This window comes from Rhizobium sp. P2_G9 (genome assembly GCF_056403475.1).
The window spans coordinates 56109-165008 of the sequence record NZ_JBFUFK010000011.1; the positions used below are offsets into that span (position 1 = coordinate 56109).

Annotated in this window: 110 protein-coding genes, 1 other RNA gene and 1 pseudogene; 59 read left to right on the forward strand and 53 right to left on the reverse strand. The window is 61.1% G+C overall.

The window, feature by feature from the left end:
• Positions 1–17 precede the first annotated feature (17 nt).
• Complete coding sequence (locus AC1DYF_RS11150) at positions 18–1106, forward strand: helix-turn-helix transcriptional regulator (protein WP_477876794.1); 1089 nt, start codon at positions 18–20, stop codon at positions 1104–1106.
• Here AC1DYF_RS11150 and AC1DYF_RS11155 read toward each other — a convergent pair whose 3' ends face one another.
• Positions 1107–1892, reverse strand: coding sequence for a VOC family protein (locus AC1DYF_RS11155; protein ID WP_477876795.1), 786 nt, complete (start codon positions 1890–1892; stop codon positions 1107–1109). It lies immediately after the preceding gene.
• 94 nt (positions 1893–1986) lie between these two features.
• Here AC1DYF_RS11155 and AC1DYF_RS11160 point away from each other — a divergent pair, with 94 nt between their 5' ends.
• Positions 1987–2442 (forward strand): MarR family winged helix-turn-helix transcriptional regulator, encoded by a 456-nt coding sequence (locus tag AC1DYF_RS11160; RefSeq protein ID WP_477876796.1) that lies wholly within the window; start codon positions 1987–1989, stop codon positions 2440–2442.
• Here AC1DYF_RS11160 and AC1DYF_RS11165 read toward each other — a convergent pair.
• Positions 2439–2864, reverse strand: coding sequence for an organic hydroperoxide resistance protein (locus AC1DYF_RS11165; RefSeq protein ID WP_477876797.1), 426 nt, complete (start codon positions 2862–2864; stop codon positions 2439–2441). The genes AC1DYF_RS11160 and AC1DYF_RS11165 overlap by 4 nt on opposite strands.
• A 120-nt stretch (positions 2865–2984) precedes the next feature.
• Here AC1DYF_RS11165 and AC1DYF_RS11170 point away from each other — a divergent pair, with 120 nt between their 5' ends.
• Positions 2985–3419 carry a MarR family winged helix-turn-helix transcriptional regulator gene (locus tag AC1DYF_RS11170; RefSeq protein ID WP_477876798.1) on the forward strand — a complete coding sequence of 145 codons (435 nt, stop codon included), beginning with the start codon at positions 2985–2987 and terminating at the stop codon, positions 3417–3419.
• A 9-nt stretch (positions 3420–3428) separates the two neighbouring features.
• Here AC1DYF_RS11170 and AC1DYF_RS11175 read toward each other — a convergent pair whose 3' ends face one another.
• Positions 3429–4124: a helix-turn-helix transcriptional regulator gene (locus tag AC1DYF_RS11175; protein ID WP_477876799.1), complete on the reverse strand. Its 696-nt coding sequence runs from the start codon at positions 4122–4124 to the stop codon at positions 3429–3431.
• 164 nt (positions 4125–4288) lie between these two features.
• On the opposite strand from AC1DYF_RS11175, the gene AC1DYF_RS11180 reads away from it, so the two are divergent.
• Entirely contained in the window at positions 4289–4927 is a 639-nt protein-coding gene (locus tag AC1DYF_RS11180; RefSeq protein ID WP_477876800.1) for a LysE family translocator, read from the forward strand.
• Here AC1DYF_RS11180 and AC1DYF_RS11185 read toward each other — a convergent pair.
• Complete coding sequence (locus tag AC1DYF_RS11185; RefSeq protein ID WP_477876801.1) at positions 4875–6086, reverse strand: glycosyltransferase family 87 protein; 1212 nt, start codon at positions 6084–6086, stop codon at positions 4875–4877. The genes AC1DYF_RS11180 and AC1DYF_RS11185 overlap by 53 nt on opposite strands.
• Before the next feature lie 246 nt (positions 6087–6332).
• Between AC1DYF_RS11185 and AC1DYF_RS11190 the strand changes: the two genes are divergently transcribed.
• Positions 6333–6770, forward strand: coding sequence for a c-type cytochrome (locus AC1DYF_RS11190; RefSeq protein WP_477876802.1), 438 nt, complete (start codon positions 6333–6335; stop codon positions 6768–6770).
• Positions 6771–6899: 129 nt separating this feature from the next.
• The gene (locus tag AC1DYF_RS11195; RefSeq protein ID WP_477876803.1) at positions 6900–7811 is read left to right on the forward strand and encodes a c-type cytochrome; all 912 of its coding nucleotides are present in this window, start codon (positions 6900–6902) and stop codon (positions 7809–7811) included.
• A 45-nt stretch (positions 7812–7856) separates the two neighbouring features.
• Here the strand turns inward: AC1DYF_RS11195 and AC1DYF_RS11200 are convergent, their stop codons facing one another.
• A complete protein-coding gene (locus AC1DYF_RS11200) occupies positions 7857–9959 on the reverse strand; it encodes a S9 family peptidase (RefSeq protein WP_477876804.1) in 2103 nt (700 codons plus the stop codon).
• Between the two features lie 134 nt (positions 9960–10093).
• Here AC1DYF_RS11200 and AC1DYF_RS11205 point away from each other — a divergent pair, with 134 nt between their 5' ends.
• Positions 10094–10876, forward strand: a complete 783-nt coding sequence (locus tag AC1DYF_RS11205; RefSeq protein ID WP_477876901.1) for a polysaccharide deacetylase family protein — start codon at positions 10094–10096, stop codon at positions 10874–10876.
• Position 10877: 1 nt separating this feature from the next.
• On the opposite strand, the gene AC1DYF_RS11210 is transcribed toward AC1DYF_RS11205, so the two are convergent.
• From AC1DYF_RS11210 to AC1DYF_RS11220, 3 genes are all read right to left on the reverse strand, one after another.
• Positions 10878–11270, reverse strand: a complete 393-nt coding sequence (locus AC1DYF_RS11210; RefSeq protein ID WP_477876805.1) for a helix-turn-helix domain-containing protein — start codon at positions 11268–11270, stop codon at positions 10878–10880.
• A gap of 164 nt (positions 11271–11434) precedes the next feature.
• On the reverse strand, positions 11435–12877 hold the full coding sequence (locus AC1DYF_RS11215; RefSeq protein ID WP_477876806.1) for an FkbM family methyltransferase: 1443 nt from the start codon (positions 12875–12877) through the stop codon (positions 11435–11437).
• Positions 12878–12970: 93 nt separating this feature from the next.
• A complete protein-coding gene (locus tag AC1DYF_RS11220; protein ID WP_477876807.1) occupies positions 12971–14284 on the reverse strand; it encodes a hypothetical protein in 1314 nt (437 codons plus the stop codon).
• A gap of 275 nt (positions 14285–14559) precedes the next feature.
• On the opposite strand from AC1DYF_RS11220, the gene AC1DYF_RS11225 reads away from it, so the two are divergent.
• The gene (locus AC1DYF_RS11225) at positions 14560–15699 is read left to right on the forward strand and encodes a trans-sulfuration enzyme family protein (RefSeq protein WP_477876808.1); all 1140 of its coding nucleotides are present in this window, start codon (positions 14560–14562) and stop codon (positions 15697–15699) included.
• Positions 15700–15857: 158 nt separating this feature from the next.
• Here AC1DYF_RS11225 and AC1DYF_RS11230 read toward each other — a convergent pair whose 3' ends face one another.
• The 4 genes from AC1DYF_RS11230 to AC1DYF_RS11245 all read right to left on the reverse strand — a co-directional run bounded on the left by AC1DYF_RS11230 (position 15858) and on the right by AC1DYF_RS11245 (position 18241).
• Positions 15858–16211, reverse strand: a complete 354-nt coding sequence (locus AC1DYF_RS11230) for a DoxX family protein (protein ID WP_477876809.1) — start codon at positions 16209–16211, stop codon at positions 15858–15860.
• 61 nt (positions 16212–16272) lie between these two features.
• Positions 16273–16662 (reverse strand): nuclear transport factor 2 family protein, encoded by a 390-nt coding sequence (locus AC1DYF_RS11235; protein ID WP_477876810.1) that lies wholly within the window; start codon positions 16660–16662, stop codon positions 16273–16275.
• A 144-nt stretch (positions 16663–16806) separates the two neighbouring features.
• Positions 16807–17541: an SDR family oxidoreductase gene (locus AC1DYF_RS11240; protein ID WP_477876811.1), complete on the reverse strand. Its 735-nt coding sequence runs from the start codon at positions 17539–17541 to the stop codon at positions 16807–16809.
• A gap of 112 nt (positions 17542–17653) precedes the next feature.
• Complete coding sequence (locus AC1DYF_RS11245; RefSeq protein ID WP_477876812.1) at positions 17654–18241, reverse strand: TetR/AcrR family transcriptional regulator; 588 nt, start codon at positions 18239–18241, stop codon at positions 17654–17656.
• A 352-nt stretch (positions 18242–18593) separates the two neighbouring features.
• Here AC1DYF_RS11245 and AC1DYF_RS11250 point away from each other — a divergent pair, with 352 nt between their 5' ends.
• Entirely contained in the window at positions 18594–19130 is a 537-nt protein-coding gene (locus tag AC1DYF_RS11250) for a hemerythrin domain-containing protein (RefSeq protein ID WP_477876813.1), read from the forward strand.
• Positions 19131–19173: 43 nt separating this feature from the next.
• On the opposite strand, the gene AC1DYF_RS11255 is transcribed toward AC1DYF_RS11250, so the two are convergent.
• From AC1DYF_RS11255 to AC1DYF_RS11275, 5 genes are all read right to left on the reverse strand, one after another.
• A complete protein-coding gene (locus tag AC1DYF_RS11255) occupies positions 19174–20064 on the reverse strand; it encodes a YsnF/AvaK domain-containing protein (protein WP_477876814.1) in 891 nt (296 codons plus the stop codon).
• Complete coding sequence (locus AC1DYF_RS11260) at positions 20065–20460, reverse strand: YsnF/AvaK domain-containing protein (protein WP_477876815.1); 396 nt, start codon at positions 20458–20460, stop codon at positions 20065–20067.
• Positions 20461–20981: 521 nt separating this feature from the next.
• Positions 20982–22163 (reverse strand): MFS transporter, encoded by a 1182-nt coding sequence (locus tag AC1DYF_RS11265; RefSeq protein ID WP_477876816.1) that lies wholly within the window; start codon positions 22161–22163, stop codon positions 20982–20984.
• 227 nt (positions 22164–22390) lie between these two features.
• Positions 22391–23527, reverse strand: a complete 1137-nt coding sequence (locus AC1DYF_RS11270; RefSeq protein ID WP_477876817.1) for an HNH endonuclease — start codon at positions 23525–23527, stop codon at positions 22391–22393.
• A 192-nt stretch (positions 23528–23719) separates the two neighbouring features.
• On the reverse strand, positions 23720–26338 hold the full coding sequence (locus AC1DYF_RS11275) for an ATP-dependent helicase (RefSeq protein ID WP_477876818.1): 2619 nt from the start codon (positions 26336–26338) through the stop codon (positions 23720–23722).
• A gap of 178 nt (positions 26339–26516) precedes the next feature.
• Here AC1DYF_RS11275 and AC1DYF_RS11280 point away from each other — a divergent pair, with 178 nt between their 5' ends.
• The 5 genes and pseudogenes from AC1DYF_RS11280 (at position 26517) to AC1DYF_RS11300 (ending at position 31996) form a co-directional block, all read left to right on the forward strand.
• Positions 26517–27704 (forward strand): efflux RND transporter periplasmic adaptor subunit, encoded by a 1188-nt coding sequence (locus AC1DYF_RS11280; protein ID WP_477876819.1) that lies wholly within the window; start codon positions 26517–26519, stop codon positions 27702–27704.
• Positions 27701–30862 carry an efflux RND transporter permease subunit gene (locus AC1DYF_RS11285; RefSeq protein ID WP_477876820.1) on the forward strand — a complete coding sequence of 1054 codons (3162 nt, stop codon included), beginning with the start codon at positions 27701–27703 and terminating at the stop codon, positions 30860–30862. The genes AC1DYF_RS11280 and AC1DYF_RS11285 overlap by 4 nt, the downstream gene beginning before the upstream one ends.
• A gap of 26 nt (positions 30863–30888) precedes the next feature.
• Positions 30889–31077: pseudogene (locus AC1DYF_RS11290) on the forward strand (ribbon-helix-helix domain-containing protein); the annotation flags it as partial.
• A 9-nt stretch (positions 31078–31086) separates the two neighbouring features.
• Positions 31087–31491: a bleomycin resistance protein gene (locus AC1DYF_RS11295; protein ID WP_477876902.1), complete on the forward strand. Its 405-nt coding sequence runs from the start codon at positions 31087–31089 to the stop codon at positions 31489–31491.
• A 175-nt stretch (positions 31492–31666) separates the two neighbouring features.
• Positions 31667–31996 carry a hypothetical protein gene (locus AC1DYF_RS11300; protein ID WP_477876821.1) on the forward strand — a complete coding sequence of 110 codons (330 nt, stop codon included), beginning with the start codon at positions 31667–31669 and terminating at the stop codon, positions 31994–31996.
• A gap of 71 nt (positions 31997–32067) precedes the next feature.
• Here AC1DYF_RS11300 and AC1DYF_RS11305 read toward each other — a convergent pair whose 3' ends face one another.
• From AC1DYF_RS11305 to AC1DYF_RS11320, 4 genes are all read right to left on the reverse strand, one after another.
• A complete protein-coding gene (locus AC1DYF_RS11305) occupies positions 32068–33504 on the reverse strand; it encodes a methyl-accepting chemotaxis protein (RefSeq protein ID WP_477876822.1) in 1437 nt (478 codons plus the stop codon).
• 134 nt (positions 33505–33638) lie between these two features.
• Positions 33639–34400: an AAA family ATPase gene (locus AC1DYF_RS11310; RefSeq protein WP_477876823.1), complete on the reverse strand. Its 762-nt coding sequence runs from the start codon at positions 34398–34400 to the stop codon at positions 33639–33641.
• Positions 34401–34415: 15 nt separating this feature from the next.
• The gene (locus AC1DYF_RS11315) at positions 34416–38027 is read right to left on the reverse strand and encodes an AsmA family protein (RefSeq protein ID WP_477876824.1); all 3612 of its coding nucleotides are present in this window, start codon (positions 38025–38027) and stop codon (positions 34416–34418) included.
• Between the two features lie 185 nt (positions 38028–38212).
• Positions 38213–39625: an FAD-binding oxidoreductase gene (locus AC1DYF_RS11320; RefSeq protein WP_477876825.1), complete on the reverse strand. Its 1413-nt coding sequence runs from the start codon at positions 39623–39625 to the stop codon at positions 38213–38215.
• A gap of 106 nt (positions 39626–39731) precedes the next feature.
• Between AC1DYF_RS11320 and AC1DYF_RS11325 the strand changes: the two genes are divergently transcribed.
• Complete coding sequence (locus AC1DYF_RS11325) at positions 39732–40349, forward strand: thioesterase family protein (protein WP_477876826.1); 618 nt, start codon at positions 39732–39734, stop codon at positions 40347–40349.
• Between the two features lie 38 nt (positions 40350–40387).
• Here the strand turns inward: AC1DYF_RS11325 and AC1DYF_RS11330 are convergent, their stop codons facing one another.
• The 6 genes from AC1DYF_RS11330 to AC1DYF_RS11355 all read right to left on the reverse strand — a co-directional run bounded on the left by AC1DYF_RS11330 (position 40388) and on the right by AC1DYF_RS11355 (position 43075).
• On the reverse strand, positions 40388–40681 hold the full coding sequence (locus AC1DYF_RS11330) for a hypothetical protein (protein ID WP_477876903.1): 294 nt from the start codon (positions 40679–40681) through the stop codon (positions 40388–40390).
• A gap of 59 nt (positions 40682–40740) precedes the next feature.
• Positions 40741–40998: a type II toxin-antitoxin system ParD family antitoxin gene (locus tag AC1DYF_RS11335; RefSeq protein ID WP_477876827.1), complete on the reverse strand. Its 258-nt coding sequence runs from the start codon at positions 40996–40998 to the stop codon at positions 40741–40743.
• A gap of 200 nt (positions 40999–41198) precedes the next feature.
• On the reverse strand, positions 41199–41399 hold the full coding sequence (locus AC1DYF_RS11340) for a DUF4169 family protein (protein ID WP_477876828.1): 201 nt from the start codon (positions 41397–41399) through the stop codon (positions 41199–41201).
• A gap of 14 nt (positions 41400–41413) precedes the next feature.
• Positions 41414–41923 carry an SspB family protein gene (locus AC1DYF_RS11345; protein WP_477876904.1) on the reverse strand — a complete coding sequence of 170 codons (510 nt, stop codon included), beginning with the start codon at positions 41921–41923 and terminating at the stop codon, positions 41414–41416.
• A gap of 223 nt (positions 41924–42146) precedes the next feature.
• Positions 42147–42501: a transfer-messenger RNA gene (gene ssrA / locus AC1DYF_RS11350) on the reverse strand.
• 79 nt (positions 42502–42580) lie between these two features.
• Entirely contained in the window at positions 42581–43075 is a 495-nt protein-coding gene (locus AC1DYF_RS11355) for an Lrp/AsnC family transcriptional regulator (RefSeq protein ID WP_477876829.1), read from the reverse strand.
• A gap of 395 nt (positions 43076–43470) precedes the next feature.
• Here AC1DYF_RS11355 and putA point away from each other — a divergent pair, with 395 nt between their 5' ends.
• The 4 genes from putA (at position 43471) to tsaA (ending at position 49171) form a co-directional block, all read left to right on the forward strand.
• Entirely contained in the window at positions 43471–47169 is a 3699-nt protein-coding gene (putA, locus tag AC1DYF_RS11360; protein WP_477876830.1) for a trifunctional transcriptional regulator/proline dehydrogenase/L-glutamate gamma-semialdehyde dehydrogenase, read from the forward strand.
• A gap of 56 nt (positions 47170–47225) precedes the next feature.
• Positions 47226–47414 (forward strand): hypothetical protein, encoded by a 189-nt coding sequence (locus tag AC1DYF_RS11365; protein WP_477876831.1) that lies wholly within the window; start codon positions 47226–47228, stop codon positions 47412–47414.
• Positions 47415–47595: 181 nt separating this feature from the next.
• Positions 47596–48633 (forward strand): ABC transporter substrate-binding protein, encoded by a 1038-nt coding sequence (locus AC1DYF_RS11370; RefSeq protein WP_477876832.1) that lies wholly within the window; start codon positions 47596–47598, stop codon positions 48631–48633.
• A gap of 22 nt (positions 48634–48655) precedes the next feature.
• Positions 48656–49171: a tRNA (N6-threonylcarbamoyladenosine(37)-N6)-methyltransferase TrmO gene (gene tsaA / locus AC1DYF_RS11375; protein WP_477876833.1), complete on the forward strand. Its 516-nt coding sequence runs from the start codon at positions 48656–48658 to the stop codon at positions 49169–49171.
• A gap of 60 nt (positions 49172–49231) precedes the next feature.
• Here tsaA and AC1DYF_RS11380 read toward each other — a convergent pair whose 3' ends face one another.
• The gene (locus tag AC1DYF_RS11380) at positions 49232–49441 is read right to left on the reverse strand and encodes a TOBE domain-containing protein (RefSeq protein WP_477876834.1); all 210 of its coding nucleotides are present in this window, start codon (positions 49439–49441) and stop codon (positions 49232–49234) included.
• Positions 49442–49523: 82 nt separating this feature from the next.
• Here AC1DYF_RS11380 and AC1DYF_RS11385 point away from each other — a divergent pair, with 82 nt between their 5' ends.
• The 6 genes from AC1DYF_RS11385 (at position 49524) to AC1DYF_RS11410 (ending at position 54366) form a co-directional block, all read left to right on the forward strand.
• Positions 49524–50057 (forward strand): mismatch-specific DNA-glycosylase, encoded by a 534-nt coding sequence (locus AC1DYF_RS11385; protein ID WP_477876835.1) that lies wholly within the window; start codon positions 49524–49526, stop codon positions 50055–50057.
• Positions 50058–50113: 56 nt separating this feature from the next.
• Positions 50114–50617 carry a peptide-methionine (R)-S-oxide reductase MsrB gene (gene msrB, locus AC1DYF_RS11390; protein WP_477876836.1) on the forward strand — a complete coding sequence of 168 codons (504 nt, stop codon included), beginning with the start codon at positions 50114–50116 and terminating at the stop codon, positions 50615–50617.
• A gap of 23 nt (positions 50618–50640) precedes the next feature.
• On the forward strand, positions 50641–51360 hold the full coding sequence (gene msrA / locus AC1DYF_RS11395; protein WP_477876837.1) for a peptide-methionine (S)-S-oxide reductase MsrA: 720 nt from the start codon (positions 50641–50643) through the stop codon (positions 51358–51360).
• 175 nt (positions 51361–51535) lie between these two features.
• Positions 51536–51868 carry a hypothetical protein gene (locus AC1DYF_RS11400; RefSeq protein ID WP_477876838.1) on the forward strand — a complete coding sequence of 111 codons (333 nt, stop codon included), beginning with the start codon at positions 51536–51538 and terminating at the stop codon, positions 51866–51868.
• A gap of 55 nt (positions 51869–51923) precedes the next feature.
• Positions 51924–52976, forward strand: coding sequence for an NAD(P)-dependent alcohol dehydrogenase (locus tag AC1DYF_RS11405; protein ID WP_477876839.1), 1053 nt, complete (start codon positions 51924–51926; stop codon positions 52974–52976).
• Positions 52977–53130: 154 nt separating this feature from the next.
• Positions 53131–54366, forward strand: coding sequence for a calcium-binding protein (locus AC1DYF_RS11410; protein WP_477876840.1), 1236 nt, complete (start codon positions 53131–53133; stop codon positions 54364–54366).
• A gap of 94 nt (positions 54367–54460) precedes the next feature.
• On the opposite strand, the gene AC1DYF_RS11415 is transcribed toward AC1DYF_RS11410, so the two are convergent.
• Positions 54461–56119, reverse strand: coding sequence for a calcium-binding protein (locus AC1DYF_RS11415; protein WP_477876841.1), 1659 nt, complete (start codon positions 56117–56119; stop codon positions 54461–54463).
• A 208-nt stretch (positions 56120–56327) separates the two neighbouring features.
• Between AC1DYF_RS11415 and AC1DYF_RS11420 the strand changes: the two genes are divergently transcribed.
• The 7 genes from AC1DYF_RS11420 (at position 56328) to AC1DYF_RS11450 (ending at position 62295) form a co-directional block, all read left to right on the forward strand.
• Complete coding sequence (locus AC1DYF_RS11420; RefSeq protein WP_477876842.1) at positions 56328–57122, forward strand: thymidylate synthase; 795 nt, start codon at positions 56328–56330, stop codon at positions 57120–57122.
• A gap of 33 nt (positions 57123–57155) precedes the next feature.
• Entirely contained in the window at positions 57156–57848 is a 693-nt protein-coding gene (locus tag AC1DYF_RS11425) for a gamma-glutamylcyclotransferase (RefSeq protein ID WP_477876905.1), read from the forward strand.
• A complete protein-coding gene (locus AC1DYF_RS11430; RefSeq protein WP_477876843.1) occupies positions 57845–58357 on the forward strand; it encodes a dihydrofolate reductase in 513 nt (170 codons plus the stop codon). The genes AC1DYF_RS11425 and AC1DYF_RS11430 overlap by 4 nt, the downstream gene beginning before the upstream one ends.
• A 128-nt stretch (positions 58358–58485) precedes the next feature.
• On the forward strand, positions 58486–59574 hold the full coding sequence (gene hflK / locus AC1DYF_RS11435) for an FtsH protease activity modulator HflK (RefSeq protein WP_477876844.1): 1089 nt from the start codon (positions 58486–58488) through the stop codon (positions 59572–59574).
• The gene (gene hflC, locus AC1DYF_RS11440) at positions 59571–60491 is read left to right on the forward strand and encodes a protease modulator HflC (RefSeq protein ID WP_477876845.1); all 921 of its coding nucleotides are present in this window, start codon (positions 59571–59573) and stop codon (positions 60489–60491) included. The genes hflK and hflC overlap by 4 nt, the downstream gene beginning before the upstream one ends.
• Positions 60488–60676, forward strand: a complete 189-nt coding sequence (locus AC1DYF_RS11445; protein ID WP_477876846.1) for a DUF2065 domain-containing protein — start codon at positions 60488–60490, stop codon at positions 60674–60676. The genes hflC and AC1DYF_RS11445 overlap by 4 nt, the downstream gene beginning before the upstream one ends.
• 44 nt (positions 60677–60720) lie before the next feature.
• Positions 60721–62295 carry a Do family serine endopeptidase gene (locus AC1DYF_RS11450; RefSeq protein WP_477876847.1) on the forward strand — a complete coding sequence of 525 codons (1575 nt, stop codon included), beginning with the start codon at positions 60721–60723 and terminating at the stop codon, positions 62293–62295.
• A gap of 257 nt (positions 62296–62552) precedes the next feature.
• Here the strand turns inward: AC1DYF_RS11450 and AC1DYF_RS11455 are convergent, their stop codons facing one another.
• The 5 genes from AC1DYF_RS11455 to serB form a co-directional block, all read right to left on the reverse strand.
• Entirely contained in the window at positions 62553–64139 is a 1587-nt protein-coding gene (locus AC1DYF_RS11455) for a tetratricopeptide repeat protein (RefSeq protein ID WP_477876848.1), read from the reverse strand.
• Positions 64140–64178: 39 nt separating this feature from the next.
• Positions 64179–64460, reverse strand: a complete 282-nt coding sequence (locus AC1DYF_RS11460; protein ID WP_477876849.1) for a BrnA antitoxin family protein — start codon at positions 64458–64460, stop codon at positions 64179–64181.
• Positions 64453–64734, reverse strand: a complete 282-nt coding sequence (locus tag AC1DYF_RS11465) for a BrnT family toxin (RefSeq protein ID WP_477876850.1) — start codon at positions 64732–64734, stop codon at positions 64453–64455. Before AC1DYF_RS11465 ends, AC1DYF_RS11460 begins: the two co-directional genes overlap by 8 nt.
• Before the next feature lie 129 nt (positions 64735–64863).
• Entirely contained in the window at positions 64864–65094 is a 231-nt protein-coding gene (locus AC1DYF_RS11470) for a hypothetical protein (protein WP_477876851.1), read from the reverse strand.
• 169 nt (positions 65095–65263) lie between these two features.
• Positions 65264–66157, reverse strand: a complete 894-nt coding sequence (gene serB / locus AC1DYF_RS11475; RefSeq protein ID WP_477876852.1) for a phosphoserine phosphatase SerB — start codon at positions 66155–66157, stop codon at positions 65264–65266.
• Here serB and miaA point away from each other — a divergent pair.
• Positions 66156–67052, forward strand: a complete 897-nt coding sequence (gene miaA / locus AC1DYF_RS11480) for a tRNA (adenosine(37)-N6)-dimethylallyltransferase MiaA (protein WP_477876853.1) — start codon at positions 66156–66158, stop codon at positions 67050–67052. The two genes, serB and miaA, sit on opposite strands and share 2 nt — an antisense overlap.
• Here miaA and AC1DYF_RS11485 read toward each other — a convergent pair whose 3' ends face one another.
• A complete protein-coding gene (locus tag AC1DYF_RS11485) occupies positions 67053–69068 on the reverse strand; it encodes an ATP-binding protein (protein ID WP_477876854.1) in 2016 nt (671 codons plus the stop codon).
• 139 nt (positions 69069–69207) lie between these two features.
• On the reverse strand, positions 69208–69786 hold the full coding sequence (locus AC1DYF_RS11490) for an NADPH-dependent FMN reductase (RefSeq protein WP_477876855.1): 579 nt from the start codon (positions 69784–69786) through the stop codon (positions 69208–69210).
• 181 nt (positions 69787–69967) lie between these two features.
• On the opposite strand from AC1DYF_RS11490, the gene AC1DYF_RS11495 reads away from it, so the two are divergent.
• Positions 69968–70423 (forward strand): T6SS immunity protein Tdi1 domain-containing protein, encoded by a 456-nt coding sequence (locus AC1DYF_RS11495; protein ID WP_477876856.1) that lies wholly within the window; start codon positions 69968–69970, stop codon positions 70421–70423.
• Positions 70424–70451: 28 nt separating this feature from the next.
• Here the strand turns inward: AC1DYF_RS11495 and AC1DYF_RS11500 are convergent, their stop codons facing one another.
• Positions 70452–70835: a winged helix-turn-helix transcriptional regulator gene (locus AC1DYF_RS11500; protein ID WP_477876857.1), complete on the reverse strand. Its 384-nt coding sequence runs from the start codon at positions 70833–70835 to the stop codon at positions 70452–70454.
• A gap of 286 nt (positions 70836–71121) precedes the next feature.
• Between AC1DYF_RS11500 and AC1DYF_RS11505 the strand changes: the two genes are divergently transcribed.
• The 4 genes from AC1DYF_RS11505 to AC1DYF_RS11520 all read left to right on the forward strand — a co-directional run bounded on the left by AC1DYF_RS11505 (position 71122) and on the right by AC1DYF_RS11520 (position 75129).
• Positions 71122–72900 carry an acetolactate synthase 3 large subunit gene (locus AC1DYF_RS11505; RefSeq protein ID WP_477876858.1) on the forward strand — a complete coding sequence of 593 codons (1779 nt, stop codon included), beginning with the start codon at positions 71122–71124 and terminating at the stop codon, positions 72898–72900.
• Between the two features lie 28 nt (positions 72901–72928).
• Complete coding sequence (locus tag AC1DYF_RS11510) at positions 72929–73366, forward strand: hypothetical protein (RefSeq protein ID WP_477876859.1); 438 nt, start codon at positions 72929–72931, stop codon at positions 73364–73366.
• A gap of 97 nt (positions 73367–73463) precedes the next feature.
• Positions 73464–74039, forward strand: a complete 576-nt coding sequence (gene ilvN, locus AC1DYF_RS11515) for an acetolactate synthase small subunit (RefSeq protein WP_477876860.1) — start codon at positions 73464–73466, stop codon at positions 74037–74039.
• A gap of 7 nt (positions 74040–74046) precedes the next feature.
• Entirely contained in the window at positions 74047–75129 is a 1083-nt protein-coding gene (locus AC1DYF_RS11520; RefSeq protein ID WP_477876861.1) for an FUSC family protein, read from the forward strand.
• A 20-nt stretch (positions 75130–75149) separates the two neighbouring features.
• Here the strand turns inward: AC1DYF_RS11520 and AC1DYF_RS11525 are convergent, their stop codons facing one another.
• From AC1DYF_RS11525 to AC1DYF_RS11535, 3 genes are all read right to left on the reverse strand, one after another.
• A complete protein-coding gene (locus AC1DYF_RS11525) occupies positions 75150–75629 on the reverse strand; it encodes a DUF2269 family protein (RefSeq protein WP_477876862.1) in 480 nt (159 codons plus the stop codon).
• Positions 75629–76903 (reverse strand): SDR family oxidoreductase, encoded by a 1275-nt coding sequence (locus tag AC1DYF_RS11530; RefSeq protein ID WP_477876863.1) that lies wholly within the window; start codon positions 76901–76903, stop codon positions 75629–75631. Before AC1DYF_RS11530 ends, AC1DYF_RS11525 begins: the two co-directional genes overlap by 1 nt.
• Positions 76904–77048: 145 nt before the next feature.
• Positions 77049–77891, reverse strand: a complete 843-nt coding sequence (locus tag AC1DYF_RS11535) for an aldo/keto reductase (protein ID WP_477876864.1) — start codon at positions 77889–77891, stop codon at positions 77049–77051.
• 444 nt (positions 77892–78335) lie between these two features.
• Between AC1DYF_RS11535 and AC1DYF_RS11540 the strand changes: the two genes are divergently transcribed.
• Complete coding sequence (locus AC1DYF_RS11540; protein ID WP_477876865.1) at positions 78336–78800, forward strand: ester cyclase; 465 nt, start codon at positions 78336–78338, stop codon at positions 78798–78800.
• A 47-nt stretch (positions 78801–78847) separates the two neighbouring features.
• Here AC1DYF_RS11540 and AC1DYF_RS11545 read toward each other — a convergent pair whose 3' ends face one another.
• Positions 78848–79855, reverse strand: a complete 1008-nt coding sequence (locus tag AC1DYF_RS11545) for a LysR family transcriptional regulator (protein ID WP_477876866.1) — start codon at positions 79853–79855, stop codon at positions 78848–78850.
• Here AC1DYF_RS11545 and AC1DYF_RS11550 point away from each other — a divergent pair.
• Positions 79854–80822, forward strand: coding sequence for a zinc-binding alcohol dehydrogenase family protein (locus AC1DYF_RS11550; protein WP_477876867.1), 969 nt, complete (start codon positions 79854–79856; stop codon positions 80820–80822). The two genes, AC1DYF_RS11545 and AC1DYF_RS11550, sit on opposite strands and share 2 nt — an antisense overlap.
• Positions 80823–81032: 210 nt before the next feature.
• Here AC1DYF_RS11550 and AC1DYF_RS11555 read toward each other — a convergent pair whose 3' ends face one another.
• The 3 genes from AC1DYF_RS11555 to AC1DYF_RS11565 are packed head-to-tail and all read right to left on the reverse strand — an operon-like array spanning position 81033 to position 82718.
• On the reverse strand, positions 81033–81809 hold the full coding sequence (locus AC1DYF_RS11555) for an anti-sigma factor family protein (RefSeq protein WP_477876868.1): 777 nt from the start codon (positions 81807–81809) through the stop codon (positions 81033–81035).
• Positions 81806–82360: an RNA polymerase sigma factor gene (locus tag AC1DYF_RS11560; RefSeq protein WP_477876869.1), complete on the reverse strand. Its 555-nt coding sequence runs from the start codon at positions 82358–82360 to the stop codon at positions 81806–81808. The genes AC1DYF_RS11555 and AC1DYF_RS11560 overlap by 4 nt, the downstream gene beginning before the upstream one ends.
• The gene (locus AC1DYF_RS11565; protein WP_477876870.1) at positions 82344–82718 is read right to left on the reverse strand and encodes a COG4315 family predicted lipoprotein; all 375 of its coding nucleotides are present in this window, start codon (positions 82716–82718) and stop codon (positions 82344–82346) included. The genes AC1DYF_RS11560 and AC1DYF_RS11565 overlap by 17 nt, the downstream gene beginning before the upstream one ends.
• Before the next feature lie 187 nt (positions 82719–82905).
• Here AC1DYF_RS11565 and AC1DYF_RS11570 point away from each other — a divergent pair, with 187 nt between their 5' ends.
• From AC1DYF_RS11570 to AC1DYF_RS11600, 7 genes are all read left to right on the forward strand, one after another.
• Positions 82906–83499: a LysE family translocator gene (locus tag AC1DYF_RS11570; RefSeq protein WP_477876871.1), complete on the forward strand. Its 594-nt coding sequence runs from the start codon at positions 82906–82908 to the stop codon at positions 83497–83499.
• A 147-nt stretch (positions 83500–83646) separates the two neighbouring features.
• Complete coding sequence (locus AC1DYF_RS11575; protein WP_477876872.1) at positions 83647–83961, forward strand: type II toxin-antitoxin system RelE/ParE family toxin; 315 nt, start codon at positions 83647–83649, stop codon at positions 83959–83961.
• A complete protein-coding gene (locus tag AC1DYF_RS11580; protein WP_477876873.1) occupies positions 83958–84233 on the forward strand; it encodes a helix-turn-helix domain-containing protein in 276 nt (91 codons plus the stop codon). The genes AC1DYF_RS11575 and AC1DYF_RS11580 overlap by 4 nt, the downstream gene beginning before the upstream one ends.
• Before the next feature lie 182 nt (positions 84234–84415).
• Positions 84416–84817: a VOC family protein gene (locus tag AC1DYF_RS11585; protein ID WP_477876874.1), complete on the forward strand. Its 402-nt coding sequence runs from the start codon at positions 84416–84418 to the stop codon at positions 84815–84817.
• Positions 84818–84880: 63 nt separating this feature from the next.
• Positions 84881–85120 carry a type II toxin-antitoxin system Phd/YefM family antitoxin gene (locus tag AC1DYF_RS11590; protein WP_477876875.1) on the forward strand — a complete coding sequence of 80 codons (240 nt, stop codon included), beginning with the start codon at positions 84881–84883 and terminating at the stop codon, positions 85118–85120.
• The gene (locus tag AC1DYF_RS11595) at positions 85117–85563 is read left to right on the forward strand and encodes a PIN domain-containing protein (protein WP_477876876.1); all 447 of its coding nucleotides are present in this window, start codon (positions 85117–85119) and stop codon (positions 85561–85563) included. The genes AC1DYF_RS11590 and AC1DYF_RS11595 overlap by 4 nt, the downstream gene beginning before the upstream one ends.
• 40 nt (positions 85564–85603) lie before the next feature.
• The gene (locus tag AC1DYF_RS11600; RefSeq protein ID WP_477876877.1) at positions 85604–86734 is read left to right on the forward strand and encodes an ATP-dependent DNA helicase; all 1131 of its coding nucleotides are present in this window, start codon (positions 85604–85606) and stop codon (positions 86732–86734) included.
• Between the two features lie 50 nt (positions 86735–86784).
• On the opposite strand, the gene AC1DYF_RS11605 is transcribed toward AC1DYF_RS11600, so the two are convergent.
• The gene (locus AC1DYF_RS11605; RefSeq protein WP_477876878.1) at positions 86785–87489 is read right to left on the reverse strand and encodes a MerR family transcriptional regulator; all 705 of its coding nucleotides are present in this window, start codon (positions 87487–87489) and stop codon (positions 86785–86787) included.
• A 410-nt stretch (positions 87490–87899) separates the two neighbouring features.
• On the opposite strand from AC1DYF_RS11605, the gene AC1DYF_RS11610 reads away from it, so the two are divergent.
• From AC1DYF_RS11610 to AC1DYF_RS11620, 3 genes are all read left to right on the forward strand, one after another.
• Complete coding sequence (locus AC1DYF_RS11610) at positions 87900–88652, forward strand: pyridoxine 5'-phosphate synthase (protein ID WP_477876879.1); 753 nt, start codon at positions 87900–87902, stop codon at positions 88650–88652.
• A 38-nt stretch (positions 88653–88690) separates the two neighbouring features.
• Complete coding sequence (locus tag AC1DYF_RS11615) at positions 88691–89974, forward strand: FAD-dependent oxidoreductase (RefSeq protein ID WP_477876880.1); 1284 nt, start codon at positions 88691–88693, stop codon at positions 89972–89974.
• Positions 89975–90599: 625 nt separating this feature from the next.
• Complete coding sequence (locus AC1DYF_RS11620; RefSeq protein WP_477876881.1) at positions 90600–90989, forward strand: GyrI-like domain-containing protein; 390 nt, start codon at positions 90600–90602, stop codon at positions 90987–90989.
• On the opposite strand, the gene AC1DYF_RS11625 is transcribed toward AC1DYF_RS11620, so the two are convergent.
• Both AC1DYF_RS11625 and AC1DYF_RS11630 read right to left on the reverse strand, forming a co-directional pair.
• Positions 90990–91355, reverse strand: coding sequence for a DUF4087 domain-containing protein (locus tag AC1DYF_RS11625; protein ID WP_477876882.1), 366 nt, complete (start codon positions 91353–91355; stop codon positions 90990–90992).
• 24 nt (positions 91356–91379) lie between these two features.
• Positions 91380–92105: an aspartate/glutamate racemase family protein gene (locus AC1DYF_RS11630; RefSeq protein ID WP_477876883.1), complete on the reverse strand. Its 726-nt coding sequence runs from the start codon at positions 92103–92105 to the stop codon at positions 91380–91382.
• A 166-nt stretch (positions 92106–92271) separates the two neighbouring features.
• Between AC1DYF_RS11630 and AC1DYF_RS11635 the strand changes: the two genes are divergently transcribed.
• Positions 92272–92736, forward strand: a complete 465-nt coding sequence (locus AC1DYF_RS11635) for an Lrp/AsnC family transcriptional regulator (RefSeq protein ID WP_477876884.1) — start codon at positions 92272–92274, stop codon at positions 92734–92736.
• 36 nt (positions 92737–92772) lie between these two features.
• Here the strand turns inward: AC1DYF_RS11635 and AC1DYF_RS11640 are convergent, their stop codons facing one another.
• Entirely contained in the window at positions 92773–93768 is a 996-nt protein-coding gene (locus AC1DYF_RS11640; RefSeq protein WP_477876885.1) for an aldo/keto reductase, read from the reverse strand.
• Between the two features lie 116 nt (positions 93769–93884).
• On the opposite strand from AC1DYF_RS11640, the gene AC1DYF_RS11645 reads away from it, so the two are divergent.
• The 5 genes from AC1DYF_RS11645 to AC1DYF_RS11665 all read left to right on the forward strand — a co-directional run bounded on the left by AC1DYF_RS11645 (position 93885) and on the right by AC1DYF_RS11665 (position 98711).
• Positions 93885–94784, forward strand: coding sequence for a LysR family transcriptional regulator (locus tag AC1DYF_RS11645; RefSeq protein ID WP_477876886.1), 900 nt, complete (start codon positions 93885–93887; stop codon positions 94782–94784).
• Between the two features lie 365 nt (positions 94785–95149).
• The gene (locus tag AC1DYF_RS11650) at positions 95150–95800 is read left to right on the forward strand and encodes a TetR/AcrR family transcriptional regulator (RefSeq protein ID WP_477876887.1); all 651 of its coding nucleotides are present in this window, start codon (positions 95150–95152) and stop codon (positions 95798–95800) included.
• Positions 95801–95845: 45 nt separating this feature from the next.
• A complete protein-coding gene (gene ilvC, locus AC1DYF_RS11655; protein WP_477876888.1) occupies positions 95846–96865 on the forward strand; it encodes a ketol-acid reductoisomerase in 1020 nt (339 codons plus the stop codon).
• 113 nt (positions 96866–96978) lie between these two features.
• Complete coding sequence (locus AC1DYF_RS11660) at positions 96979–97740, forward strand: hypothetical protein (protein ID WP_477876889.1); 762 nt, start codon at positions 96979–96981, stop codon at positions 97738–97740.
• A gap of 224 nt (positions 97741–97964) precedes the next feature.
• A complete protein-coding gene (locus AC1DYF_RS11665; protein WP_477876890.1) occupies positions 97965–98711 on the forward strand; it encodes a hypothetical protein in 747 nt (248 codons plus the stop codon).
• A gap of 3 nt (positions 98712–98714) precedes the next feature.
• Here AC1DYF_RS11665 and AC1DYF_RS11670 read toward each other — a convergent pair whose 3' ends face one another.
• Both AC1DYF_RS11670 and AC1DYF_RS11675 read right to left on the reverse strand, forming a co-directional pair.
• Positions 98715–101456, reverse strand: a complete 2742-nt coding sequence (locus tag AC1DYF_RS11670) for a tetratricopeptide repeat protein (RefSeq protein ID WP_477876891.1) — start codon at positions 101454–101456, stop codon at positions 98715–98717.
• A 308-nt stretch (positions 101457–101764) separates the two neighbouring features.
• A complete protein-coding gene (locus AC1DYF_RS11675; RefSeq protein WP_477876892.1) occupies positions 101765–102001 on the reverse strand; it encodes a DUF6894 family protein in 237 nt (78 codons plus the stop codon).
• Between the two features lie 320 nt (positions 102002–102321).
• Between AC1DYF_RS11675 and AC1DYF_RS11680 the strand changes: the two genes are divergently transcribed.
• Both AC1DYF_RS11680 and AC1DYF_RS11685 read left to right on the forward strand, forming a co-directional pair.
• The gene (locus AC1DYF_RS11680) at positions 102322–103293 is read left to right on the forward strand and encodes a phytanoyl-CoA dioxygenase family protein (RefSeq protein ID WP_477876893.1); all 972 of its coding nucleotides are present in this window, start codon (positions 102322–102324) and stop codon (positions 103291–103293) included.
• A 560-nt stretch (positions 103294–103853) separates the two neighbouring features.
• Positions 103854–104891, forward strand: a complete 1038-nt coding sequence (locus AC1DYF_RS11685) for a hypothetical protein (protein ID WP_477876894.1) — start codon at positions 103854–103856, stop codon at positions 104889–104891.
• 76 nt (positions 104892–104967) lie between these two features.
• Here AC1DYF_RS11685 and AC1DYF_RS11690 read toward each other — a convergent pair whose 3' ends face one another.
• The 3 genes from AC1DYF_RS11690 to AC1DYF_RS11700 form a co-directional block, all read right to left on the reverse strand.
• On the reverse strand, positions 104968–105939 hold the full coding sequence (locus AC1DYF_RS11690; RefSeq protein ID WP_477876895.1) for a hypothetical protein: 972 nt from the start codon (positions 105937–105939) through the stop codon (positions 104968–104970).
• Positions 105940–106317: 378 nt separating this feature from the next.
• On the reverse strand, positions 106318–106527 hold the full coding sequence (locus AC1DYF_RS11695; RefSeq protein WP_477876896.1) for a KTSC domain-containing protein: 210 nt from the start codon (positions 106525–106527) through the stop codon (positions 106318–106320).
• A gap of 158 nt (positions 106528–106685) precedes the next feature.
• Entirely contained in the window at positions 106686–107939 is a 1254-nt protein-coding gene (locus AC1DYF_RS11700) for a hypothetical protein (protein WP_477876897.1), read from the reverse strand.
• Between the two features lie 249 nt (positions 107940–108188).
• On the opposite strand from AC1DYF_RS11700, the gene AC1DYF_RS11705 reads away from it, so the two are divergent.
• Entirely contained in the window at positions 108189–108827 is a 639-nt protein-coding gene (locus AC1DYF_RS11705; protein ID WP_477876898.1) for a hypothetical protein, read from the forward strand.
• Positions 108828–108900 lie beyond the last annotated feature (73 nt).

A 108900-nucleotide genomic window follows, 5' to 3' on the forward strand; every position in this document is an offset into this window, starting at 1 on the left:
CGTGTTCGGGTTGAGGCATGATTGACCAGAATCGCATACGCACTGCAACGGAGGCCATTGTCGCGGCGGCACTGCTCGGCGAGGACTGGTCCGCGCCGCTTGCCGGCCTGGCCATGGCCGCAGGCGCACGCGACGCCGTGCTGATGCGCAACACCGAAAGCCGCATGGTGACGGCGGTGGTGACGGAGCAGGCGGCCGAAGGCGTGGCGGCATTTGTCGCCGGCAAGGCGCCGCCCAATTCGCGCTATGCCCGGGTCCGCATCGGGCCGCAGCATGGCTTTCGCGTCGACTATGACGATTACAGCGAGGATGAACTCCGGCGCGATCCGTTCTACCAGGAGTTCCTGCAGCCGGCCGGCGTCTTCTGGCATGCCAACGCCGTCTTGCATGAGAGCCGCGGCGAGCATGTCGAGCTGAGCTTCAAGCGCCGCAAGGCCGCCGGACCCTATAGCCGCGGCGATGCCGAGGCGCTCGACATCATCCTTCCAGATCTTCGCGCCGCAAGCCGCATCACCCGGCAAATGCTCGATGCCGAAGCGCGAGGCGTCGTGCGCATGTTGAAGAACCGGGGGCTCGCGACCTTCGAGATCGATCGCTGGGGCAGGGTGATTGCGGTGCACGAGCGCGGCGTCGAAGGGCTGCCGGTCGATGTCGTCCACCAGCGGCTAACAGCTGTCGATCGATCGTCCCAGGCGGGGCTCGACCGGGCGATTGCCGCAGCATTGCGGCCGGATGCCGGACGGATTGCGCTTGCCGCCCTCAGCGGCGCCGACAGCCGCCGCTATATCCTGCAGGTGCATCCTCTTCCGGATCGCGCCCGCGACCTGTTCCTGGCGGCGTCGGCTGTGGCGGTGCTGATCGAGAGGGATAAGCCGGCAGGTTATTCGCTCGCCTCGGCACACAATATCGCGCCAGTCTTCGGTCTCACCGAGCGGGAGGCTGAGGTCGCTTGCCTGCGCGCCGAGGGCCTGGAATTTGCGGCCATTGCTGTTCTGCTGAAAATAAGCCCGGACACCGCCCGGACTTATCTGAAATATGTCTATGACAAGATCGGCATCAGCCGCCAGGCGGAGCTTGTGGCGCTGATCACCCGACTCCTGGATTAGTTATCCGCGTGGGCCGGTGACGGCGAAATAGGCGCCCTGCGGATCGGTGCATTGTGCGATGAAGCCGCCGCCGGGCACTTCCGTGGGGCCGTTCAAGAGCATGCCGCCGCCGGCCTTGACCTTGTCGATGGCGGTATCGATCCCCGCGACCATGAAATAAAAGCCCCAGCACGGCATCGGTATATTCGGCGTCTTGGTCATCATGCCGCCGGCCATCTTGCCGTTATGGTCGAAAACGAGGTAGGTCCCCATCTCGCCCATGTCCATTTCCTGGTTCTTGGTCCAGCCGAACAGTTTGGAATAGAAGTCGAAGGCGGATTTCCATTCGTCGGCATAGAGTTCGTTCCAGCCGACCAGACCAGGCGTCATCGGGTCGAGTTCCGGTGGCATGGTTTCCGGCGGGATCGGCTTGAAGATGCAGATCACTGCGCCCTGCGGATCGGCAATCACCGCGAAGCGGCCGACAGTGGGAATATCGTCCGGCGGACGGCGGATCGAGCCGCCCAGTTCCGTGACCTTTTTGGCTGCGGCATCGACGTCGTCGACATAGACATAGCCGGTCCAGTTCGGCGGCACGCCCATCGACTTCAGTTCGTCAGGAAGCGGCATCATGCCGCCGACGCCGCGCTCTGTACCGGCGACGTTGAAGATGGTGTAGGTCATGCCTTCACCCATCGACATCGGCCTGGTCGTCCAGCCGACAACGGAGCCGTAGAACGTCTCGGCTGCCGCAGTATCGGTGGTCATCAGTTCGTGCCAGACGAACTTGCCGTGCAAGTCGCTCATGATCATCTCCTCCATTGGGTAGAATATCTGGCGTCCGCACCGCTATCCTCATGTGGTGCTTGACTATTTCCGTTGATATCAACATATTCTGGGCATGTCAAACCAACTGCTGATTCCTTTTTCCACGACAATCCTCATCCGGGACTGCTGTCTCTGTCTGCATGCGCAACGGGCGGCGCGCACCCTGGCCCGGCATTTCGACCGGGTGCTGAAGCCGTTCGGCATGACCAACGGCCAGTTTTCGCTGATGATGTCGCTGAACCGGCCTGAACCGGCGCCATTGGCTTCGGTCGCCACATTGCTCGGCATGGACCGTACCACGCTCACGGCTGCAATCAAAGTGCTGGAGGGCAGGGGCTGGATCAAAGTCGCCAAGGGGGCGCAGGATCGGCGGGAGAAATACCTGGCGCTGACCGATGAGGGGCAGTCGGTTCTCGCACCGGCCGTCGACGTCTGGCGCGAGACGCATGAGGAGATCGAACGAAAAATGCCGCAGGGCGAAGGCGATCGCCTGCGGCATGGATTGAATCTGCTGGCAGCTCTCGATTAGGCCGCGACGGTCACCGGCACTTCGGTCGAAGTGCGCATGGCGTGGCTATAGGGGCAGACGATGTGCGCCTTGGCGGCGAGGTCTTCCGCCACGGCGTGGTCGACGCCGGGAATATTGACGGTCAGCGCCACTTCGATGCCGAAGCCGCCGCCATCCTCGCGCGGGCCGAGGCCGACCGTTGCGGTGACGGTCGTTTCCGCGGGGATCTTCACCTTGGCCTGGCCGGCGACGAATTTCAACGCACCGAGGAAGCAGGCCGAGTAGCCGGCAGCGAAGAGCTGTTCGGGATTGGTGCCGGCTGCGCCGTCGCCGCCGAGCTCCTTCGGCGAGGTCAGCGTCACCTGCAGATTGCCGTCTTCCGACTTCGAGGAACCGACGCGGCCGCCGGTGGATGTTGCGCGGGTGGTGTAGAGGATGGGCATGGAAGTCTCTCCGTTTGAAATTGACAAAAGCGATATAGCGCCAATTTATATTGTGCACAATATAATTTTGCAAAATATTTTCGTTCGGCTATATTGGGCAGAAAGGAGAATGCCGAACCGATGAACGACGCCATGCTGAAGCTCGACAACCAGCTTTGTTTCGCGGTCTATGCCGCCTCGCATGCCTTCACCAAGGTCTACAAGCGGCTGCTCGCCGATCTGGGCCTCACCTATCCGCAATATCTGGTGATGCTGTTCCTCTGGGAAAAGAAGGTGGCGCTGGTCACCGAGATCGCCGCGGCGCTCGGCCTCGATACGGGGACGCTGTCACCGCTGTTGAAGCGGCTGGAAAAGACAGGCTTCATCCGCCGCGAGCGTAGCCGCGAAGACGAGCGGCAGGTCGCCATCCATCTGACGCCCGAGGGTCTGGCAGCGCACAAGCTCGGTCTCCAGGTCGGCGAGGGGATCGCCAAGGCGACCGGCTGCGACCTCGAGACTTTTGGCCAATTGTTGAGCGGCGTGAAGGCGTTGCGCCACAATCTGGAAGCCGCCTGAGAAGCGTCTTCAGGCGGCAGGCTGGTTGATCTGCCAGCCGGCGATCCAATCCGTCCGCAGCCGATCGCCCTCGCCGGTGAAGAAGGCCTCGACCGTGCGGCTTGTCGTGATGCGGTCGGAACGGAAGTTTCTCAGCGCCGTGCGCAATTCGCACCAGCCGACCAGATTGGTATAGGCGGAATAGTAGATCAGCGCGATCGGCCTGACCACGCGATTGGTGTCTCGGCCCTGCTCGTCGCGATAGCCGATCTCCAGCTTCTGCTCGTCGCGGATCGCCTGGCGGATCATGCCGAGATCCACGCCTGGCGGTTCCGGCGCCACCGTGCCCCAGGCATAGAGCGCATTGCCCATCACCACTTGCCTGAGCGGCGGCGGTACGGCGGCGGCGATCTTGCCGGTGACACGTTCGGCGGCATCCTTCAATTGGCGATCGCCGGTGCGCTGCAGCAGTGCCAGCGCCAGAACGATCGCCTCGGTCTCCTCGATCGAAAACATCAGAGGCGGCAGGTCGAAGCCTGCGCGCAGGATATAGCCTATGCCGCGGCCGCCCTCGATCGGCACGCGCATCGCCTGAAGCGCCGCGATATCACGATAGATCGAACGGACAGTGACCTCCAGCCGGTCGGCGATCGACTGCGCGGTCACCGGCTTGCCGGCGAGTTTCAGGATCTGGATGATCTCGAACAGCCGCGATGCCTTGCGCATCCGGATCTCCTTCGAAAAGTCTGGCTCCACCGAAAAAGCCTGACCGCAGGGAACACTCCTGACACAACGCTGTCAATTGGCTTGCGCTATCTCATCCGCACAAAGACCTGAAATTATGGAATTTCTGGGAAAATAACCCGGACAAACGACAAAGGCCTCCTGACATGAATTACGCGGAAAATCTCTGGCTCTACACGGCACTTCTCTTCGGCATCATCATCGTGCCCGGCATGGACATGCTGTTCGTGCTGACCAACGCCCTGACGGGAGGGCGCGGTTCGGGCTTCGCGGCCGTGTTCGGCATCATGCTCGGCGGCATGGTGCATACATTGACCGGCACGCTGGGCGCCACGGTGCTGGCTTTCGCCATGCCCTGGCTGCGCGAGCCGCTGATCCTCTTCGGCGCCGCCTACATGGTCTGGGTGGGCTATGGGCTGATCCGCAGCACGATCACGGTAGACAGAGCCGATGGGGTGCGTGTCAGGAGTTATGCCACAACATTCCGGCAGGGGTTGCTCACCTGCCTTTCCAATCCCAAGGCCTATCTGTTCATCATGGCGGTTTACCCGCAATTCATGAAGCCGCAATACGGCCCGTTCTGGCAGCAGGCGGTGGTGATGGGGGCGCTGACGATCGTGATGCAGTTCCTGATCTATGGCGCCATCGCGGTTTCGGCCGCTGCGAGCCGCCAGTTGCTCCTGACAAACCATTCGGCGACGATCTATACCGGTCGTGCCGCCGGCGGGCTGATTATCCTGGCGGCACTGTGGACGGCCTGGGAGGCGTGGGTGATGTTCCATTGACCGACAGCCTGGCTTCGTCGACCAGAAGTGCGGCAAAGGTGGCGAGCAGGATGAGCGGGGTCAGCGGCAGGCCCGCCTGGCCAAGCGGCAGCATGGCAATCGGCAGGATGGCGACGAGAATCAGTGACAGCCGGAGTGGCAATGCCAGCTGTGATCGCTCTCGATCCAGCGGCCAAAGCGCGGCAAAGGTCGCAAGCGCTCCGAAATCATAGGCGACGGAGTAGGGCACGACCAGCATATTGGCGATCAGCATAGCGAAGGCTCGGGCATGGGGATTGGCGAGCCGCCAAAGGATCAGGAGGAACAGGGCGAAACCGATCAGGGCAAAGGGCAGATGGATGCCCATCGCAGTCGCCGCATCGAGCCCGAGGCTGCGCGCCGAGCCGAAGGCCGAGCCGATCATATGCGGAAAATCGCCGCCAAACGTGTTCATGATCTCAGTCTGCTTAGGCACGACATAGTGCACATAATCGGACCAGCTCTCAGGGCCGAAGGCGAAGACCGAGAGCATGACGAGCATGATTGTCGTCGCAGTGGCCGCAGCGATCACGGTCCAGCGTCGTTCATATATCAGCAGCAGCGGTAGGAGGAGGCCGAGCTGCGGCTTGAACGTCAGCAGCCCGAAGAGAATACCCGCCATCACCGGCTTGCGGTCTCTGAGGGCTAGCCCGCCGACCATCAGCGCAGCCGTCAGGAAGCCGTTCTGCGTAGCAACAAGATTGCCGACGATGAATGGCGTCAGCAGGATGGCGGCAACTAGCGTCCAGCTCGGCCGCAAGCTTTGCACCGCGAGCAGGTAAAGTGACAGCGTGAAGCCCAGGAACAGCGCCATGGCCGGCATATATCCGAACAGGCCAAGCGGCAGCAGGAACAGTACCGCATGCGGCGGATAGCTCCAGTTATGCGGTGGATAATCGGCGCCGAATACGGTCTTCATCGCCGCGAAATAGTTGTCCGGCTTACCGAACAGGAGGGAGCCATGGCCGTCGAGCATCAAATGTCCGGCCATCCAGTAATTGGCGAAGTCCTTGTTCTTCACTTGAAACGGCAGCAGGTCGACCGGCGGACTCGAAAACGTCAGCGCCATCGCTGCTGCCGCCGCAACCATGACGACGGTGAGGACGAGAATCAGGGGGCGCAAGGATTGCCGCTGTTGCATCGAATGATCCGCAGGAACCCGTTTCGGGTCGTATCCTTATAGCCGACGGATCGTTGCCGGGTGGTGAACAATCACTTTTTAGCGACGTGACACCAGTTTTCTCGGGATTTTCTCGGGGGGAGAGGCCGCACTTCAACATAATCTCACCAAAAAGTTATTTTGCTTTTCCGCCCAATTTGTAATGTCTAACTGTTTGAATCAGTGGCCTGATATGTCTGGGCTCAAACGCAACTGGAGATCACCAATATGATGAAGAGAATACTGGCGGCCAGCATCCTCTGTCTGTTCGGCACGACCGCCGTTCTTTCCGCCGAGAACATGCATGATGCCCGCTCGCAAGCGATGAAGACGATTGGTGGCGCCGTGGGCGGGCTTGTCGCAATCGCCAAGGGCCAGAAGCCCTATGATGCCGGCGCCGTGAAGGCGTCGCTGACAAAGATCAGCGAGACGATCAAGGTCTTCCCGACCCATTTCCCGTCCGGCTCAGAAAACGATGATGATGTTGCCAGCCCGAAGATCTGGGCCAACATGGATGACTTCAAGGCGCATGCCGCCAAGCTTGGTTCAGATGCCGATATGCTGCTGGCGCAGCTTCCGGCCGACCAGGCTGCCGTCGGTAACGCGCTCAACACGCTGGGCAACGATTGCGGCGCCTGCCACCAGACCTATCGCCTGAAGAAGTAAGGTTCTCTCCTGTCCGCCGCAGCAATGGTCTTCGGACGTGGCTGCGGCGGCTTTTCGTATGAGAGGGCCTCTGGTCTGCATCCGTAGGCCATGGCAAATTCGCCCAAACCAAAGCGGGAGAGAAAGCATATGGCGGGCAAAGTGGTGAAGGCGATCGGCGGTCTGATCGTTCTCGGCGTGATCGGCGCCGGCGCGTTTCTCTATATTACCCGGCCGCAGCCGATGCCCGATTCCTATTGGAGCCAGGCCGGCACACCCGATGTCAAGAACGGCGAACTGGTGTTTTCGATGGGTGGCTGCGTCTCCTGTCACAAGGCGCCGGACGCCAAGCCCGGGCAGGAATTGACCTTGTCGGGAGGGCTGGCTCTGAACAGCCCATTCGGCACTTTCCACGTGCCCAACATCTCGCCTGACGACAATGCGGGCATCGGCAAATGGACGCTCGCCGAATTCGGCAACGCCATCACGCGCGGCGTCGGCCCTGATGGCAGTCATCTCTATCCGGCTTTGCCTTACAGTTCCTATATCCGCATGACGCCCAAGGATGTCGGCGACCTCTTTGCCTATATCAAGACGCTGCCGAAGAGCAGCAATGTCGCCCCGGCGCACGAGATCAATTTCCCCTTCAATATAAGGCTGCTGCTCGGAGGCTGGAAGTTCCTCTATCTCGACGATCAGCCGCGCATCCAGATGGCGACCGCCGACGAACAGGTGAAGCGCGGCCAGTATATCGTCGAAGGACCCGGCCATTGCGGTGAATGCCATACGCCGCGCGATCAGTTCGGCGGCTTCAAAGCCAATATGTGGCTGGCCGGCGCCCCCAACCCGGAAGGCAAGGGCAAGATACCGGATATCACGCCCGGCGGCGCGATCGCCTCGTGGAGCGAGGACGACATTGCCGGCTATCTCGAAAACGGCATGACGCCGGATTTCGACACGGTCGGTGGCTCAATGGTCGAGGTGCAGAAGAACATGGCCAAGCTGCCCAAGGAAGACCGCGCAGCCATCGCAGCTTATTTGAAGGTCATTCCGAAGCGCTGACTATCGCGGCCGGCGCGCGAGATTGTTCGGCGCCAGCCCGCAATATCATGTCCGCTTGCCGCACACTTTAAGTGCGAAAGCATATTCGTAGGCGATTTCCTCAAGCCGCTGGAAACGGCCCGAGGCGCCGCCGTGGCCGGCACCCATATTGGTCTTGAGCAGGATGGCGTTGCCGCTGGTGGAGAATTCCCGGAGCTTCGCCACCCACTTGGTCGGCTCCCAATAGGTGACGCGCGGGTCGGTCAGGCCCGACAGCGCCAGGATCGGCGGATAGGGTTTCGCGCCGACATTGTCATAGGGCGAATAGGAGGCGATATTCCTGTAGTCGGTGATGCTTTCGATCGGATTGCCCCATTCCGGCCATTCCGGCGGGGTCAGCGGCAGCGTGTCGTCGAGCATGGTGTTGAGCACGTCGACGAAGGGCACCGCGGCGATGATGCCGCCGAATTTCTCCGGCGCCAGATTGGCGATGGCGCCCATCAGCATGCCGCCGGCCGAGCCGCCCTCGGCGACGATCCGGTCATAGGCGGTGAATGTCTCGGCCACCAAGTGGTCGGCTGCGGCGATGAAATCGGTGAACGTGTTGGTCTTGTGGCCCATCTTGCCGTTTTCGTACCAGGCAAAGCCCTTTTCCTTGCCGCCGCGGATATGGGCGATGGCATAGACGAAGCCGCGGTCGACCAGCGATAGCGCGTTGGTGTTGAAGCCGGCGGGAATGGTGATGCCATAGGCGCCATAGCCGTAGAGCAGGCAGGGCGCCGAGCCGTCAAGCGGCGTATTCTTGCGGTAGAGCAGCGACACCGGCACTTTCTGGCCGTCCGTGGCGGTGGCAAAGATCCGCCGGGTGACATAGTCCTCGATAGTGTGGCCGGACGGCACTTCCTGGGTTTTCAGCAGCACGCGCTCGCGGGTGCGCATGTTGTAGTCGAAGAGCTGGGTCGGCGTGGTCATCGACGAATAGCTGAAGCGGACCCAGTCGGTGTCATATTCGAGCGCGCCGCCGAAGCCGAGCGAGTAGGCTTCCTCGTCGAAGCCGATGGCATGCTGCTCGCCGGTGGCGCGGTCGCGGATGAGGATGCGCGGCAGGCCCTCGTGGCGTTCCATCCAGACGAGATGGCCCTTATAGGCATCGACGGAGAGGATCAGCGTGCCGGACCGGTGCGGCACGACCTCGGTCCAGTTCTCCTTGCCAGGCGATTCAACGGGCGCCTGCATGATCTTGAAATCCTTGGCATCTCCGTCATTGGTCAGGATGAAGAAGACGTCACCGCCCTCGGCCATCTCATACTCGATGCCGGTGTCGCGCACCGCGATCAGCTTCGGCTCCGCCGTCAGGTCCTTGGTCGACAGGATGCGGTATTCCGAGGTCTCGTGGTCATGGATGTCGATGAAGATATAGTCATCCAGCGACGAGCCGCCGACGCCCATGAAGAAGCCCGGATCCTCTTCCTCATAGACCAGCCGGTCGGCCGATTGCGGCGTGCCGAGGATATGATGGAAGACTTTTGAAGGCCGGTGATTGTCGTCGAGCATCGTATAGAAGAAGCTCTGGCCATCCGGCGCCCAGGTGCCGCCGCCGCCGGTGCTCTCGATCACGTCGGGCAGATCCACACCTGTGGCGAAATCGCGGACCTTGACGGTAAAGAATTCCGAGCCCTTGTCGTCATAGCCCCAGAGGCCCTTGTCGTGACCGGACGTGTGATTGATGCCCGACATGCGGAAATAATCCTTGCCCTCGGCCTCGCGATCGCCATTGAGCAGGATTTCCTTGATGCCGTCGCCGCCATCGCGCTCGATGCGGAAATAATGCGCCTGCTCGCCGCCGGTGACGAACAGCGAGCCATAGGCATAGGGGCCGTCCTTCATCGGCACGGAGGAATCGTCCTCCTTGATGCGGCCGCGCATTTCCTTGAACAGCGTCTTGCGCAGTTCCTCCGTGTCGGCCATGGCGGCGTCCTGGTAGGTATTCTCGGCCTCCAGGTAGCGGCGGATGTCCGGGTCGAGCACGGATGTGTCGCGGAACACGTCCTGCCAATTGTCGGCCCGCAGCCAGGCATAATCATCCGTCCGGGTGATGCCATGGCGGGTGTCGGTCGCGGGTTTCTTTTCGGCTTTCGGAGGTGAGGGAAGATTGTTGAAAAGGGCCACGTTATACTCTCTCAGGAGATGCTCTTGTCCGCCAGACATAAAGGGCTGATGCTGCGACTTCAAGGCGGCTGGCGCTCGATGAGGAATTGGCCTATGAGCGCGCCGGTGAAATGCGTGGATATGATGGAATGACGATATCTAGACTTCTGGCCGGCTTCGCAGCGCTCGCAGTTTCGGTGGCATGCCTTGCGGGTGCCGCAGTGCCGACGACGACGCCGATCCTGCCGAAGCCCCATGCCCATGCCAACCGTCTGCTGGAGCCGACCCTGAAGCTCAGCAGCACCACGCCGGGCCAGACGACTGTGGCACTGACCTTCGACGCCTGCATGGGCAAGGCCGATCACCGCATCCTCGATGCGCTGGTCGACAACCATATTCCGGCGACCATTTTCGTCACTGCCCGCTGGCTGAAGCACAATGCCGAGGCCTTTGCCATCATGCAGGCGCATCCCGATCTGTTCGAGATCGAGGATCATGGCCTCAACCACATCCCGGCCGTCGATCGCCCGGCCAGCATCTATGGCATCAAGTCGGCGGGTTCGCCTGAGGCGGTGGCGCTGGAGGTCGAGGGCGGCACGGACGCGATCGTCAAGGCCGGTGCGACGAAGCCGAAATTCTTCCGTGGTGCGACGGCAAAATACACGGCATCGTCGATCAAGCAGATTGAGGCGCTGGGCTACAAGATCGCCGGCTATTCCGTCAATGGCGACGGCGGCTCGCTGCTCGGCCGCGTCGCCACCGAGCGCAACTATGCGCGCGCCAAGGATGGCGACGTGATCATCTCGCATATCAACCAGCCGACACATGACGCCGGCGAGGGCGTAGTGGCCGGTATTTTGGCGTTGCAGAAGCGCGGCTATCATTTCGTCCTGCTGCGCGACCAGCCGGAAGTGCTGGGGCAGACGGCGCAGCGGTAAGTCAGGCGGAAAGGTTCGAGCTGATTATCGGATAGGGCTTTACCAGGATATCGCCGGGAATCTGCCATCCGTCGACCAGCTTACGGATCATGCCAAGCGTCAGAGGACGATGCTTCGACAATATCTCGGAGGCGCGCGACGCTGAGCCGAGTAGGTTGGCGAGATCACTCTGACCATAGCCCTTATTCTGCATGAAACCGGTCAGGAATTCGATTGGATCGATGTCATCGATCGGCCAATGCCGGGCTTCGTAGGCATTTACCAGATCGGTCAGCACGTCGAAGCGGTCAGCCTCAGCGGTAACCGGTTCCGGCAGATGGTCGAAATAGTGCTCGATTTCGACAAGAGCCCAATCATAGTCGGCTTCGGTTTTGAGAGAGCGGATATCATTCATCACACTGTCCTCGCATCGATCCTGTCATATTCGGCATGCGTTCGGTTGCCTCGCCGGAGGGGGGCGGCTGTAAAATGCCTTGAGCGTTTTCAAAGAAATGACATTCCGGCAATTTTCCCATTGTGGGAAATGTGGCGAGTTCTCTTCCTGACTTCAACTCTATTCTAAACGCCGGCAATCTCCTGCCAAATCTGCCAGTTCGGCGAAGTGTCCCGCTGCAGCAGCGGATGATCCGAGCCGATATTCAGCGGCAGTCCGCGGCGGTGGGCGGTCAACACCAGGCGGCGGTCGATGCTCGGACTATGGCCCGGGCGGCTGGCAAGGGCGGCGAGCGGCTCGATCGGATCGTTTGCGAAATAGCCGGAATAGGATTGGCGGATTTCGATGAATTCTCGCAGGATATCGGGCAGGTGCTCGAAAGCCTGGCCGAGGTCGCGGTGATAAAAATTCGGTGCCGGCGGCAGGAAGGGCGATTTGAGCGTCGCCAGCGTTGCCGGCGGCAGGCCGGCGAGTTTTCTGGCGATGCCGATGCTGACACCGCGCTCGCCGAGCAGGTGGCAGAGATTGAGGCGCAGCAGCCAGAGCGCCACGTCGCCCTTGCCGGAGTTGGCCATCGCCGTCACCCGCGCCAGTGCCTCGCGCGCCAAGGCGAAGCGTTGTCCAGCAGGGAGTGACTGATCGCGTGCCATCAGGCAGGCCGAAAGCGCCAGTTCATGCTCCGGGCTCGGTGGGACGGCGTTGCGCCAGGCGCTTTCATATTTCTGGGCGAAGGGCAGGGCAAATAGTTGTTCTCGCCAAGCTGTCGCTGGGAGGGGCGATATTGCCGCCTGTGGTGTGATCAGCAGGTTTCGTGCGGTGAGCGTCTCCGCTCGGTCGGCTTTGCAGGCGAAGAGATTGAGCAGAAAACCGTCAGGCGATGCCGCGTCGAAGGGCACCAGGGCACCAAGGCCCGGCGCCAGCCGATAGATGCCGTAGCCGAGCGCCTGGAAGGCCTCGATCAGGCCGTGATTGACTTCGGCGCCGTGTTTGAGCTCGAACATGACCAGCGGCGATTGTCGGCTGAAGAAATTGGCGCCGCCGGACAGGATTTTGACTTCCTCGCCTTCGGCATCGAGCTTGACGAAGTCGATTCCCGCGTGGATGCCCTCGCGTTCGAGGAAAGCGTCCAGCGCATAGAGTTCGATTCGCTCGCGCTCGCCGCCTGCGCCATAGAGCGAATTGGTCTCGCTGTTGCCGGAGACGGAAATCTCGGCCGCGCCGTCATGGTCGGACAGGCCGGCATGGACCCAGCGCATGCGGTCGGCGAGACCGTTGAGCGCGATGCTTTGCGCCATCATCCGGCCGGGTGTCACCGTTGGCTCGAACGCCCAGACATGGCCGGATGTCAGGGCAGACGCGATGCTGAGCCCGTAGACGCCATGGTTGGCGCCGATGTCGAAGGTATTCATCTCGGGCGTCACGAGCGAGCGGATGAAGTCCATCTCGTCCTCGAACCAGTCCTCCTGTTCGAGCAGGATATAGCCGGTCATCAGTTGGATCGTCGGGCTGACGCAGACGCGCACGCCGTTCTTGATGGTGATGGGCCAAGGGGCAGGCATGGTCGACATGAGCGCTTTCCGGTCAAACAGGATCAGCTGTTGACTATCGGCAAACGCTTGCCCGGGCCTGTCAGCCGGCACGCTCTACGACCATTCGCGGGTTCAACTGAGTGCGTTGCGCGCCTTGAAGCCGAGATAGACGGAATGGCTGATCCCCATGAGGATCAGGAGATTGTTGTCGAAATCGACAAAGCGAAAATTATAGACCACATGCCAGATGAAGATCGCGCCGAGGATCAGCGTCCACATAAACGCCTGCAACCGATAGAGCTGCGGTCCGTGCTCGTCCGACAGGATATCGAACAGGAAACCGCCGGAAGGGCGCTTCGCGGCCGACTCGTCGGTGAGTTGGACGGCCGCCAGTCCCGTTGCGCCGCTGATGCCCAGGAGCACCAATATGCCCGGTGTCACAAGATTCTGATATTGGCCGGTGGATAGCCWGATGAACACGAAGCCAATGCTGGACAGGATCAGCCAGAAGGCCATCTGGCTTTTCGCCAGGCTGTAGGTGCCGCGCAGGACGCTCGCCGCCGCGTTTGGACCGGCTAGCCTCGCAAGAGATCTGTCCAGCCGCATGATCTCTGCATCCGCACCGGAGATCCTCGTCTTTTTTGCGTCATCGGTTTCGCCAGCTGGGGCAGCGTCACGAAGCACCTGGGCCTTTGTCCGTTGATCGTCCAGCTCCGCGCCGGTCCAGGTCTGGTCGCCATCGCGCAGGATCGACGATTGGCGGACGTAAAGAATGAAGCTGATGATCAGGAGGCTGAGCGCCATGGCGCCTGCAATAGTGACGCCCTTATAGAAAACGATGAGGACGGTTGCCTGTTTCATCACGACTTCCGGCGTGTCCGTGCGCGACCGGGACAGACCGACCGCGATCGATTTTTCAGAAAAGCCGGAGTCGGAATGCAGCAGGTCTCGCCAGAATTCCGCCGATTCCTTGGACGCATCCTCCTGCGCCGTGAGTGTGATCAGGATTGTCTGCGGCGTCGCGATCGGCTTGGCTTTCTGCTCGAGATGATCCGCCCTGAGATTGTTGAGAAATATGGACAGGGGAATGGTGGCCGACTGGTCCGGGTTCTTCTCCATGGCGGCTGAAGCACCCGAGACGATCAGGCAGAGCGTGTGCTCGAAGGAGGTTCGCTTTGGCCAGGCGAAGTGGAGGGTCAGCTTGTCGGAGGCATTGCCCCAGAACCACGTCGTGTCGTCGACAGCAGCCTTTTCGGTGTCTTTGTTGACAGCAGCCTTGCGGGCGTCTTTGTAGACGCCTGCCTTCTCGGCTTCAACGCCGCATGTTTCAGCGCTGACAGCGTCGTCGCTGCTTGGCTGAAGGTAAAAAGCAGTAAGGCTGATGCAGATAATCAGTGCGACCGCGCCAAGGATCGCCAATGCACGGCTTATTTCGCGCTCTTTCATCGCCCCCTCCGTCACAGGCCTCTCCCGGCACAACACTGTTGGAGCCGGGTTTTGGGCAATGGCCTGCAACTCATACGATAGTTCAATTATGAGGGGAGGTCAATTGCGGCGTGCACCTCGGCTCCCGCCGATTTTGCCGGACATGCGGAACCGGTCTCACGACAGCGATCAGTGCCTGACCACGGAGCGTTGGATTTTCCCGGGCCTGCCGTTATAGGCTGAAGTCGACATGCATCCGACGGCGATTGCGCCGGCGGCAAGAAGAGGAGATGGTGATGGAATGGTCGAAGGCGAGCCTGCTGGCACAGGCGATGGGCAAGATCGACGAGGCAACGCGCGCGGTGACGCCGCCCATCCATGTCAGCTCGACCTTCATCCGCGATCCGGACAACCAGTACCGATCGGGAAACATCTATGGCCGGCCCGACAATGAAACGGTCCGTGAAGCCGAAAGCGTGCTGACCATGCTCGAAGGCGCGGCCGCGTCGATGCTGCTCGGCTCCGGCATGTCTGCGGCCACGGCGGTGTTCCTGGCGCTGCAGCCCGGCGACCATGTGGTGGCGTCGGCTGTGATGTACTGGGCTTTGCGCAACTGGCTGAAGAACGATGCGGCCGGCTGGGGCCTGAAGGTCGATTTCGTCGACACGACCGATCTCGATGCACTTGCCGGCGCCGTCCGGCAGGACGAGACCAAGCTCGTCTGGATCGAGACGCCGTCCAACCCGATGTGGTCGGTGACCGACATTGCCGGCGCTGCCGCGATCGCCCATGGCGCGGGCGCCCGGCTTGCGGTGGATTCGACGGTGGCGACGCCGATCCTGACGCAACCGTTGTCGCTCGGCGCCGACATCGTCATGCATTCAGCGACCAAATATCTCAACGGCCATTCCGATGTCCTCGCGGGCGCGCTGTGCACCGCGCGCGAGGACGATTTCTGGGCGCGCATCAAGCGCGTGCGCTCGACGCTCGGCCAGATTCTCGGCCCGTTCGAAGCCTTTCTGCTGCTGCGCGGCATGCGCACGCTCGATCTTCGCGTGCGGGCGATGAGCGCCTCGGCCATGGCGGTCGCGAAGCATTTCGCGTCCGATCCGCGGGTGCTGGAGGTGCTCTATCCCGGCCTGCCTGTCCATGCGGGCCACGCGATTGCGGCGCGGCAGATGCAAGATGGCTTCGGCGGCATGCTGTCGATCCGCGTGCGGGCCGGCGAGGAAGCGGCGGTCCGGACCGCGGCGAATGTGAAACTCTGGAAGCGCGCGACCTCGCTGGGCGGGGTTGAATCGCTGATCGAGCACCGCGCCTCGATCGAGGGGCCGGGGACGCCGTGCCCGAGCGATCTGCTCAGGCTGTCGGTGGGGCTGGAGACGCCGGGGGATTTGATCGAGGATCTTGGGGCTGCGTTAAGAGCAAATATGTGAATGGAGGCTGCGGCCGCGCTTTGTGGGTTGCGCTGTGGCCCTCAGGGATTGTCATGCGGGTGCGAAGAGCCGGGGACGAAATCGCGTGAATTTTTCAAGCACTTTGCGCCCGAAGCCGACGCGGATGTTCGAACCTTGAATCGAAGCGAGGATGGAAGCTACAGCCATCGTCTCCGCCTTGCTGTCAGGCGAGCGACGAGACCACAAAGACCCAGGACAATGAGAGGAGGTATCGCATGCGCATACTCGCCATGGAACATAACCGTAGCCGCAGCCGCCAGCATGACGGTACTCCCGAGCAGTGAGCCGTAAAGGCGCAATGGTTTGAAGATGAGCATGACCGCGGTCGTGAGCTCGCAGATGGCGGTCAGATAATGAAAGCCTTGCGGATAGCCCCACCGGGCGTAATCCGCGGCAACTTCGGGACTGACGAAGGTGTTGCCATAGGCCCCTATGACGAAGAAGCCTCCAAGCAGCCAGACAAGGACGTTTCCTGGGTGAAATCCGGGCATGAAGGAGGCTTTCTTCTCGAATCCCGATCGGGGCAGGTTGACGGGAAGAGCACGGGTAATCTCAACGCGACGGCGCTTGAAGAGCGAGCCTGCGGCTCGCCAGGCGCCAGCCTTGCGGTGTTCGCCGCAGCTCGTCGGTGTAAGTTACGCTCGCCACTGCGCCGTTCGACAACAGGCCGAGGCCCTTTGACTCGGCCAGGATCTCGTCGTTGGGGCCTTCGTGAACGAACACATTCGTGGTGTGATGCGCGCTTGCGTGGCCCTCCTGGCTCGCCATGTGGCGGATCGCTGCAATGCCTGTGACCGGGGGAAACCCAAAAACGCTCGAGTCAAAAAAGGCATCCTCGGTAAAGACTTCACCGAACCGGTCCCACGCATGGTTGTCCACGAGATGTGCCCAGAGCGAGAGGATTTGGTTGATCTCGACGATGTCGTCCGTCGTTGGTTTCATTTCTCATGGTCCTTGAAAGGGATGGCGTGCAATTTCGCTGCCATGCTGGAGGTCGGATGCAGCGTCCTTCCGGGACGTCAATATCCCCGCCTCACTGATCGCTCCTGTGAATGCCGGGCCTATAAAGTGCCCGGCTGAAAGCGATCACCAGTTGATCGGGCCCTGCGTGTTGAAAAACCGGCCGCTCGGTCCGGCGTCGTCCAGCAAGGCATATTTGACCGATGCCTTGACGCCGTCCTCGATGGTGACGTAGCCGCTGCCCCTGTTCAAATCGGTCATGACATAGCCGGGGCAAATGGAGTTGACCTTGATCGGCGTGTCGCGCAATTCGAAAGCAAGCTGCACAGTCAGCATGTTGACTGCGGCCTTGGAGGCGGCATAACCGAGCCATTTGACATGGGGGTTCGGGTTCCCCGGATCGCCGTTCCACCAGAGCGATCCCACACTGCTCGACAGGTTGACGATGCGTCCGCTGGCGGCCTGGCGGATCAGAGGCAGCATTTTCTGCGTCACGATCACGGTGCCGATGAAATTGACCTCGAGTGTTTCCCGCATGGCGTCCGTCGCCACGACACCCGGAAAATCGTCGGTGTCGAGCAGCAGGATGCCCGCATTGTTGATCAGGATGTCGAGCCTGCCAAAACGCTCGCCGATCGAAGACGCGGCAGCGTCAATCGTATCAGGCCGATTGAGATCGATTTCGATTGCCTCGACTGCCAGCCCCTCGGCGCGTAGGGCGTCAGCCTTTTCCTTTCCGCTTGCCAGATCGCGTGCGCCGAGAAGGATGAACACGCCCTCACGGCCGAGCTGGCGAGCCGTTTCAAAACCGAGGCCGCGGGTCGCGCCGGTGACGAGTGCGATCTTTTGATGTGTGGGCATTCATTTTCTCCGGGCAGGCGCGCCTTGCTGGGCGACGCTGTTTGCAATGACGTTGCTCAGCAACGCATTGTGAAATTGCACGGAAAATTATGTCTGTCAATGACAAATGTCACTAGGTGACATTTTGTTGGAATTGGACGATGCTGGCCGCCCGGTCGAAGAAATCGGGCAGCGACATTGCAGCTCCTCCCTCCACCCAACTGCTGATCGATGCCCGAATGAGCGCGAAAACTGTTCCCGCGATCGTATAGGCGACAATATCCGGGAGCGGAGACGGTCTGTCCGGGGAGGCGAGGATATGGGCGACTTCGTCGATCAGCTCGGCAATCATCTGTTCCTTTCGCGCGGAAATGCTCCTGTTGGAACGGATTGCCGTCTCGATGGTGAGGAAGAAGCGCGATTTCTCCTCGAAGGCCATCAGCATCGCCCGCGCAGCGGCAAGAAGGGCTGCTACGGGCGGCTCCGACTTGAGCCGCTCCTTCAGCTCTTCCCGGATGATCGTCATGCCGTCCTGCACCCAGCTGACGATCACGTCCTCCTTTGTCGGGAAATAACGCAGCAGCGTACGGGGCGAAACGCTGACGGCAGCAGCGATATCGGCGACGGTCGTCTCCTCGAATCCGCGCTTGTGGATTAGGTCCAGCCCGGCCTCAAGCAGCTGCGTTCGCGTGCGATCCTTCTTGTCTTCCCGGAGTCCCAAAATTTTCTCCACGCTGAATGCGATGGGCTTCTTTTGACACATAATGCCATTTGTCGTCCAGCGACAGAGATACGGCTTGGAGTCAAGCGACTTCACGCTTTTGAGGACGGTGACTCTGCATTCCCAGAGACTGGCGCCCCAATGAGACGGAAAGCAGCCCTTCGTGCCGCGTGCATCACTCCTTCTCCACAAGCCCGTCCAACACCGCTCCTACCGGCCCGGTCAAAGTCGATCGTCAGCATATTTCCCTCGATTGCCGAACTCGCGGTGGAACACCCAGTCGCCGATCGCAAAGGCCGAAAGCGTGCACCTTCGACTTCGCCACCGGTTCGCCCTAAATTGCCAAATCGAAATGAAGCTTCGTGCAAGTCTTGCGAATGCTTCGCGAGCGACAATGCGACGACACGAACCGGAGAAACAAATGATCACAGAACATGTCGCGCAATGGACCAATCGCCAAAGGGAGCAGTTCCGGCTTTGTGATGCCCTTGACCAGATGGCCGAGCGCCTACCGCTGTTCGAGGTCCAGGCGTGCGCGGAAGTCGTTTCGAAAATGCTGTCGACACTTTCGTCGGCTCACGCTTATGAGGAGGGCGAATTGTTTCCGCGGCTCGAGGCAAGCTCGTCACAGATCGGCGGCGTGCTATCGATCTTTCGAGCCCACCACGCTGAAGACCGCGCGGAAGCAGAGCGGATCGCGTCGTTGATTGCAGACATGGCGGAACGGGGTGTGATGGACGTGATTGCGCAGTTGAAAATTCAAATGCCGCTCTTCGCCCGCAGTCTGCGCAGGAACGTCCAGTTCGAACAGGCGATCTGCCGCGCCTTGTTTGCCGCGGCAAAATCTTCGACGGAGCAGTCGGGAACCGTGCGCCGGATGGCGTCGTAGAGAATGGGCAGGGTGGGGCCGCATTGCGGCCCCGTCTGCAGCTTCACTTCTTCCAGGTCTGGTTCTGGCCGGGCTGACGTTGGCCCTGGAGACCCGGGCTCTGCGTGTTGCGCTGATCCTCGACCTCGACCTCGGTATGGCGGACGCTGTCGTCGACGGTTTCAGTCCGCTGGCTTTCGGATTTCTTCAGCACCACTTCCTCGGTGACCCGGGCGTCCTTCCGGACCACGGGCTGTTCGTGATGCTCTTCCGCTTCGATGGTCCGGTCGCGGAAAGCCGTGTCGGCGTCGGTGATCGGGCGATCGACATTGCGCCGCTCGACAGACACGTTTTCGTCCCGCAGTGCGACGGCTTCGGAAACCGGAGTGTCGACCACATAAGAACGAACGCGCACGCTGCCGCTGTTGACATCGCGCTTGCCGATCTTGAGGTCCTCCTTGACGACCGGAATGACGTCCTCGCCCGAGGTGGATCGATCGACCGCAAAAGCGTCTTCCGTGGTGCGTGACGCCTGGTCGGCGCGAAGGGACGACGCTGAGCGATCGAAGCCGGGATTGCTCGGCGTCCATCCTTCGGCGCGCCAGCTGTCGGCCCATTCGTCGACGTCGATCGTGCCTTCGTCATCGAGAATATCGAGCGCCTGGCCGTGCTGCGTTTCTGTGACATTGCTGACGGTCACGAGATAACCGCCCCGGCGCAGACCTTCCGCATAGACGGCGCGGTCGTCATCGGGGAAAAAGAAATCGCCGAGTGCAGCCCAAAAGCCGCGGCTTTCGCCGACGTCGGTGGCAGCGACATTGTCGGATTCGTTGCCGGGAACGAGCCGGACATCGCTCTGCGCAATCCCTGCGGCGACGAGGTCACGCGTTGCCTCTTCGGCGTCGGAGCGATCTCGGAAGAAGGCTGTCAGTGTACGCGCATTTTGGGTTTCCATTTAACTCTCCTGTTGGTTTTTCTCTGGGTCAATCACTTCCCGTTCGACGATCGCCTGCTGTTTGCGCACTGTGACGGGCACTCGTACGGTCTGCTGGTCGCGCCTTCGCATCACGTGCAGCTCTTCCCGCAGCACCAGCCTCTTCTCGACCACGAGGACTTCTTCAATAACGGGAATGATCGTCGTATCGCCTTCGACACGAACCTCGGGGGCAGTGGTCACGATTTTGTCGATCGGCACCCTCTTTACCTCGACGTCGCAGTGTTCGAGATCAGCAGTGGCATGCTCCACGATTTCCTGGGTGACGGTCTGCACCCGCACACGTCCGGTGATCCGCTCTTCGACGCCGATGCTGATTTTTTCTTCCGCCAGGGGAATGCGTATCGATCCGTTCATGCCTGTTCCTTTCATTTGGGAACGATCGCGGAGTCGCTTAGTTCCGAAGTTTTACCCGGAAGAGGCAAGATCATAGCTTGGCAGGGTGAAATGAGTGCTATCCGGCATTATGCCATGTCGCCATGGGGGTAAGCATGGAGAAAGTCACCGAAGCGTAGGCCCGTCCGTTTCAGACCGACGTGTCCGCGGAAACCGGCCATGTTCCCGCCGTGAAGCTTTCAAACATTGCGGGAGTTCGGGTGAAGCGCTCGGTCGGACGGAACGGGACACGCCTGGCGTTTCGTTGCCCGCAGCGAGAAATCGGCAAAATCACTACGTCTTCCATACCCGTCGTGGCCGATTGACACGGTCGAGTCTTCGAGAGTCAAAAGTGTTCGGCCCGCCAAAGGTTCCTTCGTGTCAATCGGGCAAGGCCTGCGCCAGGGCGCGGAGACACCGCCATCTTGCCCCCAACCGGCCGCCTGGCAGATGGTGGCCAAGATGCCGGGATCGCTTCGCGCCGAAGGTGGGCGCGAGGGTGGTTACGTCAGGAGCGGACGTGGGGCGGCAGCACCGCTACGCCTTTCTTGCGCAGCGGAGAGCATGGCGACCACGCAGGCCAGTGCAAGGGCCACGGCACCTAGCACCGGCAAGCTGCGATAGCCATATCCGCCATCGAGCAGACCGGCGCCGACCATCGCTGCGATGGCAATGCCGATATTGAAACCCGACGGGATGAGCGAAGACGCCAAAGTCGGCGCATCGGCCGTCCACATCAGGATACGAGCCTGAACCGGGGTACCGATGGCGAAATTGAGAGCACCCCAGACGAAAATCGTCGCGGCCATCGGCCATGGATAGGGGCTGACCAGGTAAAGAGTGACGAGCACGCCGGCCTGGACGGCAAGCATGACGATCAGCGACGGCATCAGTTTCCAATCCGAAAGCCGCCCGCCGATCAGGACACCCAGCGTTGCCCCGACGCCATTGAGCAGCAGTATCCAGGGAATGACCATGGCATTGAGGCCCGTCACCTCCCTGAGCAGCGGCGTGATATAGGTGAAAGGCACCATTTGCCCGATCATCAGCGCCAGCACGATGATCAGCGAGGTCCAGACCTGCTGGCGGCCGAGCACGCGCACTTCGCGGCTCAGATGACTGGAATGCTGAACTTCTGCTTGCGTCTGCGGGATCAAGGCCCAGATTGCGGCCAATGCCAGGACGCCGACCACCGTCATTGCCCAGAATGTCGCCCGCCATCCCCAGAGCCCGCCGATCGCCGCACCCGCAGGCACGCCGATAATGTTCGAGACTGTCAAACCGGCGAGGATCACGGACACGGCACGCCCCCGAAACGCCTGCGGTACCAGGCTGATCGCAACCACCATGGCAATGCCGAAATAGGCGCCATGCGCGATGGCCGTGGCAATTCGGAAAAGCAGCATGGCGGCGAAGCTGGGCGCGAGTGCGCAGGCGATTTGCCCCAGGCAGAAGGCGATCGTCAGGACGATGAGAATGGTGCGGCGTGAGACACGTCGTGTCGCCATGGTCAATAGCGGTCCGCCGACGGCGATGCCCAAGGCATAGCCGGAGACAAGGTAGCCGGCAAACGGGATCGAGACGTGTAGTCCGGTGGCGACATCCGGGAGGATGCCGGCGATGACGAATTCGGTGGTGCCGAATGCGAATGCGGCCAGGAACAGGGCGAACAGGGGTAGGGGCAAATCCGGCTCCAGTGGGAGGAGATATAAGGATTTCTTTATGTCATGTGGAGTGTTGGGGCAAGGACAATTGGTTTTGTGGGGTGAGGAGTGCGCCGCCAAAAAACTGAATTATTTGGCGAATTGCCGCCTCGGCCGATAAGCTGCCGTCTTCGGAATCGCGGCGGCTTCGTATGGATGGCGCAAATTGTAACTTTAATATCAATTCATCACAATCAAAGATTGCGACCTTAAATCAGGAGACGGAATTGCTGAATTTTGTCACTAAGTATGTCCGCAGGGTCGCCCTCAGCAAGCGTTGCAAGCAGCATCGCTTCCATGTCTCTATCTTCAAGGACGACAATAAGTTTCGAATGCATCAGCCATTGCTCCCGAATCGTTATTTGAGCCAGGCGGTCAGGTCCTTGGCGTCCAATGATAATTGCGAACTGGCCGACACCATGCGGCTTTAGATAGTTGGCGATTTGTAAGACATGTGCTTTAGAAACCTTGCCTTTACTATTTTTTGCATCAACTAAGACGTAGTCGGCACAGTAGCGCTGGCGTAACGTAAGCCAAAAACCTTCGGAAGCATAGTTAGGAAAGATAAAGTCTCTTCGATTGACTTTTTCGAAGTCGGCGTTCTCAGAAAATGGTTTGTTAAGAGGAGGACAGAATAGCATCTCAAGCGCTCGGCCGATCAGTTTTTGGTAAGTGCTCCAGCCGGGTAGACCAAACGGACAATTCTTGATGTCTTCGATTAGCTGCAGCTCTGGTTTCTTCCGGACCAGAGCGCGATGAAAGAGCGCACTATAGTAGCCGTCCTTGGTTCTTTGTATCTCCTTTGAAAATAACGAACCAATCCGGTCAATGTCCCAAATCTCGACAGCGTGTCTAGTAAGTTCCTCGACGATTTCCGGCGCTACTTTTCCCGGGAACGCAAGAATAGCTTGGATATCAGGCGCGGCCCCCTTGTATTTCTCCAACTGTCGTAGAGACTCTGCAACACGAGGACCTGACAGAACCGAAATTGATTTACACTCAACTAGGACCTTGCGCTTCGAACCGCCCGGGCTTGTTTCAACGGCGATAATGTCAGGCCGGAGCCTGTCGGGACCGATGGCGGGATCGCTTTCAATCGCACTAAACCGTGAGCTCTCCTTCATCAACTCGGTGACAAACGATACGAAATGGGCTTCCGACGGAAGCCGCTGCATGAGAACATGACAATTGACGCAGATTGCTTCGAGATTTGATAAATCTGTGGTGCCACCTTCTGACAACGGAACAATGAACCCAAGTTCCAGCGGCACGCCTGCGGTGCCACAATGTTGACACCGGCCATGTGCTGCCGCCAAAGCAGCTTCGCGGTCCGCTGCCTTTATCATTGGTCGAGGTCGGTTCAAGTTTATTGCTCCTCGTTGATCGCATCGATCAAAACCGACTTATTGGATGAAGCACGTCAGATCAGTCGCCGTTTTCGGGCCAGCGTCAACGAGTGTGAGCTTGATGCCCAATTCCCGCGCGGTCGTTGCTCGAATATTCGCTTTAGACCACCAAGATCCGGAGCGATCCATCTGTCACACCCGCTCCACAAACCCGTCCAGCACCCTCTTCTGCCCAGCCCGGTCAAAATCAATCGTCAGCTTGTTCCCCTCGATCCCGCTGACATTCCCGTTGCCAAACTTGATGTGGAACACCCGATCCCCGATCGCAAAGGCCGACGGCGTGTCCACCTTCGACTTCGCCACCAGTTCCCCCTGGATCACCTTGCCCGTCGGCCCCGCCTCGCCATAGCCGACGCGTTCCACGGCCATGCCCGAGCGGCTGCCCCAGTTGTTGCGGGTGGCGTCGGTCTTGTTTTGCTGGGCGCGTTGCCAGCCCGGCGAATTGTAGCCGGAGGAGAAGGGTTCCTGGCGGTCGAAGCGGGATTGGCCATAGGGGTTGCGGCCGTAGCCGCCGTAGTTCTGTTCGACTTCGGCGACCTCGACATGGTCTTCCGGCAGTTCATCGAGGAAGCGCGAGGGGATGGTCGATTGCCAGAGGCCGTGGATGCGGCGGTTGGAGACGAACCAGATGTGCAGGCGCTTCTTGGCGCGGGTGATGCCGACATAGGCCAGGCGGCGTTCTTCCTCCAGGCCGTTGCGGCCGCCTTCGTCGAGCGAGCGCTGGTGCGGGAACAGGCCTTCCTCCCAGCCGGGCAGGAAGACGGTGTCGAATTCCAGGCCCTTGGCGGAGTGCAGCGTCATGATCGAGACGGCGTCCATGCTCTCGTTCTGGTCGACTTCCATCACCAGCGACACATGTTCCAGGAAGCCGCGCATGGATTCGAAACTGTCCATCGAGCGGATCAGTTCTTTGAGGTTTTCCAGCCGGCCTGGCGCTTCGGCGCTCTTGTCGGCCTTCCACATGTCGGTATAGCCGGATTCCTCAAGTATCTGTTCAGCGAGCTCGGTATGCGGAGTCGATTCAAGCGCTTGCTGCCAGCGTTTGAAGTTCGTGACGAGGTCGAACAGCGACTTGCGCGTCTTGGGTTTCAGGTCTTCGGTCTCGATCAGCCGGGCGGATGCCTCGAAGACGGGGATCTTTTCGCGCCTGGCATAATCGTTGAGGAAGCGGATCGTCGTGTCGCCCAGGCCGCGCTTCGGCGTGTTGACGATGCGCTCGAAGGCGAGGTCGTCGGCGGGCTGGCACACCAGGCGGAAATAGGCCAGCGCATCGCGGATTTCCATCCGCTCATAGAAGCGCGGGCCACCGACGACGCGGTAATTCAGGCCGAGCGTGACGAAGCGGTCTTCGAATTCGCGCATCTGGAAGGAGGCGCGCACGAGGATCGACATGTCGTTGAGCTTGAACCCCTTGCGCTGGAGCTGTTCGATTTCCTCGCCGATGGCTCGGGCTTCTTCCTCCGAATCCCAGGAGGCGTGCACCTGCACCTTGTCGTCGTCGGGATCGGCAGAGTCGGTGAACAGCGTCTTGCCGAGTCGGCCTTCGTTATGGGCGATCAGGTGGCCGGAGGCGCCGAGGATATGGGCAGTGGAGCGATAGTTGCGCTCCAGGCGCACGACGGTGGCGCCGGGAAAATCCTTTTCGAAGCGCAGGATGTTGTCGACATCCGCACCGCGCCAGCCGTAGATCGCCTGATCGTCGTCGCCGACGCAACAAATATTAATTTGTTGCGATTCTTTTGCGCTCACGCTGTCGCCGCTATCGCGGCTGCGCTCCGCAGGGGCGGGCGAAACGTCGCCCGGCCAGCTACCGCTGGCTCGGCCTTCGGCCGGCTGTGCCTTACCTACAGGCTGGTCTTTCCGCTTCGGCCGCTGGGCCAGCAACCGCAGCCACAGATACTGCGCCGTGTTGGTGTCCTGATACTCATCGACGAGAATGTAGCGGAAACGGCCCTGATAGTCCGCCAAAATATCCGGATTGTTGCGGAGAATGCGGATCGGGTGCAGCAGCAGGTCGCCGAAGTCGCAGGCGTTGAGCGTCAGCAGGCGGTTCTGGTAGGCGGCGTAGAGTTCGCGGCCTTTGCCGTTGCCGAAGGAGCGGGCGTCGCCTTCCGGAATCTGGCTGGGGTCAAAACCCTTGTTCTTCCAATTGTCGATCATCAGCGCGAATTGCCGCGCCGGCCAGCGCTTGTCGTCCAGGCCCTCGGCCTGGATCAACTGCTTGAGCAGGCGATTGACGTCGTCGGTGTCGAGAATGGTGAAATCCGATCTCAGCGACACGAGCTCGGCATGCCGGCGCAGGAATTTGACGCCGATCGAATGGAAGGTGCCAAGCCAGGGCATGCCCTCGACCGCTTCGCCGGCCAGCTTGCCGATGCGCTCGCGCATTTCGCGCGCCGCCTTGTTGGTGAAGGTGACGGCGAGGATCTGGCTGGGATAGGCGCGGCCGGTGGCGAGGATATGGGCGATGCGGGTGGTCAGCACCCGCGTCTTGCCGGTGCCGGCGCCGGCCAGCACCAGGACGGGGCCGTCGAGCGTTTCGACGGCGCGCAGCTGTTCGGGGTTCAGGCCCTCGAGATAGGATGGCTTCTGTCCGCTTCCCTGGCGTGCGGCGAGCGCTCTTGCGGCTAGGCCGCCCGCGGGCTTGTCCGTGGCTGCCGGCTTCTCCGGCTTTTCGGGCGCACGTGCAGCCTTCGGCGCACGCGGCGCCGGCTCCTCGTCGAAGAAGGGGATGTCATCAAAGCCGCTCATCTCGCCTCCCATGCCCGATTCGGCGATTTTTGGCAAAGGCCGGTCACGATTTGTTCACAGAGCACGTTCACAACTACATTACAATTCGTCCATGTGACAAATGCCAACTTGCCCCATGCAAACTAATCAAAGATAAGCATTGATGGGGGAGAATCCATGGCGTGCCTGGAGACCGTCGATGCGCATCCTGACCCAACTCCTGACCGGCCTGGTGTTCTTCGTTGTCGGTGCGCTCATTCTTATGCACTACATGCCGGGCTCGGCCGTCTTTGCCCGCAAGCTCGGCATACCGGAAAACGTCGTGGCGCTGGTGGGCCGCGAGGCGCCCACCGCCAAGCCGGGTGACAAGGGCCATCGCGGCGGATTGAACGGCCAGTTGACGGTCGTGGTCAAGCCATCCAAGATGGGTGAGGTCGCCGACAGGCTGAATGCCATTGGCGATGGGGTTGCGGTACGCTCGGTGGCAGTGACGCCGCTGGTGCCGGGTCAGGTCGCCGAGGTGCTGGTCGAGCCGGGCCAGAAGGTCAAGGCCGGCGATATCATCGCCAGGCTGGACGACGATGTCGAAAAGATCGCCGTGCAATCGGCCAAGGTGGCGCTTGAGGGCGCACAGAATACGCTCAGCCGCAACCAGAATGTCGAGAAGATCATTTCGCGCGCCAATCTCCAGGATGCGCGGACGGCGGTGCAGACGGCGCGGCTTAGTCTGTCGATGGCTGAGCTCAATCTCTATCGCCGCGACATCCGCTCGCCGGTGTCAGGCATTGCCGGCATCGTCAATATCGACGTCGGCGCCTATGTGACGGTGTCGACGCCTGTTGTCACCATCGACGACCGTTCGACGCTGCTGGTCGACTTCTGGGTGCCGGAACGGTTTACCGGTCTGGTCAAGATCGGCCAGGCGGTCGAGGCCGATCCGATCGCCAGCCAGAAGACCTATGCCGGCAAGATCCAGGCGATCGACAACCGCATCGATGTGGCAAGCCGCACGCTGCATCTGAGGGCCGAAGTGCCGAACGAAAATGACGAGCTGCGTGCCGGCCAATCCTTCGAAATGGTGATGCAGATGCCCGGCGACACCTGGCCGTCGGTCGATCCGCTCGCCATCCAGTGGGACAGCAACGGCTCCTTCGTCTGGCGCGTCGGCAAGGACAACAAGGTCGAGAAAGTGCCGGCTGTCGTCATCCAGCGGAATTCCGACAGCGTGCTCGTGCAGGGCAAGATCAATCCGGGCGACCGGATCGTCACCGAGGGGCTGCAGCGGCTGCGCAACGGGCTCGAGGTCAAGCTCTACGACGAAAAGGACGGCAAGAACGATCCCAACAAGGTCGCAGAGGCGGACCAGACCAAGGCGGCGAGCCCATGAAAGCTGCCTCCACGGTCCAGAGGGCGTTTTCCGCCTCACTGTTCGTGCGCCGGCCGATCCTCGCCTTCGTGCTCAACGCGTTGATCGTTGTCGCCGGCCTTGCCGCTTTCCGCGGCATCGAGGTGCGCGAACTGCCCTCCGTCGACCGGCCGATCGTCACCGTCCGCAGCCTGCTGACCGGCGCCTCGCCCGAGACCATGGACCGTGAGGTGACGGATGTGATCGAGGGCGGCGTGGCGCGCGTCACCGGCCTCAAGGCGATGCATTCGACCTCGGCTTTCGGCACCAGCAAGGTGACGCTCGAATTTTCCGATTCCACCGATCTTGCCACCGCCGCCGCCGATGTGCGCGATGCGCTGAGCCGCGTCAGCAACAATCTGCCCCTCAACATGGACGCGCCGCAGATCGTCAAGGCCGACGCGGACTCGGACCCGGTGATGCGGCTCGCGGTGACGTCGACCGTGATGAAGGCCGAGGACCTGACGGCCTATATCCAGGACAGTATCGAGTCACGGCTGGCCTCCGTCGATGGCGTCGCCGACGTGCAGTATTTCGGCGACAAGAAGAAGGCGTTTCGCGTCGATATCGACCAGGCCAAGCTTGCCAGCCGCGGGCTGACCATTGCCGACCTGAAGGACGCGCTTTCCACCGCAGCCCTCGACGTGCCGGCCGGCTCGATCGAAAGCCCACAGACCAATATCGTGGTGCGCGCCACATCGGACCTGACGACGCCCGAGCAGTTTGCGGCGATGATCATCAATGGCAAGGTCAGGCTCGGCGATGTCGCCACCGTGTCGCTCGGCGCGGAGGAGGGCACGTCGACGATGCGCTCCAACAGCATTGCCGGCGTGGGCCTCGGCATTATCCGCCAGGCGCAGTCCAACACGCTCGACATTTCGCGCGGCGTGCGCGCCATGGTGGCCGAATTGCAGAAGACCATGCCGAAGGGCATGGAGATCCGCGTCACCAGCGACGATGCCAATTTCATCCGTGGCGCGATCGAGGAAGTGGTGGCGTCGCTGATTCTTGCCGTCATCATTGTCGTGGCGGTCATCTTCCTGTTTCTCAGGAGTTTCACCGCGACATTGATCCCGACGATCACCATGCCGGTGGCACTGATCGGTGCGCTGGCGGCCATCTATCTCGCCGGTTTCTCGGTCAACATCCTGACGCTGCTGGCGATTGTGCTGGCGACAGGCATGGTGGTCGACGACGCCATCGTCGTGCTCGAAAACATTGTCCGCCATCGCGCCGAAGGCATGGGGCCGCGCGCAGCGGCCGTGCTAGGCACGACACAGGTGTTCTTTGCCGTGGTGGCGACGACGATCACGCTTGCGGCCGTGTTCGTGCCGCTCGCCTTCCTGCCCGGCCAAGCCGGCGGCTTGTTTCGCGAATTCGGTTTCACGCTCGCCGTCTCGGTGCTGCTTTCCGGCTTGGTGGCGCTGACGCTCTGCCCGATGCTCGCCTCGCGCATGCTTGGGCGGCATGATGTCGAGGAGCATGGCGGGCTGCTCGGACTGTTCGGCACGGGTTTTGCCAAGCTTTATGAGAAGACGCTCGCCGTCGTGCTCGCCGTGCCGGGCATGGTGGTTGCCGCGGCGGTGCTGATCTCGTTTGCCGCCGTCGTGGTGTTCTTCTCGCTCGGCCAGGAACTGACGCCGCGGGAAGATCGGGCCACGATCATGATCCGGGCGCAATCGGCGCAGGGCTCCAGCTTGGAATATACCCAGGATCAGCTCGCCAAGGTCGAGGAACAATTGCAGCCGCTGGTCGAAGGCGGCGAGATCCAGAACGTCTTCACCATCAGCGGCCAAAACGGCCAGGCCAACCAGGGCATGATCATCCTCACTCTGGCGTCCTGGGAGAAGCGCTTCCGGTCGCAGACGGAGATTTCCGCCGATGTGCGCAAGGCGCTGCTGGTGGCACCGGCGCTGCAGGCCAATATCGTCCAGCCCAATAGTCTCGGCATTCGCGGCGCCGGTAGCGGCCTGAATTTTGCGTTGCTCGGCAGCGACTATGATCTGCTCTACAACAACGCGGCGAAGATGATCGATGCGCTGAACGCCAGCGGCAAGTTCGACCTGGTGCGGCTCGATGCCGACCCGACGCAGGCGCAGATCTCGGTCAATATCGATCGCGAGCGCGCGGCCGATGTCGGCATCAACATTACCGGGCTGTCGGACGCGCTGCAGGCGCTGCTCGCCGGCACCTCGATCGGCACCRTCTATCTCGAAGGCCGCTCCGTCGACATCATGCTGGTGTCGACCAACAATCCGATCGATGACCCGCAGGACCTGCAAAACATCTTCCTGAAGACCAAGGACGGCAAGTTCGTGCCGATGTCGACGGTCGCTTCGCTCACCGAACGGTCGATCCCGCCGCAGCTGGCGCGCGAGCAGCAGACGCGAGCGGTGTCGATCACCGCCGTGCCGAAGGATGGCTTTGGCTTGGGCGATGCGCTGGCGCTGGCGGAAACCACCGGTGCGGCGATCCTGCCGCAGGGCGTACATATCCTGCCGCTCGGCGAAGCCGCAACGCTCCACGAGAATTCGTCGGGCATGACCGGTGTGTTCGGCTTTGCGCTGGTGATCATCCTGCTGGTGCTGGCGGCGCAGTTCGAAAGCTTCCTTTCGGCGCTGATCATCATGTCGACCGTGCCGCTCGGGCTTGCCTGCGCGGTGTTTGCGATGATGCTCACCGGCCAGACGATCAACATCTACAGCCAGATCGGCCTTGTCATGCTGGTCGGCATCATGGCCAAGAACGGCATCCTGATCGTCGAATTCGCCAATCAGTTGCGCGACGAGGGCCAGAGTGTGAGGGATGCGATCGGCAATGCCTGCCGCATCCGTCTCAGGCCCGTAATGATGACGATGATCGCCACCGTGCTCGGCGGCGTGCCGTTGACGCTGGCCGCTGGCGCCGGTGCTGAAGCGCGCGTGGCGCTCGGCTGGGTGATCGTCGGCGGCCTTGGGCTGGCGACGCTGGTGACGCTCTATATCACGCCTGTCGCCTATCTCCTGATCGCCGGCCTGACCAAGCCGCAGGCGCACGAGGAAGGACGGCTGGCACAGGAAATGGAAGAGGCGCATGCGCTCGACCGCGAGGTCGAGAAAACGCGTGACCTGCCGCCGCCGCTCGCCGAGGCCGCCGAATGATCCGAGTAAGTCCGAGATAAATCACGATGATCCGGAAATATTCGATCACGCTGCATGGACACAGAACCTCCTTCTCGCTCGAGGAGGAGTTCCATAACGAACTCAGGGCGCTCGCGGCCGCGCGCGGGCGCTCTCTGGCGGCCGTTATAGCCGAAGTCGACGAAACGCGCGACGAACGCGACAACCTGTCCTCGGCACTTAGGGTGCATGTGCTGAGGAATTGCATGAGGATGGGCGGGGTGGACAAGACCGTCATTGAAAGTGCGGCGACGATCGTGCCGGTGAGCGATATCCGTCGCAGCGCGGATTTTTATGTCAACGTGCTCGGCTTCGAGCTGTGCTTCCTCGCCGGCGATGGCAGCTTCGCGCGGGTCTCACGCGACCAGGCGATGATCCAGTTCATTCACACCGACAATCCGGACGTGCTGAACGCCACGGCCAACAACATTTCGATCTATCTGACGGTCGACGGGGTCGACCGGCTGTTCGACGTGCTCAGGCCGGCGCTGGGAGAACTGCCGGAGGGCAGGGTGCGGCCGCCTTTCGACCAGTCCTACGGCATGCGCGAATTCCATGTGAAGGACCCGGACGGCTGTCTGCTGTTTTTTGGTGAGCGCGTTGCGGGTTAGATTCGGTCGGCGATCGCTGTGAACCAGGCAATTCGGACCATTCCCTCGGCAGTGAGGGCGGTCGTTCCTGTGTAATATTGTCGCAGGTTGCAGCGGTTTCCAGACATGACCCGCGGTTGACAGCACAACCATTTCAAGTACATCTCGCCATGGGACAATATCTTAAGGGGCGAATATGTATCGGAAATTTCTGTTTGGTGTCGCCGTTACGGTCGGTGCCTTCATTTTCAGCGGCGCGGCGCATGCTGAGACGATGACGGCCAGATGCATGATCGAGGCTTCCGCACATGGTGGCAAGAAATATGCGGTGCTGAAATGCGACAAGTCGGATCGTCCAGGGGACTTCGTGATCCGCAACCTGGTGTGGGAGAAGGATGATCGCGCGGGCTATAACAGGATCGCGCGCCTTGCCGGACGCCGCTTCACCTGCGACATTTCCATGGGAACTACCAGCCGCGACGGCGACACCGAAACTACCCACTACAATCTCAAGAAATGCCACTGACCGGCTGACCTGACAGCCGCAAGTTTGAAGTTGGACGCCGCTTCCGGTCGTGGAGGCGGCGTCCTTGTGCTTTAAGCGGCGCGACGTGCCGGCGCATAGCCCGGCGCGGCAGACGACAGCTTGAACAGGCCGACAAGCTGTGAAAGCTGTGCGGCCTGGTCGGAGAGGGTGACGCTGGAATTGGCGGTCTCCTGCACCATGGTCGTGTTCTGCTGCGTCATCCGGTCCATCTGGCTGACGGCGCTGTTGATCTCGTTGATGCCGGTCGACTGTTCCTGGGCGGAATGGGCGATATTGTCGATCAGCTGGGCGATGTTGTTGATTTCGACGATGATGCTTTCCAAGGCTGTGCCGGTGCGATCGACCAGGGCCACGCCGCGCTCGACATGCTGGGAAGACGTGCTGACCAGCGCCTTGATTTCCTTGGCGGCGGTGGCGGAACGCTGTGCCAGTTCGCGCACTTCCTGGGCGACGACGGCAAAGCCCTTGCCGGCTTCACCGGCACGCGCGGCCTCGACGCCGGCATTGAGCGCCAAGAGGTTGGTCTGGAAGGCGATCTCGTCGATGACGCCGATGATCTGGCCGATCTGGCCGGAGGATTTTTCGATTTCCGACATGGCCTGAACGGCATTGCCGACGACGGCGCCGGATTCCTCGGCGGCGGAGCGCGCCTTGGAGGTGAAGCCGGTCAATTCCTTGGCGCTCGACGCGGTTTTCTGTCCGGTGGCGGTGATCTCTTCGAGGGCTGCGGCTGTCTCTTCCAGCGAGCTTGCCTGCTGTTCGGTGCGCTTGGCGAGATCGTCTGTGGCGTGGCTGATATTGTTGGCGCCGTTGAGCATACTGCCGATGGTCGAGGCGACTTGAGCGAGGATGTTCTGCAGCTTTTCGGTGGCGGTGTTGAAGTCGCGCTTCAGCACGTCGGCCGACTCCGGCAGCGTGCCGGTGATGCGGTGGGTGAGGTCGCCATTGGCCAAGGCCGCAATGGCTTGCAGCATGGCGCTGATCGCAACCTTGCTTTCCTCGGCGCTCTTCTTGCCTTCCTGCTGCAGCATGACCTGTTCGTGGATGTCGGTCAGCGAACCACAAGCGCGTACAGTGACGCCATCGGATTGAAATTTGCAGCCGCCCGTGGCGCGGAACCAGCGGTAGGAGCCGTCGCGGACCTTGAGGCGATAGGTGACGTCGTAGCGACTCTTGCCCGACTTGTCCTGCAGGTGGCCGCCAAAGGCGGCGAAGGTCGGCGCCACATCATCGGGATGCAGGCGGTCGGACCAGGATTGCACGACATTGGGATATTCATTGGCGTTGCTGTAGCCGATCAGCCGGCGGAACTCGGCAGACCAGGTCCAGCGGCTTTCGGGGTGCATGGCGTCGCCATTGTGCAGCACGGCTTCCCAGAGACCGATGCCGCAGGCCTCGTCAAGAAGCTCAGACCGCTCGGTCACGTCTTTCAGACGCGCTGCCAATGCCTCGAATTCCTTGCTGGAATGCTTGCCGAAAATGCCCATGTTCCCCTCGCTGGCAAATATCATCCACGAACGGGATGAGTTGAGGAACGTAGTAAATGAAGGTGGTTAACAAGGTGTTCGCATTGTTTTGGTTGAAGTCTTTGCTTCGTGCGATGCAGGGTTTTGGAGTATTGTCACTCTCTTATATCCAGCTGTTCTTCAATGAATGCTTCCGGTGCCTCGGCGAATTCGCGGTAGATGGCGAAATGACTGGTTTCGCGTAGCGCCGTCGGCACGATCTCGCCGCGCGTCATCGAAAACAGGGCAGCGCCCGGCAGCGCCATCAGCAGCGGCGAGTGAGTGGCCATGATCACCTGGCCCTGGCCGCTCTTCTTGATGCGCGCGATGAGCTTCAGCAGTTCGACCTGGCGGGAGGGGGAGAGGGCGGATTCCGGTTCGTCGAAAACATAGATGCCGCGGGATTGGCAGCGTTCTTCGAAAAAGCGCAGGAAACTTTCGCCATGCGAATGCGACAGGAAGTCCGGCGGCGGCGCGTCGGAGTCGAGGGCTGCGACGTCGAGATAGCGCGCCACGGTAAAGAAGGTCTCGGCCTTGAAGAACCAGCCATGGGTGACCTTTGGCAGCCAACTGGCCCGCAGATGCGCCGACAGCCGGTCGCCGGATGTCTCAACCGCCCGTGCGTGATCCGTCGGCCGATAGCCATTGCCGCCGCCGGCCTGGTCGAAGCCGATCAGGCCGGCAATGGCCTCCAGCAGGGTGGATTTACCGCTGCCGTTTTCGCCGACGAAGATCGTCACGGCATTTTCGAAATGGAATTCGAAATCGCCTTTGCGGTAAAGCGGCAGGAAGAAGGGATAGGCGGAGGCGTCGAACGGTTTCTCCGGATTCATCCAGATGCGGCGCAGGAATGGGGCGCTGAGGATCGGCTTGTGCATACCAGCGCGCCCTGCCTATTGTGCCGGCACGTCTTCGGGATTGACGGTGCCGTCCTGTTGCGCGCGACGCTGCTCTTCCTCCTGGCGCGCCAGCGCCTTCAGCGCTTCCTGCTGCTGTTCGAGCAGGCGGGCGTCGTCGGCGGCCTTTTGCTTCAGCTGTTCGCGCTCGGCGTCGCGGGTGCGGTAGAGCATCGATTCACGTCGCAGCCGCTGCTGCTCGGCCATCTTGGCTTGCAGGATCTCGACGCGGCGGCGCTCCTGATCGAAGCGGCGCAGCGACAGGAAGCTGGTCATCTGCGCGACATCGACGGTGCGGGTCGGCGCGATGAACGGGCCTTGCCAGAGCAGGCGTACGGTCGGATCGGCGCCGGTGACGGCCTGTTCGCCGGGGTTGAAGGTGGTCTGAACGGTGGCGTCGAGCGTCGCATCGGCAAGCGCCAGCGTGCCTTCGGCGTCGAGCTGGATGTCGTCGTTTTTACCCTCGACCTTGTCGGCGCGCAGCTTTGCGCCGGTGATGGCGAAGGGAATGTTCAGCTTGTCGAAATCGAGCGTGCCGTCGAACAGCGAGGCCTGCACGGTCGGCGCCACCATGGCGTCGTTGACATCGGTGGGCACCGCGTCGACGGCCTTGAGGATCGGTGCCAGCGCCTTGCTGTTGAGGCCGCTGATGCGGAGATCCGAAAGTTCGAGCCTGCCTGAACCGGTGGCCGTATCGAGCATGGCCTGCGGGCTGGTGCCGGTCGTATCGATCACCAGCGACAGGTTGGACCGGGCGCTGGCGACCGGCAGGCCGGCATGCTGCCAGAAGGCGGTTTTCATCGCCGCGTCGGTGACGCCGAGCCGGGCGCGGAAGAAAGCATTGCCGTCAGTATCGCCCATCTCGACATTGCCGGTGAACCGGCCGGGCGGGAAGAAGGCGCCGCTGGCATCGCTGATCGCGATGCGGCCCGGCTCCGAGGTCAGCTTGCCCTTGAATTGCTCGACCGCGCCAAGCGCGCCGAGGTGGAACTGGTTGACGGTGAGCGCTACCGTGGCAGAAGCAGGCAGGCCGGTGTTCTTCGGCACCGGCAGGCGCGACAGGCCAGGGGAGGACGGATTGGAGACATTGCCGTAGATCGCTTCGGCGAGCCACATCAGGTCGGCGCTGTCGAAATGCAGTTCGCCGCCAAAGATCGGCGCCTGCTGGCGGCGGTCGAGATTGAGGATGCCGCCGAACTTGTTGCCATCGGTATCGCCGGCAATGTTCTCGATGCCGATCGCTTCCGCCGTGGTGTAGATATTGGCGGCGGCCGTGAACGGCAGGCCTTCGCCCAGGCGCGGCAGCGACACGCCGGTCATGATCAGGTAGGGGGCGAGATCGCCGCTATCGACTGACAGCGAATAGGAGCCGTTGAGGAAATGGGCGGTGTCGAGCGCCGTCTGGCCGGCAATCTTCACATTGGTCGTGCCTGAGGCGAAGGAGAAATTGACCTGCGGATCGCTGTCGGCCGGCTGCTCGACATGCAGCGTCAGGATGCCGTCCTGGTCGGCGTCGACAGGGATGGTGGGCAAGCCGGCCTGGCCGAGCATCACCCAGGCATCCGGGTTCTCGATCGTGGCATCCAGCGACAGGCCGCCGGAATTGACCAGGTCGAGCGATTGTGCGGCGAGCCTGGCATTCAACCGGCTGCCATGGGCAATGCCGCTCATGGCGGCCTCGATCGGCCAATCGCCTTCGCCCAGCTTGAGATTGAGGGAGAGATCGCTGCCTTGGTAATATTTGGCGCTGGCCGCAAGCCGCCGGATCGCCGGATGCACCGGCAGCGCGCCGGCCACGAGGTTGAAGAGTGCCGTCGGATCGGCGGATTTTATCTTGATCTTCGCGTCCCCGACGGGCTGGCCGCTGAGATGGGGGAAGTTGCCCGTCAGGCCGATTTCGGCGCCATAAAAGTTCTTCGCTGACAGGCGGGCATTGGTGATGCCGCCATCGGCGAGCGAAAAGGTCGTGTCGATGCCGTCGGCCTTCAGCCCGTAGGCGCTGAAATGGTCGAATTTCAGTCGTGCGGCGATCTGGTGATTGAAGATCGAGTTGATCGACGCCTCGCCGGTCAGCAATCCGCCGAGCGCCATCACCGTATCGAGATCGAACTCGTTGCCGGTCAGCTCGGCCGACAGTGTCGGTGGGGCACTGTCGGACAATGTGTGCTCCAGCCGTCCCTTGAGGCTGGCGCCGCCGAAGCCGATTTCGAGGTTTTCGAAGCGCTGCAGGTCCGGCGTGATGCTGACATCGGCGGCAAAGCCTGCGGTCTTCAGCCGCCGCACCGATTCCGGCACCTTGCCCGTCACCCATTCGGCAAAGCCGGAGGGCTGGTTGGACGCGAGGATGAGTTCGCCATCGAAGGAGGGATCGCCCAGCACGGTGAGCTTGCCTTTGGCCGACAAGGTCGTGCGGCCGGGAAGCTGGGCTTCGGCCTTGTCGATCTGCCAGCCATTGCCGGCCGGATGCATGTTGAGGGTGATGTCACGGATCACCGTGTCCTCGGCCACCAGCCCGGGCAGCGAGATCGTCGCCTTGCCGGGCATGGGTGGGATGGGGATGTCACGCGCCAGCGTCATCAGCGCCTTGAGGCGGTCGCGCACCGAAATCGCCGATTTCCCGTCGTCGGCCTGCGGGCCGAAGCGGCTCATGTCGATCTGCTGGCCGACGGCGGTCAACAGGAAATCCGGCTTGCGGCCGGCATCGATGGTTGCTTCGCCGGTCACCACATAGGGGTCGGCGGGATTGCCCATCTGGAATTCATACTTTTTGATCCGCAGCTTCTCGTTGCTGAGCGCGAACTCGCCGGATATGCGCGGTGCCGGCGATTTCTGGCCCTCGTTGACCTCGCCTTCCTCCAGTGCGGTCTCGGAGCGATATTTTTCGCGCAGACGGAAGCTGCCGGCATATTCCGGGCGCAAGCCGTTGAGACCAAGCGAGCCATCCATCTCGGCGACGATGCCGGGATCGTCGGGCAGGAGGCGAAGCTTGAGGAACAGCTTGCCCTGGTCCGGCACCGAGGTGGTCATGACAAAGCCGCCGGTCAGGCCATCGATGACGCCGCGGCCATTGACCTTCCAGGGGCCGGCCAGCGTCTTGGCCGAAAGCTTCAGGTTCAGGTTGGTGACATGCCGGTTGTGACCCGTCTGGTCGTCGATGAACAGCACTTCGCCATTGGTGATCGAGACATTTTCCAGCACCACGGTCGAAGCGGGGATCTGCGGATTGCCGGTCTTGACCCAGTCGAGCGAGCCATCCTCGGTCAACCTCAGCTTCACTTTCGGATGATCGAGATGCATGTTGTAGATCAGCGCTTCGCCGCTGAGGAAGGGCGCGAGCTCCGATTCCATCGAGAACTTGTCGGCAACGACGATCGCGTCGCCGGTCTCGTCCTCGCCGACGCGGACGTCGGTCATCGTCACGCTGGGGAAGGGGAGCAGGCGTGCGTCGACGCGGCCATGCACCACCACCTTCTTGCCGATGATGCGGCTCGCCTGCTGTTCGAAATCGTGGCGGAAATCTGTCCAGTCGATGAAATAGGGTGCGAACAGCGCTGCAAACAGCGCGATCACCAGGAGGCCGCCGACAACGACGAAGATGCGGCTTAGCACCGGCCAACCTCCGAAGATACGGAAATCAAAGGCAATTCGGGGGAGCGGGCTGCTCCGGTATCGAAGGTCTCAAATCTCATCGTCATCTCTCAAAGCACGGACTAGGTTAGGGCATTTAGGCCCCGACGCAAGCGTGAAAGCGGCGGCGCGACATTAATCCAGAACGAAGATTCGGCGCGACGATTTCAATCCAGGGCGAAAATTTTCCCCGGGTTGAAGATGTTCTTCGGGTCGAGCGAGCGCTTGATCTGGCGCATGATATCGACCGAGCCGCCGAGTTCTGCCTTGAGGAATTCCTGCTTGCCCTGGCCGATGCCGTGCTCGCCGGTGCAGGTACCGTCCATGGCGAGCGCCCGCGCGCTGAGACGGTCGATGAAGGCTTCGGCCTTGGCGATCTCGACCGGGTCCTTGTCGTCGATGACCAGCGAGACGTGGAAATTGCCGTCGCCGGCATGTCCGACGATCGGGCCGATCAGGCCGTGCGCGCGGATATCGTCCTCTGTTTCGGTGACGCATTCGGCGAGCCGCGAGATCGGCAGGCAAACATCGGTGGCGATCGCCGACCAGCCGGGTTTCAGCGCCTTGGCCGACCAATAGACATCATGCCGGGCCTTCCAGATCTTGGCGCGTTCGGCGCTGTCGCGGGTCCAGACGAAATCGCCGGCGCCGTTTTCGCGTGCCACGTCGCGAAACGCTTCCGATTGCAGCGCCACCGACGCCGGCGAGCCGTGGAATTCGAGGAAGAGTGACGGCATTTCCGGCAGGCTGAGGCCGGAATAGGCATTGGAGGCCCGCACCTGGTCGGCGTTCATCAGTTCGATGCGCGCCACGGGAATGCCGAGCTGGATGGTCATGATCACGATTTCGCAAGCCTGCCTCAGGCTTGGAAAATTGCAGTAGCCGCCGGCGATCTCTTCCGGAATGCCCTGCAGGCGCAGCGTCACAGAGGTTAGCACGCCAAGCGTACCCTCGGCGCCGACGAGAAGCCGCGTCAGGTCATAGCCGGCCGAGGATTTTCGCGCCCGGCGGGCGGTGCGGATTTCCTCGCCATTGGCCATGACGGCGGTCAGCGCCAGCACATTGTCCTTCATCGTGCCATAGCGCACCGCATTGGTGCCGGAGGCGCGCGTCGAGGCCATGCCGCCGATCGAGGCATTGGCGCCGGGATCGATCGGAAAGAACAGGCCGGTGTCGCGCAGATAGGTGTTGAGTTCCTCGCGGGTAATGCCGGGCTCGACCGTGCAGTCGAGATCATCCGGATTGACCTCGAGCACCTTGTTCATGCCCGAGAAATCCAGCGAGAAGCCACCGGATGGAGCATTCACCTGACCTTCCAGCGACGAGCCGGTGCCGAACGGGATCAGTGGAACCGTGTGCTCGGAGGCCAGCCGGACGACGGCCTGCACATCCTCGGCACTCTCGACGAAGACCACGCCGTCGGGCAATTGTGCCGGCACCCAGGTGGTGGTGTGGGCGTGCTGGGCGCGGATCGCCTCACCGGTCTGGAAACGGTTGCCGAAGCGTGCCGCAAGGGCGGCAGCCATGGCGTCAATGCCTTCGTCGTTGCGAAGGCCGGGATGGATATGAGAAATGCCCATGGGAGTAACCGTGCGTCGAGACCGGGAGCGATTCCAATACCTTGTGTTTGGAAATCGCCCGAGTAATGTGCCAAGCACTTGCCAAAGTCCAGCCTTGAGAGCCGCCTTGCCCAACGATTCCAAGAAATTCGGCGCGCCGATCTTCGCACCCGAAATGCGGATCGAACCGCAATGGATCGATTACAACGACCATCTCAACATGGCTTATTACAATGTGCTGTTCGATCGGGCGGCGGAGACTGCGGTGGAACTGCTGGCCCTCGGCGAAGCCTATCGCCGGATGACAGACCGTACGCTGATGAATGCCGAGACGCATGTCACCTATCTGCGCGAACTGAAGCCGGACGCCGTGGTGTGCGCCACGTTCCAATTGCTCGATGCCGATGCGAAGCGGATGCATGTCTACCAGCAGCTCCATCATCGCGACGGCTGGCTGGCGGCGACATCGGAGAGCATCTACCTGCATGTGGATCTGAAGGGCCCGAAAGTGGTGGCGCTTCCGGCGGAAATCGGGGAGGCGGTGCAGGCGATGCTGAGGGAGCACCAGGTTCTGCCGAAGCCGAAATATGTGGGGCGGGTGATGGGGTTAAGGCGGGTGAGCAGGTTGGCCGCGCTACGCGAAACCCTCAACGCGTCGATTGCGGCTGGTGGCGATGTCAGTGAGAGCGAATTGGATGCGGCGCTCGATGCCAAGGCGAAGAAGCTAGCCAAGGAAGGCTTCTGATTGGCGCGGCGAGAAATAGGGCTTCGAACGCTCTTGGGTTACTGGCTGCGATAAAGACTGACCAAGGTGCTGCTCGGGGATGCACTTGACCGGCCTACTCTTCGGGAAACAGAATTGCCTCGTAGTTCTGGGCACCGTGGAGAACATGAAGCACGTCCACGATGTCGGGGCCGACACGACAAAAAAATAAGATAATCACCATAGGGGCGGCGGCGGACGCCGGTATGCTCGTAGCGCGGGACCAAAGGGTAGGCGCGGGACATTTCGGCCAGGGCGCGGCAACGGCCAAGCAACTCCTGCGCGAAGGTCACGGAGCGGCGAGGGTTATCCATTGCGAAATATTCGCCAATCCGGAGGAGGTCAGCTTGGGCCTCGTCGGTGATAATGACAATCACAGGCCGCGTTCTTCCGCCATGCGCTCAAATTTAGCGATCAGTTCGCGCTCCACCTGGTCCACGGGTTTGCCGCGTCCAGCGTCGGCTAGGCCTCGCGCGATCGCCGCATCTAGAGCAGCCAAGCGTTTTTCGCGTTCTTCAACCAGGCGCACCCCCTCGCGCAGCACTTCGCTGCGCGAATTGTAGCGGCCTGTCTTCACCAAGTCATCTACGTAGGCTTCAAGTTTATCGCCTAGATTTGCGCTGCTTGCCATGTCATTTGCTCCTCATGCCCTTATGACATGTAGTGATAACTGTTAGCAAGCGGAGACGATCAGCATTTGACGCTGAAACAAGCTGCAAGCGCCAACACTCGCGACCAAGACCGCTCTGAACACCTGGCGCCCTGAGAAAATGATTCAGTCAGTCACGAACCCGAATCAAAAAACCCCCACAACCCCCTGAACCACTAGCCTTATTTCGGCTTCTTCGGCGGTTCCGGCTTATCCAGCTTGCTCTGGTCGAGCTGCTTTTCGGCCTTTTCGTTGCGGGCTTGCGTCAGGTTCTTGTCGGTCTTGGTGCGGCCGAAGGAGATGCGGTTTTGCTCGGCCGCTTTCTGCTTTTCGGCACGCTCTTTTTTCTTGCGGAACTGGCGGAGGTTGATGACGTCGCCCATGTTCCGCTCTCCGGTCAATTCTTTTTGCGGAAGGCGTCGAGGGACACGACCGAGCCGGCGGGCTTGGCCTCGCCTTCCTTGCGCTCTTCTTTGTCGGTCGTCGCCTCGTCGCCGGTCGAGATGGGAATGGCGGTGATCTCGGCGCCCTGGTCCTCCTCCTCGGCCGTGGCGACGTCGAATTCCAGTTCAAAATTCACGGAGGGGTCATAGAAGCCGCGGACCGCGCTGAACGGAACGGTCAGCTTTTCCGGCTTGTCGGAGAAGGAGAGGCCGATCTCGAAATAGGTCTCCTGGATCTTGAGCTCCCAGAACTGGTGCTGGACGACGATCGTCATCTGCTCCGGATATTTGGCCTTGAGGTGCTGGGAGATGCGGACGCCAGGCGCCTGGGTGAGGAAAGTGATGAAGAAATGATGGTCGCCCGGCAGGCTACCCGTTGCCGCCACTTCCGACAGAACCTTGCGGATCACGCCGCGAAGCGCGTCCTGTGCCAGAATGTCGTAGCGGATGTGATCCTGCCCCATGTTGATTCCTGTGTTCACTTACTCTTTTCCCCGACTATGCCATTTTTCGCTGAATTGGCAAAGCTTTTCGTTTTTCGGCGGCTAACCAGACTTTCGTTGGCAAGCCGAGGATTCATCCGCTTAGTCCTTTGTTTTGTCGCAGGTTCTGGTCGGAAAACCGTGGGACACTTTTCCGGAACCTGCTTGGCAGAAAATCAGACGGGCGTGTCGAAAATGGGGTGGAAGTGAAGGCTTCTGTTGCCAGGTGCCTTCGAACCCCGCCTTACGGTGCTACCCGCAAGGGCTTGATTTGAAGTGTCGCACTGCGATTAAGCAGCGAGACGAGCTTCAGCATAGTTGTCGTTTGCAACTACATTTTTGACCCGATAACGGTGGTATCATGCCGAGCACAGCTCATGTCTTTCAATGCCAGTCGATCCCATTTCGCCCCCATCAACAGCCATCGTCAGCCGATGGTTCTTGGTGGAGGCGGCGGCTTCGAAGCCGCGTCCTGTACACCTATTGCACAAGAGGTTTAGCGCCATAGACTCCTTGCGGAGCCACACCAATGTAAGGATTTTCGGCAGCTTTTCAAGCGTCTAATGAGTTTCGCGCGAGGGCATTTGAATTAACGTCGGCATTAACCATGCCATGTGGTGCGTTGCTCGGTGGGCCGCCCTACCAGATGCCTGCCGCCGCGCCGCTCCACGCTTCCTTGACGGTCTCCATCGCGACATTGGTCGAGGTGCTCGACACGTAGGGCAGGTTGGAGATGCGTTCGCCGAGGACCTGGCGATAGCGGCGGATGTCCTTCGTCCGGATTTTGAGCAGGTAATCGAACCGGCCGGCGATCATGTGGCACTCTTCGACTTCCTTGATCTTCTTGACCGCCGCGTTGAAGGCGCGAAGAGCGTCTTCCTGAGTGTTCGACAGCTTCACCTCGGCAAAGGCAATATGTTCGAGGTCGAGCTTCGAGGGATTGATCACTGCCCTGAAGCCCTCGATGTAACCGTCGGAGGTCAGGCGTTTCAGCCGAAGCTGGCAAGGTGTTTTGGACAGGCCGACCTTCGCTGCCAATTCGGTGACCGACATGCGGCCATCTTCCGAGAGCGCTTCGAGGATTTTTCGATCGAAATGGTCAATTTCACTATTCTTTGTCGAATCATAGGCCATTTCGCTCTCCTTTTGCCGAGATTTAAAATCAAATAGACCAATTTTCTACCAAATCAAGTCTGTCCGGATTTCGCGAATGTGATATCGTCATTTCACGTTTCCAAGAGGCCCAATCCCGTGAATACCGCAGCAGGTGATCGTGCTAAGGTGATCCCAATCGTCGAGTGCAATGGATACATCTGCAACAGGGATGGTCTTGACGTGGATGCGGTGAAAAAACACCCGCGTGCGACCGAAAGCGTGCTCGGCTTCGAGGGCGCGGAGAGCCATGGCGACGGTGCCTGTGGCATTAAGAGATCACCGATTTTCGAACACTTGCCTGCCGCACGGCGCCCAAAAGCATCGCCGAGGCTGACAAAGCCTTCGGCACCTGATTTCACACGAAAGGTATGACCATGCCGACCTCATTGAAGATGAACGAAGACACCGAGGCCGGCCAGCCGTTTGCTGATTTTGCGCCGCCGATCCATGCCCAATCGCCGCTCAGGCAAGCAATCACCGCCGCCTATCGCCGGCCGGAGCCGGAGGCCCTGCCCCCCCTGGTCGAAGCCGCCAGACTGCCGGAAAAGATGAAGGCCGACGTGGCCAATACGGCCCGTATCCTCATCGAGACGCTGCGTGCCAAGCACAAGGGCACGGGTGTCGAAGGCCTCGTCCACGAATATTCCCTGTCGAGCCAGGAAGGCGTGGCGCTGATGTGTCTTGCCGAGGCGCTGCTGCGCATCCCTGACGACGAAACCCGTGACGCACTGATCCGCGACAAGATTTCCGAAGGTGACTGGCGGTCGCATCTCGGGGGCACGAAATCCATGTTCGTCAACGCTGCGACCTGGGGCCTCGTGGTGACCGGCAAGCTGACGTCGACCGTCAGCGACCGCAGCCTCGCCGCCGCCTTGACCCGGCTGATTGCGCGCGCCGGCGAACCGGTGATCCGGCGCGGCGTCGACATGGCCATGCGCATGATGGGCGAGCAGTTCGTCACCGGCGAGACGATTGAAGAAGCGCTCAAGCGCTCCAGGTCGCTCGAAGCGCGGGGTTTCCGCTATTCCTACGACATGCTGGGCGAGGCGGCGACCACGGCGGCGGACGCGGCGCGCTACCTGCGCGACTATGAAAACGCCATCAACGCCATCGGCAAGGCATCGAACGGACGCGGCGTCTATGAAGGTCCCGGCATCTCGATCAAGCTCTCGGCTCTGCATCCGCGCTACAGCCGTGCCCAGGCCGACCGGGTGATGGGCGAACTCCTGCCGCGGGTGAAGCAACTCGCTCTGCTGTCCAAGAAATACGATATCGGCCTCAATATCGATGCCGAGGAGGCCGACAGGCTGGAGCTTTCGCTCGACCTGCTCGAGGAACTCAGCCTCGACAAGGATCTCGACGGCTGGAATGGGTTAGGTTTCGTCGTCCAGGCCTATGGCAAGCGCTGCCCCTTCGTGCTCGATTACATCATCGATCTCGCCCGCCGTTCCGGTCGCCGCATGATGGTGCGCTTGGTGAAGGGGGCTTATTGGGACGCCGAGATCAAGCGTGCCCAGCTCGATGGCCTCGAAGGCTTCCCGGTCTATACCCGCAAGATCCACACCGATGTCGCCTATATCGCCTGTGCCCGCAAGCTCTTGGCAGCTCCGGACGCGGTGTTTCCGCAATTCGCCACCCACAACGCCCAGACGCTGGCGAGCATCTACCATCTGGCGGGACGCGATTTCCAGGTCGGCAAATACGAGTTCCAATGCCTCCACGGCATGGGCGAGCCGCTCTATGACGAAGTCGTCGGCAAGGATAAGCTCGATCGTCCCTGCCGCATCTATGCACCCGTCGGCACCCACGAGACGCTGCTCGCCTATCTCGTCCGGCGCCTTCTGGAGAACGGGGCGAATTCGTCCTTCGTCAATCGTATCTCCGACCCCAATGTATCGGTCGATGATCTCGTCGCCGATCCGGGTGATGTGGTCCGGGCGATGCCGATCATCGGCATGCCGCACGACCAGATCGCGCTTCCCGCCGCACTCTATGGCCGGGAACGGCTGAACTCCAGGGGTCTCGATCTTTCGAACGAAACGACCTTGAAGGAGCTTGCCGGCAATCTCGAAGCGACGCTATCGCAGAACTGGCATGCCAGGCCGCTGCTTGCCGATGGTAATGAGGATGGCGACACAAGACCGATCCTGAACCCGGCCGATCATGGCGACACTGTCGGTTCGGTGACCGAGGTTCGCCTTGATGACGCCGCACGGATCGCCCGCATGGCGGCTCAGGGTGTTGCCGAATGGTCCGCAAAACCGCCGTCCGAACGGGCCGCCTGTCTCGAACGCGCCGCCGACCTGATGCAGGAGCGCCTCGAAACTCTGATGGCGATTGCAATGCGCGAAGCCGGCAAATCCGCGCAGAACGCGATCGGCGAAGTGCGCGAGGCGATCGATTTCCTCCGCTATTATGCGCTGCAGGCGCGCAAGACGCTCGGGGTGTCGCATGCGCCGCTCGGCGCAGTGCTGTGCATCAGCCCATGGAATTTCCCGCTGGCGATTTTTACCGGTCAGGTCGCCGCCGCCCTGGTTGCAGGCAACTCGGTGATGGCCAAGCCTGCGGGCGTCACGCCGATCATCGCCTATGAGAGCGTCAGGATCCTGCATGAGGCGGGCGTTCCGCGCGCGGCACTGCAATTCGTGCCGGGCAGCGGCCGTGTCGGTGCGGCGCTTGTCGCCGCGCCCGAGACCGCGGGCGTCATGTTCACCGGATCGACTGAAGTCGCGCGGCAGATCCAGGCGCAGCTCAGCGAGCGCCTGTCTCCGGCCGGCAAGCCCATTCCGCTGATCGCCGAGACCGGCGGCCAGAATGGCATGATCGTCGACTCCTCGGCGCTGGCCGAACAGGTCGTGTTCGACGTCATCGCCTCGGCTTTCGACAGCGCCGGACAGCGCTGCTCGGCGCTGCGCGTGCTCTGCCTGCAGGAAGACATTGCCGACCGGACGCTGGCCATGCTCAAGGGGGCGCTCAAGGAATTGACCATCGGCCGCACGGACCGTCTCAACATCGATATCGGCCCGGTGATCAACGAACCCGCCCAGTCCGAGATCGACAAGCATATCGAGCGGATGCGCGCGCTCGGCTGCAAGGTGGAGCAACTGCCGCTGCCTGATAGCGCCAAGCTCGGCACGTTCGTGCCGCCGACGATTGTTGAACTCAAGCAGATGTCGGATTTGACGCGCGAAGTGTTCGGCCCGGTCCTGCATGTCATCCGCTACCGTCGCGACGATCTCGACCGGCTGATCGATGACATCAACAATTCGGGCTACGGCCTGACCTTCGGCCTGCACACGCGCCTCGATGAAACCATCGAGCATGTGACCGGACGGGTGAAGGCCGGCAATCTCTATGTCAACCGCAACATCATCGGCGCGGTGGTCGGCGTGCAGCCGTTCGGTGGTCGCGGACTGTCCGGCACCGGACCGAAGGCGGGCGGGCCGCTCTATGTCGGCCGCCTTGTGCAGCGCGCACCGGTGCCGCCGCAGCATAGTTCTGTCCATACCGACCCGGCGGTGCGCGAATTCGCGACCTGGCTTGGCCGCAGGGGCCACAATGCCGCGGCACAGGCAGCCCGCGATTTCGCCAGCACGTCGGCGCTCGGCCTCGAACGGGAACTGGATGGACCGGTGGGCGAGCGCAATCTCTATGCGCTGCATCCTCGTGGCCGTATCCTGCTTGTCCCGGCAACGGCCGAAGGCCTGTTTCGCCAGGTGGCGGCGGCGCTGGCGACCGGAAACGAGATCGTGATCGACCGCGCCGCGAACATCGAAAGCGTCTTGGCTGGGCTTCCAGCATCGGTGTCGGCGCGGATTTCATGGACATCCGATTGGGATGCGGATGGTCCATTCTCGGGCGCTCTGGTCGAAGGTGACGCCAGCCGCGTGGCTGCGGTGAACAAGCGGATCGCGACGCTCAAGGGGCCGCTCGTCCTGGTACAGTCGGCCACATCGGAAGAGCTTGCCAGCGATCAGGAGGCCTATTGCCTGAACTGGCTCTTGGAGGAAGTGTCGACCTCCATCAACACCGCTGCTGCCGGCGGCAATGCAAGCCTGATGACGATCGGCTGAGATCAGGCCGGCCGCGCGGCAGGATCGCGCGGCCGCATGACGCAAACGAGAGCAAGATGATGAAATCTCCTGACCGCGAGCCGGAGCCCGATCCGCTGCTCAAGAATTACAAGCCGCTTGCCTTGAAAGCCGTGTTGGCTGGGTGCGCTGTCAAACGGGAAGCGACGAAGCGGCCTGCCGAGGAACCGAAATCCTTCGGGCCATTGCCCGAGGGGTTCCATATGCCGCAACCGTTTGACGAGTGATGGACCGAACACGATATTGAGCGGCCGTCCATTGCCGGAGTCGGAAAATAGGCGCCGTTTATACAAAATATTGGCGTTTTTTTGAAAATTGGCCGCGACAGATTTTCCCTCGAAACTGTTGCAGGCCGTGGTTATAAGTCCTCCCGGTATTGCCAATTCGTCGCCTTCGGGAGTGTATCGAATGCCGAGAAACCTAATCTGGTCAGCCCTTTTCATTGCTCTTTTCGCTCATGGCGTGGCGGATGCCGCGAAGTTCACCGACGCCGCCGGCAGGGTGGTCACTGTGCCTGACACGATCAACAAGGTGGCCGCCGCCGGGCCGCCGGCCGAGGCGCTGCTTTTCGTGCTGGCGCCGGACAAGCTGGTGGGCTGGGTCAGTCCGAAGACCGACAAGCAAAAGGATTTCATGCCGGATTCGGCGACCGGCCTGCCTGTGCTGGGCCGGCTGACCGGCAAGGATGCCGATGCCGCGATTGCGGCGATCAAGAAGGCCAAGCCGGACCTGATCATCGATGTCGGCGACGTCAATCCAAAATACAAGGCGCTTGCCGACAAGATGCAGAAGGAGATCGGCATCCCCTATATCTTGATCGATGGCCGGCTCGCGAATACCGGCAAAGCGCTGCAGCAGGTCGGCGACCTGCTTGGCCTCAACATGCGCCAGGACAGCCTGGCCGGTGCCGTCAAGGACGAGATGGACGAGGTTGCGTCGACATTCGCCAAGCTGCCGCTGAAAGATAGGGCGCGTATCTATTACGGCCGTGGCAAGAATGGCCTGCAGACCGGGCCGGAAGGTTCGATCAACACCGAATTCATCGACGCGGTCGGCGCCGTCAACGTGGCGGCCAAGGCAGGCAAGGACGGTCTCGTCGATGTCACCGTCAAGCAGGTGGTCGACTGGAACCCGGATATCATCATCGCTGAAGACCCGGCCCTTTTTGCCTCGGTGGCCAAGGATCCGGCCTGGGCGGGGATCAAGGCGGTCAAGGACAAGCGCGTCTATATCGTGCCGTCGGCGCCCTATGGCTGGCTGGACGGGCCGCCGGGCGTCAACCGGATGATGGGCATTCTGTGGTTGGAAGCCATGCTCTATCCGAAACAGTTCGATAGCGATATCCTGCCGAAACTGCGCCAGTTCTACAACGAGTTCTACCAGGTCGACCTGATCGACGAGCAGATCGACGAGATGTTCCAGGGCACCAGCCTGCAGCAGCATTGAGCGGTGAGCGGAAGGGAATTTAATGGTCCGTGAAAACGAACTGCGGATGAATGAAGTGGCGGTGACGCCGCCCGAAGCCCAGGAAGCCGGCCTGATCTTCATCGGCCGCATCCTGACGCCATGGACGTCGCGGATGGAGACGCCGCGCCAGGGCCGGCACGACGGGCCGCTCTGCACGATCGAGATCTTCGAGCCCTGGGTGGCGGCGCTCCGGGGCGTTGAAGCGTTCGAGCGGCTGGAAGTGCTCTATTGGCTCGACCGGTCGCGGCGCGATCTCGTGTTGCAGAGCCCGGCCAGCAATGGCGAAGTGCGCGGCACGTTTTCGCTGCGCTCGCCGGTCAGGCCCAATCCGATCGGCACGTCGATCGTGCTTCTGGAGCGCGTTGAGGGCAATCGTCTGTTTGTCCGCGGCATGGATTGCCTCGATGGCACGCCGCTCCTCGACCTCAAACCGGACCGAACGCTGTTCAAACCGATCGCGCCGCCGCAGCCGGGCGATTTCCAAACTGAAACGGCGCCTTATTGCCAGAAGGCATAAGGCGCATGTCTCCCGAAAACGGTTGCCGGCTTCGGGATAGAGACCTGCGCAAACAAAGGTCTAATCGTCGACGGCGACCATGACGTCGGAGGCTTTGACGACAGCGTAGGCTTCATGGCCGACGGCGAGGCCGAGCTCGTCGACAGCCTCGTTGGTGATCGAGGCGGTGACGATCGAGCCGCCGACATCGATACGGACATGGGCGGTGGTGGCGCCGAGCGTCACTTCGACGATGCGGCCCTTGAGGCGGTTGCGGGCGCTGATTTTCATGAATAGTCTCCTCGGGTTGTGATTGGAGCGATAGCATGGCGCGGTGTCGGGGCCAATGCCGGGCGAGGGGATGTCGGCATATATGAATAGCGACATCCTCGAAGATCTGCTGCGTCCGGGCCTCAGACTGGTGATCTGCGGCACTGCGGCGGGAAAGCGCTCAGCCGAGCTCAAGTCCTATTATGCCGGGCCGGGCAACAAGTTCTGGCGTATCATGCATGAGATCGGCCTGACGCCGGAGCGGCTCGCGCCGCTCGACTGGCGCGAGATCGGCCGCTATGGCATCGGCTTCACCGATATGGCGAAGGCGCATTTCGGCAGCGATGCCGCCCTGCCGGCGCATGCCTTCGACGCGGCGCGGCTGCGTGGCGTGATTGCGCAGTTCCGGCCCGCGGCGCTTGCCTTCAACGGCAAGAAGGCGGCGCAGATGTTTTATGGCCGCACCGCGATCGACTATGGCCCGCAGCCGGCGATCGATCAGACGGCAATCTGGGTTCTGCCGTCGACCTCGGGTGCCGCAAGTGGCGCCTGGAGCCCGCTACCCTGGCGCCAGATGGCGGAAAGCCTGCGACTTCACACCCGATCAAATGCAAGTGATTTTACAGCGGGCCTGTAACTATGGAATGACCAGCTGCGTAATTGGTGTGATGTTCCATGAATGGAGGAAACACCATGTTCACACGCAGACACATTCTCAAGACCGGTACGGCGCTCGCCGTGGCCGGTGCGTTTCCGTCGATGCTGTTTGCCGCGCTCGACAATGCGCTCGCCGCCGATAGCGACAAGGTCACGCATAGCGAAGCGGAATGGCAGAAGCTGCTCACCCCGGACCAGTACGAGGTGCTCCGGCATGCCGGCACCGAGCGGCCGTTCACCAGTCCATTGCTCGACGAGCACCGGACCGGCACGTTCGCCTGCGCCGGCTGCAACCTGCCGCTGTTCTCGTCCAAGACCAAATTCGACAGCGGCACCGGTTGGCCGAGTTTTTGGCAGCCGCTCGACAATGCGGTGATCACCAAAGGGGACGATTCCTTCGGCATGGCGCGCACCGAGGTCGAATGCCGCCGCTGCGAAGGCCATCTCGGCCATGTCTTCGACGACGGCCCGAAGCCGACCGGCCTGCGCTACTGCATGAACGGCGTGGCTCTGAAATTCATCGCCGCAGCGGCCTCGTGAGCCCCGGCAGAAAGGACAAGACTATGAGCAAGACAATTTCCAACTCCGCGTGGGTTTCGCGCGGCGTTCTCGCCGCGGCCCTGATTGCCGCCGGCACGACGTTTTACTCCCGCACGGCTGCTGCCGAAGAGGGCATCGCCATCCCGCCGCCGAGCGTCGACGAAAAGGCCACCAAGAGCGTGGAGACGGCGGTGTTCGCCGGTGGCTGCTTCTGGGGCGTGCAGGGCGTGTTCCAGCATGTCAACGGCGTTACCGAGGCGATATCCGGCTATACCGGCGGCGCCGAGAAAGATGCGGTCTATGAAGTGGTCGGCACTGGTGACACGGGGCATGCCGAGTCGGTCAAGGTCACCTTCGACCCGAAGAAGATCAGCTATGGCCACCTGCTGCAGATCTATTTCTCCGTCGCTCATGATCCGACCGAACTCAACCGGCAGGGGCCCGATAGCGGCACGCAATACCGCTCGACAGTCTTCCCGATGAACGAAGACCAGGCCAACGTCGCCAACGCGTATATCGCCGAACTCGACAAGGCCAACACTTTTGGCACCAAGCTCGCCACCACGGTCGAGCCAGGCAAGACCTTCTATCCGGCCGAGGATTATCATCAGAACTTCCTGACGCTGAACCCGACCTATCCCTATATCGTCTACAACGACCTGCCGAAGATCGAGAACCTCAAGCATCTGTTCCCTAGGGATTATCGGGACGATCCGGTGCTGGTGAAAGTGTCGTCGAACTGAAGGCTTCTGTCCCGGTATAGAAGCACCGCCCAAAGCTTTCCTGAATATCGCGTTCCCCGAGTGGCGTCACCCGCTCGGGGAACGTGCATTTTGTCCTTGGCTAATATAGGCGGTCGCGGTAGGAATCCGTATCTAGCAAAGCTACAAGGCGTTTCCGCGCCGCAGGGAGGACGGGATGGCAAAGCATGTGTTCGATGACGTGACGACCGTCGGAGTCGACCAGACCAACGACAACCAGACCTGGGAATTCACCAAGGCGTCTTCCGTCCACGTCGCCAGCGGATCGGCGTTCAATGTCCTTGGCACTGCGAACACCTATTCGCTGCTCGGCACTCTCGCCAGCGATTCTGGCGACGCCTTCAAGATTACCGGTGCCAACAATGACATCGACATCGGTGCAAGCGCGCACCTCACCGCCGATGACACGGCCCTATGGGCTGTTGGTGGCGGGTTGACCGTCCTCATGCCGGCATGGCGGGTAGACAAACGTCAATCGGAGGCGATATAGTCGTCTCCGCAAACACTTCCTCCCAAATTTTCACCAGACATGTCAGGAGCTAACCATGTTCTCTTGCACCGGCTATGCGGCCGAGGCCGCCAGCGCGCAACTTGCGCCGTTTTCCTTCCACCGCCGTGACACCGGGCCGACCGATGTGCGCATCGAAATCCTCTTTTGCGGCGTCTGCCATTCCGACCTGCACACCGCGCGCAACGAATGGCACTTCACCGTCTACCCTGCCGTTCCCGGCCATGAGATCGTCGGCCGTGTCGTCGAGGTTGGAAGCAGTGTGACCAAGTACAAGGTCGGCGACAAAGTCGGTGTCGGCTGCATGGTCGATTCCTGCCGCAGCTGCGCGAGCTGCGTCGAAGGGCTCGAGCAATATTGCGAGGTCGGCAATACCGGCACCTATAACAGCCCCGATGCAGAATTCGGCCATACCCTGGGCGGCTATTCCAGCCATATCGTCGTCGAGCAGGATTTTGTCCTCAGGATTCCCGATAATCTCGACCTGGCGGCGGCGGCACCGCTGCTCTGTGCCGGCATCACCACCTATTCGCCTCTGCGGCACTGGGGTGCCGGCCCCGGCAAGAAAGTGGGCATTGCCGGTCTCGGCGGCCTCGGCCATATGGGCGTCAAGCTCGCGCATGCCATGGGCGCGCATGTCACCATGATTACGACGTCGCAGTCCAAGATCGCGGACGCCAAGGCGCTCGGCGCCGACGAGGTGATCCTGTCGACCAGCACCGACGACATGTCGGCGAACGCCAACAACCTCGACCTGATCATAGACTGCATCTCGGCCGATCATTCGATGGACGCCTATGGGCGGCTTCTCAAGCGCGATGGCACGATCGTGCTGGTCGGCGCGCCGGAAAACCCGCTGTCGATCGCCGCCTTCACGCTGCTCGCCAAGCGCCGCAGCTTTGCCGGCTCCGGCATTGGCGGTATTGCGGAGACCCAGGAGATGCTGGATTTCTGCGCCGAGCACAACGTGCTGTCGGAAATCGAGATCATCCCGATCCAGAAGATCAACGAAGCCTATGAGCGGATGCTGAAGAGCGACGTGAAATATCGCTTCGTCATCGACATGACGTCGCTGCCGAAAGCGGCCTGAGAATTTCGGCGCCGCTTGAAACGTCTCTTGCGTGGGGGAGCTGCGCAACCGCCAAAAACCCGCCTTCTATGTCGATGCATAGGGGGCGGTACATCTGCCGCGGTTCCCGGATGAACATCAATTGCAACATCTCGGACAGCGCAGAGGCTCCATCATGCTCCACACTATCAGCGGCAAGCAGACGACGACCATTCAGGTCAATACCAACGACGATATCTGGACCTTGGTCAAAAACGCAAAGATCACCGTTGCAGGCTCGCCCGGCATGCTCGAATCGGGCGACGGCAACACGATCAATGTGCTGGGCGACGTTACTGTCACCGGCGATTCCAACTCGGGCGTCCGCTTCCAAGGCGCGACCTCCGTGCTGAATATCGGCGTCGACTCGGTCATCAATGCCGTCAACGCCGCGTATGGCATCTACTACGAAGGCAACGGCGGCCAGATCAACATCGACGGCTTGGTCAAGGGCGGCGATGCCGCCGTCTACGGCGCGATCTCGGCCGTGGTGAAGAACAATGGCAGCCTCACCGGCGACAATGGCATGATGTTCCAAGATGCCGGTTCCGACATCACCAATTCAAAGTCGATCGATGTCACGAACACAGGCATCAGCAGCGGCGCGGACGACACCCTGATCGTCAATGATGTGCATGGCCAGATTCATGCCAAGATCGGCATCGCCCTCAGCGGCATGGATGGCGATAAAGCCACGATCGACAATGCGGGCCTCATAGATGCGGGCAAGATCGCGATCTCCGATGGTCTGGACAATCTCATCCTGACCAATACCGGCACGCTCAAGGGTGCGGTACAGCTCGGCGCCGGCGACGACCAGATCGATACGCGCCACGGCACGGTCAGCGGCAAGATCTTCGGCGGTGACGGCGACGATACGTTCATCATCTCCAATGCGGCACAGAAGATCGTCGAAACCGCCAATCACGGCACCGATACGGTCGAGAGCACCGTGACCTATACGCTCGGCGCCAATATCGAAAATCTCACCCTGCTCGGCAAGAAGGACATCAACGGCACCGGCAATGATGACGGCAACGTCATCACCGGCAACAAGGGCAACAACGTGCTTTCCGGGGGCGCCGGCAATGACACGCTCGACGGGGGCCATGGCAATGACACATTGCGCGGCGGCGACGGCTTCGACACTTTCGTCTTCAACCATGGCGGCGGCAAGGACCATATCCAAGGCTTCACCGACAATGTCGACTACATCCATTCCGATATGGTCAAAAGCCAGGCGGACTTCGATGCGCTAAGCGTCAAGCAGGTCGGCGCAGACGTGGTGATCAATTTCGGTGGCGGTGACACGCTGACGATCGATCACATCAATATCGGCAAGATCGACTATAACGATTTCGTCACCATCTGATCCGCGTCGATCGCTACGTTCGCGAATGCCCGATGCCCTGGTTCGCGGCCAGGGCATCGACATATTCAGGGTGACCGACTACCTGCTGGCAGGTTCAGATGACGAGAATGTCGTCGGCGCTGAAGGTCGCCAGTGTCAGACCGCGGATCGAGCTTTCGCCCACGCCGTGGTCGATATCGATATGGATCGAATTGCCTTCCTGGGTGATTTCGTTGGCGGAATTCAACAGGTTGAACCAGTCGGTTGCGGTCTGGATCGATCCAAAGGCCGGCAAGACGAGGTGGTCGACGCCATCCTCGAAATCGGTGATGTTCAGCGGGGCGGAGAGCGTGCCGTCGGCGAGGCTGCCTCCCGAGCCATTGGTGTGGACAGGGATATAGAACTGGTCTGCGCCCGTGCCGCCGGTCATCTTGACATTTTTCGAGCTGGCGGCGGCGATCAGCACATCGTCGTTGGCGCCCCCGTCCATCGTGCCGCCATCGCCGACGAGGGTGAGCGTGTCATTGCCGCTTTCGCCGTAGAGCTTGGGCGCAACGGCATCGGTCAGGCTATCGCTCATCGTGTCGTCGCCCGAGCCGCCGTAAAAGCTGCCGGCATTACTGACATTGAACGTATCGGCGGCGGACGAGCCGCGGACATTCTCGATATTGACAAGGCTATCGGTGCCGCCGCCGGTCTTCACCACGGATGCGGTGAACGAGTCCATGGTCACCGAGATCGACGTCGAGAAATGCGAATAGTCGGCGCTGTCGGACGTACCGTCGCCACCGTCGAGCGTGTTGGAGCCGTCGCCGGAATAGAGGGTGTCATCGCCGCCGGCGCCGTTCAGCTGGTCGCCGCCGCCATGGCCGTCGCCGACCGTGTCATCGGCATAGAGCTTGTTGGCCGCATCATTGCCGGTGATGGTGTTGGCGCTCGCATTGCCCTGGCCGTCGATGGCGCCGTTTCCGGTGAGCGTCAGGTTTTCGACATTGGCGCTCAACACATAGTTTGCGGAGGAGGTGACGCTATCGGTGCCGCCATTGGCGAGTTCGGTGATCTTGTCGGCCGAATTGTCGACCATGTAGGTGTCGTCGCCTTTCCCGCCGCGCATCCAGTCGATATTGGTGCCGCCATCGAGCGTGTTGTTGCCGTCATTGCCAGTCAGGATGTTCCTGAGCGTATTGCCGGTGGCGCTGAGATCGTCATTGCCGGCGAGCGTCAGATTTTCGACATTGTGCCCGAGCGTGAAGCTGATGTCCGAAATGACCGTATCCGTGCCGCCGTTCGACGCTTCGACAACCTTGTCGCCGGCTTGATTGATATAATAGGTGTCGTCGCCGGCGCCGCCCACCATCCGGTCGGCACCCTTGCCGCCATCGAGGATATTGTCGCCGCGATTGCCGACAAGCGTGTTGTCGGCTTCATTTCCCGTGCCGTAGATGTCGGCGGAGCCGTCGAGCACCAGGCGCTCCACATGGGCGGTGAGTGTGTAGGAGACTGTCGCATAGACCAGGTCGTTGCCTTGGTTGTTGCGTTCGGAGACGGTGTCGTGCGGGGAATCGACATAATAGGTGTCGTTGCCATCGCCGCCGGCCATGAAATCGGCGCCTGCGCCGCCATTGAGGACATCGTTGCCGCTGCCGCCCGAGAGCGTATCGCCGCCGTCATTGCCGGACAGCGCGTCGTTGCCATCGAGGCCAAGAATGATGTCCGGACTATTGCCGCCCGTCAGGACATCGTGCCCCGGTGTTCCCTTGATGATCTTCGCCATGGCTCTCTCCCGTTCCCATGCCGCACAACCTCGCGGAGTATATCACCACTTGCTGACAGGAACCTGAGAGCTGGTGTCAGCGAATTGTCAGAAAGGGCGAGGCGGGAGGTTGCTGCGACCGGCAATAAATCTGTCGAGAATGGTTCCTTTCCTTTGGAGGATAGCGCGCAACCGCTTATATTGGGCGCTCCGGAATCACGAGGACACCATGAAGCAATATCTCGACCTGCTCTCCCATGTGCTCGATCATGGCAATGACCGCGGCGACCGCACGGGTACGGGTACGCGCTCGGCGTTCGGTTATCAGATGCGCTTCGATCTGGCGGAAGGTTTTCCGGTGACCACCACCAAGAAGCTGCATCTCCGATCGATCATCCATGAACTCCTGTGGTTCCTGAAGGGCGATACCAATATCCGTTACCTGCAGGAGAACGGCGTCACCATCTGGGACGAATGGGCTGACGAGAATGGCAATCTCGGCCCGGTCTACGGTTCGCAATGGCGCTCCTGGCCTGCGCCGGATGGCCGCCATATCGACCAGATCGCCAACCTGATCGAGGGACTGAAGACCAATCCGCTGTCGCGCCGGCACATCGTCAGCGCCTGGAACCCGGCCGAGGTCGACGAGATGGCGCTGCCGCCGTGCCATTGCCTGTTCCAGTTCTATGTCGCGGGCAGCAAGCTGTCCTGCCAACTCTACCAGCGCTCGGCGGACATTTTTCTCGGGATTCCCTTCAACATTGCCTCCTACGCGCTTCTCACCATGATGGTGGCGCAGGTCGTCGGGCTGCAGCCAGGTGAATTCATCCTGACGCTCGGCGACGCGCATCTCTATTCCAATCATTTCGAGCAGGCGCGGTTGCAGCTTGAGCGCAAGCCGAAGACATTGCCGGTCATGCGGATCAATGCCGATGTGAAGGATATTTTCGGCTTCCACTACGAGGATTTCGAGCTTGTCGGCTATGAAGCGGATGCCAATATCAAGGCGCCGATCGCGGTATAGAGGGTGACGGGCGGAATGCCGGCTGTGCGGAAAATGACGTTGACGGCGGAAATGGTGGCGCTTTGCCACCGTGTCGAAGTCGAGACGCCGCACGATCCCTCGTTCGAAGTGCTGACCGATGACGATTTTGCCGATATGTCCAGGCGCCTGGCCAGCCGGCACGAGGGCGCCGACCTCTGGCTCTTCGCCTATGGCTCGCTGATCTGGAAGCCCGCCTTCGAATTCGTCGAAAGCCGGCGGGCGACCGCCTTCGGCTGGCATCGCTCCTTTTGCCTCAAACTCAATTCCTGGCGCGGCACGCCCGCGCAGCCGGGGCTGATGATGGCGCTGGAGCGTGGCGGACGTTGTGACGGCGTCGTCTATCGGATGCCGCCTGGCGATACCGCTCAAAGGATCGAGCGATTGCTGCGGCGGGAAATGACCTATCGCGACAATGCGGCGGCCGTCCGCTGGGTCAAGGTGATGACGCCGGATGGCCCGGTCGAGGCGCTTGGCTTCTGGATCGGCCCCTCAGGGCAGCGGATTGCCTCGAAACTGCCGCTGCCGGAGGTGGCCTGGATTTTGGCGCGGGCCTGCGGCCATGTCGGATCGGGTGCGGAATACCTTTACAACACGGTGCATCATCTCGAGGAACTCGGCATACACGACCGCAATCTCTGGACATTGCAGCACCTGGTCGCGGGTGAGATCGCCGGGCTGCACGGCAAGAAAGAAGCTGCGGAATGATCGTCTCGCAAGTCGTCGCCATGGCGGAAAACCACGTGATCGGACGAGACAATGGCCTGCCGTGGAAATTGTCGTCCGACCTCAAGCGGTTCAAGGCGCTGACCATCGGCAAACCCGTGGTCATGGGCCGCAAATGCTTCGAGTCGATCGGCAAGCCGCTGCCGGGCCGGCCGAACATCGTCATCACCCGTAATCCGGATTTTGCCGCCGAGGGCGTGATGGTCGCCCATTCGCTCGACGCTGCGCTGGATCTGGCGGAGGATGAAGCGCGAATGCTTGGCGTGGCCGAGGTCTGTGTCATCGGCGGCGGCGAAATCTACCGGCAGGCGATGGATCGCACAGATATCCTGCATGTCACGACCATCCCCGCAAAGGTCGAAGGTGATACCCTGTTTCCCGATATCGACGGGAATGTCTGGGAAATCTCGCACCAGGAAGACGTGCCGAAGGGCGAGAAGGATGATTATCCGACTCGCTTCACGACTTGGCGGCGCCGTCCCCAAGGTTAGACATATTTTCATCAAAAACGGCTGATCTCTCAGCGTCCACGTTGAATCCCGCAATTCGGATACCTATAACGGGTTCGGGAATCCCGCCGGGCTTCCGGCGGATATCGGTTTGTCAAGAAGAGGTGTGAATGCCCTGGAGCAATCAGAATGGCGGCGGCCCCTGGGGGGGCGGTGGCGGCAAGAACCAGGGCCCCTGGAACCAGGGGCCGAACCGGCCGCGCGGAGGCAATACTCCCCCCGATCTCGATGAGATCATCCGCCGCAGCCAGGATCGGCTCAAGGCCATTCTGCCGGGCGGTTTCAACGGGGGCATCGGCCTCATCGTCGTGATCCTCGTGATCGCCGTCTGGCTGATGCAGTCGATCTACACCGTCCAGCCCGACGAGCGCGGTGTCGAATCCGTCTTCGGCCGGCCGAAGGAAGAGGTTGCCGGTCCCGGCCTGCACTTCATGCTGTGGCCGATCGAGACCGTCGAACTGGTCAACGTCACCGAGCAGCAGCTCAAGATCGGCAGTGGCACCGGCGAGCAAGGCGAAGGGCTGATGCTGACCGGCGACCAGAATATCGTCAACGTGCAGTTCTCGGTGCTGTTCTCCGTCACCGATCCGCGCTCCTATCTCTATAACGTTGCCGAGCCCGGCAAGACGCTGGCGCAGGTGGCGGATTCGGTGATGCGCGAAGTCGTCGGCCGCCGTCCGGCGCAGGACATTTTCCGCGACAATCGCCAGGCGATCGCCCAGGAGGTCAAAGACCAGATCCAGAAGACGATCGACAACTATCATGCCGGCATTGCCGTCAACACCGTGTCGATCGAGGACGTCTCACCGCCGAAGGAAGTTTCAAGCGCCTTCGATGAAGTCCAGCGCGCCGAGCAGGACGAAGACAAGATGATCGAGCAGGCCAACCAATACGCCAACAAGGTGCGCGGTCAGGCCAATGGTGAAGCGGCCAAGATCCGCGAAGACGCGGCGGCCTACAAGAACCGGATCGTCAAGGAAGCCGAAGGTGAAGCGGCCCGCTTCCTCGCGGTCTATGAACAGTACAAGAAGGCACCCGAGATAACCCGCAAGCGGATCTATCTCGAGACGATGGAAAAAGTGTTCGAGAATTCCAAGAAGGTGATCACCGACACCAAGCCGGGCACCACCGGCGTGCTGCCGCTGTTGCCGCTCAACGACCTCCCTGCCAAGCCCGAAGACAAGGGAGCTCAGAAATGATCAACACCAATCGCCTCGCCATTGGCGCTGTCATCATGGTTCTCGTGATCATCGGCGCCTTCTCGTCCTTCTTCGTGGTCAATGCCCGCCAGCAGGCGATCGTCATCCGCTTCGGTCAGATCACCGACGTCAAGACCGAGCCGGGCGTCTATTTCAAGCTGCCCTTCGCCTTCCTCGATGCCGACCGTGTCCAGTTCGTCTCGAACCAGGAACTGAGGCTCGACCTCGACAACATGCGCGTTCAGGTTTCGGGCGGTAAGTTCTACGAGGTCGACGCCTTCGTGGTCTACAAGATCTCCAATCCGCGGCTCTTCCGCGAGATCGCCGGCGGCGATGTCGACCAGGCGGAATCGCGGCTGCGCACCCGCCTCGATTCGGCGCTGCGCCGCGTCTACGGTCTGCGCGGCTTCGAAGCGGCGCTTTCCAACGAGCGCGCCTCGATGATGAAGGAAGTGCGCAACGACATCACCAAGGACGCCCAGTCCCTTGGCCTGACGATCACCGATGTCCGCATCCGCCGCACCGACCTCACCAAGGAAGTGTCGCAGCAGACCTATGACCGCATGAAGGCCGAGCGTCTCGCCGAGGCCGAAGCGATCCGCGCCCGCGGCAATGAAGGCGCGCAACGCCGTCAGGCCGTCGCCGACCGCGGCAAGGTGGAAATCATTGCCGCCGCAGAAAAGGACGCGCAGATCCTGCGCGGCCAAGGCGACGCCGAGCGCAACCGGGTTTTTGGCGAGGCTTTCTCCCAGGATCCGGAATTCTACGCATTTTACCGGTCGATGACCGCCTATGCGGACGCGTTCAGCACACCGAACACGACTCTGGTGCTGCCGCCGGATTCGGAGTTCTTCCAATATTTCAACAGTGAGCTGCCGAAGAACCCGGCCCAGACGACGACACCCGCCAGCAAATGACCGATTTCCTCACCGGAATCGCTTTTTTCCTGGTAATTGAGGGACTGCTCTATGCAGCAGTCCCTTCTTTCGTCAAAAATCTGGCGGCTTTATTGCCCACGATTCCGGAAGAGCAGTTGCGATTGTCCGGTCTCGTGGCCATGGCGATCGGCGTTGCCGGCGTCTGGTACCTCAGGCTGGCGTGATGAATTTCGAAGTGACTGGCTAAGGTCGGTCTGTGGAGGCTAAAATGAGATTGCATCGATTGGCGAGCGGGGCCACCCTGAAGACGGGGCTTGCCGTGCTTGTCGCAGCCTCGTTGTCGGCCCAGCCGATCCTGGCGGCGGAAGAAGTCGCCACGGAGCACCGCACCCAGCATGGGCCGGAATCGGTCGCCGATCTCGCCGAGGGCCTCATTGACGCAGTCGTCAACATCGCCATTACCCAGAACGTCAAGCCGGAAGGCGACGAGGGCAATCCTTCGCCCAATCTGCCGAATGACGCACCGTTCAAGGACCTGTTCGACGATTATTTCAAGGACAAGGGCAATAACGGCGCCAACACGGCCCGCAAGGTGAGCTCGCTGGGGTCGGGCTTCGTCATCGATCCGGCTGGCTATATCGTCACCAACAACCACGTCATCGAAGGCGCCTCCGATATCGAGGTCAACTTCGCCAATGGCATGAAGCTCAAGGCCAAGCTGATCGGCACCGACACCAAGACCGATATCGCACTCTTGAAGGTCGAATCGAAGAAGCCGCTGAAATTCGTGCGTCTGGGCGATTCCCGCAAAATGCGCATCGGCGACTGGGTGATGGCGATCGGCAATCCGTTCGGCCTAGGCGGCTCGGTCTCGGTCGGCATCGTCTCGGCCCGCAATCGCAATATCAATGCCGGCCCCTATGACAATTTCATCCAGACCGACGCGGCGATTAATCGCGGCAATTCCGGCGGTCCGCTGTTCAACATGTATGGCGAGGTGATCGGCATCAACACGGCGATCATTTCGCCGTCGGGCGGTTCGATCGGTATCGGCTTTGCCGTGCCGACCGAGATTGCCAGCACGGTCGTCGCCCAACTCAGGGAATATGGCGAGACGCGCCGCGGCTGGCTCGGCGTGCGCGTCCAGCCGGTGACGGATGACATGATCGCCGATCTCAAGATGGACGCGCCGAAGGGCGCTCTGGTCTCCGGCGTGATCAAGGGCGGACCGGTCGACAACGGCTCGATCAAATCCGGCGACATCATCCTCAAGCTCGACGGCGTCGATATCGGCGAGATGCGTGACCTGACACGCGTGGTCGCCGAAAGCCCGATCGGCAAGCCGCTGGAAGCGGTGATCCTGCGCGATGGCAAGGAGATCACCGTATCGGTGACGCTCGGCCGCCAGCCGGAAGAGCCGAAGAAGCCTGCCGATACGGCCGCCCAGCCGCAGCAGAGCGACAACAATGACGACGAGGACAATCCGGACGACGATCAGACGCCGGATAATCCCAACCAGCCGGAAGCCACCGTGCCGGATGCCCCGTCCGATACGCTGGGCCTGACGCTCTCGCAGCTCACCGTCGCCAACCGCAAGCAGTTCGGCATCCAGAGCAATGTCGAAGGCGTTCTGGTCACCAAGGTGCCGGAGAACACGGCGTCGTATGAGAAGGGCCTGCGCCCGGGCGATGTCATCGTCGAAGTGGCGCAGGACGTCGTCCAGACGGCCGAGGATGTGGCGCGCAAGCTCGTCGAGCTCAAGCAGAACGACCGCCGCAACGCCTATCTGATGGTCGCCAATGCCAAGGGCGAGCTCAGGCTCGTGGCGGTGCCGCTGGAGTGATGACGCGGCAAAGGGGTGTTTGCCGTGTAACGGGGCGCCGTCGAATATGCCGCAAAGACCCTCTCTGGCCTGCCGGCCATCCCCCGCTCCGCACAAGGGGGAGAAAGCTCGCGGCACGCTCCTTGCCTCAATTGGGGTGCAGCGGAGCCGCAGCTTAAGCCCGGCCCCTCGTGGGGGTTCGAAGGACGGGTCGAGACCAGTGGCTCGCCCCTGTAAGTTGGGGAGGGGCTTCGCGCCACAAGCAATTGCCTGCCGCACTACTCCTCCACGCCATAGACCTTCTTCAGCGCATCGGTAAAGTCTGCCGTCATCGCGCCTGACGCGTCGCCCTTGTAGTAGCCCAGGCCCTTCAGGCTTTGCTGCAGGCCGGAGCGGAAGGCGGGCGACCATGTGTTCCAGTTGCCGAGCAGGGCCTCCATTGCCGACGGCTCGCCGTCTTTCAGGGCCGTCAGCATATTTGCGGCAGCATTGTTCGGGTCGTGCTTGATGCCTGCGCCGTGATCGAGAAGCTCGGCTAGTTTCAGGGTGGCCGTATCGTTGCCATTGTCGGAGGCCTTGCGATACCAGAACAGCGCCGTCTCGGCATCCTTCGGGACGCCAAGACCATTCTCATACATGTGACCAAGGCTGTAGGCGGCATCGTCGTTGTCGGCGTTGGCCGCATTGTTCAGCCACTCGGCTGCCTTTTCGTAATTCTTCGCCACGACGATGCCACGCGCGTAAAACGTCCCCAGGGCGTTCATGCCCGGAGCGGAGCCGTGATCGGCGGCGTATCGGTAGTAGTGCAGTGCCTCTTCGTTGTTCTTGTCRACGCCCAGGCCATGTTCATAGAGATGGCCGATATTGTAGTTTGCATCGGCGACACCGAGATCGGCGGCGCGGAGATAGAGTTCCAGAGCCTTTTTGTAGTCCTGGGCGACGCCGAAGCCGCGCTCGTACATCCGGCCGAGATCGCTGATTGAATCGCCATCGTTCTGGTCGGCCGCCAGCTGGTAGTAGTGGACCGCCTGTGCGTAGTTGCGGTCGACGCCGAGGCCGTCTTCGAACATGGCGCCGGTGTCGTGCATGCCGCTGACATCGCCCATGTCGGCGGCTTTCCGGTGGAGACGGTAGGCCTCCTCCATGTCTTTCGGCAGGTCGCCACGGCCGTCCTCATACATGACGGCGAGATTGTTGGTGCCGACCACGCTCCCGGCGTCGGCGCCCTTCTTGTACCAGATAACGGCGGAGGCAAAATCCTGCGGCACACCATGGCCCTTCTCATAAAGGAAGCCGGCATTGGTCATCGCGTCTGGATAGCCGAGTGCCGCCGATTTCTGGTACCAGTTCATTGCCGCGGCATAGTCGATGACATGGTGTTCGCCGTCGTCGCTCAACAGGCCGAGATTGTACATCGCCTCGCGGCTGCCGAGTTTCGCGGCCTCAAGGTACCAGCGCGCCGCTTCCTTGAGGTCGACACTGACCCCGTCGCCGTCGTCATAGAGAAGGCCGATGGCATCTGCCGCCTCGGCATGGTTCTGCGCTGCGGCCTTACGATAGAGATCCATCGCCTGGCCGTATTTTTCCGCGTGGTCATAGACTCGGCCGAGCTGATGTTGCAGGCGGGCATTGCCGGGTTTTGCCTTCAGTGCGTCGGAGCAGGCGGCGATCGCCGCATCCGTGTCGATATCGTCGAGATTGACGCCGGCCAGTGATTTCGGCCGGGTCGTATCCTCGGGATCGGCGGCGAGCTGGTCGCATTCGGTAATGGCGTCGGCGGCCGCAACGGTGGCGAAGGCATGTGCGGAGAGCGATGTCGAACCCATGAGGGCGACAAGCAAAAGAGTAGGCAGGCGCGCAGTCATAGTGTCCTCGATTGGCGAGTTGATTGCCAGGGAGACGTTTCAGCCGCTGTTTTTGATCGCCTCGATCATGTGCCGGCGCAGGACGCGGTTGATCTCCGTCTGGTAGCCGCCGGCTTCGGCCCGTGTCTTGAACCAGTCGAGCAGGTCGGAATCGAGGCGGATGGTCACGGATGTCTTGGTGGGGCGGAAATAGCGGCCGCGCTCCCCGGCCAGCATATTGTCTCGCGGCGCCTCGGGGATGTCGTTGGTATCAATCTCGTCCTCAGGGAGGCGATTGACGAATTCAAGCTCGGCTTCCATTTTCCTGGTCAACTCAGCCATTCTCGTAGGCATATTTTTCATGTCGTGTTGCGCGTCTCGCGCCAATGATGCGGATGATTTCTTCGCCACTGCTGTCTCTTTCCGTGTAGACGACCAACAAAAGCGTGGCTGCACCAACGGTGCCGATGCAATGCATTCGCCTCTCGCCATTGTCGATCCGATCGAAATAGGTCCAGTGGAACGGGTCTTCCCAGACTTTTATCGCCGTCTCGAAGGAGATGCCGTGCTTGCTCTTGTTGATCCTGTTCTTGTTGTCATCCCATTCGAAACGCATTGAATATTACCACATCCTCGCAAATGTACATACAAAAATGTAATTACAAGCAGAAAGCGCTCGGGACCACATAAAGAGAGGCAGGCGGACACGCCGCCTGCCTCACCATTTCAGCGATGATGATCGGGGTCAGCCGTTCGGATTGCAATAGCGGATATAGCACCGGTATCCGGTGCGGATGGCGCATTCGTAAAGTGCCCGCCGCATCGCCGAGCGACGGTTCGGATAGTTGTAGCTCCAGCCAGACGCGCCATCGCGGGCGCCGGCGAGGCAGCTCCAGGCAAATGCCTCCGTCTGAAGCGAAGCAGCAAAACCGAGACCCATGAGACCAATGATTGCGAATTTCCAATTCTTCTTCATTCCAGCCTCCATTTTTGAAATGGGCGCGAACAACTCCCTCTTCGCGCCTGAAGAAGTGACGAATTGACCTTCAGCATTATTCGGACGCGATACCATCCGTTTCAGCAATTTCACTTAAATTGGAGGCTCTGTCCACCGATCCTGTGGTGTAGGGTAAATATATCGACGGTTATTCTGCGATGACGAAGTCCCTCTTGCGGTAACCTTGGATGTAGAGAAGGGCGGTCAGATCACCGTGATCGATGCGCATCTTCGCCTCGGCGGCCACGATCGGCTTGGCATGCAGCGCCACGCCCGAACCGGCGAGCTTGATCATGCCGAGATCATTGGCACCGTCGCCAACGACGATGGCGTCGTCGGGGGTAATGCCGAGCCCCTTCGTGATGTCGATCAGCGCGTCGACCTTGGCCTGCTTGCCGAGGATTGGTTCGGCGACCTCGCCGATCAGCTTGCCGCTGCGCTCGAGCAGGATATTGGCGCGGTTTTCGTCGAAGCCGATCTTTTGCGCGATCGGTCCGGTGAAGACGGTGAAACCGCCGGAAACGAGGGCAGTGTAAAAGCCCTTGGCCTTCATCGTACCGACGAGCTCAATGCCGCCGGGGGTGAGCGTGATGCGCTTGGTGATCACTTCGCCGACGACCCAAAGCGGCAGGTCCTTGAGCAGAGCGACGCGTTCGCGCAGTGCCGGCTCGAAGGCGATCTCGCCGTTCATGGCGCGGGCGGTGATTGCCGCGACCATCTCCTTGAGCCCGACCTCGGCCGCCAGTTCATCGATGCATTCCTGGCCGATCATGGTCGAATCCATGTCGGCAAGCAGCAGCTTCTTGCGTCGCGTCTCGGCTTCCTGGATCACGACGTCGATCGGTTGGCCGGCCACCGCGTCGCGGAGCAGGACCTCGGCCTCCGATGCGCTCATACCGTCGCGGACGGGGATGTCGGCAGCGATGCCGTCGGCCAGCCAGTAGAGTCCGGCGGCGGAAATCGCCTCGGCCGCCTTTTCAGCCAGCGACGGAACAAGTAGAGGATGGGCGGGGCTGGCGATGAGCGTGGCGACGAGGGCCATGGAGAATTCCTTGGATAGGGCAAATGATGCAATCCTGATAACCGGGCCGACCGCCAGCGGCAAGTCCGCGCTCGCCGTTGAACTGGCACGCCGGCACGATGGCGAGATCGTCAATGCCGATAGCATGCAGGTCTACGACACGCWGCAGGTCCTGACCGCGCGGCCGTTCGAGGCAGAGATGGGCGGCGTTCCGCACCATCTCTATGGCACAGTGCCGGCGGGTCGGGCCTATTCGACTGGGGACTGGCTGCGCAATGCAGAACAGGTCGTTGCCGAGATCGTTGCACGCGGCAAGATGCCGATCTTTGTCGGCGGCACCGGGCTTTATTTCAAGGCGCTGACAGGCGGTCTTTCGGACATGCCCGTCATTCCACCTGATGTCCGCGAACATTGGCGTGAGCGGCTGCGGAACGAGGGGCCGGACGCGCTGCATGCGGAACTGGCAAGGCGGGATTCGTCCGTTGCCGCCACACTCAACCTCGCCGACGGGCAGCGTATTGTCCGTGCGCTGGAAGTGCTCGACGCCAGCGGACGCTCGATCGGCGACTTCCAGGAGCAGTCCGGTCATGCAGTGGTCGATGCCGATCGTGCCAAGAAAATCATCGTTCTGCCGGATCGGGCGGTGCTGCACGACCGCATCAATCGGCGCTTCGGCAAAATATTCGAAATGGGGGCTGTCGAGGAGGTGAGGGCGCTTCTGGCGCTTGGGCTTGGTGCCGACATGCCTGTGATGAAGGCGATCGGTGTGCCGCAGATCACTCGGATGCTGCGGGGCGAACTGACGGCGGACGAGGTAATCGCACAGTCCTCGGCTGCCACGCGCCAATATGCCAAGCGGCAGATGACCTGGTTCCGCAACCAGATGGCTGAGAATTGGGACCGGATCGGGAGCTGATCAGCGCTTCAGCAGGCTGTCGAACGGCTTGCGGAGCAGGCTTTCGCGGCGCGCCTGGAGATCGGCAAGCGACGGCCTGGGGGATGCAGGTGGTGGAGACGGCGCCTTCGGTTCTCCGGCAAGCCGAGAATAACGATCGATATGGTTGTCGGGCCGGCCGCCGAACTCGGCGTCGACGCGCGCCTGGCCCGGCAGCATGCCGGGCGAATAGGGCTCGAGCGGCGTTTCCTCGGCAGGTTGTTGGCGGACGGGGAAGTCCGCGCCACGCGTCGCCTCGCTGACGCCGGCGGTGACCGCTTCAAACACGGATGCTTCGGCGGCGGAGATGCGCGACTGGAAGTCTGAGATGTCAGGCCCGGCGGTCGAGCGCAGGCGCTCGACGATCGTGCCGAGATTGATCGAATTCGGATCGAGGTCGCTTTCCTGCGCGTCGGCACCGTGTGCCGTGGGCAGGATGCTCTCCTTGATGCGGTTGAACTTCAACCGCATCGGCACCGGCACGGCCTCGCCGAAGGCAATCGCCTCGCCATTGGCGAGTGAGGAGATGAAGCTCAGCGCCGAGGCCGAGGAATCCGGCAAGGCCTTGCCGATAATGTCCTGGTCGCGCTCATTGGCAAGGCGAAGCGAAAAGATCGTCGAGCATTGCGACAGGATGGTCTGGTCGAGTTCGCCCGGCCGCTGGGTGATGATGCCGAGCGATACGCCGTATTTGCGGCCTTCCTTGGCGATGCGGGCGATGGCCTGGCGCGTCGGCAGGAAGCCGAGATTGGGATCGGCCGGCACGTAGCGGTGCGCCTCTTCGCAGACGACGAGAATATGGATCGCGCCTTTGCTCCACAGCGCGATTTCAAAGGCCATGCGGCAGAGCACCGAGGCGACGGAATTGACGACTTCCGACGGGATGCCGGCAAGCTGGAACGTGGTGATCGGCCGGTCGCCGCCAGGGATGCGGAAGATCGAGGCGATGGTTTCGTGGATCGTGTCCGTGATCGTGTTCGAGGAGAACATGAAGCGATAGCGCGGATCATTGATCACCGCAGCCAGGCGCAGTTTTAGGGAACGGAGATGCGGCTTTTCCGTGCGGCCTTCGAGTTTGCCGATGCGTTCGTCGATAAACGCCATCAGGTCGGCGATGCGGTAAGGGACGGGCGTGTCGGCGGTAACGCCGTTGCGCTCGGAGGCGCGGCGACCCTGGCCGGGCTCAAGGCCGCGGAAGGCGCGCTTGGCCTCGGGGATCAGGTCGCGCAACACGTCGAGTTCGTCCGGAACCGGCGGCCGGCCGCGGAAAATCACCTCGGCGAATTCTTCCAGCCGGAAAAGCCAGAAAGGCAGGTCGAGCGAGCCCGTTTCGATGACGACGGCCGTGTCGGGGAAGGCGGCGGCAAATTCGTTGTGCGGATCGAGGATCAGCACTCTGAGCTTGGGATCGGAAGCCACCGCTTCGCGCAGCAGCAGCGACACCGCGGTCGATTTGCCCGAACCGGTGGAGCCGACGACAGCGAAGTGTTTTGACAGCATCGACGGCATGTGGATCGCGGCATCGATGCTGTCATCCTGGCTGAGCTTGCCGACGATGCAGCTCTCGCGTTTGCCGTGGTCATAGATGCGCATGAGGTCGGACGAACGAATCTGGTGCGCCGGGGCGCCGAGATAGGGATAGTTCGAGATGCCCGAGGAGAATTTTTCCGAGCCGTCGGGAAACTGGCGGACCTCGCCGACGAGCTCCACCTGGATCTGGAAGCTGTTGATGATTTCATCCGACCAGACCGGCGATGTCGCCTGGATCGAGCGGGTCAGTGCCACCACGCGGTTGACACCAACTGCGATGGTCATCAGCTTGCCGACACCCCAGATCGCGGCCGCTTCGCCCGCGCCGGGCGGAAGATCGGCCGCGACGGTCGCATTGCCGCCATCGCAGGCAATGACATGCCCGAGCGATCGGCTGGTCGGCTGCTCCAGCCCGCGACGCTCCTGGACGCCGGCGCTGGGTGAATTTTGCAGATCCTTGCTGTACAAGGCGTCACTCCAGGGGGAAGTGTGAAGTCGCAAGCCTATACAGCGCTGGTTAAAATCCTGTTTCGGGCCAGTTGATCCAAAATGGTGCAGGCAGGATGGGTCGCCGTCTCGTTCGGACGGCAACCCATTGGTGCGGCGCTTATTTTTCGCGCGCAGCTTTCAGCGCATTCGTCCACCAGAGGAGCTCGTCCAGCATCGTCTTGGCTGTATCGATCAGGTAGGGATAGTCGGCCATGGTCTTGCCTTCGCGCATGATGCCGAGCAGCTCGGCCATGCCAATATGGACCGGGTATTTCAGCGAGGCGACCTGCAATTCGGCGAGGATGCCGCGCAGATGCTCGACGGCGCGGGCGCCACCCGAGCCGCCATAGGCGACGAAGCTCGCCGGCTTGCGGTTATATTCCTTGTAGGCGTAATCGAGCGCGTTCTTCAGGACGCCGCTGATCGAATGATTGTATTCGGCGGTGATGAAGACGAAGCCGTCGAGGCTGGCGATCTTCTCGCCCCATTTGCGCGCCACCTCGTTTGCCGGCGGCACGAACAACGGCGACGCCTTTTCCTCGAAAAACGGCAAGGGGAAGTCGCGCAGATCGACGATTTCGAAATCCGCGTCGTCGCGCTGACGGGCAATATCCATCAGCCAGTTCGTCGGGTTGTCGGCAAAGCGACCCTGACGCGTGGTGGAGATGACGATGCCGATCCGGGGTTTCGTAGCCATGTTCGCTCCTTATGCTTACGAATGGTAAGCAATGAATTAGGAGTAACCGAATGAGGCTGCAAGACGGCACTTTTTGGGAAGTGACTTACCTTTTGGGAACCGGCGAAACGGCTGCGATCGGTACTTCTAAAACGACCATGCAAAGCTTGCGGCCGATAATAATCTCGGCCATGCTCCACATATGGACCACGCAACCGAATATCTCATCCCTTTCGTTCAGTTCCCGCTCGACATCGATCCTTGGCCTGAACTTTCCGGCTTCGTGCCGTTCGCGCGCAACTGCTTTGCCGACGTCTTTCTTCTTGATGAGATTGGGCAGGTCTATTTTTTTGATATTTCGTTGTCGGAGCTTTCAAAAATTGCAGAAGACCGGGATGAATTTCTATCCTTGATATCCGACGATCGCGATGGATGGCTGCTTCAGCCACTGGTGGATGCCTGTCGTCATGCCGGCCTCGGTCTGAAGGAAGGACAATGTTACGGGTTTAGACTGCCAACCCTACTTGGCRGTGAATATCGTATCGAGAATATTTGCGTGGCGGTCTTGGATGAATGGATGCCCTTCATGCGGGATTTGCACCGTCAGGTCGGTCACCTTCCCGACGGAGCAACCGTGGACATAGAGTTTGTGGATTAGAGAGCGGGCTCATCCCGGATCTGTGCGATCAGCGCGAGCCGATTGATTTGCTTGTCAGATCGAAATTGACCTGGGCTTGCACGATGGCGGCACGATTGTCCATGACCCACCGGCCGATCGGCTCCAGTGCGCCTTTCAGCGATTGACCAAGAACGGAAAGCTCGTAGTCGACGCGCGGCGGGATCGTCGGGTAGACGGTGCGGATGACCAGGCCGTCGCGCTCGAGATTGCGCAGCGTCACCGTCAGCATGCGCTGCGAAATGCCGGGAAGCGCGCGATGCAATTCCTTGAAGCGCAAGGGTTTGTCGTTCAGCGCCCGCAGGAGCAGGATCGTCCACTTGTCGCCGACCCGGGAAAGGATATGGGCGACGGGGCGGCAATCTTCGGAATGGTGTTCGCGAACCTTGGTCATCGGCGCATTGTAGCAGGAAGCTTTCGGCGGGCAACCGGCCCATCCAAGGGTTAAATGGTGCCGGACTCTGCAATTGTCCAATTGACGGCGGGCGAATTTGCGGTTACCACAGCGCCATGATGATCAAGATTGCAAACATTCTTGTAGTGGGAAGGCGCATGGGCAGGATGGTGTAACCATCCGGCGTTAGCCACCCATGCGCTGAACGAGGCTCCTCCGGGGGCCTTTTTTTATGCCCGCAAACTTGGTAATCCGCGCGATACACGAAGGGAAGGACTTGAGGACAATGGCGAGCGACGACAATCGAATGACTGGAGCGGAAATCGTTCTGAGGGCGCTGAAGGACAACGGCGTCAAGCATATATTCGGCTATCCGGGCGGCGCTGTGCTGCCGATCTATGACGAGATTTTCCAGCAGGACGACGTCGAGCATATCCTTGTGCGGCACGAGCAGGGCGCCGGCCATGCCGCCGAAGGCTATGCTCGCTCCACCGGCAAGGTGGGCGTCATGCTCGTCACCTCCGGTCCCGGCGCGACGAATGCCGTCACGCCGCTGCAGGACGCGCTGATGGATTCGATCCCGATCGTCTGCCTGAGCGGCCAGGTGCCGACACCGCTGATCGGCTCCGACGCCTTCCAGGAATGCGATACCGTCGGCATCACCCGGCCCTGCACCAAGCACAACTGGCTGGTCAAGGACGTCAACGATCTGGCGCGGATCATCCATGAGGCCTTCCGCATCGCCCAGTCAGGCCGGCCGGGTCCAGTCCTCGTCGATATCCCCAAGGATGTTCAGTTTGCCACCGGCACCTATACGCCGCCGTCTGCCGTTCCGGTCGAGGCCAATTACCAGCCGAAGATCCAGGGCGATCCTGCCGAGATCGAAAAGGCCGTCCAGGCAATGGCCGGGGCGCGGCGGGGCATCATCTATTCCGGCGGTGGCGTCGTCAATTCGGGGACGGCTGCCTCGACATTGCTGCGCGAACTGGTCGAAGTCACCGGCTTTCCGATCACCTCGACACTGATGGGCCTCGGTGCCTATCCGGCCTCCGGTCCGGCCTGGCTCGGCATGCTCGGCATGCACGGCACTTACGAGGCCAACATGGCGATGCATGACTGCGATGTCATGCTGTGCGTCGGCGCCCGTTTCGACGACCGCATCACCGGTCGCCTCAATGCCTTCTCGCCGAATTCGATCAAGATCCATATCGACATCGATCCGTCCTCGATCAACAAGAATGTCCGTACCGACATCCGTATCGTCGGCGATGCGACTTCGGTGCTTGAAGACATGCTGCGCACCTGGCGGTCTTCGGCGAAGACCGCCGACAAAAGCCGGATGAACGACTGGTGGGAGCAGATCAAGCGCTGGCGCGGCCGCAATTCGCTGGCCTATACCATGTCCAACGACGTGATCATGCCGCAATATGCTATCGAGCGGCTCTATGAACACACCAAGAACCGAAACACCTACATCACCACCGAAGTCGGCCAGCACCAGATGTGGGCGGCGCAGTTCTATCATTTCGAGGAGCCAAACCGCTGGATGACTTCGGGCGGCCTCGGCACGATGGGCTATGGCCTGCCCGCGGCCTTGGGCGTGCAGATCGCCCATCGAGATGCGCTGGTCATCGACATTGCCGGCGACGCTTCGGTCCAGATGACGATGCAGGAAATGTCCTGCGCGGTGCAGCACGACGCGCCGATCAAGATCTTCATCCTGAACAACCAGTATATGGGCATGGTGCGCCAGTGGCAGCAACTCCTGCACGGCAACCGGCTGTCGCATTCCTATACCGAGGCGATGCCGGATTTCGTCAAGCTGGCCGAAGCCTATGGGGCGCATGGCATCCGCTGCGAGAAGCCGGGCGACCTCGACGATGCGATCCAGGAAATGATCGATGTAAAGAAACCGGTCCTGTTCGATTGCCGCGTCGCCAACCTGGCCAATTGCTTCCCGATGATCCCGTCGGGCAAGGCGCATAACGAAATGCTCCTGCCGGACGAGGCAACCGACGAGGCGGTCGCCAACGCCATCGACGCCAAGGGTCGGCAGCTCGTCTGAGGTCGCTGCCGGAGTCGGAGGAAACGCCATGGTCGCTCTCATCCTCGTGCTCATCGCCGTACCCCTGCAGTTGCTGGGGTATACGGGGACGTGCACGCAGGGTGGGGATGACGAGGCATTGGCCGGCGCGGTGTTTTCAGCACCGTTTCTGCTGGTGGCTAGTCTGCTTATGGTTCGGCATTTGCACCAGGCCGTGCGGCGGGTGCCGCATCTCCTGGCAGGCTTTGCCGCCGCCGGATCGATTGCTCTCACCAGCGCCATCTGGCTCAGCGTGCTTCGCTTCGGCAATGGTTGTCTCTGGAAGATGGAGGAGCCAGCATCGGCAGGGTTTTATGCCACGACATTTGATGCCCGCAACGCTCTGATGCTTTGCTCCTATCTGATCTTTCCAGCGCTCGTGATCCTGCTGGCGCGATTCGACAAAGCCCTGGCATCTCTGGCGGGAATGCACAGGCAGACAAATTGACCAGCCACGGGGCCGGAAGCAGTCGAGCCGGCCAGGCAAACAGCAATTCAGCCATCTCGTCGTCGGGTTGGCGTACTAGAACAACAAGGGAAACACCATGAATGCAGCGCATCTTCAGCCGACTGGGTCGGCCTATTTCATCCCCAAGGAGACCGAGCTTGCGGAGAGCCACACGCTTTCCATCCTCGTCTCCAACGAGCCGGGCGTACTCGCGCGGGTGATCGGCCTGTTCTCCGGCCGCGGCTATAATATCGAGAGCCTCACGGTTTCAGAGACCGAGCATCGCTCGCACCTGTCGCGTATCACCATCGTCACGCGTGGCACGCCGCATGTGCTTGAGCAGATCAAGTCGCAGCTAGAGCGCATCGTGCCGGTGCACCGGGTCGTCGACCTGACCAACAGGGCTCGCGAAATGGGGCAGGATCGGGCGATCGAGCGTGAGCTCGCGCTGGTCAAGGTCACCGGCCATGGCGAGGCACGTGGTGAAGCGCTGCGTCTGGGCGAGGCCTTCAATGCCAAGGTGACCGATGCGACGGTCGATCATTTCATCTTCGAGATCACCGGCAAGTCCTCGAAGATCGACCAGTTCATCACCATCATGCAGCCGCTCGGGCTGATCGAGGTCTGCCGTACCGGCGTCGCCGCGATGAATCGTGGTCCGCAGGGCATGTGACCGGCCGATGCGCTGGCCGAACGTCACGACACGCACGATCGACGAGATCGAATGCGTCGTCTCTGTGCTTCTGGCCATCGTTTTTGCTCATCTGCTCGATGCGCGGAATGTCTCCTGGGCCGCCTTTTCGGGATATATGGTCATGCGCGGCCATGTGTCAGAGACTTTTCCGCGCGGCGTGCTCAGGATCGTCGGCACCGTGGTCGGCGCCGCGATCGGCCTGGCTGTCGTTCCCTTCGTTTATAGCCAACCGATCCTGGTCGCGCTGTCGGCGGCAATCATCGGTGGGCTGGGGCTCTATCGCAGCCTGACCGCCAAGCATTCCTATGCCTGGTTGTTTGTCGGCCTCACCTTTGTGATGATCCTGTTCGACAAGGCTGAACATCCCGATGCGCTGCTGAGCGGCTTCGCCGTGACGCGCATCCTTGAAATCATCGCCGGCACCAGCGCCTGCGTGCTGGTGAGCGCCATCTCGACAGTGACCGTGCGCCGCACTTGGCCTGGTGTGTTAGGGCCGCCGGCGCGCGAAGCCGGCTGGCATCCGCATGCGGCGCTGCATGCGGCGGAAGGTGCCTCGGCATTGCTGCTCCTGCCGTTGATCGGTTGGCTGTGGCCGCGGCCGGACCTGGCGCAGGCGGCGGTGACGATCATGGCGGTGATGCTGCTGCCACTGAGTACGATCGAGGTCAGCGGCTTCATGCCGGTCACCTATCGCATGGGCCTGCGTGTTGCCGGCTGTCTGGCGGGTGCCGCCTTCGCCTTTATCTTTGTCGTCCTGGGTGGCGGCGGGTTGGCGCTGCTGCTGCTTGGATTGGTGATCGGCGTGCCGATCGGCCGGCATATCGAAAACGGCAAGGGCAGGTTTGCCTATTCCGGTGTCCAGTTCACGCTGGCGCTGCTTGTCGTGCTCGTGCCCGACAATTATTCCCGCGTGGCGATCGATCCGGTCTATGAGCGGCTGCTCGGTATCATTCTCGGCGTGGCGTTGCTGCAGCCGGTCCTGCTCGTCTGGCATGCTGCCTTTTCAGGCCGGCGCGCGGTCGCGCGGGGCAGGGGCAGCGACGGCCCTGACCCCGGCAATGCCGCATGAGATAGCGCAGGATCGGGCAATCAGAAGAGCCGGATATCCGGCTTGGCCAGCATCAGCCAGACAATGCCGAGCACGGCGGCGAAGGCCGGGAAGCCGCAGGCGAACCAGATCCGGTAGAGCCTGAACCATTCGGGCGGCAGGGGCGTACTTTGTGCGACCGCCTCGCGCGCCATGTCCCTCAGCTGCGTCTGGATCCAGACGACCGGCAGCCAGAACAGGCCGGTGAGGATATAGAGCGCCAGCGACAGCAAGAGCCAGCCGTCGGACAGCGACCAGCCGACGCTGCGGGCGAGAAAATAGCCGGTGATCGGCTGGGCGATGACGGCGGTGGCGGTAAACAGCGTGTCGGCGACCACCACCGTGTCGGCGACATGGGCGATCAGGTCAGGCTTTTCGGTGCGCCGGGCCATGACCATGAAAAAGGCGATGCCGGCGCCGGTTCCGAAAAGCACGGTCGCGCCGACGACGTGCAGTAGGCGTAGAATGACTTCGAGATCCATCAACGTTCATCCAGGATGGCCAGTGTCGCCAGCGACAGGATGATCGCCGGCAATACCTTTACGTATGGGCCGAGCGGATCGAGCCAAAGCGATGTTTCGAGAATGCTGCCGCCGATGAGATAGAGGCAGGCCAGTGCGATCTGCCCGATCAGCGCCAAGCGCGACAGTGGCCGGTAGAGCACGCCAAGCCCAAGCCCGATATCGAGGAGCGAGGTGATGATCGTCACGGCATCGGCAGCGGCCGTCGGCATGAAGGGCAGGAAATGCGCCGACGCCGGTGCGATATCGATCAGCGCGATCGTGCCGGACAGGAACCAGAACAGCGCCAGTGCAACGACCATGACCGGCTTCATCAGATAGAGCCGGGCAAACCACAGGTCCTGGACGCCGGCGGGGTAGGCGGCGAGCGTGTCGCGCGTCGAGCGAAGCGGAACGGCGACCATTGGCTCCGCCGCCTCGATGCCGGCCGACATCACCCGCATCGCCGTCGTGCGTAGCGGCGAGCGCCAGCCGAGCAGGCCCGACAGGTCGGCGAGCCGGGAGATCGCCGCACCGATCGCCGGCGCCAGCGGCAGGATGCGGGCCGGCGCCAGTCCCAGCCAGGCGCGGTGCAGCCGGACAAGTGCGGCCAGATCGAGCGCGTCGCCGGCGAGTTCCGTATCGGTGCCGGGCGCCAGCCTGCCGCTCAGCGCCGCAGCCACCGCCTCGACCACGTCGTCGAGCGCCACGGTATGCACCGCTTGGTCGGCATAGACGAGCGGCATGGTGAGCGGCATCGAGGCAAGCGCTCTCAACAATGCCGACCCGCCATGCGCATTGCGGCCAAGAACCAAAGCCGGGCGCAGGATGACATGGGGGAGGCCGGACCGCTTCAGCGCTGCGTCGGCGCTCGCCTTGGTGACGAGAAAGGGCAGGTCGGCGGCGAGGTCGAGGCGGGCGGAGATCTGCACGACCACGCCGACGCCGGCTGCCTTGCAGGCGTCGTAGAGCGCCAGCATCGCGTCTTGCTGGGTGGCTGCAAGATTGTCGCGCAGGCCATCCTGCAGCGCGCCGGCGCAATTGACCACGGCCTCGATGCCTTCGAGCAGCGGCATCCAGCGTTCGGGTTCGGTCAGGGTGGCGAGGTCGACCCTGATCCAGCGCGCGGTGGGGAACCGGTTCTGCGCATGGCCGATGTCGCGGCCGAGGCCGGTGACATTGCAGCCGGCGCGGGCAAGCCGCGCGAGTACCGCCGAGCCGATGAAGCCGTTTGCACCGAGAATCAGGATCGTCATGATGGATGGTACCACAGATGGATTTGGTGGGCGGTGCGCGGAACGGCGGACCTTCTCCTCGAGGGGAGAGGGAATCTGCCTTTGACGCCCTGCCACAAGCAGCGTTGCACTTATATGATTGCCCTGCGCAGCAATGCGCCCAACTCTACAACATCTCCAACGGTCGCTTCCGCGCTGGCGGCGAGAAGGCCTCGTCCAGAGCCTTCCAGTCTGCGTCGCTGATGGAGAGTTCGACAGCGCCACGGTTCTCGGCGGCACGGGTGCGCTCGGACGTCTTCGGGATGGCGATGATGTCGCCTTGACTGAGCAGGAAAGCCAGCGCGAGTTGCGCCGGCGTGGCCTGATTGGCTTTGGCGATGCGGATCAGTTCGGGGTGGCTGAGGAGCCTGCCCTGTTCGATCGGCGAATAGGCCATGATGGGCACTTTGCGTTGCCGGCACCACGGCAGCAGATCATATTCCGGGGCGCGGCGGGAGAGATTGTAGAAAATCTGGTTGGTCGCGCATCGTTCGCCGCCCGGAATGTCGAATAGTTCCTCCATGTCGTCGGTGTCGAAATTCGACACGCCCCAGGCGCCGATCTTTCCGGCCTGTTTGAGGGTCTCGAAGGCTTCGATCGTCTCGGTAAGCGGATGCTCGCCGCGCCAATGCAGCAGGTAAAGGTCGATTGTATCGGCCCGCAAACGCTTCAGACTGCGCTCGCAGGCGGCGATCGTGCTGTCGCGGCGGGCATTCCAGGGATAGACCTTGCTGACCAGGAAGACATCCGGACGCCGCCCCCGGATCGCCTCGCCGACGATCTCCTCTGCGCCGCCCTCGGCATACATTTCGGCGGTGTCGATCAGCGTCATGCCGAGGTCGATGCCGGCCTTGAGGCTGTCGATCTCGCGCGCGGCATCGGCCTTGCGCTCGCCCATATTCCAGGTGCCCTGGCCAAGGGCTGCGACCTCGCGGCCATCCGGCAGCCTGACGCGTGGTATTTCGGACATTCTTGCCTCTCAGTTCGGACTTCCAGCCGCAGCATAAGCAAGCCTCGGTCCGCGGCACAAGCCGGTTCAGGCGTTGAACTGCCGGTACCAAGTGTCGGCACTGCGCCACCGCATGCCCGCTGACGATATACTCCGCCACCACCGAGCGCCCCGATGGCGCGCCTTCGATAATGGTGACGAGGCCGCCCGCCTGATACGCGCGGTGCGGACACTTACCTTCCTTCCAGAAGCGAATGGTGGCGGGGAAGGGACCTCACCCGATCACCCCGCAGTTGCCCGCAATCCCAGTACTTGAAAAATTTTGTTTCTAGTCTCGATCAACACCGCCAGTTTATCGAGTTTTTGCAAAAACCTATTGTTTATCCGGCGGTCAACAGCGCGGCGACTTCACTGGCCGGGCTGGTTCCTTGGCCCGCCGGACCCATTTGAAAAAAGGAAGCTCCCTTGATTGAATCCTCCCACTCAGCAGCGTCATCCGTCACCCAGCCGTCGGCTGTGACCGACACTAACCGACGGCTCCTGGACGCGTTTGTTGACTTCATCAACACTGCTGACGAAGGCAAGGCCAACCGCCTCGTATCGCCAAGCGCAACATTTTTCGTTCCCGGCCGCATCGAGCCATTGATGGGTCCACCCGGTTACATGCAGATCATAGGCATGATGCGAAGCGGCTTTCCCGATATCCAGTGGACACTCGAGGATGCAGTGTTCGGTCCAGACAAGATCGCTGCTCGCTTTACAATGCATGGCACCCACAACGGAAGCTTCCTTGGTGTTTCGCCGACTGGAAAGGCCATTTCGGTCACTGCAATCAACATCTATTATCTGCGTCATGGCCAGATCGTTGGGGAATATGGTCAACCTGATTTCTTGGGTCTCATGCGGCAAATCGGCGCCATTCCAGGATAGTCACGCCGAGAAATCGTATACCGGGACCGTGCTGCAGCATGTCGGAGTCACTTTACCTTCTCACTTCCGAACTCGGTTGCCGCGAAATCAAGGAAACTGCGCAGTTTGGGTGTGACCCTTCTGTCGGGCGCGTAAAGTACGTGCAAGTGACGCGTCGGCACCTGATAGCCAGGCAATAGAGGGACAAGTTTCCCAGTCTCTATTCCTTGGCGCAACAGCTCAAGCGGCTGAAGAATGACCCCTTGTCCGGACAGCGCCGCGCTCAAAAGGGCTTCGCCGCTGTCCATCATCAACTTTCCCGCAATGGCGACGCTGCTTCGTCCGTCGGGTCCGTCGAAAGTCCATTCCGTCCTCAAGCTGGTATGCGAGAAAATCAGACATTCGTGTTGGCTCAGATCGGCAGGCGTTTGCGGGATACCATGCAGTTTCAGATAGTCCGGCGAAGCGCAGATACCCAAGCGATAGGGGTTGAGTCGTTTGGCGATCAAAGCGCTGTCGGACAAGTCCCCCACGCGGAACACGGCGTCATAGCCCTCGTCAATCAAATCGATGAGACGGTTTGACAAAGACAGTTCAACCGAAATCTGGGGATAGGTGCGCATGAACCCTGGAAGTTTCGGAGCAAGCAGATGGATGCCGAATGTGACGGGGGCACTTATTCTCAGCCTACCCCGCGGTATGATGCGGGTCTCCTCTGCCAGGGCTTCCGCGGCTTCGACCTCTGCAAGGATATTTTGCGAGCGCTCGTAATACTGTTTGCCAATGTCCGTCAGATGCTGACGGCGTGTGGTTCGGTTGAGAAGCTTGACACCCAGATAATTCTCGAGCGCCTGCACGTGCTTTCCCACGAGCTGCGGCGAGGTGCCGAGCGCCTCTGCTGCCCCGCTGAAAGAGCCCATTTCCACGGCTTTGACGAAAATACGCATGCTTGAGAAGCGATCCATTGGAAACATTCTGTTGCAAGTGTTGATCAGGAAGCGACATTTATCACGAATTTGTTTTTGATCACATCTGTGTGCAGCGTTCGTTCTCCAACTGGAGTTGATCTCTTCCATGAAAGCAGTTGTCGTTCACGAGCCTGGGCCGGCAGACGTTTTGAAGCTTGAAGATAGACCCCTGCCGGACGCGAAGCCGGGTTGGGTGCTGATCCAGGTCCATGCATTCGGCTTGAACAGGTCCGAGCTTTTCACGCGGCAGGGACATTCTCCCAGCGTCGTCTTTCCCCGCATTCTCGGAATCGAAGCCGTCGGCGCGGTGGTCTCCGCGCCGGGCGGTGAATTCCACGCGGGCGATATCGTGGCGACTGCGATGGGCGGCATGGGCCGTGCCTTTGACGGCGGCTATGCAGAATTTACACTTGTTCCAGCCGCGAATGTTCAAAAGCTCAGGACCAATCTCTCCTGGGATGTTCTGGGTGCTTTGCCCGAAATGGTGCAGACGGCGTGGGGCGCCCTGGAAACGGCGCTCCACCTGAAGCCGGGTGAGATCCTGCTCATACGCGGCGGGACGACATCGGTTGGCCTGACAGCTGCGATCCTGGCCAAGCGTCTTGGCGCTCATGTGATTGCGACCACCCGGAGGCAAGATCGTCGGTCGATGCTTCTTGAAAACGGCGCCGACGAAGTCATCATCGATCCAGGAGAAATCGCGGCAGATGTGCGCCGCCTTCACCAAAGCGGAGTTCATAAGATATTCGAACTCGTTGGCACGACGACCCTGACGGACAGCCTCAACTGCGCCGCCAGGGGCGGCAGTGTGTGCATGGCAGGAATGGTCGGAGATGCCTGGGAGTACCAGCGCTTCGCACCCATGGAGATTATTCCGTCGACCGTCAACCTGACCACTTACTCCGGCGGAGCCGATGATTTTGTCGCTACGCCTTTGCAAGACATCATCGGCGAGGTCGAAGCCGGACGGTTCAAACCGCCGATTGGCCGGGTATTCAAGATCGATGAAATCGTCGAGGCGCACCGCGTCATGGAACAAAACCTCTCCGGCGGAAAGATCGTCGTGCTCACCTGACATCGGGGATCGCCGCCGCGTTCTTCGAAGACGTCTGTTGTGTCCGGGATGCACCCTTGCGGCAATCTCCCCCTTGAGGGCAGGGCAATTGCATATGACAAAGCCCCTGTCCACCTTGTGGGCGGCCGAAGGACGGGTCGAGACTAGTGGCTCGACCCTAAAAGTTGGGTGGCTTGGTATCCTGTGCGACTGCCTGCCGCACAAGCCGGTTCAGGTGTTGAACTGCCGGTAGCAGGTGTCGGCGATGCGGCGCAGCATGTCGCGCGGGATCTCGCCGGTGACAGCATAGGAGAGCCGGTCGTCGATCCAGTAGAAGGTCTCCACCGGGCCGTTGCTGGCGAAGCGGAAGCTGGTGACGTCGTTTTCGCCGCTCTGGCCGACCATGACTGTCAGCCGCTTGCCGGTCGCATCCTCATACATCAGAAGCGCGCCGGCCTTGCCGTTGACCGGCACCAGCCGGCCGCCGACGAGGTTGAAACCCAGGCCGGAAAGATCGGGGGCGGCGAATTTGTGGCCGAGGCGTTTGCCGAGCCAGGTGACCAGATGGTCCTTCTCATTGGCCCGGACCTCGACCGGATGGCGCACTTCGCTGGTATAGATCAGGAAGGCGGAACTGGCCTCCTCGTGCAGTGCTGCCTGCTCGACCGGGAGATGTGCCGGTGAAGCAGGCAGGAAATGGCCGGTGGCGACGCCGGCAAGGAACAGGCAGAGACCGGCGGCAATGGCAGCCGGATAGCGCAGCCATCCGATGCGGGCCGGCTGCGGTGCGTCGGCAAACATGGCGGCATCGTCGGGTCGTGTGGTGCGGTAGGGCGCAAACGTCGCCTGGATGGCGCGGTTCTGTGCCTGCCAGTCGCGCACCCGGGCGAGATCTTCTGGATGTTCGCGCAGCCAGCGTTCGACGCGCGCCATGTCCTCGGCCGACAGCTGTGCATCGGCATAAGCGTGCAGCACTTCAGGCGAAAGGGGGGTGTCGGCGTCGGTCATTCGGGTCTCCGGAGAGGAATCACATTGTCGCCGGCGAGATGCCGGCCGAGCTGTTCGCGGGCGCGGGCCAGCCGCGACATGACAGTACCGATCGGCACTTTCAGCATGTCGGCAACCTCGGCATAGGCATAGCCCTCGATCACCACCAGCATCAGCACCGCCCGGTGCTCGGATGTCAGTGCATCCAGCGCGCGGGCGAGACGGTCGCGCTGCAGCGGATCGCCCGCCGGCTCGGCAGCAGGCACACCCTCTGCCTCGTCGATCTCGACGGACGGGAAGCTGCGCAGCCGGCGCGCGCCGTTGCGATAGAGATTGGTCATGATCGCCAGCACCCAGCCGCGCAGGTTGACGCCCGACCACGTGGCACGGTTGACGAGGACGCGCTCGATACTGTCCTGCAGCAAGTCCTCGCCGTCGGCGTCCGAACGCGCCAGGCTGCGCGAATAGCGCCTGAGGTCCGGCATCAGGGCCATCAGCCGGCCTTCGAAACTGTCGGGGGCCGGCGCGCCGGCGCCGGCCGGATCGGATGTGGGTTTATGGCCGAGCGGCATCCCAGACGCCCTTGAAGCCATCACCCGTTGCGTCGCCTTGTTTCTTGTCCTTAACCCAATAATAGAGCGGCATGCCGTTCTTGGCCCATTGCTTCGAGCCGTCCTTGCGTTTGATGATTGTGTAGCCGCCGTCGGCCTTGTCGCTCGCCTTGGCCTTGAAGGGCGGCCAGTATTCTGCGCACTCGCCGTTGCAATTCGACATGCCGTCCTTGTCGTTCTTGAACGTATAGAGCGTCATGCCTTTTGCGCCGGCGAGCACATCGCCCTTGTCGGTCTTGACGGTTGTCACAGCCGGCGCGGCGAAGGCTGCGGAGGCGCTGGCGGCGAGCAGGATCGGGATCAGAATTCGGACACGCATCATGGTCTCCTCGGGTTGGATGCCGCGCCTATTGCTGCGGCTGGACATGAGACACACGGCGCGCCCGGTTTATTCCATCGGCCGGCCGAGATTTTTTCCGACACATGAATTTCGCTGTTGCGGGCTTCAGCCGAATTGATTGGACGCTGTCACGCGCATTTCTTTATCTTCGCTACGCGGGGGCCTCATGAAACTCGAAATCTTTCTGTCATTGCTGCTGTTTGCGGCCACGACATCGGTGACGCCAGGGCCGAACAACATGATGGTGCTGGCCTCCGGTGTCAATTTCGGATTCCGGCGCACCATACTGCATATGCTCGGCATATCCGGCGGCTTTTTCGTATTGCTCCTCTGCGTCGGCTTCGGGCTTGGGGCACTGCTCAAAGCTGTCCCGGCGCTGTTCGTCGTGCTCAAGATCGCTGGCGGTCTCTATCTGCTTTGGATCGCCTGGAAGATAGGCACGTCTCGATCGCTGGGCGAGGGCAAGACGGGCGCGCAGCCGATGTCGTTTCTGGCCGCCGCTGCGTTCCAATGGGTCAATCCCAAGGCGTGGGTCATGGCCATCTCGTCGATGACGACCTATACCGATCCCAACCGCTATGTGCTGACTGTGTTTCTCGTCGCGCTCGCCTTCGTGGTCGTCGGCATTCCGTCCATATCGCTCTGGGCCGGTTTCGGCTCGGCGCTGCGCGAATGGCTGTCGCATCCGGCGCGGCTCAAATGGTTCAACATCATCATGGCGGTGCTTCTGGTGCTCAGCCTCTGGCCGATGCTAAAATAGCCTCGCATCTCACCTTCACCGTCATTCCTCTCGAATGTTCCCATAATCAAAGAACCCCGCTAATCCCAGACTTTTTCGTTCCTGCGCATCTCCGCAAGTTCACCAGTTAGCACTTGAAATTATATATCCATTCGGATATATAATGCCATGAGTAAAAAGCAAATTCAATTTCTTGGCGATAGCCTATCAAGAATTCGGGATTTTTCCGAAGAGGCTTGTAGCGTTGCTGGACAAGAGCTTAGACGTCTTCAATTCGGTGAAGAGCCACACGATTGGAAGCCATTCAAAGCAGCCGGCTCGGGCGCGCGCGAGATACGAATTTGGGATGCGGAAGGAACATTCCGGGTAATCTATGTCGCGTCGATCAATGATCGCGTCTTTCAAAAGAAGACGGAGAAGACAGAAAAATACGACGTAGACTTGGCACGTCAGAGATACAAGCAAATTAAAGGTGCGTCATGAAAGAGCAAGTTTTTGACAACGTATGGGATGCTCTTTGCAATACGCGCGAAGAAGCCGAACATATGACCTTGAAGTCCGATCTCCTAATCGAGGTCGAACGTGCTGTTAAAGGATGGAACGTCACGCAATCCGCTGCGGCAGAACGTCTCGGTATAACGCAACCACGTTTGAATGATTTACTGCGAGGACGCATAAACAGGTTTAGCCTTGAAGCGCTTGTCGATCTTGCATCGCGGGCGGGGCTTAAGGTTAAACTGTCGGTCTCTGCTTGAGCACTTCGGCCCATGCACGAGGATGCGCTAGTGGTGAGATTGTGCAGGGCGCTGAGGGGGAACGCGATGCCGCACGACGGGTCGAACTACGGATAGCAGCGGGGCCGATCTCTACACAAGCGACAAAACCGCTTGCCAATTCCCGCAATATGTTCTTTCTTTGTTCCGAAAGGGAGAGAACGATGCTCAGCTATCTGTCGATCGGCGCCAACGATACCGAGACATCTGGCCGCTTCTATGCCGCGCTGCTCACGCCGCTCGGCTATGAGCAGACGCGGACCGAGCGGCATTTCGGTTTTTTCATCCCCGGCGTCGCCGACCCGGACAATGGTCCCGGTACGATCTGGGTCGGGCCGCCTTTCGACGGCGGGCCGGCGACCTCCGGCAATGGCATGATGCCGGCCTTCCAGGCCGGCACGAGGGCGCTGGTGCGCACGTCCTACGAAGCCGGCATGGCGGCGGGCGGTACGGACGAAGGCGAGCCGGGGCTCAGGCCGCATTATGGCGAGAATTTTTATGTGGCCTATCTGCGCGATCCCGTGGGCAACAAGCTGGCGGTGTTTTGTACGGCGGCGGGCGAATAGTCGCTTGCCTGGGGCAGGCATCCGAGATAATGTGGTCACATGTAGTTACAAGGACGTGTTGAAATGAGGTCAGTCCCCATTCGCGAAGCGAAGGCGAAGTTTTCTGAGTTGGTCGACGCTGTCGAAGCGGGCGAGCAGGTGACGATCACGCGGCATGGCGAACCCGCAGCCGTGCTGGTGTCCATCGAAGACGCGAAAAAGGTTCGGCGGCAACGCAGATCGGTTGCCGATGTGCTCCTGTCCTTTCCCGGTGGCATCGAATTTGAGCGTGACCAGACCCCGATCAGAGATGTCGACCTGTGAGCGAGCGTTATCTGCTCGATACGTCCGCGATATCCATTCTGGCTATGGACAGGCCGGAACTCGTCCAGACGTTCCGCGACTGGATCGCGGCGAAACAGGACGAACTTTATGTTTCGGTCGTGACGATCATGGAAATTGAACAAGGTATCAGGACGTTATCGCGAAGAGGGGCTTCTCGAAAAGCGGCGAATTTGGCCGCATGGTTGTCCAATCTCGAAGATGCAATGGACGAAAATGTATTGGATGTCACAAAGGAGATTGCGAAATCGGCAGGTCAACTGGCTGATCGCACCGAGGCCGAGGGCTGGCATCCAGGCTATCCCGATGTGCTCATCGGCGCAACTGCTATCGTCCACGACTTTTCAGTCCTGACGCATAATGTCAGGCATTTCGAGGCGATGAAGGTTCCATGCTTCGATCCCATCGCGTCGCTTCCTGTCTAAATGCCTTGTCAATTGATCTCGAATCCTGCCAAGTCCGACCATGCAATTTTCGACCCAACAGGATGAGGCGCTTCAGGCGGTGTCGCGCTGGCTGAAAGAGCCGCGCAGCCAGGTGTTCCGCCTGTTCGGCTATGCCGGCACCGGCAAGACGACGCTTGCCAAACACTTTGCAGAACATGTCAATGGCGGCGAAGTGTTGTTTGCTGCCTTCACCGGCAAGGCGGCGCAGGTGCTCAGATCACGCGGCGCCTCGAACGCCAAGACCATCCATTCGCTGATCTACCGGCCGCGCGGTGAGGAGGAGATCGAAGACGAGGTCACCGGCAAGACCAATGTTTCGCCGATGTTTTCGCTCAACCGACAGAGCCCGGTCGCCAAGGCGCCGCTGATCGTCATTGACGAATGTTCGATGGTCGACGAGGCGCTCGGCAAGGACCTTCTGAGCTTCGGCACCAAGGTGCTGGTGCTCGGCGACCCCGGCCAGTTGCCGCCGGTTTCGGGCGGCGGCTTCTTCACCGAGCAGGAGCCGGACTACCTGCTGACCGAAATCCATCGCCAGGCGCGCGACAATCCGATCATCCAGCTTGCCATGCATGTGCGCGAAGGCAAGGAGGTCATGTATGGCGATTACGGTACGGCGCAGGTCATTCCGCGCAGTGACGTGACGCAGGATCTCGTGCTCGGCGCCGATCAAGTTCTGGTCGGCACCAACAAGACGCGCAAGCGCTACAATCAGCGCCTCAGGGAGCTCAAGGGCTTTCCCAACAGCTACCCGGCCGCCGGCGACAAGCTGGTCTGCCTGCGCAACGACCAGGTCAAAGGGCTGCTCAACGGTTCGCTCTGGCAGGTGCTGTCGGCCTCCAAGGAAACGACGAAGCCGGGGATCAACCTGCTCGTGCGGCCGGAAGACGACGACATGGATCGCGGTGCGGCCAAGATCAAGGTGTTGAAGGCCGCCTTCGAGGAGATCGACGGCGAGATACCCTGGAACATGCGCAAGCGTTACGACGAGTTCGACTATGGCTATGCGCTGACCGTGCACAAGGCACAGGGCTCGCAATGGAACAATGTCGTGCTGTTCGATGAGGCCTGGGCCTTCCGTGACACGCGCGAGCGCTGGCTCTACACCGCCGTGACACGGGCGGCGGAACGGCTGACGATCGTCCGCTGAACCTGTTCCAGCTATATCGGTTACGGCCCGTGGCTGTGACGACCTTGTCTCTAGGAGCTCTCAGTGCCGATCAGTCCGAGCAGCACGGCCTTGGCGACCGCCTGGAAACGGTTGGAGGAGCCGAATTTGCGGATGATGCCGGCTTCAGTGGCCATGATGTCGTCCATCGGGCGCCTGAGCGCCGTGGCAATCCGCATCGGCGTATAGCCTTCGGCCATCAGTTTCAGGCACTCGAACTCGATCTCTGAGAGGAAGGGCGTGCGCGGCTGGCGGTTGTCATTATTCTCGGCGCCGGCGTCAGAGCCCTGTTCGAGGATTTCGTTGATCTGCTGCAATTGCCGCCTGAGCAGGGATTCGTCGGCCAGCAATTCCTTCCTGCGGTCGAGCATTGCCTTGTGGAACATCCGGTCGCAGTCATCCTGCGATGCAGCCTGTTCCAGTTCAAGCAGCAGTTCCTGGATCTGCACGATCGGCATGCCGGTTTCGCGACAGAGATTGATCAGCGCCATCAGTTGGACCTGGCCAGGAGGGTAGACCCGCATGGCGCCGGTGCGGATCGGCTTCAACAGCCGCTTCTCCTCGTAGAAATGCAGCGTACGGTGGGTGACGCCGAAAAAATTGGCCATGTCGGCGATCGGGATCGGTTTGGCGGGCAGACGTCGCGGCAATGGCACCGCCGGAAGAAAATGGCTCTCGGCGCCATCATGGGATTGTTCCGAAAAAGCACTCGTCGGATTGTCCGTCGATCGGTGCATGCCCTTGCCGCCCTCCAGTCCCTCGAGGCGTCCCTGTCGATGGCGATCGGCAAAATCATACGTCTCAACATGCCAGCGCTCTGCCGCGCTGCTGTCTCTTGCTGCCGTCGCCCTTCGTCCCCAATCGCATTGTTTATAAAATGGGACCGAACATCAAGGGGATAGATCAAATTCCATCAGCGATGAGGCGATTTTACACTAATTCTGAGAGGAAGTCGCGCCAGCCTGCTGTCGGATATGGATTTCGGCCGGCAATTCCGGGTGGGTTCAACCGATTTTCCATTCGCCGGCGAACAAAACGGTTGCGCGCGACTCTATCAAAAAACGCGATCGATGCATGACGAAATATGGTTGGCGTTGATCATTCCGATCGGCTAATGAGGTATGGTGTTGCCTTTCCGGACCGTGCCATGCCCGCCAAGCTTTCCGTCAATCTCAACGCAATCGCCATGCTGCGCAACCGGCGCGACCTGCCATGGCCAAGCGTCACAGGCTTTGGCCGCATCGCGCTTTCGGCCGGTGCTGCTGGGCTGACCGTGCATCCGCGGCCTGACGAGCGGCATATCCGCTTCACCGACGTGCCGGCGCTCAAGATGCTGATAAAGACGGAATTTCCGGACCGGGAATTCAATATCGAAGGCTATCCGACGGAAGACTTTTTGCGGCTGGTCGAAACCCACAGGCCCGACCAGGTGACCCTGGTGCCCGACGATCCGTCGCAATCGACATCCGACCATGGCTGGGCTTTCGCCGAGAATCGTCACCGGCTGACGGAAGTCTGTGGCCGCCTGAAGCGTGGCGGCATGCGCGTGTCGCTGTTTGCCGAAGGCGATGCAGATGCCGACGAGGTGTCGGTGGCGAAAGCCGTCGGCGCCGACCGCATCGAACTGTTCACCGGGCCCTTTGGCGGCTGCTACGACGACCCCGACGCTGCCCGGGCCTGGGTGGAAAAGCTCGGAGCCACGGCCGACCGCGCGAAGACCGTAGACCTCGAGGTCAATGCCGGCCACGATCTGACGGTCGCCAATCTGCCGGCGCTCACGGCACGTATTCCGCATCTCGCCGAAGTCTCCATCGGCCATGGCCTGACCGCGGATGCACTGGAATATGGCATGGCGGAAACCGTGCGGCGGTTTCGGCGTGCGCTCGGCGAAATATTCTGAGGCGCTTGGCCGTCTCAACAGAGACGGACGAGGGCAGAATGGCAGCAACCAATCCCAGGACGATCGCGATTTGCGGGGCAGGCATTGCCGGCCTTGCGGCGGCGCTATTTCTCTGTCGTGCCGGCCACCGGGTGACGATCTATGAGCGTTTCGACGCGCCTGCGCCGGTGGGCTCCGGGCTCATCCTGCAGCCGACCGGGCTTTCCGTGCTGGCGGCACTTGGCTTGCTCGACAAAATAATCGGGCTCGGTCATAGGATCGACCGGCTGCGCGGCACCGATGCTGAAAGCGGCCGTACGGTGCTCGATGTGCGCTACGCCGCCGGGCCGAAGCGGCGGTTCGGGCTTGCGGTGCAGCGCGCGGCGCTGTTCGACGTCCTGCATGATGCGGTGCGCGCCGCCGGTATCGAGATCAGGCCGTCATCGGCGGTGAGCGGGGTGGCGGATGTGACCGGCCGGCCGACGCTCATGCTGGAAAATCGAATGGCCGCAAGCTGCGACCTGCTCGTCGATGCGACTGGGGCGCGCTCGCCACTGGTGGCGAACCTGCTGCCGAAAGCGGGCGGCCGGGAACTCGCCTATGGCGCCTTCTGGGCGACGCTGGATGCCAGCGGCTTCGATTTCGAGCGGCATTCGCTCGTGCAGCGCTACGACCATGCCGAAGTCATGATCGGTGTGCTGCCGGTCGGAAGGCTCGATATGGCTGCACCGGAAAAGCTCGCCTTCTTCTGGAGCCAGAAGACGGGCGAAGCGGAGGCGCTGAAGACGGCGGGTCTTGCGGGCTGGAAGGCCTGCGTACTCAGCTACTGGCCAGAACTGTCGCCGCTTCTTCAACAGATCGATGATTGGAACGCGATGGTGCTGGCGCGCTACCGGCACCAGACGCTGGTCCGGCCGGCGGTCGGCCGCGTCGTGTTCATCGGCGACGCTGCCCATTCCACCAGTCCGCAACTGGGGCAGGGCGCCAATATGGCCCTGCTCGATGCGGCGGCGCTGGCAGCGGGACTTGCCAGGCATGCCGATCTCGATGCGGCGACGACGGCTTATTGCCGATTGCGTCGCCGGCACGTCTGGCTGTTCCAGGGGCTTTCCCGGATTTTCACGCCATTCTACCAAAGCGATTCGCATCCGCTTTCGGCCGTCCGCGATCAACTGGTGGCGACCGTCGCCAATCTGCCGCCGATGCCGCGCATTCTGGCTTCTATCGTCTCGGGCATGCTGGGCGATCCGCTCGCCGGGATGGATATTGCCGAATGCGACTGGGAGGATGAAGCAGAGACGTTCGGAGCCATTCGCCTCGCATCCGGCGCGCCGAACGGATGACGCCAGGCTTTTGCTGCATGCCGCCGGCGGAATCTGGAATCGGATCCAAAGCATTTGATGGTCGGCGCTGCCCTTCTGCCGCGGCCTTGATTATTGTGCCAAGTCGGGATCAGGACAGTCGAAATCGCTTGCCGTGAATCGCTTTTTGCGGAAAAATTCGCTTGGTCAAATCAATTGTAAGGTTAAGATATGTTAAAAGCCCACAGGGCGGGGCTTCTACAACAGAAGAAAATGTGTGGCGGCGATTTTCAGTAATCGCGCGTCGCTGAAATACTATTTCCGATGGCGCTATTTAAGTATTTGCCGTTGTAATCCCAGTTCGGCGTCGAGAAAAATTTGCAGACTGCGCCGCCGCTTTGCTTAATATTCGAATTTTATAATTAAATCACGTGCCGTTCGGCTGACGGAAATGGCTTTTCTTTTTCAAAGAGCAAATTTATAACGAAAATATGATCGACGGTCATAATTTCAGCAGACCTACATTTCAGGAGTTTTTTGCCCCATGCTGAGCTTGCCAGTTCGAAATCGGCGCAAGAAGCAGCCTTACCTCGCTATTCGATCCAGGCTTTTCAGTCGACAAATTGTCAAGCAATCGCAGCTGTTTCTTCCCGAGGTGCGCAACTTCATGCAGGCTGAGGGCATTGCCCATGGCGGTCCGGCCTTCTTCCGCTACAACACCATCAGCCCGACGGGGGAGATGGATATCGAATTCGGCCATTTCACCGACAAACTCTATGCGGGCGGCGGGCCGATCCGGGCCGGCATCCTGCCGGGCGGATCATTCATGTCCGTGACTTGGGAAGGGCACTACAATAAATTGTCCGATGTCGACGCCATGCTGATGGGTTGGGCCGATATCAAGGGCGTCGAATGGGACTGCGCCTCGACGGAAGTCGGCGTCTTCTACGGATGCCGAATCGATATTTTCCACAAGACCGAACTCGACGATCCGACCCCCGAACAATGGCAAACGGAAATCGCCATCATGCTGAAAGGCGACGCCGGCGAAAGCTGACTACTGGCCAGGCGGCGTCAGTGCCTTGTCGTTGGTGCATTTGGACATTTTGAGCTGCTTGAAGCCGTGGATCGCGACGACGCGACTCGCCTCAGCATTGGTCTCGACGTCCAGGCAGGCGCAGGCATAGCCGTAATTGCCGTTGGTGGCGACATAGTCGCCGGCGGAGATGTCGCCGATCATATCCATGCCGTCGGCCTGATAGCCGCCCTGTTGCATCAGCGTCCAGCTGTCATCTTTGTCGAGGAGCCACCAATTGCCGGGTGTCGGGTTTTCGAGCCAGCCGCAGCGAGTCTCCGCGAAAGCGCCTTGCGCGGAGACGAGCACCAGGAATGCACCGAAAAACAGAACCGCCAACGACTTCATAAACATCCCCCGACGAGGAGTCGATTATGCATATTTCCGTTGGCGTTCCAACGCACTGTTGTCGTTAAAGGCGAAGCGTGCTGCGGCGTCGCAGTGGATCGCAGTGGAATCGAAGCCGGGCAGCGGCAAGTTGGCCGGATCGAGCGTCAGGCAGATTTCGGTGCAGCCGAGAATGACGCTGTCGGCGCCGGCGGCCTTCATGTCTTCGATGATCGCCAGCAGGTCGTCGCGTGACGACGGCAGCACCTGGCCGGCGCAGAGTTCGTTGAAGATGACGTCATGGACGCGGGTCCGGGCGGGTTCTTCCGGCACCATGACCTCGATGCCAGCCGTCCGCATGGCACGATGATAGAAGCCGTCTTCCATCGTATAGCGGGTAGCCAGTAGCAGCGGGCGGCACTTGCCGGCGGCCTTCAGCGCGGCGGCCGTCTCGTCGATGATGTCGACGAGCGGCACGGAAAGTTTGGCGCTGACGTCGTCGGCGACTTTGTGCATGGTGTTGGTGCAGATCAGCACGCAATCGGCGCCGGCGGTTTCGAGGTTCTTGGCGATGGCGCCAAGGCGGGCGCCGGCTTCCTGCCATTTGCCGGCCTTCTGCAGGGCGACGATGTCTGCGAAATTGACGGAGTGAAGCAGGATCTCGGCCGAGGCCAACCCGCCGAAGCGGTCGCGCGCCAGGCGGTTGAGGGTCTGGTAATAGATCGCGGTGCTTTCAAAGCTCATGCCGCCGATCAATCCGATGGTCTTCATATCCGTTCATCCTGCTGGTGTTTCAACAGTGATAAGAATGGCATAACCCGGGCGAAGATTATTTGCAAAGATTTGCGGATATTGGTGGTTTTCGCGTGATGTCGGGCGCACAATGTTGTTTCAGCGCCGTATTTTTGCGCGCAGGTAAACCGAGGCGAATGAATCCATGCTTGATGATCGTGATCGCAAGATTCTTGCTTTGCTGCAGACGGATGCGGCCACGCCGGTCAGCGACCTGGCGGCCGCGGTCAACCTTTCCGTCTCGGCCTGTTCGCGGCGTATCCTGCGGCTCGAAGACGAGGGCTACATTATCGGGCGCCGCGCGGTGCTCGATCGCAGCAAGCTCGGCCTGCCGACCACGGTGTTTGCGCTGGTGAAAACGTCGAGGCATTCCGACGACTGGGTCGACGCCTTTCGCCGGGTGATCGCCACCATCCCCGAAATCGTCGAGGCGCACCGGCTGACCGGGGTCTACGACTATATCCTCAAGATCGTGCTGCCGCGGGTCGAACATTACGACGTCATCTACAAACAGATCATCCGGCAGGTCGAAATGTTCGACGTCTCTGCCTCGATCTCGATGGAGGCGCTGAAGGATGCGGCGGTGATCCCGACGAACTATGCCCAGTGATACCACCGGCGGTCCGGCGGTGTCACTGGGCCGCCGTTAGGCCGATTTGCGTTCGCTGTCGAGCGAGCGCATGTCGGCATAGCGGTTGCCGGCGACGGCGTCCTTCGGCACGGCGGCTTCGAGCGAGGCGAGATCTTCCGCCGTCAGGGCCTGGTCGAGCGCGCCGAGGGATTCTGCGAGCTGCGTGCGCTTGCGGGCGCCGACCAGCGGGATGATGTCGTCGCCCTGGGCGGCGACCCAGGCGATTGCCGCCTGTGATGCGGTCATGCCGCGGGCCTGGGCGACCTTTTGCAAGGCGTCGGCCAGCGCCAGGTTGCGATCGGCATTCTCGCCCTGGAAGCGCGGGCTGTGGGCGCGGAAATCGCCCTGGCCGGTGCTGCCCTTTTGCCAGCTGCCGCTCAGCAGGCCGCGCGACAGCACGCCATAGGCGGTGACGCTGATGCCGAGTTCGCGCAATGTCGGCAGGATGTCGTCTTCGAGGCCGCGCGACATCAGCGAATATTCGATCTGCAGGTCGGCGATCGGATGGACTTTCGCGGCACGGCGGATGGTTTCGGAGCCGACTTCCGACAGGCCGATATGCTTGACATAGCCGGCCTTGACCATGTCGGCTATGGCGCCGATCGTGTCCTCGATCGGCACGTTCGGATCGAGCCGGGCAGGGCGGTAGACGTCGATGTAGTCGACGCCGAGGCGGACCAGCGTATAGGCGAGCGCCGTCTTGACCGCAGCCGGCCGCGCGTCAAAACCGATCCAGCCGGCAGAGGGGTCGCGCTGGGCGCCGAACTTGACGCTGATGTCGACTTTGTCGCGATCCTTGCCTTTCAGCGCTTCGGCGATCAGAAGTTCGTTGTGGCCCATGCCGTAGAAATCGCCGGTGTCGAGCAGCGTCACGCCGGCTTCCATGGCAGCATGGATGGTGGCAATGGATTCGGCGCGGTCGGCCGGGCCGTACATGCCGGACATGCCCATGCAACCAAGGCCAAAGGCGGAGGTTTTCGGGCCGTTCTTGCCAAGAGTCGTATCTTTCATCATCTCTCTCCTCGGTATCCGTCGGGTCTCGCCGGCGGGATGGACAGGCTTTTACCGCATCCGGTTTTGTGCGATAATTCGGCATAGATCGAATGACCTGTACGGAAATCCGCACAATGAGCAATCTGCCGCTTGCCGACCTCGAAGCCTTCGCCGCCGTCGCCGAAAGCCGCAGCTTTCGCCGCGCCGCCTCCATCAGGGCCGTGTCGGCCTCCGCACTCAGCGAAGCGGTACGGCGGCTGGAGGCGCGGCTTGACACGCGGCTCCTCAACCGCACCACCCGCAGCGTCACGCCGACCGAAGCCGGCCAACAGCTCCTGGAGCGGATCGTTCCGATGCTGGCAGAAATTTCCGGCGCCATCGACCAGGTCAAGGATTCCGGCGACCGGCCGGCGGGGCGGCTGCGGCTCAACGTGCCGACCATTGTCGCGCGCGAATTCATGCCCGGCATCGCCATTCCGTTTCTGGCGCAGCATCCCGACATCATACTCGAAGTCGAGGGCAGGGACAGATTCATCGACGTGTTTGCCGAAGGTTTCGATGCCGGCATCCGCTATGACGAGAGCCTGGAACTCGACATGATCGCCGTGCCGATCGGACCGCGCCAACAACGTTTCGCCGTCGTCGCCTCACCGGATTATCTGGAGCGCCATGGGGTGCCGCTTCATCCGCGCGATCTCCTGAAACATCCCTGCATCCGCCATCGCTTCGAGAGCGGCCGGCTCAACACCTGGGAATTCGAGAAGGATGGCGAGGTGCTGCGCATCAATCCGCAGGGTCGGCTCATCGCCAATACGTTCGGCATAGAGGTCGGCGCGGCGCTGGGCGGCCTGGGGTTTGTCGCGACCTTCCGCGATTCACTGGCGCCGTTCATCGAGCGCCGCGAATTGGTGGAGGTGCTGGCGGACTGGCAGCAGCCGTTTTCCGGGCCGTATCTGTACTATCCGAGCCGGCGGCACATGCCGGCGCCGCTGAGGGCTTTCGTGGATTTCATCAAGGCCAATCCGTGGGGGTGAGCGGGGGGCTATTGCATTTGGCAAGACCCTCTCTGGCCTGCCGGCCATCTCCCCCACAAGGGGGGAGAAGACTTGCGGCACGCGCCCTGCCTCAATTGGGGCACGGGCGTCATAGCAAGTTAAGTCCCTCCCCCTTTGTTGGGGGGCAACCTGCGGCCTCGCAGAAGCCCTGATTTGGGCCGGGCGGATGCCACGAGTCTTCTCCCCCCTTGTGGGGGAGATGGCCGGCAGGCCAGAGAGGGTCTTGCTAGATGCGTTCCAAGCGTTAGCTTTCCCGAAAACCCGATGAATTCGGTCTTGACCCCTGCCGCGAGCAGGAGTATTTCAATGCGAACCGTACGGTACGGTACGTACAAGGCACCGCCATGCTGACCATGAATGACAGTCCCGATCCCGACCAGTTTTCGCCGCGCCAGGCGGCCGTGCTCGAAGAGGCGTTGCGCCTTCTCGTTTCGGGCGGCGAGAAGGCACTGACCACGGCCGGCGTGGCGCGCGCTGCCAATTGCTCGAAGGAGAGCCTCTACAAATGGTTCGGCGACCGCGACGGGCTGATGGAGGCGATGATCGCCTACCAGGCGTCGAAGGTGAAGACCGGCGAGGCCAATGCCGGGGTGCTGACCCGCGACACGTTCGAGCGCCTGCTCGACGATTTTGCCATAGCGCTCCTCGAAGTTCTGGCCGGCGACGTGTCGCTGGCGCTCAACCGGCTCGCCATCGGCCAGACGAGCCGCGACGGCTCCGAGCTCGGTGAGATCCTGCTAGAACGCGGCCGCCGCCAGATCGGCCGCCGCGCCACGGCGCTGCTCATTGCCGGCCGGCGGGCGAGGCTGATAGAGTTCGACGATGCCGCCGAGGCCTATGAGACGCTTTATGGGCTGATCGTGCGTGATTGGCACGTGCGCATGCTGCTCGGCGAGGACATGTCCGAGCGCGCCAAAAGTTTTGGACCGCGGGCGAAGAAGGCGGTTGCCGCCTTTCTTCGGCTCTACGGGACCGATAAGGGGATGGCCGGCTGACGCCTGCCACAAGATTCAACAAGACAGCAAAGGGAAGGAACCACAATGCGCGTCTATTACGATCGTGATGCCGATCTCAACCTCATCAAGGCCAAGAAAGTCGCCGTCATCGGCTATGGCTCGCAGGGCCGTGCGCATGCGCTCAACCTCAAGGATTCCGGCGCGCAGAACGTCGCCATCGCGCTCAAGACCGGCTCGGCCACTGCCGCGAAGGCCGAGGCCGATGGCTTCAAGGTGATGAGCGTTGCCGAAGCCGCCGGCTGGGCCGACCTGATGATGATGGCGACCCCGGACGAATTGCAGGCCGACATCTACAAGAACGAGATCGCCCCGAATATCCGTGACGGTGCTGCCATCGCCTTTGCCCACGGCCTCAACGTGCATTTCGGCCTGATCGAGCCGAAGGCCACCGTCGATGTCGTCATGATCGCGCCGAAGGGCCCGGGCCATACCGTGCGCGGCGAATACCAGAAGGGCGGCGGCGTGCCGTGCCTGGTCGCCGTGCACCAGAATCCGTCGGGCAATGCGCTGGAACTGGCGCTCTCCTACGCCTGCGGCGTCGGCGGCGGCCGTTCGGGCATCATCGAGACCAATTTCAAGGAAGAATGCGAAACCGACCTGTTCGGCGAGCAGGTCGTGCTTTGCGGCGGTCTGGTCGAACTGATCCGTGCCGGCTTCGAAACGCTGGTCGAAGGCGGCTACGCCCCGGAAATGGCCTATTTCGAATGCCTGCACGAAGTGAAGCTGATCGTCGACCTGATCTATGAAGGCGGCATCGCCAACATGAACTACTCGATCTCCAACACGGCTGAATGGGGCGAATATGTCTCCGGCCCGCGCATCATCACCGCCGAGACCAAGGCCGAGATGAAGCGCGTGCTGAAGGACATCCAGACCGGCAAGTTCACGTCGGAATGGATGCAGGAATACCGTTCCGGCCTCGCCCGCTTCAAGGGCATCCGCCGCATGAACGACAATCACCAGATTGAAGAAGTCGGCGCCAAGCTGCGCGGCATGATGCCGTGGATCGGCAAGAACAAGCTGGTCGACAAGGCCCGCAACTGAGCCGGTAGCGAATAGTTTTTAGAGCGAATAGAGGCCGGGGAGGGCGACTTCCTCGGCTTTTTTTGCTGGCGGAGGGCTCGCTTGGCGGCGTGCAATTCCGTATGAGGTTGTGCATGAAAGCACTGCACCCCAAGTGGATATCGGCGAGCAAGGATCTGCACGACGCAATTGCGGCCGCGTACCAGGCATTTTCTGGCTATCCCGCGCCTTCATCGTGGCATGCGTCTCCGCTCAGAGATATCGAAGAGATAAAGAAAAACCTGTCGTCGGCGCGGCTTCATCAACTCTCACCGGATGCGGTTGGCCTTTACGCGGGCTCTGCGATGACGACGGTGGGAGACGTTGATGACTACAAGCATTTCCTGCCACGCATCCTTCACCTTGCCTGCATGCCCGGTCACAGTCAGCCGGGGCTGGATCCTGAGATAATTGCCTGTAAGCTGGACTATGGCGATTGGCGCGGCCGGCCCGCGGAGGAAAAGGCAGCGGTTACGCAATTTTATGATCGGGCGTGGGCACTGGCTCGACTGCTTCACCCGGATAAGAAGGAGGCCGAGGGTTGGCTCTGTGGAAACGCAATGATCGGAAACCCGCTCGAAAACGGCTTGCGCGTATGGATCACCGAACCAACCACAGACTCGATGGTCCAACTCGCTTATTTTCTCATGGGAGCAGACAGCGTCGCAAAGGCGGTAGCCTTCTGGGAGGAGGTGCTGCCCGAGACCCGGCATCAGATCGTGGACTGGCTGTTGAGCGATGTCGTCGAGGCGGCATTGGTAGAGGCCGTGTCGGATGTTGCTGAGAATGATCTTTGGCGTTTCGATAGTATCGATTCCAGCATCTCCCTGTTGAAGCAGGCGCGCTGGCGCGAGTGATTAGGCCTTTGATTTCGCTGATCGCTGCGTGCGCGCCGGCATCCAGACCGACATGTTTAGCGGCTTTCTTTGCGTTCGTGGCGCCCACCTGAGGCAAAGAGAAAAATGCGAGGCGCAAAACCGCGCGAATAGTTTTTGGCGAATAGAGCTCGGGGAGGCCGACTTCCGCGGCTTTTTGCTTCGCGTGCCGCTCGGCAATTTGATAGATTGTCGGAATGCCTGACGTGCCAAAAGACATTGCTCATGCGAACGCCGCGCTGGCAGATGCGTTGGCGGAACTTTACGCGGCCTTTGCCATCTACCCGGCGCCGAGAAAGCTGCATGTCTCGCCATTGCGCAACGCTGCCAGTATTCTCAGGGATTTGAAATCCGCGCCGCTCAAATTGCTGCGGGCCGTCGCGATCGGGCCGTTCGCGACGTATGCCATGACGACGGTGGGAGATGTCGCGGACTACAAGCATTTCCTGCCGAGGATCATTCATTTGGGGATCGTCGGCGGCCAGGGCGAGCCCGGTTTGGAAGCCACGGCGATTGCTGAGAAGCTCGATGATGGTGATTGGCTGGGTTGGCGCAAACAGGAACGATCAGCCATCGTCAAAGCCTATGAGGCTGCCTGGGCGCGGCTTCGCTTTTTCCACCCGGAGGATCGCGACGCCGAAGATTGGCTGACGGGCATGGCGATGCTCGGGATCGAAATCATAACCAAGCTCAATGTCTGGTCCGACGACGACGCACCGGCGTCGATGGCGCAGTTTGCCCAGTTCATTGCGCGCATGCACGACCTGAACAATCCGGAGGAGTTTCCCATGGAAATCGCGCCGGATATCCGCCAGGCCATGCTGGATTTCATCTGCGGAGGCAAGGCCGCGGCGGCATTGCGTCGCGCCGTGGCCAGCGCCGATCCTTCCGACGTCTGGCTGTTCAAGGATGCGGAGAAGGCAGTCGCCTTGCTTCGGCGCTCGATGAAATAGGCGCTATTTCGCCGCCTCCTCGTCCAGCGCCTTGACATCCGTCACCGCGGCCTTGCGTGCCGCCTGATCCACGCCGGCCGGCCCCTTTTGCTTGGCGAAGGCGATCAGCGCCGAGAGCGTGGTCTCGTCGCAGCCATCTTCGCCGAGACCGGTGATCCTGGCTCTGCGGCCGGCGTCGAGCATGGCGTCGCAGGCGCCGGGGGCGAAGACGAATTGTTGCAGAATGCCGCCCAGCGTCAGCGGGTCCTGCAGGCGCGGGTCGTCGCGGATGGCGTCGAGCGTGGCCTTGCCGAACGTGTCGATATCGCCGTCCTGCTGGATCTGGGTGACGTCGAAGATCAGTGCGAATTCCGGCTTGTCGGCGCCTTCGGGCTTGGTCGCCATGATGTCGAGCGCGTAGCGGGTGAGTTCCGCCGGCGAGACGACTTTTCGGACGACGTCGACCTGATGATAATTGTTGACCAGCGCCCAGCGGGAATTGATGTCGCCCAGTTGCGCCAGGGCATTGATGCCAGAAATCGCCGAGAGTTTTTGCCGCTTGGTCTTGGCGGCCTTGCTTTGCTTGAGCATGCTGGCGCGGACGCGGTTGACGATTTCAGGCGAGACCAGTTCGGAATTCTGCGCCTTTGGCTGGGTCTGGTTGCCGGCATCCGTCACCGTGTCGAGCGGGCCGTTGGCGTCGACCCAGGCGACCAGCGCTTGCCGCACTTCGGGACCGAAATAGCTGTTCGGCTGGCCGGAATAGAAGCCTTCTGTTTTCAGCTTCATCGCGATCGCGGCCTTGACCTCGTCCGGCAGGGCTTTGCCGATGGAGATCAGCGTGCTGTCCTTCAGGCCGGCCGGGGCAACGCGGAAGGCCTTCATCACCGCATCGGCCACTGCCGGCGTGCCGGCTTCCATCGCCCGGCTGCCGAAGGTGAACATGCTGCCCAGCTGGACCGTGGCCACGGTGTCGATGCCCATCGGGCTCGGCGTGCCGTCGTCAGAATTGATATAGAGCACCAGCGGCGTGGTGACGCCCTCATCGAGCGTCATCAGCTTGTTGAACGTGTCGAAGATGAAGGCATTGGCGAGATTCCGCTGTGCCTTGAGCGAGCCGTGTTTCGCCGCTTCGCGCCAGGCATGCAGCCGCTCCCGGTCGTTCTTGGGTGTGCCGAGACCATCGCTATAGGCATTGCCGAGCAGTCGCATGGCGTCGACATTGCCGAGATTGGCGGCGTTGATCAGGTCATTGGTGGCAGACTGGTCGTCCTGCGGATAGACCATGCCCTTGCGCAGGAGTTTGGCCTTGAGCAGGAAGGCCTCGGCCTCCTTCTTCTGCATGCCCTCGGCGATCAGGTTTTTCAGATCGTCGTCCGACAGGCCGCCCGGCTGTGGATCGGGCGGGAAACTGCTCGAATCGAGATTGGCATATTGCGAACCGGCATAGAGCCAGAGCGCCTCGCGATTGCCGGCATCCATCAATGGCTTGAGCAGCACGCGCGCGCCGTCGAGGTCCTTGAAATCGGAATTGTCGGAGAGTTTCAGCCTGGCGAGCGCCAGCGCCGCATCGGTCTCGCCGGCTGCTGCGGCGTCGGTCAACGTTTCGATCAGGCGGTCGTGGGTTTCGATACGGGCCTGGTAGTCGATAAGCAGGCCGGCGAGCCGCACCATGTCTTCCAGCCGCCAGGAGCGGCCGAGCGCCTGGATCGCCTCCTGCGGCTGGCGGCCGACGAGCTTGCCGTCGAGCAGGATATCGGCGAGCACGCCAGCGGCGCCGGCGGTATATTTCATCTTTTCGTCGCGCAGCAGAGCCAGCGCCCGCTTTAGGTCGGCCGGGCCGCCTTCGCCATGGGCCAGCATGTCGGCATAGTAGGGCACCGCATATTGGTCGTTGGCGATGCGCGCTTCGAGCATCTTGCGCGCTTTTACCGGGTCCTTGGCGGTGCCGTGGCCGTAGCGCAGCGCCGTGATATAGCTATGCGAGACGAAGTCGTCGCTGGTGCCGGACTTCGAGGCCTTGTCGACGGCGGCGAAGGCGATGCGCTGCTCGGCGGGGGAGAAACTGTCGTCCTCCAGCGTCGTCTCGGCTGCATAGAGGCCGAAATATTGGTGCGCATTGCTCTCGTATGTCGTCTCGGCGATGCCCTGCGGCGGGGCGCTTTCGACGCGGCGCGCCATCTTTACCGCCGCGTGCTGGTCGCGGCGCAGAAGCGGACCGTCATGGTATTGCGTGGCCAGCATCATGAGCGCGTCGAGATGGCCCTGTTCGGCGGCTTTCTTGAGATAGGCCAGCGCCTCGTCGCGGGTGACGAAGGGGGTGGGCGGGTCGTTTTCGTCCGGATGCAGCTTGAGGAAATGGAACATCAGATATTGCGCCTCGGCGCTGCCCTGGTCGGCCAGCATTTTGACCTGCGGCACCAACAGCCATTGCTGGCCGGGTTTGCCGAGGGCGGCGCTGACGCGCAACCATTGCAATTGCAGCCGCTTTGCATTCGGCGCGCCCGCCCAGGCCTGCTGGCAGGCAGCCTGCAATGCCTCGATCCTGCTCGTATTGAGATTATGGGAGAGGAGTTCGCCGAACTGCACCGGCGGCGCCTTGGCCTGAGGGTCGAGCGGCACCGCCGCTCCGTTGTCGCAGGCCTCGATCGCCGCGCCCAGCGTGTCGGCGGCGACATCTTTCCGGGCATCGGGCGTCGCGGCAAGCGCGAAGGCCGGCAGCAGCGATATGCCTGACAACAGCAGGATGCGCATCGAGCTCAGCATGAACGTCTCCTCAAGGCACTGACCATGGATGTGCATCGCGCAGGTCGTTGGCGCGGCGGGATCAGTGTGCTGTCGATGAGACGGGCGGGTGAAGGGGATTATTCAACGGTTGTACACGGCTTCTTTCCGGGCCGGTTGGGTGACTTGACTCTTGCTTGCAGGATCTTGTTGGTGTCCGCCTCCGGTCGCCTTTCAGGTGCAGGGCGCTGACGCGCTGCGGGATTGAAGATGGACGAGCAGGGTCGGCCTATCCTCGTCCTGCCCGGCTTTTCGACGAAGCGGGAAACGACCGCCGGCGGACATGGGCTTTATTTCAGTTTGAGTGCCGAGCGGAACGTCACCGTCAGCAGCTTGTTGCCCCAGGAGTCGCAAATCTCGAACGCCTGCCGGCCGATGATTTCGCCACGCTCGATCTTGTCCGCAAGGACTTTGCGCGCGGCAAGGACAGCCTCGTCCCGCGCCAAGGTCACGTTGCGCAATTCGCGGCCTTCCGGATCTTTGATGAGACGGTCTCCGTCTCTGGTGTGAAAATAATATCGCGGCATGTATGGATCTCCGGACGGGTAACCTGCGACCGACAGATTTGTTTCTTCGATTTTCGAGGAGGACTGTGCTGCGCCGCTGGATGTTTCTTTGGCATCTGTCGAAAATCGCAAATCAAACGGAAAATATATAAATTTAGCGCATTTATTGTAGAATATTTATGCCGATTCCGGATCGTATAGGTTTTCTATTCCGTTTTTTGCGTTGACAGCCCAGCGCTTTCCGGGACAGATGCCTGCTGCGTCGCAGCATTGCTGCTGCATTGCGGCGGTGCCCTGGCACTTGGATTTCGACTTTGCTCTCATGGGCAGTTGGCACGGACATGAACCAGACCGCATTGCATTACCGGCTCAAGCGCCGCATTCTCAGCCTCCCGGCGCAAGTCGCCTCATGGACCCTCAGTGCGCCCGCGATCGATCGGCGGCTGAGCGAACAATATGAAAGGGCGCGGGCGGACCACAGGCATCAGCTGCCGGTGCTTTTGCCGGCAGATGCGGCCATCGTTGCCGGGCTCAAAGAGAAAGGCGTGCATATCACTTCGCTCGACGCGCTTGGCCTGCCCGGCACGGAAGCGATGTGGCAGCCCGCCAGGAAAATCGCGGCCGCCTATGGTGAGCGCTCCGCCCGCGGCGAGTTTGCCACCCAATATACGGTGCAGGTCGGCGCCGATAACCTGATGCGCCATCCCGACATTCTCCGCTGGCCGCTCGCCGACCGCATCCTCGACATCGTCGAGGCCTATCTCGGACTGCCCGCGGGCTACGACCTGCTGAATTTCTTCTACACGGTCGCTGATGGCCGACAGGTGGCGGCGCGCCGATGGCATCGCGACGTCGAGGATCGGCGGATGGTCAAGGTGATCGTCTATCTGCACGACGTCGACCTCGGCACTGGCCCGCTCGAAATCCTGCATCGCAGCTTTCCCGGCTGCCAATGCGCCAAGGGCGGCAATTTTCCCGTGCTGACCCAGGAAATGCTGGAGGAGCGGCTCGGTGCGCCGCTGGCCGCCGGCGATGTGACCGCCTGTACGGGCAAAGCCGGCACGGTGATCTTCACCGATGTGGCGCGCTGCTATCACCGCGGCCGGCCGGCAACAGCGCGCGACCGCTGCGCGCTGTTCTACAATTTCTTTTCGCGCGCGCCGCTGAGGCCCTTCTTCTGCGAACGGCATATGCTGTCGCGCTCACAACTGCAGCAGGTTGCCGAAGGTCTGCCCGCCCGCGCCCGCGACAGCCTGCTCTGGCGCTCAAGCCTGCCCTGGCCCGCCCGGATGGTGCCGCGCGCGCCGCTGTGATCAGGGCTTGCTCTGCGGGCGGGTGCGTGAGCCGGATTGTTGACAGGTAGGGCGCGCCGCGCCCGGCTGGCGCTGGGTGGGGCGATCGTGTTTGCGCCATCATGCTGCGCACAATCTCATTGTTGCAGCACGATTTCGCAAGGATCGACGTAAGCCTCGCTCGCATCCCGTCGCTGCGGTCTTCCTGATTGCGAAACCGGTGAGTTTATAATTCTTGCCATTTGGTCAATGGTAAGTTAGCTTTTACTAAAGTCCTTACGCTACAGCCTGTTCTTTCTGCACAATGAGGAGGTTTGGGAGCCAAGACAGTGTCGACGTGCCCGGGGGGTGGCGTTCGACGGCAGCGGGAGTGCATTCTCCCGAGAGTGGGTCATTGCCGTTCGATGACAGCCCCTGATTTGACCGCGCAAGAGCAATTCCCGCAAAAGCGCTGTGYGCATTTGCGTCCGGAACTCACGTAAAAGCAGATAGATAGAGCATTTCATGCGACTCCGTTCGAGCCGCAGGCGCTTTTCTGCGCGGTTCAGTCGCCGAACCCTTCAACGCGCATCGGATCTGCCATGAAAACCTGTTTTCTTCACGTCGGGCCGCACAAGACGGGCTCATCGAGCATCCAGAAATTTCTTCGCGCCAATCAATCCGTCCTCAGGGCAAACAATCTCCAATGCATTTCCCTGATCGGCAGCCGGAAGATGCCTTCGCGGCTGTTTTTCCCCAAGCAGCGCGACAGCCTGATGTCGGGCAGGGGCAAGGGCATCGTCTGGAAAAGCATAAGGCAATATCTGGAAGACGATTGCAGCCTGATCCTTTCGGATGAGCGTCTGTCGCGCCAGCTGTCCGATCCGGATTTTCTGCCCAGCCTCGTGCGGCTGTTCTCGAAATTCGGTTTCCGGCTGGTGCTGGTGTCCGTTCACCGGGAACAGGCGAGCCACCTCAACTCCTCCTATGTGCAGGGCGTGAAGCGCTTTCTGGTGAAGGAGGATATCGACAGTTATGTCGCGTCCCATCTCTCCGACCTGCGCTATTCCCACCGGCAGATGAAGATGTTGGCGGATACCGCCGGCGTCGAACACCGGCTCATGTCGTTCGAACAGGCGCTGAAGCACTCGACGCTTGGCAACGCGTTCGTCCGCACCCTCGGCGTCGACCCGGCTGCATTCGACGACCATGAGATCAAGCCGCTCAACCCCAATCCCGGCACATTGACCGTCGTGGCGGCGGAACGCATTCGCTCGATCCATCCGCAGGTGCAAAGCGCGCGGGAAGACAATGACGCCTACAAGGCTTTCTACAGATATTTCACCAAGATCGGCTGGGAAAAGGATCCATATTTCGGCATCGGCGAGGCGCTGCAGAAAGAGATCTACGACCAGTTTTTCGAAGAAAACGACAGTTTTGCCCGGAGCACATTGGGCATGGGCTGGGAGGAAATAGCCCCCTTCCGCGCTAGGCCGGTCAATGTCCGCTCCTACGAGCGGCTGTCTGCTAGGGAGCGTGAAGAGGTCGATGTCATCGTCGACAAGATTGTGAGGGAGTTCAGGAAAGCGCGGCGCCGGCCGGTGGTGGATGATGGCGATGCGTTCGAGGTGTTCAACTGAGCGGGTGGCCCGCGAGTTCTGCGTTGTTGGCCAATGGACCACGGCAATTGCCGTGGCCATCGGGAGACTGAGTAGGTTACCTAAACGTCAGCACGGTAATCTTCTCCTTGTCGGCAATGGCGCATCTCTTCCGCGCCGGGTCCAACGCGATCGGTGGATTGAGTGACGCCTCATGAACGATGGCGCATTCCTGCAATCCCGATGCGACATGCGGCCAGGTTTTCAAGACCGCGCCGGACTGCCGGTCGATGAGCTTCGGGCAGTCATAAAAGCCCAGGACATGTGTCTCGCCAACCGGCATGATGTTTCCGAGTTTTGCTTTTGTCTCGCTGATGATCGAGGGCTCGGATTTGTTTAGACTGAGAACACGCAACTGCGTTGGTTTATCTTCGCCGTATTCGCGTGCAGTGATGAGCAGACGATCATTTCCAAGAAATGCCGCGCTGGTTTCTTCGGCTACAATATTGGGAAACAGACCTTCACCGTCCAGATGCGAGGGATCCTCGAGTGCGGTCTGGACGTCGTATACGCCGACGACGTCGACAGGATGCCACGCCCAGCCAGCACGGAGCAGATAGGCGCCGTCCGGCGATGCGGTCAGCCTCGAATGAAAGGTGTCCTCCGGCTTGCGGTTCGCCTGGGTCGTCAGCCGTTCCCCGGTAAGGAGGTCTTCCAATTCCAGGTGGCAATATTCATCCGGGCAATGCGCCAGTATGTATCTGCCATTCTTCGCACGGAAGATCGCGACCGGATATTCGTAAACCTCGGCGTGGTAATAGCTTCTGTTGATTTCTCGGATAATTTTGCCGCCGCCAATGACAATACCTTTGGTTCCGAGCTTGGTATAAATAATGCCATATTTTCCATCCGGAGACGCTGTTGCAGCGTCGACGAGGTCCCCATAGGAAATTCTGGTCCCGGTGGTTTCTCCGTTCAGCCCGCGTCGCGTTCCGCCACTAACCCAATCAACCAGATCGTCTCCGTCCCAGACCAGCGAGCGCACACGCTGGGCAGGGAGGGTTGTTTCTTCGCACTCCGGCATGTTCATTTCTGACATCCTGACCTGTAGTACACAACTTTTCATTCAGCCGCGATTGAGGCCGCGGCTTTGGATACACCGATCGGTGCGGTGACCGCAACCGGCGGAAGCCCTTCAGGCGGTATTCGAGCCCTCACGAGTTCAAGGATGTCGCGACAACCGCGGGCCCCCTGATATCGTTGACGATTGCAGGAACGCGCAGTGAGAGACATGAGCGGGGAACATCAGGTTATCCCATTTTCCGGACTTCGGACCGAGGGTGTCGCGATTGCCAGCAACATGGATTGATGAAGATAATAAAACAATATGATCGAGGCGTTTCCTAAAGAGGCTGTGCCATAGACCAGACTCCCTGCGGTCTCGCCCGCCGCGATCAGCGTCAACCGCTCACGCCGCCACTCTCTTATAAGCACCCCGGATGTGATCGATATAGAACTGCCCCGGCGACGGTGACGTGCACAAGGCGGCCACAGCTTCTTCGCTGACACCCTTGAACCGGCGCTCTTCGCCGTTCTTGAAGCAAATGCGAAGCTGTCCGTCATCCTGGTTGAAATAGACGGATTGGATGATCCGGGATTTTATCGGCATCTGGCGCATGCGGCTCTCCTGCTGTTGAGCGGGAGAATAGGATGGCCGGGTGAATGGCGGTTCAAGCTTGCCGCTAAAATTCTAACAATGTGCGTGATTTCGAGACATGCCGAACCGCTACACCAGCAAGCCACCCGCCTCAGGTACGCACCAATTCGCCCCCGTGCTTACGGCTTGAGATCCTCGAGTGTCTCCGATGGGATCAGCAGATTGTTGGGCTGGATGCCGGGATTCATCAGAAGCCGCTCGTTGATCGCTGCCGTGATGTGCTGCATGCCGAGCGAGTGGCCGATCTCATGTGCCGGCAGCGTCACCTGGCTTGCATTGAGGATGCGCTTGAGCGTGAACCAGCAGACACGCGTATTCAACCCGCCGCGGCCGACGATGTTCGACGCTTCCTTGTCGGTGATATTCGGCGAGACGAATACGGTCACGGCGCCCGCGTTTTTCACCTCGCGCTGCAGGTCGGCAAAGCGGAATGTCGGCTGGTTGGCGAGCGGCGGTCCAAACAGCGACGAGAAGAACAGCGGCAGCCCGGCATCGATCACCGTCGACTGGCCATCCATGATCATCGTGCCTATATCGCGCACCGCGCCGGCGGTGAAAAACAGGTTTGCCTGGGAATTGTAGACGCGATTGAGGCCCGGCAGTACCGTGGTCTGGAAGTTCGTGGCCGCCGGGCCGCCGGGACCGAGATGGAAGACATCGAGCGCGAGCGATTTCGAGGCGCGCACGACGATATCGACAAAGACCGGCGAAAACCCCTCGACCGAGACGCGCAGGCGCGCATTGCCGGGGGCGCCGCCGCTGAGAGTGACGCTGCTGTCCGTCGAAGAGACGATCGAGGCGAAATTTCCGCCCTTATCTATGCTGAAGGTTGCGGCAGCACCGCCGGTGGTCTTGACCAGCAGCGTTCGCGTCTGCCCGACCGGGACCATTTGCGAGATGGGCTTGAACGGATCGCGCCTTGTCCAGTCGCCGGCATTTCCGGCTCGCGCCAGCCGCGCGGCGCTGAAGCCGGCGAAATCGACATCACCGACGATCGGCGTATTCGGCCGGATCGTGGCGGCCGCACCGAGGTCGCCGGGCGGCCCGTCTTTCTTACCGGCGGGAAGCAGCTTGTCGAGCTCGCGGATCGTATTGATGCCGACGATCGGGTCGATGCTCGTCGTGCCGCGGGTGAAGATCTTGCGGTCGGTCTTGAAGTCGACGACGGCCTTGGTCGTCGCATCGCCATAGTTCTTCTCGGTCGCGGGAATATTGGCATTGGCGACCAGCCGCAACGCTTCCTGGATCCGCTTCACATGCTCGGAGGCGGGCTCGCCAGGCTGGACATGCGAACCATCGACCTGCGCGCAACTCTGCAGCCGCTCGTTGTCGCCCAGGAGCGTAGAATTCAGAGGACCTGGCACTTTGCCCATCGACCAACTCTCCTAACAAAAGGTAGACGTCGTCTTGAAGCTCACAGTCGGGCGTAAAGCGGCCACGCGCCGCGCTTTGTCGGAAGGTACGCAACGCGCTTGATGTGAGTGTACACGGTGCTGCATGCGAGTGATGGAAGCGTATGTGACGGTGCGGGATGAGTCAAGCGAGCGAGTGGTGCAGGGGAGCTCCACATTCAGGGCGAGATGTCGTGTAGGATGCGCACGTGTTCGTTGATGGGAGCCAATATGTCAGAACGAGATGACAGTTTCAGGGAGATGGTCGAGCGGTGGAATCGGGAGACGAGGCAGCAAATTGAGCTCATCGAGGCAACCGACGCGAAAGAGATTGCCGAGCTTGAGGCTCGGTTCGGAATGACGCAGCAAGAAGCAGTCGTGGCCATTGTCGAGCAGACCGGATGGGGAAGGCAGACATTTCCACAATATCAGGGGTGTCCAGGTTCTTTTCAGGACGAGTTGGAAGCGCTGCGCTCAAGGTGGGAAGATTATATGCGGATTGCCGGAACTCCGTATGATTACGAGGTGATGGAGCGGCAGTCGGACGAAATGATCAAAGCCGAGATCGAGGACTGGGAGCGGGTCACACGGCTTTGCACACACCTGGTTCAAACAACCGACCCAAAGCAGGTTGCTGTCCTTGAACGCGTGTTCGAGATCACCCAGGAGAATGCGGTGGTTCATTTCGTCGAGCAGACCGAGTGGGGGATAGAGACATTTCCCCAGTACCAGGACCGTCGAGGCACGTTTGAGGAGCGGTTGGAAGCGTTGCGCGCAAAACAGTGTGAACCGCGCCGGCTTTGCCGGAGACCCCAACTCGTGAGAAGTAGGGTCTATGACAAGCAAGACGACGAACAAATTTTCCCCTGAAGTCCGCGCCCGCGCCGTTCGAATGGTGTCGGAACATGAGGCCGAACATTCTTCGCGATGGGCGGCTGTTTCC

Bases quoted from the DNA above. Each gene is read 5' to 3' on its own strand.
- AC1DYF_RS11405 (WP_477876839.1), top strand. From the start codon at position 51,924: ATGTTCTCTTGCACCGGCTATGCGGCCGAGGCCGCCAGCGCGCAACTT.
- AC1DYF_RS11150 (WP_477876794.1), top strand. From the start codon at position 18: ATGATTGACCAGAATCGCATACGCACTGCAACGGAGGCCATTGTCGCG.
- ilvN (WP_477876860.1), top strand. From the start codon at position 73,464: ATGAATGCAGCGCATCTTCAGCCGACTGGGTCGGCCTATTTCATCCCC.
- AC1DYF_RS11185 (WP_477876801.1), bottom strand. From the start codon at position 6,086: ATGCAACAGCGGCAATCCTTGCGCCCCCTGATTCTCGTCCTCACCGTC.
- AC1DYF_RS11640 (WP_477876885.1), bottom strand. From the start codon at position 93,768: ATGAAAGATACGACTCTTGGCAAGAACGGCCCGAAAACCTCCGCCTTT.
- AC1DYF_RS11370 (WP_477876832.1), top strand. From the start codon at position 47,596: ATGCCGAGAAACCTAATCTGGTCAGCCCTTTTCATTGCTCTTTTCGCT.
- AC1DYF_RS11505 (WP_477876858.1), top strand. From the start codon at position 71,122: ATGGCGAGCGACGACAATCGAATGACTGGAGCGGAAATCGTTCTGAGG.
- AC1DYF_RS11635 (WP_477876884.1), top strand. From the start codon at position 92,272: ATGCTTGATGATCGTGATCGCAAGATTCTTGCTTTGCTGCAGACGGAT.
- AC1DYF_RS11255 (WP_477876814.1), bottom strand. From the start codon at position 20,064: ATGGAAACCCAAAATGCGCGTACACTGACAGCCTTCTTCCGAGATCGC.
- AC1DYF_RS11695 (WP_477876896.1), bottom strand. From the start codon at position 106,527: ATGCGCCAGATGCCGATAAAATCCCGGATCATCCAATCCGTCTATTTC.
- AC1DYF_RS11400 (WP_477876838.1), top strand. From the start codon at position 51,536: ATGGCAAAGCATGTGTTCGATGACGTGACGACCGTCGGAGTCGACCAG.
- AC1DYF_RS11510 (WP_477876859.1), top strand. From the start codon at position 72,929: ATGGTCGCTCTCATCCTCGTGCTCATCGCCGTACCCCTGCAGTTGCTG.
- AC1DYF_RS11685 (WP_477876894.1), top strand. From the start codon at position 103,854: ATGAAAACCTGTTTTCTTCACGTCGGGCCGCACAAGACGGGCTCATCG.
- AC1DYF_RS11690 (WP_477876895.1), bottom strand. From the start codon at position 105,939: ATGAACATGCCGGAGTGCGAAGAAACAACCCTCCCTGCCCAGCGTGTG.
- AC1DYF_RS11260 (WP_477876815.1), bottom strand. From the start codon at position 20,460: ATGAACGGATCGATACGCATTCCCCTGGCGGAAGAAAAAATCAGCATC.
- ilvC (WP_477876888.1), top strand. From the start codon at position 95,846: ATGCGCGTCTATTACGATCGTGATGCCGATCTCAACCTCATCAAGGCC.
- AC1DYF_RS11230 (WP_477876809.1), bottom strand. From the start codon at position 16,211: ATGCCCGGATTTCACCCAGGAAACGTCCTTGTCTGGCTGCTTGGAGGC.
- AC1DYF_RS11550 (WP_477876867.1), top strand. From the start codon at position 79,854: ATGAAAGCAGTTGTCGTTCACGAGCCTGGGCCGGCAGACGTTTTGAAG.
- AC1DYF_RS11420 (WP_477876842.1), top strand. From the start codon at position 56,328: ATGAAGCAATATCTCGACCTGCTCTCCCATGTGCTCGATCATGGCAAT.
- AC1DYF_RS11520 (WP_477876861.1), top strand. From the start codon at position 74,047: ATGCGCTGGCCGAACGTCACGACACGCACGATCGACGAGATCGAATGC.
- AC1DYF_RS11345 (WP_477876904.1), bottom strand. From the start codon at position 41,923: ATGGGGCAGGATCACATCCGCTACGACATTCTGGCACAGGACGCGCTT.
- AC1DYF_RS11385 (WP_477876835.1), top strand. From the start codon at position 49,524: ATGAATAGCGACATCCTCGAAGATCTGCTGCGTCCGGGCCTCAGACTG.
- AC1DYF_RS11270 (WP_477876817.1), bottom strand. From the start codon at position 23,527: ATGATAAAGGCAGCGGACCGCGAAGCTGCTTTGGCGGCAGCACATGGC.
- AC1DYF_RS11330 (WP_477876903.1), bottom strand. From the start codon at position 40,681: ATGGATAACCCTCGCCGCTCCGTGACCTTCGCGCAGGAGTTGCTTGGC.
- AC1DYF_RS11425 (WP_477876905.1), top strand. From the start codon at position 57,156: ATGACGTTGACGGCGGAAATGGTGGCGCTTTGCCACCGTGTCGAAGTC.
- AC1DYF_RS11155 (WP_477876795.1), bottom strand. From the start codon at position 1,892: ATGAGCGACTTGCACGGCAAGTTCGTCTGGCACGAACTGATGACCACC.
- AC1DYF_RS11190 (WP_477876802.1), top strand. From the start codon at position 6,333: ATGATGAAGAGAATACTGGCGGCCAGCATCCTCTGTCTGTTCGGCACG.
- AC1DYF_RS11530 (WP_477876863.1), bottom strand. From the start codon at position 76,903: ATGACGATCCTGATTCTCGGTGCAAACGGCTTCATCGGCTCGGCGGTA.
- AC1DYF_RS11340 (WP_477876828.1), bottom strand. From the start codon at position 41,399: ATGGGCGACGTCATCAACCTCCGCCAGTTCCGCAAGAAAAAAGAGCGT.
- AC1DYF_RS11470 (WP_477876851.1), bottom strand. From the start codon at position 65,094: ATGAAGAAGAATTGGAAATTCGCAATCATTGGTCTCATGGGTCTCGGT.
- AC1DYF_RS11580 (WP_477876873.1), top strand. From the start codon at position 83,958: ATGAAAGAGCAAGTTTTTGACAACGTATGGGATGCTCTTTGCAATACG.
- AC1DYF_RS11450 (WP_477876847.1), top strand. From the start codon at position 60,721: ATGAGATTGCATCGATTGGCGAGCGGGGCCACCCTGAAGACGGGGCTT.
- AC1DYF_RS11410 (WP_477876840.1), top strand. From the start codon at position 53,131: ATGCTCCACACTATCAGCGGCAAGCAGACGACGACCATTCAGGTCAAT.
- AC1DYF_RS11380 (WP_477876834.1), bottom strand. From the start codon at position 49,441: ATGAAAATCAGCGCCCGCAACCGCCTCAAGGGCCGCATCGTCGAAGTG.
- AC1DYF_RS11170 (WP_477876798.1), top strand. From the start codon at position 2,985: ATGAACGACGCCATGCTGAAGCTCGACAACCAGCTTTGTTTCGCGGTC.
- AC1DYF_RS11575 (WP_477876872.1), top strand. From the start codon at position 83,647: ATGAGTAAAAAGCAAATTCAATTTCTTGGCGATAGCCTATCAAGAATT.
- AC1DYF_RS11165 (WP_477876797.1), bottom strand. From the start codon at position 2,864: ATGCCCATCCTCTACACCACCCGCGCAACATCCACCGGCGGCCGCGTC.
- AC1DYF_RS11535 (WP_477876864.1), bottom strand. From the start codon at position 77,891: ATGTCCGAAATACCACGCGTCAGGCTGCCGGATGGCCGCGAGGTCGCA.
- AC1DYF_RS11225 (WP_477876808.1), top strand. From the start codon at position 14,560: ATGGAATGGTCGAAGGCGAGCCTGCTGGCACAGGCGATGGGCAAGATC.
- AC1DYF_RS11705 (WP_477876898.1), top strand. From the start codon at position 108,189: ATGTCAGAACGAGATGACAGTTTCAGGGAGATGGTCGAGCGGTGGAAT.
- AC1DYF_RS11415 (WP_477876841.1), bottom strand. From the start codon at position 56,119: ATGGCGAAGATCATCAAGGGAACACCGGGGCACGATGTCCTGACGGGC.
- AC1DYF_RS11430 (WP_477876843.1), top strand. From the start codon at position 57,845: ATGATCGTCTCGCAAGTCGTCGCCATGGCGGAAAACCACGTGATCGGA.
- AC1DYF_RS11610 (WP_477876879.1), top strand. From the start codon at position 87,900: ATGCCCGCCAAGCTTTCCGTCAATCTCAACGCAATCGCCATGCTGCGC.
- AC1DYF_RS11300 (WP_477876821.1), top strand. From the start codon at position 31,667: ATGTATCGGAAATTTCTGTTTGGTGTCGCCGTTACGGTCGGTGCCTTC.
- AC1DYF_RS11605 (WP_477876878.1), bottom strand. From the start codon at position 87,489: ATGCACCGATCGACGGACAATCCGACGAGTGCTTTTTCGGAACAATCC.
- AC1DYF_RS11585 (WP_477876874.1), top strand. From the start codon at position 84,416: ATGCTCAGCTATCTGTCGATCGGCGCCAACGATACCGAGACATCTGGC.
- AC1DYF_RS11590 (WP_477876875.1), top strand. From the start codon at position 84,881: ATGAGGTCAGTCCCCATTCGCGAAGCGAAGGCGAAGTTTTCTGAGTTG.
- AC1DYF_RS11295 (WP_477876902.1), top strand. From the start codon at position 31,087: ATGAGGATGGGCGGGGTGGACAAGACCGTCATTGAAAGTGCGGCGACG.
- AC1DYF_RS11570 (WP_477876871.1), top strand. From the start codon at position 82,906: ATGAAACTCGAAATCTTTCTGTCATTGCTGCTGTTTGCGGCCACGACA.
- AC1DYF_RS11560 (WP_477876869.1), bottom strand. From the start codon at position 82,360: ATGCCGCTCGGCCATAAACCCACATCCGATCCGGCCGGCGCCGGCGCG.
- AC1DYF_RS11320 (WP_477876825.1), bottom strand. From the start codon at position 39,625: ATGGGCATTTCTCATATCCATCCCGGCCTTCGCAACGACGAAGGCATT.
- AC1DYF_RS11680 (WP_477876893.1), top strand. From the start codon at position 102,322: ATGAACCAGACCGCATTGCATTACCGGCTCAAGCGCCGCATTCTCAGC.
- hflC (WP_477876845.1), top strand. From the start codon at position 59,571: ATGATCAACACCAATCGCCTCGCCATTGGCGCTGTCATCATGGTTCTC.
- AC1DYF_RS11525 (WP_477876862.1), bottom strand. From the start codon at position 75,629: ATGGATCTCGAAGTCATTCTACGCCTACTGCACGTCGTCGGCGCGACC.
- AC1DYF_RS11175 (WP_477876799.1), bottom strand. From the start codon at position 4,124: ATGCGCAAGGCATCGCGGCTGTTCGAGATCATCCAGATCCTGAAACTC.
- AC1DYF_RS11210 (WP_477876805.1), bottom strand. From the start codon at position 11,270: ATGAATGATATCCGCTCTCTCAAAACCGAAGCCGACTATGATTGGGCT.
- AC1DYF_RS11565 (WP_477876870.1), bottom strand. From the start codon at position 82,718: ATGCGTGTCCGAATTCTGATCCCGATCCTGCTCGCCGCCAGCGCCTCC.
- AC1DYF_RS11625 (WP_477876882.1), bottom strand. From the start codon at position 91,355: ATGAAGTCGTTGGCGGTTCTGTTTTTCGGTGCATTCCTGGTGCTCGTC.
- putA (WP_477876830.1), top strand. From the start codon at position 43,471: ATGCCGACCTCATTGAAGATGAACGAAGACACCGAGGCCGGCCAGCCG.
- AC1DYF_RS11490 (WP_477876855.1), bottom strand. From the start codon at position 69,786: ATGGCTACGAAACCCCGGATCGGCATCGTCATCTCCACCACGCGTCAG.
- serB (WP_477876852.1), bottom strand. From the start codon at position 66,157: ATGGCCCTCGTCGCCACGCTCATCGCCAGCCCCGCCCATCCTCTACTT.
- hflK (WP_477876844.1), top strand. From the start codon at position 58,486: ATGCCCTGGAGCAATCAGAATGGCGGCGGCCCCTGGGGGGGCGGTGGC.
- AC1DYF_RS11240 (WP_477876811.1), bottom strand. From the start codon at position 17,541: ATGCCCACACATCAAAAGATCGCACTCGTCACCGGCGCGACCCGCGGC.
- msrB (WP_477876836.1), top strand. From the start codon at position 50,114: ATGTTCACACGCAGACACATTCTCAAGACCGGTACGGCGCTCGCCGTG.
- AC1DYF_RS11335 (WP_477876827.1), bottom strand. From the start codon at position 40,998: ATGGCAAGCAGCGCAAATCTAGGCGATAAACTTGAAGCCTACGTAGAT.
- AC1DYF_RS11615 (WP_477876880.1), top strand. From the start codon at position 88,691: ATGGCAGCAACCAATCCCAGGACGATCGCGATTTGCGGGGCAGGCATT.
- AC1DYF_RS11675 (WP_477876892.1), bottom strand. From the start codon at position 102,001: ATGCCGCGATATTATTTTCACACCAGAGACGGAGACCGTCTCATCAAA.
- AC1DYF_RS11180 (WP_477876800.1), top strand. From the start codon at position 4,289: ATGAATTACGCGGAAAATCTCTGGCTCTACACGGCACTTCTCTTCGGC.
- AC1DYF_RS11195 (WP_477876803.1), top strand. From the start codon at position 6,900: ATGGCGGGCAAAGTGGTGAAGGCGATCGGCGGTCTGATCGTTCTCGGC.
- tsaA (WP_477876833.1), top strand. From the start codon at position 48,656: ATGGTCCGTGAAAACGAACTGCGGATGAATGAAGTGGCGGTGACGCCG.
- AC1DYF_RS11235 (WP_477876810.1), bottom strand. From the start codon at position 16,662: ATGAAACCAACGACGGACGACATCGTCGAGATCAACCAAATCCTCTCG.
- AC1DYF_RS11660 (WP_477876889.1), top strand. From the start codon at position 96,979: ATGAAAGCACTGCACCCCAAGTGGATATCGGCGAGCAAGGATCTGCAC.
- AC1DYF_RS11275 (WP_477876818.1), bottom strand. From the start codon at position 26,338: ATGAGCGGCTTTGATGACATCCCCTTCTTCGACGAGGAGCCGGCGCCG.
- AC1DYF_RS11215 (WP_477876806.1), bottom strand. From the start codon at position 12,877: ATGTCGACCATGCCTGCCCCTTGGCCCATCACCATCAAGAACGGCGTG.
- AC1DYF_RS11500 (WP_477876857.1), bottom strand. From the start codon at position 70,835: ATGACCAAGGTTCGCGAACACCATTCCGAAGATTGCCGCCCCGTCGCC.
- AC1DYF_RS11445 (WP_477876846.1), top strand. From the start codon at position 60,488: ATGACCGATTTCCTCACCGGAATCGCTTTTTTCCTGGTAATTGAGGGA.
- AC1DYF_RS11670 (WP_477876891.1), bottom strand. From the start codon at position 101,456: ATGCTGAGCTCGATGCGCATCCTGCTGTTGTCAGGCATATCGCTGCTG.
- AC1DYF_RS11645 (WP_477876886.1), top strand. From the start codon at position 93,885: ATGAGCAATCTGCCGCTTGCCGACCTCGAAGCCTTCGCCGCCGTCGCC.
- AC1DYF_RS11465 (WP_477876850.1), bottom strand. From the start codon at position 64,734: ATGCGTTTCGAATGGGATGACAACAAGAACAGGATCAACAAGAGCAAG.
- AC1DYF_RS11355 (WP_477876829.1), bottom strand. From the start codon at position 43,075: ATGGCCTATGATTCGACAAAGAATAGTGAAATTGACCATTTCGATCGA.
- AC1DYF_RS11650 (WP_477876887.1), top strand. From the start codon at position 95,150: ATGCTGACCATGAATGACAGTCCCGATCCCGACCAGTTTTCGCCGCGC.
- AC1DYF_RS11250 (WP_477876813.1), top strand. From the start codon at position 18,594: ATGAAGCTTCGTGCAAGTCTTGCGAATGCTTCGCGAGCGACAATGCGA.
- AC1DYF_RS11160 (WP_477876796.1), top strand. From the start codon at position 1,987: ATGTCAAACCAACTGCTGATTCCTTTTTCCACGACAATCCTCATCCGG.
- AC1DYF_RS11620 (WP_477876881.1), top strand. From the start codon at position 90,600: ATGCAGGCTGAGGGCATTGCCCATGGCGGTCCGGCCTTCTTCCGCTAC.
- msrA (WP_477876837.1), top strand. From the start codon at position 50,641: ATGAGCAAGACAATTTCCAACTCCGCGTGGGTTTCGCGCGGCGTTCTC.
- AC1DYF_RS11280 (WP_477876819.1), top strand. From the start codon at position 26,517: ATGCGCATCCTGACCCAACTCCTGACCGGCCTGGTGTTCTTCGTTGTC.
- AC1DYF_RS11700 (WP_477876897.1), bottom strand. From the start codon at position 107,939: ATGGGCAAAGTGCCAGGTCCTCTGAATTCTACGCTCCTGGGCGACAAC.
- AC1DYF_RS11545 (WP_477876866.1), bottom strand. From the start codon at position 79,855: ATGGAAGAGATCAACTCCAGTTGGAGAACGAACGCTGCACACAGATGT.
- AC1DYF_RS11365 (WP_477876831.1), top strand. From the start codon at position 47,226: ATGATGAAATCTCCTGACCGCGAGCCGGAGCCCGATCCGCTGCTCAAG.
- AC1DYF_RS11310 (WP_477876823.1), bottom strand. From the start codon at position 34,400: ATGCACAAGCCGATCCTCAGCGCCCCATTCCTGCGCCGCATCTGGATG.
- AC1DYF_RS11630 (WP_477876883.1), bottom strand. From the start codon at position 92,105: ATGAAGACCATCGGATTGATCGGCGGCATGAGCTTTGAAAGCACCGCG.
- AC1DYF_RS11555 (WP_477876868.1), bottom strand. From the start codon at position 81,809: ATGACCGACGCCGACACCCCCCTTTCGCCTGAAGTGCTGCACGCTTAT.
- AC1DYF_RS11600 (WP_477876877.1), top strand. From the start codon at position 85,604: ATGCAATTTTCGACCCAACAGGATGAGGCGCTTCAGGCGGTGTCGCGC.
- AC1DYF_RS11305 (WP_477876822.1), bottom strand. From the start codon at position 33,504: ATGGGCATTTTCGGCAAGCATTCCAGCAAGGAATTCGAGGCATTGGCA.
- AC1DYF_RS11460 (WP_477876849.1), bottom strand. From the start codon at position 64,460: ATGGCTGAGTTGACCAGGAAAATGGAAGCCGAGCTTGAATTCGTCAAT.